90 protein-coding genes, 2 tRNA genes and 1 pseudogene are annotated in these 97,243 nt (G+C 70.0%); 48 read left to right on the top strand and 45 right to left on the bottom strand.

Annotated elements, in window-relative coordinates:
* Positions 1 to 207, top strand: a 207-nt coding sequence (locus A9977_RS33785; RefSeq protein WP_183029281.1) for a transporter substrate-binding protein, incomplete at its 5' end; no start/stop codon positions are given.
* 41 nt (positions 208 to 248) lie between these two features.
* Here A9977_RS33785 and urtA read toward each other — a convergent pair.
* From urtA to ppk2, 3 genes are all read right to left on the bottom strand, one after another.
* Entirely contained in the window at positions 249 to 1,517 is a 1,269-nt protein-coding gene (gene urtA, locus A9977_RS33780) for an urea ABC transporter substrate-binding protein (protein ID WP_183029280.1), read from the bottom strand.
* A gap of 124 nt (positions 1,518 to 1,641) precedes the next feature.
* Entirely contained in the window at positions 1,642 to 2,679 is a 1,038-nt protein-coding gene (locus tag A9977_RS33775; RefSeq protein WP_183029279.1) for a PHB depolymerase family esterase, read from the bottom strand.
* 52 nt (positions 2,680 to 2,731) lie between these two features.
* Positions 2,732 to 3,649, bottom strand: coding sequence for a polyphosphate kinase 2 (gene ppk2 / locus A9977_RS33770; RefSeq protein WP_183029278.1), 918 nt, complete (start codon positions 3,647 to 3,649; stop codon positions 2,732 to 2,734).
* Positions 3,650 to 3,790: 141 nt separating this feature from the next.
* Between ppk2 and A9977_RS33765 the strand changes: the two genes are divergently transcribed.
* The 7 genes from A9977_RS33765 (at position 3,791) to A9977_RS33735 (ending at position 10,072) form a co-directional block, all read left to right on the top strand.
* Positions 3,791 to 4,825: a transporter gene (locus tag A9977_RS33765; protein ID WP_183029277.1), complete on the top strand. Its 1,035-nt coding sequence runs from the start codon at positions 3,791 to 3,793 to the stop codon at positions 4,823 to 4,825.
* A 78-nt stretch (positions 4,826 to 4,903) separates the two neighbouring features.
* Positions 4,904 to 5,758: a 3',5'-nucleoside bisphosphate phosphatase gene (locus tag A9977_RS33760; protein ID WP_183029276.1), complete on the top strand. Its 855-nt coding sequence runs from the start codon at positions 4,904 to 4,906 to the stop codon at positions 5,756 to 5,758.
* Positions 5,755 to 6,702: a DMT family transporter gene (locus A9977_RS33755; protein WP_405054726.1), complete on the top strand. Its 948-nt coding sequence runs from the start codon at positions 5,755 to 5,757 to the stop codon at positions 6,700 to 6,702. The genes A9977_RS33760 and A9977_RS33755 overlap by 4 nt, the downstream gene beginning before the upstream one ends.
* A 4-nt stretch (positions 6,703 to 6,706) precedes the next feature.
* Positions 6,707 to 7,342 carry an L-threonylcarbamoyladenylate synthase gene (locus A9977_RS33750; RefSeq protein ID WP_183029275.1) on the top strand — a complete coding sequence of 212 codons (636 nt, stop codon included), beginning with the start codon at positions 6,707 to 6,709 and terminating at the stop codon, positions 7,340 to 7,342.
* Between the two features lie 50 nt (positions 7,343 to 7,392).
* Positions 7,393 to 8,064: a site-2 protease family protein gene (locus A9977_RS33745; protein ID WP_183029274.1), complete on the top strand. Its 672-nt coding sequence runs from the start codon at positions 7,393 to 7,395 to the stop codon at positions 8,062 to 8,064.
* A 19-nt stretch (positions 8,065 to 8,083) separates the two neighbouring features.
* Positions 8,084 to 9,409 carry a tryptophan--tRNA ligase gene (locus tag A9977_RS33740; RefSeq protein ID WP_183029273.1) on the top strand — a complete coding sequence of 442 codons (1,326 nt, stop codon included), beginning with the start codon at positions 8,084 to 8,086 and terminating at the stop codon, positions 9,407 to 9,409.
* A gap of 60 nt (positions 9,410 to 9,469) precedes the next feature.
* On the top strand, positions 9,470 to 10,072 hold the full coding sequence (locus A9977_RS33735; protein ID WP_183029272.1) for a LuxR C-terminal-related transcriptional regulator: 603 nt from the start codon (positions 9,470 to 9,472) through the stop codon (positions 10,070 to 10,072).
* 238 nt (positions 10,073 to 10,310) lie between these two features.
* On the opposite strand, the gene A9977_RS33730 is transcribed toward A9977_RS33735, so the two are convergent.
* Together A9977_RS33730 and A9977_RS33725 are read right to left on the bottom strand one after the other, a co-directional pair.
* Positions 10,311 to 11,747 (bottom strand): HAMP domain-containing sensor histidine kinase, encoded by a 1,437-nt coding sequence (locus A9977_RS33730; protein WP_183029271.1) that lies wholly within the window; start codon positions 11,745 to 11,747, stop codon positions 10,311 to 10,313.
* Positions 11,748 to 11,876: 129 nt separating this feature from the next.
* Entirely contained in the window at positions 11,877 to 12,797 is a 921-nt protein-coding gene (locus A9977_RS33725; RefSeq protein ID WP_183029270.1) for a LysR family transcriptional regulator, read from the bottom strand.
* 101 nt (positions 12,798 to 12,898) lie between these two features.
* On the opposite strand from A9977_RS33725, the gene A9977_RS33720 reads away from it, so the two are divergent.
* Genes A9977_RS33720 through A9977_RS33710 form a run of 3 tightly spaced genes read left to right on the top strand, consistent with a single transcriptional unit; the run spans position 12,899 to position 16,084 of the window.
* Positions 12,899 to 13,675 carry an aldolase/citrate lyase family protein gene (locus A9977_RS33720; RefSeq protein ID WP_183029269.1) on the top strand — a complete coding sequence of 259 codons (777 nt, stop codon included), beginning with the start codon at positions 12,899 to 12,901 and terminating at the stop codon, positions 13,673 to 13,675.
* A gap of 38 nt (positions 13,676 to 13,713) precedes the next feature.
* Complete coding sequence (locus tag A9977_RS33715; protein ID WP_183029268.1) at positions 13,714 to 14,676, top strand: tripartite tricarboxylate transporter substrate binding protein; 963 nt, start codon at positions 13,714 to 13,716, stop codon at positions 14,674 to 14,676.
* A 22-nt stretch (positions 14,677 to 14,698) separates the two neighbouring features.
* Entirely contained in the window at positions 14,699 to 16,084 is a 1,386-nt protein-coding gene (locus A9977_RS33710) for an NAD-dependent succinate-semialdehyde dehydrogenase (protein WP_183029267.1), read from the top strand.
* Here the strand turns inward: A9977_RS33710 and A9977_RS33705 are convergent.
* The gene (locus A9977_RS33705; RefSeq protein WP_183029266.1) at positions 16,072 to 17,109 is read right to left on the bottom strand and encodes an AraC family transcriptional regulator; all 1,038 of its coding nucleotides are present in this window, start codon (positions 17,107 to 17,109) and stop codon (positions 16,072 to 16,074) included. The two genes, A9977_RS33710 and A9977_RS33705, sit on opposite strands and share 13 nt — an antisense overlap.
* A gap of 248 nt (positions 17,110 to 17,357) precedes the next feature.
* On the opposite strand from A9977_RS33705, the gene A9977_RS33700 reads away from it, so the two are divergent.
* The 3 genes from A9977_RS33700 to A9977_RS33690 all read left to right on the top strand — a co-directional run bounded on the left by A9977_RS33700 (position 17,358) and on the right by A9977_RS33690 (position 22,763).
* Positions 17,358 to 19,088, top strand: a complete 1,731-nt coding sequence (locus A9977_RS33700; protein WP_183029265.1) for a CocE/NonD family hydrolase — start codon at positions 17,358 to 17,360, stop codon at positions 19,086 to 19,088.
* 111 nt (positions 19,089 to 19,199) lie between these two features.
* A complete protein-coding gene (locus A9977_RS33695) occupies positions 19,200 to 20,969 on the top strand; it encodes a CocE/NonD family hydrolase (protein ID WP_183029264.1) in 1,770 nt (589 codons plus the stop codon).
* Between the two features lie 63 nt (positions 20,970 to 21,032).
* On the top strand, positions 21,033 to 22,763 hold the full coding sequence (locus tag A9977_RS33690; RefSeq protein WP_183029263.1) for a CocE/NonD family hydrolase: 1,731 nt from the start codon (positions 21,033 to 21,035) through the stop codon (positions 22,761 to 22,763).
* Between the two features lie 34 nt (positions 22,764 to 22,797).
* Here A9977_RS33690 and A9977_RS33685 read toward each other — a convergent pair whose 3' ends face one another.
* Entirely contained in the window at positions 22,798 to 24,912 is a 2,115-nt protein-coding gene (locus A9977_RS33685) for an alpha/beta hydrolase domain-containing protein (protein WP_183029262.1), read from the bottom strand.
* Between the two features lie 340 nt (positions 24,913 to 25,252).
* Here A9977_RS33685 and A9977_RS33680 point away from each other — a divergent pair, with 340 nt between their 5' ends.
* Positions 25,253 to 26,239 carry a hypothetical protein gene (locus tag A9977_RS33680; protein WP_220812279.1) on the top strand — a complete coding sequence of 329 codons (987 nt, stop codon included), beginning with the start codon at positions 25,253 to 25,255 and terminating at the stop codon, positions 26,237 to 26,239.
* A 182-nt stretch (positions 26,240 to 26,421) separates the two neighbouring features.
* Here the strand turns inward: A9977_RS33680 and A9977_RS33675 are convergent, their stop codons facing one another.
* From A9977_RS33675 to A9977_RS33640, 8 genes are all read right to left on the bottom strand, one after another.
* Positions 26,422 to 27,726: an MSMEG_0569 family flavin-dependent oxidoreductase gene (locus A9977_RS33675; RefSeq protein WP_183029261.1), complete on the bottom strand. Its 1,305-nt coding sequence runs from the start codon at positions 27,724 to 27,726 to the stop codon at positions 26,422 to 26,424.
* A 22-nt stretch (positions 27,727 to 27,748) separates the two neighbouring features.
* Positions 27,749 to 28,033, bottom strand: coding sequence for an MSMEG_0570 family nitrogen starvation response protein (locus A9977_RS33670; RefSeq protein ID WP_183029260.1), 285 nt, complete (start codon positions 28,031 to 28,033; stop codon positions 27,749 to 27,751).
* Positions 28,034 to 28,044: 11 nt separating this feature from the next.
* Positions 28,045 to 29,253 carry an MSMEG_0565 family glycosyltransferase gene (locus A9977_RS33665; protein ID WP_183029259.1) on the bottom strand — a complete coding sequence of 403 codons (1,209 nt, stop codon included), beginning with the start codon at positions 29,251 to 29,253 and terminating at the stop codon, positions 28,045 to 28,047.
* On the bottom strand, positions 29,246 to 30,202 hold the full coding sequence (locus A9977_RS33660; RefSeq protein WP_405054725.1) for a sll0787 family AIR synthase-like protein: 957 nt from the start codon (positions 30,200 to 30,202) through the stop codon (positions 29,246 to 29,248). The genes A9977_RS33665 and A9977_RS33660 overlap by 8 nt, the downstream gene beginning before the upstream one ends.
* Before the next feature lie 97 nt (positions 30,203 to 30,299).
* Positions 30,300 to 30,902, bottom strand: coding sequence for an MSMEG_0567/Sll0786 family nitrogen starvation N-acetyltransferase (locus A9977_RS33655; protein WP_183029258.1), 603 nt, complete (start codon positions 30,900 to 30,902; stop codon positions 30,300 to 30,302).
* A 3-nt stretch (positions 30,903 to 30,905) separates the two neighbouring features.
* On the bottom strand, positions 30,906 to 31,976 hold the full coding sequence (locus tag A9977_RS33650) for an MSMEG_0568 family radical SAM protein (RefSeq protein WP_183029285.1): 1,071 nt from the start codon (positions 31,974 to 31,976) through the stop codon (positions 30,906 to 30,908).
* Entirely contained in the window at positions 31,939 to 32,988 is a 1,050-nt protein-coding gene (locus A9977_RS33645; protein ID WP_183029257.1) for a Nit6803 family nitrilase, read from the bottom strand. Before A9977_RS33645 ends, A9977_RS33650 begins: the two co-directional genes overlap by 38 nt.
* A gap of 134 nt (positions 32,989 to 33,122) precedes the next feature.
* Positions 33,123 to 33,605 (bottom strand): MSMEG_0572/Sll0783 family nitrogen starvation response protein, encoded by a 483-nt coding sequence (locus tag A9977_RS33640; protein WP_183029256.1) that lies wholly within the window; start codon positions 33,603 to 33,605, stop codon positions 33,123 to 33,125.
* A 355-nt stretch (positions 33,606 to 33,960) separates the two neighbouring features.
* On the opposite strand from A9977_RS33640, the gene A9977_RS33635 reads away from it, so the two are divergent.
* Entirely contained in the window at positions 33,961 to 35,352 is a 1,392-nt protein-coding gene (locus tag A9977_RS33635; RefSeq protein ID WP_183029255.1) for a PLP-dependent aminotransferase family protein, read from the top strand.
* A 142-nt stretch (positions 35,353 to 35,494) separates the two neighbouring features.
* On the opposite strand, the gene A9977_RS33630 is transcribed toward A9977_RS33635, so the two are convergent.
* Together A9977_RS33630 and A9977_RS33625 are read right to left on the bottom strand one after the other, a co-directional pair.
* The gene (locus A9977_RS33630) at positions 35,495 to 36,481 is read right to left on the bottom strand and encodes a tripartite tricarboxylate transporter substrate binding protein (RefSeq protein WP_183029254.1); all 987 of its coding nucleotides are present in this window, start codon (positions 36,479 to 36,481) and stop codon (positions 35,495 to 35,497) included.
* Between the two features lie 62 nt (positions 36,482 to 36,543).
* Complete coding sequence (locus A9977_RS33625; protein WP_183029253.1) at positions 36,544 to 38,037, bottom strand: class I adenylate-forming enzyme family protein; 1,494 nt, start codon at positions 38,035 to 38,037, stop codon at positions 36,544 to 36,546.
* 102 nt (positions 38,038 to 38,139) lie between these two features.
* Here A9977_RS33625 and A9977_RS33620 point away from each other — a divergent pair, with 102 nt between their 5' ends.
* Positions 38,140 to 39,252: a M14 family metallopeptidase gene (locus A9977_RS33620; protein WP_183029252.1), complete on the top strand. Its 1,113-nt coding sequence runs from the start codon at positions 38,140 to 38,142 to the stop codon at positions 39,250 to 39,252.
* 50 nt (positions 39,253 to 39,302) lie between these two features.
* On the opposite strand, the gene A9977_RS33615 is transcribed toward A9977_RS33620, so the two are convergent.
* Genes A9977_RS33615 through metC form a run of 4 tightly spaced genes read right to left on the bottom strand, consistent with a single transcriptional unit; the run spans position 39,303 to position 42,901 of the window.
* Complete coding sequence (locus A9977_RS33615; protein WP_183029251.1) at positions 39,303 to 39,737, bottom strand: PaaI family thioesterase; 435 nt, start codon at positions 39,735 to 39,737, stop codon at positions 39,303 to 39,305.
* Entirely contained in the window at positions 39,734 to 40,747 is a 1,014-nt protein-coding gene (locus tag A9977_RS33610; RefSeq protein ID WP_183029250.1) for a zinc-binding dehydrogenase, read from the bottom strand. The genes A9977_RS33615 and A9977_RS33610 overlap by 4 nt, the downstream gene beginning before the upstream one ends.
* Complete coding sequence (locus tag A9977_RS33605; RefSeq protein WP_183029249.1) at positions 40,744 to 41,673, bottom strand: VOC family protein; 930 nt, start codon at positions 41,671 to 41,673, stop codon at positions 40,744 to 40,746. Before A9977_RS33605 ends, A9977_RS33610 begins: the two co-directional genes overlap by 4 nt.
* On the bottom strand, positions 41,666 to 42,901 hold the full coding sequence (gene metC / locus A9977_RS33600; RefSeq protein WP_183029247.1) for a cystathionine beta-lyase: 1,236 nt from the start codon (positions 42,899 to 42,901) through the stop codon (positions 41,666 to 41,668). Before metC ends, A9977_RS33605 begins: the two co-directional genes overlap by 8 nt.
* Before the next feature lie 199 nt (positions 42,902 to 43,100).
* Here metC and A9977_RS33595 point away from each other — a divergent pair, with 199 nt between their 5' ends.
* Complete coding sequence (locus A9977_RS33595) at positions 43,101 to 43,559, top strand: Lrp/AsnC family transcriptional regulator (RefSeq protein WP_286553418.1); 459 nt, start codon at positions 43,101 to 43,103, stop codon at positions 43,557 to 43,559.
* Between the two features lie 44 nt (positions 43,560 to 43,603).
* Here the strand turns inward: A9977_RS33595 and A9977_RS33590 are convergent, their stop codons facing one another.
* Positions 43,604 to 45,316, bottom strand: coding sequence for an NAD(P)H dependent flavin oxidoreductase family protein (locus A9977_RS33590; protein ID WP_183029243.1), 1,713 nt, complete (start codon positions 45,314 to 45,316; stop codon positions 43,604 to 43,606).
* A gap of 212 nt (positions 45,317 to 45,528) precedes the next feature.
* On the opposite strand from A9977_RS33590, the gene A9977_RS33585 reads away from it, so the two are divergent.
* From A9977_RS33585 to A9977_RS34560, 3 genes are all read left to right on the top strand, one after another.
* Positions 45,529 to 46,902 (top strand): PLP-dependent aminotransferase family protein, encoded by a 1,374-nt coding sequence (locus A9977_RS33585; RefSeq protein WP_405054724.1) that lies wholly within the window; start codon positions 45,529 to 45,531, stop codon positions 46,900 to 46,902.
* 219 nt (positions 46,903 to 47,121) lie between these two features.
* A complete protein-coding gene (locus tag A9977_RS33580) occupies positions 47,122 to 47,697 on the top strand; it encodes a DUF4865 family protein (protein WP_183029239.1) in 576 nt (191 codons plus the stop codon).
* On the top strand, positions 47,694 to 47,825 hold the full coding sequence (locus A9977_RS34560; protein WP_259652262.1) for a hypothetical protein: 132 nt from the start codon (positions 47,694 to 47,696) through the stop codon (positions 47,823 to 47,825). Before A9977_RS33580 ends, A9977_RS34560 begins: the two co-directional genes overlap by 4 nt.
* Positions 47,826 to 47,838: 13 nt before the next feature.
* On the opposite strand, the gene A9977_RS33575 is transcribed toward A9977_RS34560, so the two are convergent.
* The 6 genes from A9977_RS33575 to A9977_RS33550 form a co-directional block, all read right to left on the bottom strand.
* Entirely contained in the window at positions 47,839 to 48,690 is an 852-nt protein-coding gene (locus A9977_RS33575) for a LysR family transcriptional regulator (RefSeq protein ID WP_183029237.1), read from the bottom strand.
* Positions 48,691 to 48,897: 207 nt separating this feature from the next.
* Positions 48,898 to 48,985, bottom strand: a tRNA-Ser gene (locus A9977_RS33570).
* A 65-nt stretch (positions 48,986 to 49,050) separates the two neighbouring features.
* A complete protein-coding gene (serS, locus tag A9977_RS33565) occupies positions 49,051 to 50,382 on the bottom strand; it encodes a serine--tRNA ligase (protein WP_183029235.1) in 1,332 nt (443 codons plus the stop codon).
* A 56-nt stretch (positions 50,383 to 50,438) separates the two neighbouring features.
* Positions 50,439 to 51,407, bottom strand: coding sequence for a threonine/serine dehydratase (locus tag A9977_RS33560; RefSeq protein ID WP_183029233.1), 969 nt, complete (start codon positions 51,405 to 51,407; stop codon positions 50,439 to 50,441).
* A gap of 20 nt (positions 51,408 to 51,427) precedes the next feature.
* Positions 51,428 to 52,399 carry a 4-hydroxy-3-methylbut-2-enyl diphosphate reductase gene (gene ispH / locus A9977_RS33555; RefSeq protein WP_183029231.1) on the bottom strand — a complete coding sequence of 324 codons (972 nt, stop codon included), beginning with the start codon at positions 52,397 to 52,399 and terminating at the stop codon, positions 51,428 to 51,430.
* Positions 52,396 to 52,854, bottom strand: coding sequence for a peptidylprolyl isomerase (locus A9977_RS33550; RefSeq protein ID WP_183029229.1), 459 nt, complete (start codon positions 52,852 to 52,854; stop codon positions 52,396 to 52,398). The genes ispH and A9977_RS33550 overlap by 4 nt, the downstream gene beginning before the upstream one ends.
* Positions 52,855 to 52,961: 107 nt before the next feature.
* On the opposite strand from A9977_RS33550, the gene radC reads away from it, so the two are divergent.
* The gene (radC, locus tag A9977_RS33545; protein ID WP_183029227.1) at positions 52,962 to 53,642 is read left to right on the top strand and encodes a DNA repair protein RadC; all 681 of its coding nucleotides are present in this window, start codon (positions 52,962 to 52,964) and stop codon (positions 53,640 to 53,642) included.
* A gap of 93 nt (positions 53,643 to 53,735) precedes the next feature.
* The gene (locus tag A9977_RS33540) at positions 53,736 to 54,392 is read left to right on the top strand and encodes a Smr/MutS family protein (protein ID WP_183029225.1); all 657 of its coding nucleotides are present in this window, start codon (positions 53,736 to 53,738) and stop codon (positions 54,390 to 54,392) included.
* A gap of 81 nt (positions 54,393 to 54,473) precedes the next feature.
* Here the strand turns inward: A9977_RS33540 and A9977_RS33535 are convergent, their stop codons facing one another.
* The 3 genes from A9977_RS33535 to A9977_RS33525 form a co-directional block, all read right to left on the bottom strand.
* Positions 54,474 to 54,851 (bottom strand): helicase SNF2, encoded by a 378-nt coding sequence (locus A9977_RS33535; RefSeq protein WP_183029223.1) that lies wholly within the window; start codon positions 54,849 to 54,851, stop codon positions 54,474 to 54,476.
* Between the two features lie 267 nt (positions 54,852 to 55,118).
* Positions 55,119 to 55,529 carry a group II truncated hemoglobin gene (locus A9977_RS33530; RefSeq protein WP_183029221.1) on the bottom strand — a complete coding sequence of 137 codons (411 nt, stop codon included), beginning with the start codon at positions 55,527 to 55,529 and terminating at the stop codon, positions 55,119 to 55,121.
* Between the two features lie 45 nt (positions 55,530 to 55,574).
* Positions 55,575 to 58,091: an ABC transporter permease gene (locus A9977_RS33525; RefSeq protein ID WP_183029219.1), complete on the bottom strand. Its 2,517-nt coding sequence runs from the start codon at positions 58,089 to 58,091 to the stop codon at positions 55,575 to 55,577.
* A gap of 152 nt (positions 58,092 to 58,243) precedes the next feature.
* Between A9977_RS33525 and A9977_RS33520 the strand changes: the two genes are divergently transcribed.
* The 8 genes from A9977_RS33520 to A9977_RS33485 all read left to right on the top strand — a co-directional run bounded on the left by A9977_RS33520 (position 58,244) and on the right by A9977_RS33485 (position 68,333).
* Positions 58,244 to 58,567 (top strand): hypothetical protein, encoded by a 324-nt coding sequence (locus A9977_RS33520; RefSeq protein WP_183029218.1) that lies wholly within the window; start codon positions 58,244 to 58,246, stop codon positions 58,565 to 58,567.
* Positions 58,568 to 58,672: 105 nt separating this feature from the next.
* Positions 58,673 to 61,747, top strand: coding sequence for a formate dehydrogenase-N subunit alpha (fdnG, locus tag A9977_RS33515; protein ID WP_183029216.1), 3,075 nt, complete (start codon positions 58,673 to 58,675; stop codon positions 61,745 to 61,747).
* Between the two features lie 162 nt (positions 61,748 to 61,909).
* Entirely contained in the window at positions 61,910 to 62,890 is a 981-nt protein-coding gene (fdxH, locus tag A9977_RS33510) for a formate dehydrogenase subunit beta (RefSeq protein WP_183029214.1), read from the top strand.
* Between the two features lie 16 nt (positions 62,891 to 62,906).
* On the top strand, positions 62,907 to 63,530 hold the full coding sequence (locus A9977_RS33505) for a formate dehydrogenase subunit gamma (RefSeq protein WP_183029212.1): 624 nt from the start codon (positions 62,907 to 62,909) through the stop codon (positions 63,528 to 63,530).
* Positions 63,531 to 63,539: 9 nt separating this feature from the next.
* Positions 63,540 to 64,565, top strand: a complete 1,026-nt coding sequence (gene fdhE, locus A9977_RS33500) for a formate dehydrogenase accessory protein FdhE (protein ID WP_259652261.1) — start codon at positions 63,540 to 63,542, stop codon at positions 64,563 to 64,565.
* Complete coding sequence (gene selA / locus A9977_RS33495) at positions 64,565 to 66,013, top strand: L-seryl-tRNA(Sec) selenium transferase (protein WP_183029209.1); 1,449 nt, start codon at positions 64,565 to 64,567, stop codon at positions 66,011 to 66,013. The genes fdhE and selA overlap by 1 nt, the downstream gene beginning before the upstream one ends.
* 297 nt (positions 66,014 to 66,310) lie before the next feature.
* Complete coding sequence (gene selB, locus A9977_RS33490) at positions 66,311 to 68,221, top strand: selenocysteine-specific translation elongation factor (protein WP_183029207.1); 1,911 nt, start codon at positions 66,311 to 66,313, stop codon at positions 68,219 to 68,221.
* A gap of 19 nt (positions 68,222 to 68,240) precedes the next feature.
* Positions 68,241 to 68,333 (top strand) — tRNA-Sec (locus A9977_RS33485).
* 42 nt (positions 68,334 to 68,375) lie between these two features.
* Here A9977_RS33485 and prpR read toward each other — a convergent pair.
* A pseudogene (gene prpR, locus A9977_RS33480) lies at positions 68,376 to 70,371 on the bottom strand (propionate catabolism operon regulatory protein PrpR).
* A 222-nt stretch (positions 70,372 to 70,593) separates the two neighbouring features.
* On the opposite strand from prpR, the gene A9977_RS33475 reads away from it, so the two are divergent.
* Together A9977_RS33475 and A9977_RS33470 are read left to right on the top strand one after the other, a co-directional pair.
* Positions 70,594 to 71,547, top strand: coding sequence for a tripartite tricarboxylate transporter substrate binding protein (locus A9977_RS33475; protein ID WP_183029284.1), 954 nt, complete (start codon positions 70,594 to 70,596; stop codon positions 71,545 to 71,547).
* 50 nt (positions 71,548 to 71,597) lie between these two features.
* Positions 71,598 to 72,458 carry an oxaloacetate decarboxylase gene (locus A9977_RS33470; protein WP_183029203.1) on the top strand — a complete coding sequence of 287 codons (861 nt, stop codon included), beginning with the start codon at positions 71,598 to 71,600 and terminating at the stop codon, positions 72,456 to 72,458.
* Positions 72,459 to 72,467: 9 nt separating this feature from the next.
* Here A9977_RS33470 and A9977_RS33465 read toward each other — a convergent pair whose 3' ends face one another.
* From A9977_RS33465 to A9977_RS33455, 3 genes are all read right to left on the bottom strand, one after another.
* Positions 72,468 to 72,689, bottom strand: coding sequence for a hypothetical protein (locus A9977_RS33465; protein ID WP_183029201.1), 222 nt, complete (start codon positions 72,687 to 72,689; stop codon positions 72,468 to 72,470).
* A 61-nt stretch (positions 72,690 to 72,750) separates the two neighbouring features.
* Positions 72,751 to 73,227 carry a GNAT family N-acetyltransferase gene (locus tag A9977_RS33460; protein ID WP_183029199.1) on the bottom strand — a complete coding sequence of 159 codons (477 nt, stop codon included), beginning with the start codon at positions 73,225 to 73,227 and terminating at the stop codon, positions 72,751 to 72,753.
* Between the two features lie 53 nt (positions 73,228 to 73,280).
* Complete coding sequence (locus A9977_RS33455; RefSeq protein WP_310936243.1) at positions 73,281 to 74,177, bottom strand: LysR family transcriptional regulator; 897 nt, start codon at positions 74,175 to 74,177, stop codon at positions 73,281 to 73,283.
* Between the two features lie 110 nt (positions 74,178 to 74,287).
* On the opposite strand from A9977_RS33455, the gene A9977_RS33450 reads away from it, so the two are divergent.
* Positions 74,288 to 75,028: an SDR family NAD(P)-dependent oxidoreductase gene (locus A9977_RS33450; RefSeq protein ID WP_183029197.1), complete on the top strand. Its 741-nt coding sequence runs from the start codon at positions 74,288 to 74,290 to the stop codon at positions 75,026 to 75,028.
* Here A9977_RS33450 and A9977_RS33445 read toward each other — a convergent pair.
* Positions 75,025 to 76,242: an MFS transporter gene (locus A9977_RS33445; RefSeq protein WP_183029195.1), complete on the bottom strand. Its 1,218-nt coding sequence runs from the start codon at positions 76,240 to 76,242 to the stop codon at positions 75,025 to 75,027. The genes A9977_RS33450 and A9977_RS33445 overlap by 4 nt on opposite strands.
* A gap of 106 nt (positions 76,243 to 76,348) precedes the next feature.
* On the opposite strand from A9977_RS33445, the gene A9977_RS33440 reads away from it, so the two are divergent.
* Both A9977_RS33440 and A9977_RS33435 read left to right on the top strand, forming a co-directional pair.
* Entirely contained in the window at positions 76,349 to 76,792 is a 444-nt protein-coding gene (locus A9977_RS33440) for a helix-turn-helix domain-containing protein (RefSeq protein ID WP_183029282.1), read from the top strand.
* A 44-nt stretch (positions 76,793 to 76,836) separates the two neighbouring features.
* Complete coding sequence (locus tag A9977_RS33435) at positions 76,837 to 77,067, top strand: hypothetical protein (protein ID WP_183029193.1); 231 nt, start codon at positions 76,837 to 76,839, stop codon at positions 77,065 to 77,067.
* Here the strand turns inward: A9977_RS33435 and A9977_RS33430 are convergent.
* Positions 77,056 to 77,898 carry a class I SAM-dependent methyltransferase gene (locus A9977_RS33430; protein ID WP_183029192.1) on the bottom strand — a complete coding sequence of 281 codons (843 nt, stop codon included), beginning with the start codon at positions 77,896 to 77,898 and terminating at the stop codon, positions 77,056 to 77,058. The genes A9977_RS33435 and A9977_RS33430 overlap by 12 nt on opposite strands.
* A gap of 65 nt (positions 77,899 to 77,963) precedes the next feature.
* Between A9977_RS33430 and A9977_RS33425 the strand changes: the two genes are divergently transcribed.
* The 5 genes from A9977_RS33425 to A9977_RS33405 all read left to right on the top strand — a co-directional run bounded on the left by A9977_RS33425 (position 77,964) and on the right by A9977_RS33405 (position 83,212).
* Positions 77,964 to 78,383: a helix-turn-helix domain-containing protein gene (locus tag A9977_RS33425; protein WP_183029190.1), complete on the top strand. Its 420-nt coding sequence runs from the start codon at positions 77,964 to 77,966 to the stop codon at positions 78,381 to 78,383.
* Positions 78,384 to 78,478: 95 nt separating this feature from the next.
* A complete protein-coding gene (locus A9977_RS33420) occupies positions 78,479 to 79,195 on the top strand; it encodes a DUF3348 domain-containing protein (RefSeq protein ID WP_220812277.1) in 717 nt (238 codons plus the stop codon).
* Between the two features lie 8 nt (positions 79,196 to 79,203).
* On the top strand, positions 79,204 to 81,960 hold the full coding sequence (locus A9977_RS33415; RefSeq protein WP_183029186.1) for a DUF802 domain-containing protein: 2,757 nt from the start codon (positions 79,204 to 79,206) through the stop codon (positions 81,958 to 81,960).
* A complete protein-coding gene (locus tag A9977_RS33410; protein WP_183029184.1) occupies positions 81,960 to 82,607 on the top strand; it encodes an OmpA family protein in 648 nt (215 codons plus the stop codon). Before A9977_RS33415 ends, A9977_RS33410 begins: the two co-directional genes overlap by 1 nt.
* Entirely contained in the window at positions 82,604 to 83,212 is a 609-nt protein-coding gene (locus A9977_RS33405; RefSeq protein WP_183029182.1) for a DUF2894 domain-containing protein, read from the top strand. Before A9977_RS33410 ends, A9977_RS33405 begins: the two co-directional genes overlap by 4 nt.
* Before the next feature lie 7 nt (positions 83,213 to 83,219).
* On the opposite strand, the gene selD is transcribed toward A9977_RS33405, so the two are convergent.
* Positions 83,220 to 84,287 (bottom strand): selenide, water dikinase SelD, encoded by a 1,068-nt coding sequence (gene selD / locus A9977_RS33400; RefSeq protein ID WP_183029180.1) that lies wholly within the window; start codon positions 84,285 to 84,287, stop codon positions 83,220 to 83,222.
* Positions 84,288 to 84,362: 75 nt separating this feature from the next.
* Here selD and A9977_RS33395 point away from each other — a divergent pair, with 75 nt between their 5' ends.
* The 5 genes from A9977_RS33395 to mnmH are packed head-to-tail and all read left to right on the top strand — an operon-like array spanning position 84,363 to position 88,730.
* Positions 84,363 to 85,220, top strand: coding sequence for a putative selenate ABC transporter substrate-binding protein (locus A9977_RS33395; protein ID WP_183029178.1), 858 nt, complete (start codon positions 84,363 to 84,365; stop codon positions 85,218 to 85,220).
* 7 nt (positions 85,221 to 85,227) lie between these two features.
* Positions 85,228 to 86,040: an ATP-binding cassette domain-containing protein gene (locus A9977_RS33390; protein WP_183029176.1), complete on the top strand. Its 813-nt coding sequence runs from the start codon at positions 85,228 to 85,230 to the stop codon at positions 86,038 to 86,040.
* Positions 86,037 to 86,870, top strand: coding sequence for an ABC transporter permease (locus A9977_RS33385; protein WP_183029174.1), 834 nt, complete (start codon positions 86,037 to 86,039; stop codon positions 86,868 to 86,870). The genes A9977_RS33390 and A9977_RS33385 overlap by 4 nt, the downstream gene beginning before the upstream one ends.
* Positions 86,867 to 87,664 carry a phosphonate ABC transporter, permease protein PhnE gene (gene phnE / locus A9977_RS33380; protein ID WP_183029172.1) on the top strand — a complete coding sequence of 266 codons (798 nt, stop codon included), beginning with the start codon at positions 86,867 to 86,869 and terminating at the stop codon, positions 87,662 to 87,664. Before A9977_RS33385 ends, phnE begins: the two co-directional genes overlap by 4 nt.
* Positions 87,657 to 88,730: a tRNA 2-selenouridine(34) synthase MnmH gene (gene mnmH, locus A9977_RS33375; RefSeq protein ID WP_183029171.1), complete on the top strand. Its 1,074-nt coding sequence runs from the start codon at positions 87,657 to 87,659 to the stop codon at positions 88,728 to 88,730. The genes phnE and mnmH overlap by 8 nt, the downstream gene beginning before the upstream one ends.
* Positions 88,731 to 88,736: 6 nt before the next feature.
* Here the strand turns inward: mnmH and A9977_RS33370 are convergent, their stop codons facing one another.
* Positions 88,737 to 89,747: an aldo/keto reductase gene (locus A9977_RS33370; protein ID WP_183029169.1), complete on the bottom strand. Its 1,011-nt coding sequence runs from the start codon at positions 89,745 to 89,747 to the stop codon at positions 88,737 to 88,739.
* Between the two features lie 76 nt (positions 89,748 to 89,823).
* Positions 89,824 to 90,135, bottom strand: a complete 312-nt coding sequence (locus A9977_RS33365) for a hypothetical protein (protein ID WP_183029167.1) — start codon at positions 90,133 to 90,135, stop codon at positions 89,824 to 89,826.
* A gap of 289 nt (positions 90,136 to 90,424) precedes the next feature.
* On the opposite strand from A9977_RS33365, the gene A9977_RS33360 reads away from it, so the two are divergent.
* The gene (locus tag A9977_RS33360; RefSeq protein ID WP_183029165.1) at positions 90,425 to 90,901 is read left to right on the top strand and encodes a hypothetical protein; all 477 of its coding nucleotides are present in this window, start codon (positions 90,425 to 90,427) and stop codon (positions 90,899 to 90,901) included.
* Here the strand turns inward: A9977_RS33360 and fdhD are convergent, their stop codons facing one another.
* From fdhD to A9977_RS33345, 3 genes are read right to left on the bottom strand one after another with little or no spacing between them, the layout of a single operon-like run.
* On the bottom strand, positions 90,902 to 91,789 hold the full coding sequence (gene fdhD / locus A9977_RS33355) for a formate dehydrogenase accessory sulfurtransferase FdhD (RefSeq protein ID WP_183029163.1): 888 nt from the start codon (positions 91,787 to 91,789) through the stop codon (positions 90,902 to 90,904).
* Positions 91,790 to 91,807: 18 nt separating this feature from the next.
* Positions 91,808 to 92,077 (bottom strand): hypothetical protein, encoded by a 270-nt coding sequence (locus A9977_RS33350; protein ID WP_183029161.1) that lies wholly within the window; start codon positions 92,075 to 92,077, stop codon positions 91,808 to 91,810.
* The gene (locus tag A9977_RS33345) at positions 92,077 to 94,443 is read right to left on the bottom strand and encodes an FdhF/YdeP family oxidoreductase (protein ID WP_183029160.1); all 2,367 of its coding nucleotides are present in this window, start codon (positions 94,441 to 94,443) and stop codon (positions 92,077 to 92,079) included. The genes A9977_RS33350 and A9977_RS33345 overlap by 1 nt, the downstream gene beginning before the upstream one ends.
* A gap of 142 nt (positions 94,444 to 94,585) precedes the next feature.
* Between A9977_RS33345 and A9977_RS33340 the strand changes: the two genes are divergently transcribed.
* Positions 94,586 to 95,191, top strand: a complete 606-nt coding sequence (locus A9977_RS33340; protein ID WP_183029158.1) for a phosphatase PAP2 family protein — start codon at positions 94,586 to 94,588, stop codon at positions 95,189 to 95,191.
* Here A9977_RS33340 and A9977_RS33335 read toward each other — a convergent pair.
* Both A9977_RS33335 and apbC read right to left on the bottom strand, forming a co-directional pair.
* Complete coding sequence (locus A9977_RS33335) at positions 95,125 to 96,060, bottom strand: LysR family transcriptional regulator (RefSeq protein ID WP_183029156.1); 936 nt, start codon at positions 96,058 to 96,060, stop codon at positions 95,125 to 95,127. The genes A9977_RS33340 and A9977_RS33335 overlap by 67 nt on opposite strands.
* Before the next feature lie 19 nt (positions 96,061 to 96,079).
* Positions 96,080 to 97,171 (bottom strand): iron-sulfur cluster carrier protein ApbC, encoded by a 1,092-nt coding sequence (apbC, locus tag A9977_RS33330; protein WP_183029154.1) that lies wholly within the window; start codon positions 97,169 to 97,171, stop codon positions 96,080 to 96,082.
* Positions 97,172 to 97,243 lie beyond the last annotated feature (72 nt).

The raw sequence follows: 97,243 nt of genomic DNA, 5'->3' as shown, positions 1-97,243 counted from the left end.
ACCTTCAACGCACCCTCGGGCATCGTCTCGAAGATGGACGAGAAGAACCACCACCTGCACAAGAGCGTGTTCATCGGCGAGATCAAGGCCGACGGCCAGTTCAACGTGGTGTGGAAGACGCCGGGCCCGGTCAAGGCCAAGCCCTGGAGCCCGTACATCGAAGGCAACGACAAGAAGCCGGATCAGCCTGCGGGCAAGTCGATGTAAGTGTGTTTCTCCCTCCCCCGGCGGGGGAGGGAGAAACACACTTACATCGACTTGCCCGCAGGCTGATCCGGCTTCTTGTCGTTGCCTTCGATGTACGGGCTCCAGGGCTTGGCCTTGACCGGGCCCGGCGTCTTCCACACCACGTTGAACTGGCCGTCGGCCTTGATCTCGCCGATGAACACGCTCTTGTGCAGGTGGTGGTTCTTCTCGTCCATCTTCGAGACGATGCCCGAGGGTGCGTTGAAGGTCTGGCCGGCCATGGCGGCGATCACCTTGTCGGTGTCGGTGGACTTGGCCTTCTCCACCGCCTGCTTCCACATGTGGATGCCGATCCAGGTGGCTTCCATCGGGTCGTTGGTCAGCGGCTTGTCCATGTGGCCCGGGATCTTCTTGGCCTTGGCGTAGTCGCTCCACTGCTTGATGAAGGCGGTGTTGGTCGGGTTCTTGATCGACATGAAGTAGTTCCAGGCGGCCAAGTGGCCCACCAGCGGCTTGGTGTCGACGCCGCGCAGCTCTTCCTCGCCGACCGAGAAGGCGACCACCGGCACGTCCTTGGCCTTGAGGCCGGCGTTGCCCAGTTCCTTGTAGAAGGGCACGTTGGAGTCGCCGTTGATGGTCGACACCACGGCCGTCTTGCCGCCGGCCGAGAACTTCTTGATGTCGGCGACGATGGTCTGGTAGTCGCTGTGGCCGAAGGGGGTGTACTTCTCGTCGATGTCGGTGTCCTTCACGCCCTTGCTCTTGAGGTAGGCGCGCAGGATCTTGTTGGTGGTGCGCGGGTAGACGTAGTCGGTGCCCAGCAGCACCCAGCGCTTGGCGCCGCCGCCTTCCTTGCTCATCAGGTAGTCGACCGCCGGAATGGCCTGCTGGTTGGGCGCGGCGCCGGTGTAGAACACGTTCTTCGACAGCTCCTCACCCTCGTACTGCACGGGGTAGAACAGCAGGCCGTTCATTTCCTCGACCACCGGCAGCACCGACTTGCGCGACACCGAGGTCCAGCAGCCGAAGATCACCGAGACCTTGTCCTGGCCCAGCAGCTGCTTGGTCTTCTCGGCGAACAGGGGCCAATTGGAGGCCGGGTCGACGATCACGGGCTCGAGCTGCTTGCCCATCACGCCGCCCTTCTTGTTGATGTCCTCGATGGCCATCAGCACCGTGTCCTTCAACACGGTCTCGGAGATCGCCATCGTGCCCGACAGCGAGTGCAGCACGCCGACCTTGATGGTGTCGGCGGCGAATGCGGGCACAGCGGAGAGGCTGGCCAGCGCGACGGCGGCGGTGAGCGCCTGGAGGGTGAAACGGCGTTGCATGGTGGGACTTCTCCTCGGAGTTGGACTTGGAACCCTTGCCGCCATCGGGATGACGTGCGGCACTGGAACGAAGTCTCTTCGGGACCGGGGAAGTCAGAAATACGCCGGGTGGCGTACAGGCGGCTCAGGGCCGCTGGGCGAACTGCTGTTCGGCGAAGGCCCAGACCAGGCGCGAGGCATCGGGCCCGCTCGCGTCGCTGAAGGCCTGGCTCGCCAGGCCGCCGCTCCAGGCGTGGCCCAGCCCGGCGATCTCGCACAGCCGCACCGGCGTGCGGCCGTCGCGCGCGTAGTCGGTGATGCGCATGGGCCGGCGCTGGCCGCGCTGCAGCGTGCGTTCGACGCCGACGGTCGCGCCGGTCGCGGTGGCCCAGACCGCGGCGGTGGCGCCCGCGTTGCCCGCGCTCACCACCGTGTCGGCATCACCGTGCAGCACCAGCAGTGGCGGCAGGCTGGCGCCCACCGCGGCCGCGCCGATCGCCTTGCCCACGGCCGTGACCGACACCACCGGCGTGCGCCGCCCGCGCATCGCGCCCAGCGCCGTGGCCGAGGACTGCGCCGCGCCCGGCGCCACGCCCGAATGCATGGCGACGGCCCTGAAGCGCGCCGGGAAATGCGTGGCCATCAGCACCGCCATGCTGGCACCGGCCGACAGGCCCGCGATGGCGATGCGCTCGCGGTCCACCGGATGGAACAGGCAGACCTGGTCGACCGCGGCCATCAGGGTCACGGCCTCGGCGCGGGCCTTGCCCGAGCGGGTGTCGTACCAGTTCCAGCAGCCCTGCGGGTTCGCCAGGCGGTCCTGCTCGGGATAGAGCACCAGGAAGCGCTCGCGCGTGGCGAGCCGGTTCATGCGGGTGCTGGCGGCGAAATCACGGCCGGTCTGGCCGCAGCCGTGCAGCATCACCAGCAGCGGGATCTTCTCGCCGGGCGCGAGCTGCAGGCCGGGCGGCCGGTAGAGGTGGTAGCGCCGCGCACCGGCCGGGCCGACCGCGAGGCCCGCGAGCCAGTCGCCGGGGCCGGGCGGCGGCTTGTTCTGCTGCTCGGCGGCGTGCTGCATCCGGGCCGCCATCTTCTTGCCCGTGCCCAGCGTGGCCTTCGTGAGCGCCTTCAGGTTGCGGGTGTAGGCACGCGTCAGCGCCGAGGAGGTGGAACGTCTGGCCATGGGCGCACGGTAGCAGCTTCCGCCGGTGCCCGATCGTCTACCCTGTTGCGCCTCAGTAACGCTCGGGCACGTACATCGCCGCCGGCACCGGCTGGCGCAGGTAGTCCGGGTTGCGCACCCGGGCCGGCAGATCGACCGGTGCATGCAGCACCTCGCGGTAGGGCAGCTGGTCGAGCAGGTGGGCGATGCAGTTCAGCCGCGCCTTCTTCTTGTCGACCGCCTGCACCACCCACCAAGGTGCCTCGGGGATGTGGGTGCGCTCCAGCATCGTCTCCTTGGCCTTGGTGTATTCCTCCCAGCGGCGGCGGCTTTCCAGGTCCATCGGGCTCAGCTTCCACTGCTTGAGCGGGTCGTGGATGCGGCCCAGGAAGCGCAGGTGCTGCTCGTCGTCGGTGATCGAGAACCAGTACTTGATCAGCGTGATGCCCGAGCGGACCAGCATGCGCTCGAAGTCGGGCACGGTGCGGAAGAACTCCTCGTACTCGTCGTCGGTGCAGAAGCCCATCACATGCTCGACGCCGGCGCGGTTGTACCAGCTGCGGTCGAACAACACCATCTCGCCGGCGGCCGGCAGGTGGGCCACGTAGCGCTGGAAATACCACTGGGTGCGTTCGCGGTCGTTGGGCGCGGGCAGCGCGGCGACCCGGGCCACGCGCGGGTTCAGCCGCTGGGTGATGCGCTTGATCACGCCGCCCTTGCCGGCCGCGTCGCGGCCCTCGAACAGGATCACCACCTTCTGCTTGCTGTGCTGCACCCAGTCCTGCAGCTTGACCAGCTCGCCCTGGAGGCGGAACAGCTCGCGGAAATAGGCCGCGCGGGCCGCCTTGTCGATGCCGACGGGCGCGCCGTCCTCGTCGACGTTGCGGTCCTCGATCTCGAGCTCCAGCTCCTCGTCGTAGCTGTCGACCAGGTCGCGGGCGATGCGGCGCATCAGGTCTTCGTGGTCGGGGTGTGCATTGGGCAGGGACATGGCGTGGGCTCTGAAGGAGGTGAAGGGATGCTGACGAGCCGTTGTGACGGCGACATGACACTTTCCCGACACTGACATGCGGCTGTCACATTGGCGCGCAAGCATCGGCCTCTCCTCCTTGTCCGACATGCGCTCTTGACCATGACAACGCCCGGCACCGGCCCGGCCGCCCTGCAAACCGGCCCCGACGATGCCGGCCTGATCTGCGCCTACCTGTTCGACGGCCCGGACGGCGGCGGCGCGGCGCGCGCGGTCGACGCGGCCGAGGCCGCGCAGTGGCTGGCCGGCGAAAAAACGCCGGCGGCCTTCCTCTGGCTGCACTTCAACCTCAACCACACCCAGGCCGAGCGCTGGATGCTGCGCCACGCCGGCCTGAGCGACACCTTCTACGAAACGCTCAAGGACGGCACCCATTCGACCCGCATCGAGCGCGACGAGGACGCCCTGATCGCGGTGGTGAACGACGTGCACTTCGACTTCGGCTTCGAGCCCTCGGACATCGCCACGCTCTGGGCCAGCGTCGGGCCGCAGCTGGTGGTCACGGCCCGCACCCAGCCGCTGCGCACGGTGGACGCACTGCGCACCGCGGTGCGCAACGGCCAGTCGCCGCGCTCCAGCGTGGCCCTGCTGGAACAGCTGATGCGCACCCAGGCCGACGGACTGGTCGACATCGTTCGCGGCGTGACCACCCGCATCGACGGTGTCGAGGACGAGCTGCTCAGCGGCCGCCTCGACCACAAGCGCGCCCGCCTGGGCGTGCTGCGCCGGCTGCTGGTGCGGCTGCAGCGGCTGCTGGCGCCCGAGCCGGCCTCGCTGTTCCGGCTGCTGCAGCACCCGCCGGCCTGGATGGCCGAGGACGACGTGCAGGAACTGCGCGGCGCGACCGAGGAGTTCTCGGTGGTGCTGCGCGACATGCAGGGGCTGCAGGAACGCATCAAGCTGCTGCAGGAGGAGATCGCGGCCAGCGTCAACGAGGACAACGGCCGCAGCCTGTTCGTGCTGACGGTGGTGACCGTGCTGGCGCTGCCGATCAACATCCTGGCCGGCCTGTTCGGCATGAACGTGGGCGGCATCCCGCTGGCCGACCATCCGCACGGCTTCTGGATCGTGGTGACCATCGTGCTGGTCTTCACCGTCGTGGCGGCCTGGCTGGCGCTGCGCCGCAAGGACGGCTGAGGCGCGCGGCCGGAGCGCCGCGCAGGGTTGTCGCGGGCGTGCCCGGCGGCCTTTGAGGCGAAGGCCTAAAATCGGGGCGTGCCTTCCATCCTCAACGCCGACCTGCACTGCCACTCCGTGGTGTCCGACGGCACGCTCACGCCCGAAGCGCTGGCCGAACGGGCGGCCGCCAACGGCGTCGAGCTCTGGGCCCTGACCGACCACGACGAGATCGGCGGCCAGCACCGCGCCATCGCCGCGGCCCGGGCCCACGGCATGAAATACCTGACCGGCGCCGAGATCTCCGTGACCTTCGCCGGCGAGACCGTGCACATCGTCGGCCTGGGCTTCGACCCCGACGACGCCGGCCTGCGCGCCGGGCTGCTGGCCACGCGCGGCGGCCGCGGCGTCCGGGCGCAGGAGATGTCCGAGGGGCTGGCCAAGGTCGGCATCCTGGGCGCCTACGAGGGCGCGCTGCGCTTCGTGGGCAACCCCGAACTGATCTCGCGCACGCATTTCGCGCGCTTCCTGGTCGAGAGCGGCGTCTGCAAGGACACGCCCGAGGTGTTCCGCAAGTACCTGACCGAAGGCAAGCCCGGCTACGTGCCGCACCGCTGGGCCACGCTCAAGGACGCGGTGCACTGGATCACCGAGGCCGGCGGCATCGCGGTGGTCGCGCACCCGGGCCGTTACAACTTCACGGCCAACGAGGAGCATGCGCTCTTCACCGAGTTCCAGGCCCACGGCGGCCGCGCGATCGAGGTCGTGACCGGCAGCCATGCGCCGGCCGAATACGTCGAGTACGCCGAGAAGGCGATCGAATACGGCTTCGCCGCCTCGCGCGGCAGCGACTTCCACAGCCCCGACGAGAGCCACATGGACCTGGGCAAGCTGCCCTGGCTGCCCGGCACGCTGACCCCGGTCTGGGAACTACTCGAAGACCGCATTCAGTGAGCGCTGCGCAGGAAGACGCCGCGGCGCACACCCCCTCGCGCCCCACCCGCGACCTGGCTTCGGAGCGCATCCTCGCGGGCATCGGCCTGGTGATGGTCGCGGTGGCCTGCTTCGCCACGCTCGACACCGCCACCAAGATCTCGATCACCGCGGTGCCGATCCTGATGGGCGTCTGGTTCCGCTACGCCTTCCAGGCGGTGGCCACCACGCTGGTGCTGCTGCCGCGCCACGGCACCGCGCTGCTGCGCACCCGCCACCCGAAGTACCACGCGCTGCGCGGCGCGCTGCTGCTCACGACCAGCATCTTCGCCTTCTTCAGCCTGCGCTACATGCCGCTGGCCGAGTTCACCTCGATCGTGCTGATCGCGCCGCTGGCGGTCACGCTGCTGGCGGCCACGGTGCTCAAGGAGCAGGTGTCGGTGCTGCGCTGGACGCTGGTGGCGGGCGGCTTCCTGGGCACGCTGGTGATCCTGCGTCCGGGCGGCGGCGCCTTCAACTGGGCGGTGCTGCTGCCGCTGGGGCTGGTGGCGAGCAACGCCTGCTTCCAGGTGCTGACCAGCAAGCTGGCGCAGACCGAGAACCCGCTGACCATGCACTTCTACACCGGCTGGGTCGGCACGCTGCTGGCGTCGGTGGCGCTGCCCTTCGTCTGGCAGGCCCTGCCCTCGTGGCACTGGTGGGCGCTGCTGGGCCTGATGGGGCTGACCGGCACGGTCGGGCATTTCATGCTGATCCTGGCCTACCAGCGCGCCCCGGCCTCCACGCTCACCCCCTATCTCTATGCCCAGATCGCCTTCGCGATGCTCGGTGGCTGGCTCATGTTCTCCCAGGTGCCCGACGTGGTGTCGCTGGTCGGCATGGGCATGATCGCCATCTGCGGCGCGGCCGGCGCCTGGCTGACGGTGCGCGAGCGCCGTGTCCCGATCGAACCAGTGGAAGGCTGACCCCATGGCGCAATTCTTCGAAGTCCATCCCGAGAACCCGCAGCAACGCCTGCTCAAGCAGGCCGTGGCGCTGCTCGAGCGCGGCGAGGTGATCGCGGTGCCGACCGACTCCAGCTACGCGCTGGCCTGCCACCTCGACGACAAGGACGCGGTCGACCGGCTGCGCCGCATCCGCCAGGTCGACGACAAGCACCACCTGACGCTGCTGTGCCGCGACCTGAGCGAACTGGCCAACTACGCCAAGGTCGACAACAAGCAGTACCGGCTGCTCAAGGCCGCGACGCCCGGGCCCTACACCTTCCTGCTCGAGGCGACCAAGGAAGTGCCGCGCCGGGTGAGCCATCCGCAGCGCAAGACCATCGGCCTGCGCGTGCCCGACCACAAGGTGCTGGGCGAGCTGCTCGCGCTGCACGGCGCGCCGCTGCTCGCGACCACGCTGATCCCGCCGGGCGAGACCGAGCCCCTGAACGACGCCCAGCAGATCCGCGAGCGCTTCGAGAAGCAGATCGGCGCGGTGATCGACGCCGGCGCCTGCGCCTCCGAGCCGACCACCGTGGTCGACCTCACGCCCATGGGCACCGGCGACGATCCGGTGGTGGTGCGCCAGGGCCGGGGCCCGGTGGCGGTGCTGGGCCTGTGAGGCCCGGCCGGGCCGGCCAGCGCGTCGGGAGCGTCTGAGACAATCGCCCGGTGGATATCTCCAACCTCGTTCAAACCGTCCTGATCTACGCCTTGCCGGTGGTCTTCGCGATCACCGTGCACGAAGCGGCCCACGGCTATGCGGCCCGGCATTTCGGCGACAACACGGCCTATGTGCTCGGCCGCGTGACGCTCAACCCGCTCAAGCACATCGACCCGGTCGGCACCATCCTGATGCCGCTGATGCTGTATTTCGCGACCTCGGGCGCCTTCCTGTTCGGCTACGCCAAGCCGGTGCCGGTCCAGTTCGGCCGGCTGCGCAACCCCAAGCGCGACATGATCTGGGTCGCGCTGGCCGGGCCGGCCTCCAACTTCGTGATGGCGATCGGCTGGGCGCTGCTGCTGGTCGGGCTGCTGGCCGCCGGCATCAATGAAACCTTCTTCCTCAAGATGGCGCAGGGCGGCGTGCTGGTCAACCTGGTGATGTGGGCCTTCAACCTGTTCCCGCTGCCGCCGCTCGACGGCGGCCGCGTGCTGGCCGGCCTGCTGCCGCGCGGCGGCGCCCAGACCCTGCTGATCCGCATCGAGCCCTACGGCTTCTTCATCGTGATGGCGCTGGTGCTGGCGGGTATCGTCAGCACCTGGTGGCTGCAGCCGCTCATGGCCTTCGGCTCGCAGGCCATCGGCCTGCTGATCTCGCCGCTCACCGCGCTGTTGCGCTAAGCCCGATTCGTTCCCCGTCATGACCACCTCTTCTCCTTCTCCCGCCACCCTCCGCGTCCTCACCGGCATCACGACCAGCGGCACGCCGCACCTGGGCAACTACGTGGGCTCGGTGCGCCACTCGGTGCGCTTCAGCCGCCGGGCCGAGGTGCAGAGCTTCTACTTCCTGGCCGACTACCACTCGCTGATCAAGGTCGACGACCCGGCCCGCATCCAGCGCTCGACGCTGGAGATCGCCGCCACCTGGCTGGCCTGCGGCCTGGACCCCGAGCGCGTGACCTTCTACCGCCAGTCGGACATCCCCGAGATCCCCGAACTCAGCTGGTTCCTGACCTGTGTCACCGGCAAGGGCCTGCTCAACCGCGCCCATGCCTACAAGGCCTCGGTCGACAAGAACACCGCCAAGGGCGAGGACCCGGACGCCGACGTGAGCGCCGGCCTGTTCATGTACCCGGTGCTGATGGGCGCGGACATCCTGATGTTCAACGCCCACAAGGTGCCGGTGGGCCGCGACCAGGTCCAGCACATCGAGATGGCGCGCGACATGGCGCAGCGCTTCAACCACCTCTACGGCGAGCACTTCACGCTGCCCGAAGCCGACATCGACGAGGCGGTGGCCACCCTGCCCGGCCTCGACGGCCGCAAGATGAGCAAGAGCTACGACAACACGATCCCGCTGTTCACGCCGCGCGCCCAGCTGCAGAAGCTCATCGGCAGCATCGTGACCGACTCGCGCGCGCCGGGCGAACCCAAGGACACCGAGGGCTCGGCGCTGTTCCAGATCTACCAGGCCTTCGCCGACGCCGAGGAAACCGAGGCCCTGCGCCGCGCCTTCGCCGACGGCATCGCCTGGAGCGAGGCCAAGCAGACCGTGTTCGAGCGCATCGACCGCGAGATCGCGCCGCTGCGCGCGCGCTACGAGGAACTGATCAACGACCCGGCCCAGATCGAGCGCATCCTGCTGGCCGGCGCCGAGAAGGCGCGTGCGCTGTCGCGCCCCTTCATCGGCCGGCTGCGCCACGCGGTGGGCCTGCGCAAGCTCGAGACGCCGGCCGCGGCCGCCGCCCCGAAGGCCGCCAAGACCGCCAAACCCGCCTTCAAGCAATACCGCGAGAGCGACGGCCGCTTCTACTTCAAGCTGCTCGACGCCGACGGCACGCTGCTGCTGCAGAGCCGCGCCTTCGCCTCCCCCCAGGAAGCCGGCCGGGCCATCGGCACATTGCAGGCCGATCGCGGCGCCGCGCTGGCCGCACTCGCCGAACAGCTGGAACCGGTTGACAATGCGGGCTTGCGTGCGGCGACGGACGCATTGGAGGTGCTGGCCCGGTTGGCCAGCGGTGGTTAAACCAAGAATCAACGCGAGAGACCGCCACCCCAGGCCGCGCGTGCACAAAGAAAGCAAACCATGAGCATTTACGTCATCGACGATCATCCCCTGATGCGCGACGCCATCGTGATGGTGCTGCGCCGCCTTCGGCCCGCCGAGAACATCGTCGAGCTGGAACGGCTCGACAAGCTGACCAACGCGGTCAAGCAGCACGGCATGCCCGACCTGTTCTGCCTGGACCTGAAACTGCCCGACACCACCGGCTGCTCGGGCGTGATCGCGGTCAAGCAGATCTACCCCGACGTGCCGATCGCCGTGTATTCGGCTTCGCCGGCCGCCGACATGGAAGAGGCCTGCATCGAAGCCGGTGCCGACACCTACATCGAGAAGTCCGCCAGCTCGGCCGAACTGGCCGCGGTGCTGCGCGGCCTGCTGATGGCCGACGCCGAGGCCGAGGAATCGCTGGCGGCGTCCACCAGCAGCAAGCTGTCCAAGCGCCAGACCCAGCTGATCGCGATGCTCGACAAGGGCATGAGCAACCGCGACATCGCGGCCGAACTGGAGATCAGCGAGCACACGGTGAAGGTGCACCTGTGGCGCCTGTTCCGCCGGCTGGGCGTGAAGAGCCGGACCCAGGCGCTGCACCATGCGCGCAACCACGGCTTGCTGTCGACTTCTTGATTCCCCCCCGAAGGCGGGGCGCACTTCGTGTCGCTTCGCCCTCCCCCCTCCGGGGGCGACACCGGCGGCCCGGCGGAGCCGCTGCACTTGGCTCTCCCCCGAAGGCGGCGCGCACTGCGTGTCGCTTCGCCCTCCCCCTCCGGGGGCGACACCGGCAGCCCGGCGAAGCCGGTTCTGCGGTGTCCCTGGAATTGAAAATGCCCTCTGTCGAGGGCATTTTTGTTTCTATTCGGCCTTCTTAGCCGACGGCGCCGGAGATCCGGGTCTGGGCCTGGGATTCGTCGGCGTCGTTCAGCGCCACGCGGAACACGCTGCCGCGGCCGAGGCGGGAGCGGACGCTCACGGGGTGGCCCAGCGCGTGGGACAGGCGGGCCACGATGGCCAGGCCGAGGCCGAAGCCGTCGGAGGTGCCGGCATGGTCGGCCACCTTGTAGAACTCCAGGAAGACGTCGCGCAGGTGCTCGCGCGCGATGCCGATGCCGGTGTCCCACACCTCGACCCGCAGGCCGTCGGGGGTCTGGCGCGACGCCAGCAGGATGCCGCCTTCGCTGGTGTACTTGATGGCGTTGGCCAGCAGGTTGCCGATCATGCGGCGCACCCGGATCGGGTCGGTCAGCACCGTGCCGCGGCTCACATGGACCCGGAAACGCAGGCCCTTGGCCTCGGCCACGGGCCGGTACTGCAGCTCCAGGTCGTGCAGCAACTGGCCCACGTCCACCCGCTCGATGTGCAGCCGCACCTGGCCCGAGTCGATGCGCGCCAGGTCGAACAGCGAGTCGAAGAGCGCGTTCACCGCATGGGTGGCACGCACGATCTTCGGCGCGATCTCCTGCACCAGTTCCGGCTCGTTGCGCAGCCAGTCGGCATACAGCGAGAGCGCCAGCACCGGCTGGCGCATGTCGTGCGCGGCGCTGGCCAGGAAGCGGTTCTTCATGGCCACGGCCGAGACCGCGGCCTGGCGCTGCTGGGTCAGCGAATTGATCAGGATGTGGTTGTGGAACAGCAGCTCGAAGCTGTTGCGCGCGGTCTCGTGGATGCGGCGCCCGGCCCGCAGCAGCAGCCACCAGTGCAGCACCGGCAGCAGCAGGAAACCGTAGTGGAAGTGCGGCCGCTGGAAGTTCATCTCGACCACCCGGAAGGCCACCGCGCTCATCATCGTGATGAACAGCACGTTGACGTAGCGGCGCAGCAGCGGCGGGTAGAGCGCCAGCCCGTTGAGCGGGAAGGTGGCGACGCCGGCCACGATGAGCCAGCTCATGAACTGGTTCACGATCGGCGTGCGCTCGAAGAAGATCAGGATCGACAGGCCCCAGGCGAAGGCGCTGGTGCCCCACAGCCAGCGGTAGCGGTCGACGAATTCCTGCTGCGAGACCGAGTCCTTGTCGGCGTAGTCGCGCATGTAGCGGCGCTCGCCCCAGACGCGGCAGCCGGTGGCGGCGATGCCGATCGCGAGCCAGACGAAGAGCTGCCACTGCGGCACGTGGCCCCAGCTCAGGCCGATCATGGCCGGCATGAGCGCGGCCGCCAGCAGGTAGGACCCGCGGGCCGCGCGCATCAGGCTGCGGATGAGCTCGCCGCGCACCCACGGCTCGGCTTCGTCCACTGTCGCGGGGGCCGGCGTCAGACTCGCGAAGGACGAGTTGCCGAGACCCACGAACGACGAATTACCCTTCATGGCTCACACCCTCTGTCTGTCTGACTGGCCCTTGAGAAATGCCCCTTGCGGAGGGCCTGGCGTGGCGAGATTCTAGGGGCAGCGCGGCGCTTCGAAGGCCGCATGATCTCCGGGTGCTCGCCGCGCGGCTCAAGGACCGTCGCCGGAGCCGGCCGGCAGCCCCGCCAGCTGGCGTGCGATGGCGATGAAATGCCCCAGCGCCGGGGTCATGCGATCGGCCCGCCAGACCAGCCGCAGCTCCAGCGGCGGCGGCGGATCGGCCCAGACCAGGGGCCGGAACACCACGTCGCGGCTCACCGTGTGGTGCTGGACCCAGCCCGCCACCAGCGCCAGCCCCAGGCCCGCGCGCACCATCGAGATCATGGTGTGCGGCTGCGACACCGACTGCGTGACCTCGGGCGCCACGCCGTGGGTCGAGAAGCTGCGCCAGACGAGGTCGTGGTAGTAGCGCGCATCGTCCGGATCGTGGTCGATGAAGGGCTCGCGGTCGAAGGCCGCGATGTCCAGCGTCTCGCGCCGCGCCAGCGGATGGGCCGCGGGCAGCGCCGCGACCAGCGTGTCGCGCGCCATTGTGAGCTGCGCATAGCCCTGGGCCGCGGGGATCGGCCGCGCCAGGCAGGCGTCGAGCAGGCCCTGTTCCAGCTGCGCCAGCTGCGCGCTGCTGACCATCTCCTTGAGCTGCAGCGACACGCCCGGGTTGACCGAACGGAAGTCGCGCAGCAGCGCCGGCAGCAGCTCGAAGGCCGCGGCCACGGTGAAGCCCAGCGACACATGGCCGACCTCGCCCTGGGCCGCCAGCCGCGCCACCCGCCGGCCATCGGCGGCCAGCCGCAGCACGCCGCGCGCGTGCTCGAGGAAGGCCGCGCCCGCCACGGTGAGCCGCACGGTGCGGCTGTTGCGGTCGACCAGGCGCACGTCCAGCGCCTCCTCGAGCAGGCGCAGCTGCCGACTCAGCGGCGGCTGCGTCATGTGCAGGCGTTCGGCGGCGTGGCCGAAGTGCAGCTCCTCGGCGATCGCGACGAAGCAGCGCAGTTGGTGAATCTCGAACACATCCATCCAACCCTTGAATCAATCAATACAAAAATTGTACTTCTCTTGAATCAATCGACATTGAAGAATGCGGGACCTTTTCAGCAGCCCCCCTCTTCTCCATGCCCCACAACACCTTCAAGCAAGCCATCGCCAAGTTCGAGCCCCGGATCGGCCTGTGGCTGTCCCTGGCCCACCACTACACCGCCGAGATCTGCGCCTCGGCCGGTTTCCAGTGGGTGCTGATCGACGGCGAGCACGGCCCCGGCGACCTGCCCGGCACGCTGCGCCAGCTGCAGGCGCTCGCCGCCTACCCGGCCCATCCGGTCGTGCGCCTGCCGCAGGGCGACGCCACCTTGATCAAGCAGTACCTGGACATCGGCGCCCAGACGCTGCTGATCCCGATGGTCAACAGCGCGGCCCAGGCCGAGGACCTGGTGTCGGCCATGCGCTACCCGCCCCATGGCCGGCGCGGTGTCGGCGGCGGGCTGGTGCGCGCCACCGGCTGGGGGCTGGACGCGCCCTACATCCACACCGCCAACGCCCAGGTCTGCCTGCTGGTGCAGATCGAGACCGGCGCCGCGCTCGCGGCGCTCGACGAGATCTGCGCGGTCGACGGTGTGGACGGCATCTTCCTGGGCCCGGCCGACCTGGCGGCCGACCTCGGCTTCCCGGGCCAGCCCACGCATCCCGAGGTGCAGGCCGCGGTGGACGCGGCCATGAAGCGCGCCATCGCGCTGGGCAAGCCGGTGGGCACCGTCACGGGCGATCCGGTGCTGGCACGCCACTACTTCGAGCTCGGCGCCAGCTTCGTGGCCGTGGGCGGCGACACCACGCTGCTCGCGAGCGGCGCACGCCGCCTGGCCAACGACTTCGGCCTGAAACCGCACCAGCCCTAAGCCCTTCCCATTTCCACCAAAGACAGGAGACAAATCCAATGAAGAAACTGACCCGCCGACTGCTCGGCACCTGGCTGGCCTGCACCGTGACGTTGGCCGCGGCGGCCCCCGACCAGACCGCCCTCACCATCGTCATTCCGTACCCGCCGGGCGCCATGGGCGACGCGGTGGCGCGGCTGGCCGCCCAGGCCATGACCCAGGAACAGGGGCGGCCCGTGGTGGTCGAGAACCGGCCCGGCGCCAACGGCGTGATCGGCCTGCAGGCCATCTCCCGCGCCAGGCCGGACGGCAACACCATCGGCCTGGTCACCTCGAGCGCGCTGACCATCAATCCCTCGATCTACAAGGACATGAAGGTCGATACGGTCAAGGACCTCACGCCGCTGACGCTGGCGATGTCGCTGCCCAACGTGCTGGTGGTGAACCCCGCGGTGCCCACGCGCACCATGGCCGAGCTGCTCGCCCACATCAAGGCCAACCCGGGCAAGGTCTCGTACGCCTCGATGGGCAACGGCTCCAGCGGCCACCTCAACGGCGAGCTGCTGCAGAGCGCCACGAACACCCAGCTGATCCACGTGCCCTACAAGGGCGGCGGCCTGGTGCTGCAGGGCCTGCTGGGCGGCCAGGTCGACATGGCTTTCGAGAACATCTCCAACGCGCTGCCGCACATCCAGGCCGGCAAGCTGCGCGCGCTCGCGATCACCACCGCCACCGCATCGCCCAAGCTGCCCGACGTGCCGCCGATCGCCAACACCGTGCCGGGCTTCCAGGACCGGGTCTGGTTCGCCTACATCGGCCCCAAGGGCCTGCCCGCGGCCACCACCGCCCAGCTGCATGCACAGATCCAGCGCGCGATGAAGGCCGAGCCGGTGCAGCGCCTGATCAGCGACCGCGGCGCCACCGCCGAGAGCAGTACGCCCGAAGCGCTGAGCGAACTGATCGGCCGCGAGCGCGAGAAGTGGGCGCAGCTGATCAAGGAACGCGACATCCACACCGACTGACCCCTCGTCTCGAAACGCCCCCATGCCCCTACGCTCCATCGCCCAAGCCGCCGACTTCGTGTCGACCGATCCCGCCACCGGCGAAACGCTGGCCCGCCACGCCGCCCATGCGGGCGCCGAGATCGAAGCCCGCGTCGCACAGTCCCACGCCACCTGGAAGCGCTGGTCGCTCACGCCCATGGCCGAGCGCAGCGCGATGCTGCACCGCCTGGGCGACCTGCTCGAGCAGCGCGCCGAGACCTACGGCCGCCTCATCACCACCGAGATGGGCAAGCCCATCGGCGAGGCCATCGCCGAGGTGAAGAAGGCCGCCCTGGGTGCGCGCCACTTCGCCGACCAGGGCCCGGCATACCTGGCGCCCGTGCCCATCGAGGGCATGAACGCCCGGGTGGTCTACGAATCCCTGGGCCCGGTGTTCGCGGTCATGCCCTGGAACCTGCCCTTCTGGCAGGTGCTGCGCTTCTTCATCCCCACCGCGCTGGCGGGCAACACCGTGCTGGTCAAGCATGCCGAGACGGTGCAGGGCTGCGCCCGTGCGCTCGAACGGCTGGTGCTCGACGCCGGCGCGCCTCCTGGCTTGTACCTGAACCTGGCGATCCGCCGCGGTGCCGTGGCCGCCGTGGTGGCAGACCCGCGCGTGCGCAGCGTGACCGTCACCGGCAGCACGCAGGCCGGCCGCGCGGTGGCGGCGGAAGCGGGTGCCCATGGCAAGAAGGCCGTGCTCGAACTGGGCGGCTCCGACCCCTTCATCGTCTGCGAGGACGCAGACTTCGAGCGCGCGGTGCAGCTGGCCGTGACCTCGCGTTTTTCCAACAACGCGCAGAGCTGCATTGCGGCCAAGCGCTTCTTCATTCACGAAGCCATCGCCGGGAAGTTCCAGGCCGCCTTCGTCGCGCGTGCCTCGGCGCTGCGCATGGGCGACCCGCTGCAGCCCGACACGCAACTGGGCCCGCTGGCACGCGCCGACCTGCGCGAGAGCGTGCATGCGCAGGTGCAGGCCGCGTTGGCGCAAGGCGGCACGCTGCTGTGCGGCGGCCAGCCCGGCGAGGGCCCGGGCAATTTCTACCCACCCACCGTGATCGCGGGCCTGTCGCACGACGCGCCCATCGTGCAGGAAGAGATCTTCGGCCCGGTGGCCCTGCTGTTCAGCTTCAGGACCGACGAAGAAGCCATCGCGCTGGCCAACGCCACCGAGTTCGGCCTGGGCGCCACCATCTGGAGCCGCGACCTCGAACGCGCGCACAAGCTCGCCTCGGCGGTGGAAGCCGGCGCGGTGTTCATCAACGACTTCGTGCGCTCGGACCCGCGGGCGTCCTTCGGCGGCGTCAAGGGCTCGGGCTTCGGCCGCGAACTCGGCGCGCTGGGCGCCCGCGAGCTGACCAACGCCAAGCTGGTCTACATCGGCTGAGGCGGCACCGGCTCGGCCACCGCCCGTGTGCGGTACTGCCCCGGCGTCATGTCGAACCAGCGGTGGCAGGCCCGTGTGAGATTGCCCTGGCTCGCGAAGCCCAGCAGGTAGGCCACCTCGGCCAGTGACAGCTGCGGCTGCGCCAGGTGGCGTTCGGCTCCTTCGCGGCGGGTCTCGTCGATCAGCGCATGGAAGCTCGTGCCTTCGTCCTGCAGGCGCCGCTGCAAGGTGCGTTCGGCCACGCCCAGCGCGCGCGCGATGGCCGTGCGACCCGGCTCGCCCTCGGGCAGGCGCTCGGCCACCATCTGGCGCACACGTTGCGTGTAGGTGGACAGCGGCCGCTCCAGCGCCTCGATGCGGTCGCCGACGAAGCGGTCGTGCAGCTCGGCCAGTTGCGGATGGAAGGTGGGCAGCGCCGCCTCCAGGTCCGCGCGCGCCAGCACCGCGCCATTGCTGCGCGCGCCGAACTGCGGCATGCATCGAAAGGCCTGCAGGTAGGGCTGCGGGTCGGGCGGCGCCTCGTGCGTCAGGCTCACGGCCAGCGGCCGCAGTTCGCGTCCCAACACCCAGCGGCAGAAGGCCAGCATGGTGAGCAGATCGAACTCGAAGCGTTGGCGCGACACGGGTGCCGCGCCGCCGTGCAGCTCCAGCATGAAGGCCGTGCCGTCGCCCTGCGGCACGGCGCGCACGGCGGCCGCGCGGCTGATGATCCGCAGGTAGCGGATCAGGCGCTCCAGCGCGCTCGACAGGTTGGCGCTGGACATCATCGCGTAGCCCACCACGCCGAAGATCGCGGGACGAACGCCCTCGGCCGCGCGCAAGGCGATGGCCGGGTCGCCCGATCGCGCCAGCGCGAGCTGCCACAGCAAGGTGATCTTCTCGGTCGGATATGCCGCGCTCGCGTCCGCCAGCGCCAGGCCGTCGATCGCGGCCTCGGCACACAGGCGGTCCATGTCCAGGCCGGTGGCCGACAGCGCGTCGACGATGCCTCGCACCCAGATCGCGGATGTCGATCTCTCGCTCATTTTTTTCTGCTCCCTTGCGTCTCTTCCGTCCTCGCGCCCATGGTTTACCCCACACGGCGAAGCGAAGCGTTTGGCCCGCCGAGCGAAGACGCCCCATCGCAGGCGCTCCTACGATGCCAGCGTTCCCTTTGCGCCTCCGGCCCAGGCCTGGCGTGCCGAGGGAACGGCGATCGTCAGAAAGCGTAGGCGCCAGAAGGTTCGAGGCGCATTGCACAAAACCCGAATAAACGATGTCAGGGAGACATTTCATGCGCATTTCTTCACTGTGGACAGCATTGGGCTTTAGCCTGGCGCTGGCCGCCCCGGCCACGCAGGCCCAGACCGCGGCCGAACTCTGCCGGCTTCCCACGCCACCGGAGGCCGCCCGTTTCACCGACCCCGTGAAGTCCCCGGGCATCGTCTCGCCCATCGACGGCACCTGCTGGTTGCCGGCCGTGACCATCACCAGCTTCGACGGCACCAAGCTCGCAGCCAACCTCTTCCTGCCGCGGCGCACCAACGCCACCCAAAAATTCCCGACCGTGCTGATGATCGGCAGCTGGGCCGAGCCCGGCCGGCTCGAGTACCTCGGCCAGCAGCAGAAGCTCGCCAGTGACGGCTACGTGGCGGCCAGCTACAGTGCGCGAGGCTTCGGCGTTTCCGGCGGCCAGGTCCGCGTGGCCGCGCCCGAAGACGTGCGCGACGTGTCCTCGGTGATCGACTGGCTGCTCGCCAACGCACCCGTGGACGTGAACAACATCGCCAGCAGCGGTATCTCCTACGGAGCCGGCCTGTCCCTGATGGCCCTGGCCCAGGACAAGCGGATCAAGACCGTGGCGGCACTGTCGGGCTGGGGCTCGCTGATCGACGAGATGTACACCCGCGGCACACCCAACCTGACCTGGGGCACCATCCTCAGCCTCAGCGGCAACCTCGTGGGGCGCCCCGCGCCCGAGCTGAACGAGATCACGCAGGCCACGATGAACCCGAACACCCCGGCCGCGAAGGTCGCCGAACTCAGGGAATGGAGCAAGGTGCGCTCGCCATCGAGCTACGTGGATGCGATCAACGCGCGCGGTGCGCCGGTCTTCTTCAGCAAGAACTTCCAGGACGACCTGTTCACGCCCAACTCGACGCTGGAGATGTTCGCCCGGCTCACGGTGCCGAAGAAGATCGTCTTCAACCCCGGCGTGCATGCCGGTGCCGAACTGCTCAGCGCCTTCCTCGGCACCTCCAGCTATCCCTACGATCAGGCCCATCGCTGGTTCGACCGTTGGCTCAAGGGCATCCCCAACGGCATCGACACCGAGCCCAAGGTCACGATGCAGATCAAGTTCAGCGACCGGCGCGAATCCTTCGCCAACTGGCCCGCGCCGGAACTCCGCGACCAAACCTACTACCTGGGCCCGCGCGGCCTTCCGCGCTTCGATCCCAGCTGTTTCTGCGGCAAGGGTGACAAGGGTTCGATCTCCTCTTCGCCCAACAGCGCCAAGGGCTCGGACCTGATCCAGAACTTCTCCGACACCACCGCGACCAGCGGGCCCATACCGATCCTCTCGACCTTCGGCGAGGGCCTGAACATCCCGGTGATCAATTCGCTGCCCTCCGTCGCGCTGGCCTCGGGCATCCGCTTCGAGGCCCCTGCGCTGCGCAGCGTTCAGAAGATCCGCGGCATCGCCAAGCTCAAGTTGCGTGTCACACCCACGCAGGCGCGCTCGCAGATCTCGGCCTACCTCTACGACGTAGACGCGATCGGCACCGGCGTGCTGATCACCCATGACGCCACTACGCTGCACTGGGCCACGCCGGGCCAGACCATCGATGTGCCGCTCGACTTCGCGGCCACGGCCTACGACGTGCCCGCGGGCCACCACATCGGCGTGGTGTTCGACACCACCGACAGCCTGTACGGCTCGCCGGTGAACCCGGGCGAGCGCTTTGGCGTGCGCTTCGAGTTCGGCCCGGAACAGCAGTCGACGCTGGTGCTGCCGACGCTCTGACGACGACCCTCGTCTTGTCCCGGCAGCCGCTGCCGGCTTCTCCGTGACTTCGCTGGCCCGGCGCCTCGGCGCCTGGCCGCGAGACCGTCCCTCTTTGCAAGGAGTCCATCCATGCTTTCGCTCCTCCGCAGCCCACTGCTGGGCATCGCCCTGGCCTTGGCCGCCACCGCCACCCAGGCCCAGACCGCATCCGAGTTGTGCCGGCTGCCCACGCCACCGGAAGCCGCGCGCTTCACCGACCCCGTGCAATCGCCCGGCATCGTCTCGCCCATCGACGGCACCTGCTGGCTGCCGGCCGTGACCATCACCAGCTTCGACGGCACGAAGCTCGCTGCCAATCTCTTCCTGCCGCGGCGCACCGACGCCACGCAGAAGTTCCCGACCGTGCTGATGGTCGCCAGCTGGGCCAACCGGGGCCGGATCGAGTACACAGGCCAGCAACGGCGACTGGCCAAGGACGGCTACGTGGTGGCGAGCTACAGCACGCGCGGCTTCGGCCTCTCGGAAGGCCAGGTCCACGTGGCCGCGCCCGAAGACGTGCGCGACGTGTCCTCGGTGATCGACTGGCTGCTCGCCAACGCACCCGTGGACGTGAACCACATCGGCGCCAGCGGCATCTCCCACGGCGGTGGCATCTCGCTGATCGCGTTGGCGCACGACCGGCGGATCAAGACCGTGGCGGCACTCTCCACCTGGGGCTCGCTGATCGACGAGCTCTACCCGGCGGGCTCGCCCAACGTGACCTGGGGCTCGCTCCTGGCCCTGCTCGGCAACACGGGCGGCCGTCTCGGTCCCGAGGTGAACCCCAACATGCTGGCCATCATGAGCCCCGACACCTCGGCCGCGCGCATCGCCGAACTCCGGGAATGGAGCGATCTGCGCTCGCCGTCGAGTTACGTGGACGCCATCAATGCCCGTGGCGCGCCGGTGTTCATCAGCAAGAACTTCCAGGACGACCTGTTCACGCCCAACTCGACACTGGACATGTTCGCCCGCCTCACAGTGCCCAAGAAGATCATCTTCAGCCCCGGCATTCATGCCTCAGCCGAATTGCCGGGCGCGCTGCTGGGCATCGACAACTATCCCTACGACCAGGCCCATCGCTGGTTCGACCGTTGGCTCAAGGGCATCCCCAACGGCATCGACACCGAGCCCAAGGTGACGATGCAGCTCAAGTTCAGCGACCGGCGCGAGTCCTTCGACAACTGGCCCGCGCGCAACCTCGGAAACGAAACCTACTACCTGGGCCCGCGCGGCACGCCGCGCTTCGACCCTTCGTGCCTCTGCGGCAAGGGCGACAAGGGCTCCATCTCGTCGACGCCCAACAGTGCCAAGGGCTCCGACCTGATCCAGAACTTCGCCGATACCACGGCCACCAGCGGACCGATTCCCATCCTGTCCACCTTGGGCGAAACCCTGAATGTGCCGGTGATCAACGCGCTGCCCTCGGTCGCGCTGGCCACGGGCATCCGTTTCGAGGGCCCCGCGCTGCAGCAGGTTCAAAAGATCCGGGGGATTCCCAAGCTGCGTTTGCGCGTCACGCCATCGCAGGCACGTGCCCAGTTGGTGGCCTACCTGTACGACGTCGATGCGATCGGCACCGGGGTGCTGATCTCCCACGGCACGGCCAGCGTGCATTGGGCCACGCCCGGCCAGGCCATCGACCTGCCGATCGAGTTTTCCGGCACCGCCTACGACGTGCCTGCGGGCCACCACATCGGCGTCGTGCTGGACACCAAGGACAGCCTGTACGCACCGCCCGTGAACCCCGGCGAACGTTTCGGCGTGCGATTCGAGTTCGGCCCGGAAAGCCAGTCGACGCTGCAACTTCCGGTGCCCGGCCTGCCCTTCTATCCGCCATTCTGGGGCCCGACTCACTGAATGCGCCGGCCCGACGCACCAAGGTCGGGCCCTCCCCATCGCGCCCCACCCGAAAGAAATCCCATGACGCTGTCCCTGCGTGGACCCATGTTCGGCCTCGCCTTCGCGCTGGCCTCCGCCACCACCCTGGCCCAGACCGCCTCCGAGCTGTGCCGGCTGCCCACCCCACCGGAGGCGGCCCGTTTCACCGACCCTGTGCAATCCCCCGGCATCGTCTCGCCCATCGACGGCACCTGCTGGCTGCCGGCCGTGACCATCACCAGCTTCGACGGCACCCAGCTCGCGGCCAATCTCTTCCTGCCGCGGCGCACCCGCGCCACGCAGAAGTTCCCGACCGTTCTGATGATCGGCAGCTTCGGCGCCCCCGGCCGCATCGAGTACGTCGGCCAGCAGCAGCGACTGGCCAAGGACGGCTATGTCGTGGCCAGCTACACGGCGCGCGGCTTCTACCTGTCCGAAGGCGTGATCGGTGGCGCAGGACCGCAGGACGTGCGCGACGTGTCCTCGGTGATCGACTGGTTGCTGGCCAACGCCCCGGTGGATCCGGACAACATCGCCACCAGCGGCATCTCCTACGGCGCGGGCCTGTCCATGCTCGCGATGGCGCGCGACCCGCGCATCAAGACCGCCGCCGCGCTGTCGGGCTGGGGCTCGATGGCCGACGAGCTCTACCCCCGTGGCACCTACAACCTGACGTGGGGCAGCCTGCTCACCCTGGGCGGCAAGGTGACCGGGCGGCTCTCGCCCGAATGGCAGCAGAACACGCTGGCCTTGATGAACCCCGACACGCCACAGTCGAAGATCGACGAGATCCTCGAGGGCTTCAAGCCGAGCTCGCCCTCGAGCCATGTGGACGCACTCAATGCGCGCAACGCACCGATCTTCATCAGCCACAATTTCCAGGACGACCTGTTCACGCCCAACTCGACGCTGGCGATGTTCGCCGCGCTCACGGGACCGAAGAAGATGGTGCTCAACCCCGGTGTCCATGCGAGCGCGGAAGGGGCCGGCGCGCTGCTCGATGTGGACAACTACCCCTACGACCAGGCCCACCGCTGGTTCGACCGCTGGCTCAAGGGCATCCCCAACGGCATCGACACCGAGCCCAAGCTCACGATGCAGATCAAGTTCAGCGAGCAGCGCGAATCCTTTGCCACCTGGCCCGCGCCCGAACTCCGCGACCAGACCTACTACCTGGGCCCGCGCGGCCTGCCGCGCTTTGACCCCGCCTGCCTCTGCGGCAAGGGCGACAAGGGTTCGATCTCTTCTTCGCCCAACAGCGCCAAGGGCTCCGACCTGATCCAGAACTTCTCCGACACCACCGCGACCAGCGGTGCCCTGCCCATCGTCTCGACCTTCGGTGAGAGCGTGAACATCCCGGTGGTCAATTCACTGCCCTCGGTGGCGCTGGCCTCGGGCATCCGCTTCGAGGCCCCCGCGCTCGAGCGCGTGCAGAAGATCCGGGGCATTCCGAAGCTGAACCTGCGCGTCACGCCCACGCAGGCCCGCGCGCAGGTCTCGGCCTACCTCTACGACGTGGACGCGATCGGCACCGGCGTGCTGATCACCCACGGCGCCACCACGCTGCACTGGGCCACGGCGGGGCAGACGCTCGACCTGCCGCTCGACTTCTCGGCCACGGCCTACGACGTGCCCGCGGGCCATCACATCGGCGTGGTGATCGACACCGCCGAGAGCCTCTATGCGTCCCCGGTGCACCCGGGTGAGCGCTTCGGCCTGCGCTTCGAGTTCGATCCGGCGCGGCAGGCGACGCTGGTGCTGCCGACGCGCTGACACCCGCAACGGGACGCCATCCGCCAGTGGGCGATCAGGGCAGCACGGGATTCGCCCTCGCGGCCGCCACGGCCGCGTCCGCATCGGCGCGCAGCAGGAAGCGTTGCGCCACCAGTCGGTCCGCCGCCTGCTGGACCGCCGCCACGTAGCCGGCCTGGTCACCATAGCGCTCGGCGATCGACAGGCGCGGGTCGTTGGCGGCCAGCCGCTCGGCGCGGGTCTTGGCGAAGGGGAACATCGATCCCACCAGCCCGGCCTGGTCGATCCGCCCGGGCCGGCTGGTGGTGTTCCATCCGGTCTGGGTCGCAAGCGGCACGGCGATGTCCAGGCTGCGGATGCCAGCGATGTCGTTGCCGTCCGCATCCACCTGCGGCACGAGGATCGCGTAGTCGCGGTTCAGCGCGATCGGTGGCACCGTGGCGGCGATGCCGCTCTCGTCCTGCGCCTTGAACTTCGGGCCCCAGTCCAGCAAGGGATAGGTGTTGACCAGGCCGGTGTACGTCACGCCGGGAATGTTCGGGAACGCCACCCGCTCGGGGCGCACCAGCGTGCCGTCCGCGATCTTCGGCACCACGCTGTCGGGCGGCGTCAGGCCCTTGAGCACCCAGTCCTCAAGGTTCTGGTAGAGCGCGCGCACCACCGGAAGGACCGCGGTGTTGCCGTTGGTGCGGTAGCGGCCGTTGGAGTCGGGCCCCAGAATGGCGGCCGCATCGGGCCCGGTCATCGACGGGAAACCGAGCAGGTGGTGCGAGCTCGCATAGAAGTAGATGCGGGCGTTGTCGGGCTGCACCAGGTCGCGCGTGCCCCAGGCATCGGTCAGCAGGGGCGAGCCCTGCAGGGTCCAGAACTCGGTGCCGCTGAAGCCGATGAAGAGCTTGGGACAGGTGCCGTTGGCTTCGCAGCGCGCGAGGATGCCGCCCTGGCGCTGCGCCACGTCGTCCACATAGTCCTTCGCCAGGCCGCGCGTGGCCGCCTGGCCGAAGGCAGTGTGATCGATGCGCACGCCGCCCCCGCCGCCGGGGATTGCGAAGCGCATGTTGACGTTGTTCTGCCGCGCCGCGATCTGCGCGAACACGCCGTCGAAGACCTTGCCGCCCGCCCGGTCCTCGTTGAAGCCCAGGTGCACGAAGGTCTTCATGAAGTTGCCGCATTGCGAGACCCCCGAGGCGATGGTGTGGCGGATCGCGGCTGCCACCGGGTTGGCCGTGCCGGCCGCATCGCGCGCGTCGCGATGGAAGAAGGTGACGATGTCACGCAGCGCCGCGAGGCCCAGGCCCATCACCTTCGGGTCCTTGGCGACATAGACCAGTTCGTAGATGTAGTCCGGGTCCCAGCCGCCCTTGAGGCACACGCTGGTCTCGTCGGGCGTGCCGGGGAAGGGCTGGGCCGCGCTGCAGCGGGCGAACTTCCAGTCGGCGGCGGCGATCGGCTGGCGTGGATCGCTCTCGTTGAAGCGCCGCGTCAGCGCATAGCCCGGCTGCGTGTTGTCCAGGCTCGCGGGCGCATAGGCCTGCATGGCGGCATTGGCCGCGCTGGCGGGCAGCGTCAGCGAGTTCGGCGTCGCGACGCCGGTCGTGAGTTCGGCGCGGTAGGCACCGGTGATCGTGCTGCCGTCGGCGTTCTTCGCGACCGGCACCTTCAGCGTGAGCTTGCCGGGGCCGGCCGGCACATCGCCCTGCCAGGCCGCCGTGAGGAACACATAACCGCGCGAGGCGAAATAGGGATCGAGCGCCACCATGTTGCCGCGGTTGGGAGCGTCGTAGCGCAGCACGCCGTTGGCCTTCGCCATGTCCTTGGGCTTGAAGAGCACGAAGTCCGAGCGGTACTCGACCATGCCGTTGGCGTTGCGCGGCGCCAGCGTCAGGTCCTGGATGATGGCGTTGCGCGCGTCGGCGGGGTCGACTTCGCCGGTGAAGGTGCCCGTGACCTTCTCGTAGGCGCCGACGCTGCCGAAGCTGCCGGGCACGTCCTCGGTGCTCGCGATGGCCAGCCGCGATTGCGGTGCCTTGGCCACCACCGGTGGCGGGACCGTCGGCGTGTTGTCGGACGGCTGCGGCGCGCGGCCACCCCCACCACTACCCCCGCATGCGCTCATCAAAAGGGCGGCCGAAGCCACCGTGGCAGCCCCGAGGCTCCAACGTGTTCTCATGGTTTGTCTCCTGTTTTGGATGTCTGCGTCAACCCCCGTGCCGTTCGGCTTCCGTGGGTTGCACGGGCGCACTTTAAGTTTGGCTTTCTGATCCGTGAAATCGAAAGATCGAATCAATCCATCGAGAAACCAGATCACTGGAAGCGGCTCGGATCGCGTTGCGGAGGCCATGCCTGTGCGCCGATCGGATCGGCGCATGCCGCCTGCCGCCGACCGTCACAGCCGCGCGAATGCTGAACCCCCGACGGGCGCGCGGCCTACCGCGTCTCAGGCCGGGGGATGACCGGTGCATCGGCAGCCGAGCGCGAGATTGCGTTCCTCCAACAAATGAGGATCTGCAATGGCCACCTACTCCGAACCACCTCTCGCAGCCCAGCTCCAGGACGCAGCGTCCATCGAGGGTTCGCGACAAACCAGTGGCGTCTCCTGGGGCGCGATCTTCGCAGGCGCGGCAGGGGCGGCATCGCTGTCCCTGGTGCTTCTTCTGCTGGGCACCGGCCTGGGCTTCTCGTCCGTCAGTCCCTGGACGAACCAGGGCGCCAGCGCGGCGTCCATCGGCATCGCGGCCATCCTATGGCTCAGCTTCACGCAGATCGCCGCCTCGGGCATGGGCGGCTACCTGGCGGGACGGCTGCGGACCAAGTGGGCCGGCATCCACACCGACGAGGTCTATTTCCGCGACACGGCCCACGGCTTCCTGGCCTGGTCCGTCGCGACCCTGCTGACCGCCGCGCTGTTGACCTCGGTCGTCGGCTCGATCGTCGGTGCCGGCGCACAGGCGGGCGCCACGGCCGTCGGCGGCGTGGCTTCCGCGGCGACGGTGGCAGGCGCCGGTGCCGCCGGCGCTGCAGCGAGCAATGCGTCGGACACCGACAACAGCGGGCCGATGGGCTACTTCATCGATTCGCTGTTCCGCAAGGAAGCTTCCGCCAACGCAGCGCCCGCAGCGGACGCCAGCGCGGCCGCCGCACCGATGGCACCCGCGATGCCCGAGCGCGGGACGCGTGAGGCCGGCGCCGAGGTCAGCCGCATCTTCCTCAACAGCATCCGCACCGGCACCCTGCCCCCTGAGGACGCCAAGTACGTGGGCCAGATCGTGGCGCAACGCACGGGCCTGAGCCAGCAGGACGCCGAGAAGCGCGTGAACGACACCTATGCCAAGGCGCAATCCACGCTCAACGAGGCGAAGACCAAGACCAAGGAGGCCGCGGACACCGCGCGCAAGGCGACCGCCTACGGTGCCCTGTGGCTGGTCGTCTCGCTGCTGCTCGGCGCCTTCGTTGCCAGCTTCGCCGCGACCTACGGCGGTCGTCGCCGCGATCTCTGAACTTCACCAAGAAAGGACTTCACCATGCGCTCACTTCTTCTGCTGTTCCTTGGCGTGCCGATCCCGATCATCATCCTGATCGCCCTGTTCTTCCGTTGAGCCCCAGGCCGGATCCGAGATGGATCCGGCGGACCGATCTGCGTGATGCGGAGCGAGGGTGAACAGACACCCTCGGCGTGCGCTCAGAGCAGTTGAGGCACCGCGGCTGCAGCCCCCTCGAGCGGCGGGGCCGCGCCTTCGATCCGGCCCGCAATCCGCGCCGCCAGATAGTCCGCATCGCGCGCCACTCCCGAGAAACGACCCGATCCCCAGGTGTGCAGCCAGGGCAGGCCCAGGAAGTAGAGGCCGGGCTGCCCGGTCACGCCGCGCAGGTGCACCGGCTCGCCGCGCCCGTTGAACACCGGCGCATCGACCCAGGCGAAATCCGGCAGGAAGCCGATGCACCACAGCACGCTGGTGATGCCGGCTTCGCGCAGATTCAGGCGCGTGCGCTCCTGCGCGGGTTCCCACACCGGCACATAGGGCTCGCCCAGCGGCGCCTCGATGCCGCGGCTGGCGATGAAGCGGTCGATCGAGGCGTTGATGCCGTTGAAGATCGCATCCGCATGGTCGAGGTTCTCGCGCAGGTTGGGCTGGAATTCGAGCACCTCGCCCTCCAGCCCCGTGAGCAGGCCGAACAGCTCCATGCCCTGGGCGGCGAAGCGCCGCAGGTCGATGTCGCGCCCACCGTCGCGGCCCGTGACGAAATGGTTGGTGTTGTCGCGCACGCCCTCGCGCAAGGGGTGCTGCGTGACGGGCATGTCGTAGTAGCCCATGTCGGCCAGCCAGTCGACCACGTCCTTGCCGCGGTAGAAGCGCGCGCAGCGCGGCGCGTTGCCGGTCGCGAGGTAGACCTGCCGCCCCGCCAGGTGCAGGTCTTCCGCGATCTGCGCGCCCGACTGGCCACAGCCCACCACCAGTACGCCGCCCTCGGGCAACTGCGCGGGGTTGCGGTACTGCGCCGAGTGGTACTGCACGATCGACGAGGGCAGCTTCTCGGCCATGCGCGGCACCACCGGCTTGTGGTAGCCGCCCGAGGCCACCACCACCTGGTCGGCGGTGAAGCGGCCCGCGCTGGTGTCGACGGTGTAGCGCACGGCCTCGCCCGAAGCCGCGACAGGCGAGACCTTCTCGACCGTCACGCCCTCGAGCGCCGGCGCCTGCACCTGCTCGACGAAGCCCGCGAGCCAGGCGTTGATCTCGTCCTTCACCATGAAGCCGTGCGGATCGCCGCCGGTGTACGACCAGCCCGGCAGGTCGCACTGCCAGTTGGGCGTGACCAGGCAGAAGGAATCCCAGCGCTGGGTTCGCCAGGAATGCACCAGCGTGCGCTTCTCGATCACGAGATGGTCGATGCCGCGCTGCTGCAGGCCGTGGCTCAGCGACAGGCCGGCCTGGCCGCCGCCGACGATGACGACGCTGTAGTGAGTGGTCTTGGGTGGGGTCATGATGGAAGTCCTTTGGAAGCGGTCAGTCGAAGCCGAGCACGGTGACCCGCGCATCGGGCCGGTCGGCGAAGCGGGCGGCGATGTGCTCGATCTCGCCGAGCTGGTCCATCGCCTGCGAACAGGCGAAGCCGAACTTGGCGCGCACCCGCTCCGACGCGATGCCCAGCGCCTCGCGCGTGCGGCCCAGGAAGTCGGGCAGCTCATAGGCCTGGCCGGGCGTGAGGAAGTCCTGCACGACCAGCGAGGGCGAGTAGCAACGGGTCTCGCTCTGGTCGGGCCAGCGGACGTGGAAATGCATGACGGGCATGGGAGGGGTCCTCAACAGGGGATGGATCGCGCAGCGGCCGCGGCGCTGCCGTGCAGGCCCTCGCGGTAGAGCTGCACATGGCGGGCCGCGCTCGCGGCCCAGCTGAAGGTGGCGCCCAGGCGCGCGGCGCTTGCCGCCATCGCCGCGGTCCGTGCAGGCGAGCGTGACGTGAGCGCGGCCTGCAGCGCCTCTGCGATTGAGGCCGAATGCAGCGGGTCGGCCCAATGCGCATCGGCCTCGCCCAGGTACTCGGTGAAGGGCGCGATGCGCGAGACGACGATCGGCACGCCGCTGGCCAGCGCCTCCAGCGTGACCAGGCCGAAGCCCTCGTTGAGCGAAGGCATCGCGACCACGTCGGCCAGCCGGTAGAGCGACGGGATGTCTTCGTCGGACAGCGCGCCGGTGCGCACGATGGCTGCGCCCGGACCGATGGCCAGGCCACTGGCCTGCGCCAGGGCTGCGAACTCGCGTGCATACGCTGCATGGTCGAGCAGGCTCGCGCCACCCGCGATCACGAGCTGCGCCTCCGGCCAGCGGGCGCGCAACAGCACGAAGGCCTGCAGCAGCCGCACCGTGTTCTTGCGCGCCTCGATGCCGCCCAGCGCCAGCACCACGGGCGCGCCGGTGCGCACGCCCAGGCACCGCGCGAGCGCCGCGTCGGTGGCTTGCCGCAGCGGACTGAAGCGACCGTGCTGAAGACCGTTGCGCACTTCGCAAGCGCCCACGCCATGGTCTTCGGCCAGCATGCGCTGCCAGAGCCGGCTCACGCAGAACACCTGCCGCGCGGCCTGGAAACCGCGCGACTGCCAGCGCATGAGCTGCACGTCGTCGAAGACTTCGAGGTGGTGCACCGTGCGCACGAAGCCCTCGATGCGTCCCGCGTCCACCAGGTTGGCGAGCGCATTGCCGCCGATCGGGTCGTGCGTGTGCAGCACGTCGAAACGCGCGGTCTCGAGCAGTGCGCCGATGGACGCGGTGAAGGCCTCGATGCGCGACCCCACCATCGCCACCATGTCGCGCGGTGCAGCGTCGACCGGGATCAGCCGCGTGACGCAGCGCACGGGACGGAAGAAGCGCTGGCCCGGCGATGCGGGCGCCATCACCGTCACGTCGTGGCCCGCATCGTGCAACGCATGCCCGAGCTCGAGCGTGTGGACCACGCCGCCCCGCGGGTTGACCGAATGGGTGAGCAGGCCGATCTTGAGCGGCGCGTCACGCATGGCGGGCCTCGCCGATGAAGGCATCGGTGTTCAGGTCCCACAGCAGCTGGCGCGCGTCGCCCTGCTTCAGCATCAGCGTACGGCTGTCGTCGACCTCGCCCACCACCTGGCAGGCGATGTCGCGCGCCGCGAAGCGCGTGAGCACCTCGCCCAGCGCCTCGGGCCGCACGCTGAGCACGAAGCCGAAGCTGGGGAAGGAGGTGAGCCAGCGCAGCAGCGGCACGCCCGCGGGCCGCGGGATGGCGTCGAGGTCGAGGGTCGCGCCCACCTTCGAGCACTCGAGCAGCATCAGCGTGGTGCCGATGGCGCCGGCCATGCTGATGTCCTTGGCGGCATCGCACAGGCCGGCCTCGGCCAGCGCGGGCAGCAGTTCGAGGTCGGCACGCAGGCGTGCGCCGGGTGCGGTGGTCGAGGCGTTCCAGTAGGGAAAAGGCTCCTGGTAGGCGCCGCGCAGGTCGATGGCCATCAGCAGCAGGTCGCCGGGCCGCGCGCTGAAGCTGGTCAGCAGCCTCTTCGCATGGCCGAGGATCGCGACCGCGAGCTGCGGCCGCACGCTGCGGTTGTTGCTGTGGCCGCCGACGATCGGCACGCCGTATTTCGACGAGGCCTCGGCCATGCCCTGGAGCATCTGGTCGGCCGGCTGCATGCCGGCACTCCAGAGCGCGTCGACCACCGCCGTCGGCCGGCCGCCCATCGCATAGATGTCGCTCACGTTGACCATCACGCCCGCGTAGCCCGCGAACCAGGGCATGCGCTCGATGAAGTCCTCGACCAGGCCCTCGATGGCGAACAGCAGGTAGCCGCTATGGCCATCGGGGATGGCCGCGCAGTCGTCGCCGAGCGGCACGGCCTGGCCCAGGTCCGCGCCGCCACCGGGCAGGGCCTGGCCCAGCGCGGTCACGATGTCGCTGATGTCGCGCTTGTGGGCGAAGCCGCGGCTGTCGCGCAAGGCGATGACGATCTCGTGCAGCGCCTCGGCATTCCCCTCTCTCCCTCTGGCAGAGGGTCGGGGTGAGGGCCCCGGGCCTTCGGTGTGCGAAGCGACCTTATCCACGGCTGCGGCCCTCGTCCTGCCCGCTCGCGGCGGGCGCGGAAAAAGAGGAACGCGCTCGCGACACGAAGCCGCTCACCGGGTCATGGCACGGCGGATAGAAGGCGAAGTCGGGCTGCATCGCCACATGCGGCCGGCCGTGGATCGCGAGCGTGCCGGTCGTGCGCCAGTGCAGCTTGTGGAACAGCGCCTCGTTCTGCGCCTGCACATGGGCCATGAAGCCGTGAGCGCCCTGCGCATGCGCGCGCGTGACGGCCAGCCGGATCAGCGTCGCGCCCAGGTGGCCCTGGCTTCGGAAAGCCGCGTGCACCGCAAGCCGCGAGCCCCACCAGAGCCCCGGCGCTTCCTCGTGGATGCGCACCGTGCCCACGACCTGGTCGGGCATGCCGCCGATGCAGGACATCGCGACCAGCAGCTGCGCGCGGTCGTCGACGGCATCGCGGTCGTCGCCGACGAACAGGCCCTGCTCGATGCAGAACACCGCGCGCCGCAGCGCATGGGCCTCGTCGCGCTCCCAGGGCTGCGCGGCCTCGCGCACCAGGAACTCGACGGGCGCGTAGTGCACGAGGGGCTCGATCACATCGTCGATGCAACACATGGTTCAACCCTCGTAGACGGACAGCGACGAACACGCCCCGCACTTGCCGCACCCCGCCTTGATGTCGCCCGAGCGCAGCCCGGCCGCGGCCACGCGCTGGCCCAGTGGTTGCAGGATCGACTGCATGAAGGCGGGCGTCGGGGCGGGATGATCTTCCAGCGGCGTGCCGCCGATCGGCACGAAGGGCACGACGAAGGGGTACACGCCCAGCGCCAGCAGCGCATCGCAGATCTCGAGGATGGCCTCGCGCGTGTCGCCCAGCCCGGCCAGGATGTAGGTGCTGACCTGGCCGCGGCCGAACACGCCGACGGCCGCCTCGAAGGCGCTCATGTAGCGCGCGATCGGCACGCTGGCCTTGCCCGGCATGATCTTCTCGCGCACGGCGGGCGTGACCACCTCGAGGTGCATGCCCAGCGTGTCGATGCCGGCCGCCTTCATGCGCGCGAACCAGCGGTCGTCGTCGGGCGGCTCGCACTGGCCCTGGATCGGCAGATCGACCGCGGCCTTGATCGCGAACGCGCTCTCGCAAAGGATCTGCGCGCCGCGGTCGGTGGCGTTGGGCGTGCCGGTGGTCAACACCATGTGCTTGACGCCGTCGAGCAGCACCGCGGCCCGCGCCACCTCGGCCAGCTGCTCGGGCGTCTTGCGCGCGATGGTGCGGCCGGCCGCGAGCGACTGGCCGATCGCGCAGAACTTGCAGGTCTTCCTGCGGCTCTCGTAGCGGATGCAGGTCTGCAGCACCGTGGTGGCCAGCACGTCGCTGCCGTGCAGCGTGGCGATCTGCGAATAGGGCACGCCATCGAAGGTCTGCATGCCGTAGAAGCGCGGCTGCGTGGGAAAGCTGATGCGCGCGATGGGGATCGTGCCACGCGTGAGCGTGCTCTGGCCCATCGCGTCGGGCGCCTGCGCGGTGAATGGCGAGTGCCAGGCGGTGGACGTGTGCACCGGCACCATGATCGTGTGGCCGTCGACCACCACGGCCTTGTGGTCCGACGGACCCGCGCCGCCACGGCGGCTGGCCGCGCCGGCCGAAGGGTCAGCCAGCCGCAACCCGAAGGACTGCAACTCGGTCATCAACTGCCGGCTGGAGGGAGAGGCTGTCGTGGTCATGGGGAGTGATTCCGTTGGTAGGGAGCGAAGGAGAAGCAGGTGCGCCCGCGGGCATCGCAAAGGTGGTGGCGGCGGGTCGTTCGTTGATGGCCAGGCTCAGCAGCTCGGGCCGCGCGTAGTGGCCGACCGAGTCCATCATTCGCTTGCGCTTGCTGATCAGCGCCATGTCGAGGTCGGCGATGACCATGCCCTCGCCTTCGCTCAGCGGCGGTGCCAGGTGCTTGCCTTCGGGCGAGACGATGGCCGTGTGGCAGCCACCGCGCAGCGCCTTCTGCAGGCCGGCATCGGGCGTGATGGCCTGGATCTGCGCATCGCTGAGCCAGCCCGTCGCGTTGACGACGAAGCAGCCCGACTCGAGCGCGTGGTGGCGGATGGCGACCTCCATCTGCTCGGCGAAGATCGGCCCGACCAGCGAACCGGGGAACTGCGCGCAGTGGATCTCCTCGTGCTGCGCCATCAGCGCATAGCGCGCCAGCGGGTTGTAGTGCTCCCAGCAGGCCAGTGCACCCACGCGGCCGACGGCGGTGTCGACCACCTTGAGCCCGGCTGCATCGCCCTGCCCCCAGACCATGCGCTCGTGGTAGGTCGGCGTGATCTTGCGGCGCTTGAGCCGCAAGCTGCCGTCGGCATCGAACACCAGCTGCGTGTTGTAGAGGCTGCCATGGTCGCGCTCGTTCACGCCCAGCACCACCACCATGCCGTGGGCGCGCGCCCGCTCGGCCACCGCCAGCGTGACCGGGCCCGGCACCACCACCGCGCGCTCCATCAGCCGCAGGTGCGCCGGCCCCTGCAGCACCGGCGGTTGCACGAAGGAGAAGTACGGGTAGTAGGGCACGAAGGTCTCGGGGAAGACCACCAGCTGCACGCCCTGGGCGCCGGCCTCGTCGATCGCCGCGCACACCCGGTTCAGGGTGCCGTCGACGTTCTCGAAGTCGGGCGCGATCTGGACGGCCGCGGCACGAACGATTCGGGCCATTTCAGCGACTCCCCCGCAGCGTCCGCTCTTCGCGGGAGACACCGCGGAACCGGCTTTGCCGGGCCGCTGGTGTCGCCCCCGGCGAGGGGGTTGGCGAAGCGACACGAAGTGCGCAAAGACTGGGGGTGGACATGTCACAGCGTCCAGGTGTCGAGGATCACCGCGCCGGCCTTCTTGTGCAGCAGCACGATGTCCAGCACGTCGAGCGGGTTGATCGGCACGATGCCCGGGATCAGCGCGCCTTCGCCGTGGCCGTACAGCGCCTGCAGCGCGAAGCGGCAGGCGTAGACCTTGCCGCCCTCCTCCATGAACTTGACGATCTGCTTGTTGAAGTTCTGGTGGCCGGGAAAGGCCTCGTCGCCGAGCGTGGGGAAGCCGCGCTGCACGCCCAGCGTGACGCCCGGGCCGTAGAGCAGCACCGAGGTTTCGTAGCCCTTGCGCTTGAGGCGCGTGGCCTGCAGCAGGTTGACGAAACCGATCGAGCCTTCGAAGGCCACGGTGTGGAAGGTGACCAGCGCCTTCTCGCCGGGGTCGGCCTTCACGTCCTCGAAGACTTTCTGTTCGTAGTCGACCAGGTGTTCGCCGGTGACGTTGGGGGCTTTGGTGACTTGGGGCATGCGGGACTCCGTGGAGGGATGGATGAAAAAAAAGGGCTTGCGCGCCCTTCTCTTTCGCATGCGGTGTGCCACCTCGGCCGCGGTGGCGTGCGATCAATGCGCGATCAATCAGCAGGCGTGCGCCATGCGGCCCCGAAAAAAATTTCGCGCCGCATGTCGCGGGCGGCCTCGGGCCCATCGCAGCCCGCCGCGCCGCACCCGATTGATGCGTTTCCATGCAATCAATGCACCCGATCATTGGATGCCGATGCACACGATCCATGCATTCCCGCCCTCTGCCGGCGGCACGCTTCATGCGTTCATCACCTCCGATCGATCCGATCAAGCCATGCGATCAACTTCGACGGAGCACGCGATGGACAAGACCACCCAGCAATGGCAGAAGCGGCTGGACGCCAGCGACAAGCCGGCCTACCTGCTGCTCGCCGACCTGATCGCCGAGGACATCCGCACCGGCCGGCTCACCGCCCGCGACAAGCTGCCCACGCTGCGCGACCTGGCGGCCGACCTGCGGCTGAACTACACGACGGTGGCGCGTGGCTATGCCGAGGCGCGCAAGCGCGGGCTGATCGATTCGCGCTCGGGCACCGGCACCTTCATCCGCGGCACCAGCCCGGCGGTGCCGCTGCGCGGCGGCGGCGGTGCCGAGATGTCGATGAACCTGCCGCCCGAGCCGCAGGATGCGGCCCTGCTCGATCGCATGCAGGCCAGCGCGGCCCGTGTGATGCGCGACACCGACCCCTACGACCTGCTGCGCTACCAGGACTTCGGCGGCACGCCACGCGACCGCGAGGCCGGCATGCAGTGGATTCGCGCGCGCATCCCCGACTGCCGGATCGACCAGCTGCTGGTGTGCCCCGGCATCCACAGCGTGCTGACCGCGCTGTTCTCGCAGCTCGCGCGGCCCGGCGAGCTGATCTGCGTCGAGGCGCTGACCTATCCGGGCGTGAAGGCCATCGCCACGCAGCTGGGCATCCAGCTGCATGCGCTACCGCTCGACGAGGAAGGGCCGATCGGCGAATCCTTCGAGCACGCCTGCAGGACGCTCAAGCCCAGGGCGCTGTGCATCAACCCCACGCTCAACAACCCGACCACCGCCACCGTCTCGCGCGCGCGGCGCGAAGCGCTGGCCGACATCGCGCTGCGCTATGCGATCCCGATCATCGAGGACGACGCCTACGGCCTGCTGCCGCGCCAGATGCCGCCGGCCATCGCCACGCTGGCGCCCGAGCTCACCTACTACATCACCGGCTTCTCCAAGACCCTGGGCGCGGGCCTGCGCAATGCCTACGTGCGTTCACCCAGCGCGCGACAGTCGCAGCGCCTCGCGGGTGCGCTGCGCGCCACCACCGTGATGGCCTCGCCGATCACCAACGCGCTCGCGACGCTGTGGGTCGAGGACGGCACCGCCGACGCGATGCTGCAGGCCGTGCGCGGCGAATCGGCGGTGCGGCAGGCCATGGCGGCCCGCCACCTGGGCGCCTACGGTGTCGGTGCGCCGAGCGAGGGCTTCCATCTGTGGCTGCCGCTGAGCTCGGCCTGGAGCACGGTGGAGTTCGCCTCCTACCTGCGTTCGCAGAGCGTGGGCGTGGTCGCGAGCGCGGCCTTCTCCACCGACGGCGCCCCGCCCGAGGCGGTGCGCATCTGCCTGGGCGGCCCGATGTCGCGCGAGGCCTGCGACCATGCGCTGCGGCTGATCGCCGACACGCTGGCCCATCCGCTGCATCCGCATGCGACGGTGATGTAGTCGCCGGCGGTTCCAGGAGACACTAGAAGGCCTCGGCATGCGAGCTTGTCTCGATGACGCCGCGCCCCTGGGCGCTCGCCTCACGCGCCGACCCGGAACCGGTCCTGGATGCAGGTTGCGGGCGGCTTTCCAAAGGCCTTCCTCAGTCCGCCGTGATCCCGGCGTCCTTGATCACCTTGCTCCAGCGCGCGGTCTCGGTCCGGACCAGCTCGGCCAGTTCCGCCTGCGTCGACGGCGCGGGCGTGGCGCCCTGCTTGGCGAACTGCTCCTTGGTGTGCGCAGCGTTGAGCGCCTTGACCACGTCGGCATTGACCTTCGCCACGATCTCCGGCGGCGTGCCGGCCGGCGCGAACATCGCCCACCACGAGGTGACCTCGTAGCCCGGCACGCCGGCCTCGACCATCGTCGGCACGTCCGGCAGTTCCGGCGAACGCGTTTTCGAGGAGATCGCCAGCGCGCGCAGCTTGCCCGCCTTGATCTGCGCGATCACCGCCGGCAGGTTGTCCATCTCCATCGGCACCGAGCCGGCCATCACGTCGGCCATGGCGGGCGCACTGCCCTTGTAGGGCACGTGGGTCATCTGCGTGCCCGTCATGCTCTTGAACAGCTCCATGGAGATGTGCGGCCCGGTGCCTGTCCCGGAGCTCGCGTAGAAGGCCTTGGAAGGTTCGCTCTTCACGAGCTTGACCAGCTCCGCCACCGACTTCACCGGCAGGGCCGGATTGACGACCAGCACGTTGGGCACCGTCGCGATCTTGGAGATCGGCGTGAAGTCCTTGACGTGGTCGAAGCCCGGGTTCTTGTACAGCGTCGGGTTGATCGCATGCGTGTTGAGCGAACTCATGTAGAGCGTGTAGCCGTCGGGCCGCGCGCGCGCCGCGAACTGGGCGCCGATGTTGCCGCCGGCGCCCGGGCGGTTGTCCACCACCACCGGCTGGCCCCAGGCCTTGGAGAGTTCGTTCGCGATCGAGCGGGTGAAGAAGTCGGAGGAGCCGCCCGGCGGAAAGGACACCACGAGCTGGACCGGACGGGTCGGGTAGCCCGCCTCCGTCGCCGCCGACAGGGCGGGCGCCGATGCGATGACGGCCAGCGTGCACGCGGCGACGAAACGGGAAAGGATTGCGTTCATGTGAGCCTCGGAAGTGACGGAGAAGAAAGGAAGGACGGAAGGACGGAAGGAAGCGGCGGCCTTCAGGCCGCGAGCGCGGCCGCGCGCTGCATGAGCTGGCGCCGGTCGACCTTGTTGGTGGCGGCCAGCGGCAGTGCGTCGACGAAGACCACGCGCCGCGGATGCTGGTAGGCGGGTGCGTTGGCCAGCACGAACTGCTTGACCGCGTTCTCGTCGGTGCGCATGCCCGAACGCACGACCACGAAGGCGACCGGCTTCTGGCCCTTGATCTCGTCCGCCACCGGCACGACGCAAGCCTGCAGGATCTCGGGCATCTTCTCGATGACCTGCTCGACCTCGCCCGGGTAGATGTTCTCGCCGCCGCAATTGAACATGTCGTCCGCGCGGCCCACGAAGTGATAGCAGCCCGTGGCGTCGCGGCGGAAGATGTCGCCGGAGATGTACCAGCCATCGGGCGTGAGCACCTTCGCGGTCTGCTCGGGCAGGTTCAGATAGCCCAGCAGGTTGGCCGGCGTGCGCATCCAGAGTTCGCCTTCGTCGGCCTCGCGGCCCGCGCGATCGACCAGGCGGACCTCGACGTCCGGCAGGGGCCAGCCCAGGCCGCCGTTCGGTGGCAGCGCGCGCCCCTCGGTGGGACCGAAGACGATCGGGCCGGCCTCGGTCGTGCCGTAGCCGCCGGCGATCGTGGCCGCGGGAAAGGCACTGGACAGCGCCTCGTAGAGCTGCCCGGTCGCCGGGGCGGAACCCAGGCGGATGAAGCGCACGCGCGTGGTGTCGATCTTCGACAGCGCCGCCTGCTCGCGCACCACCATCGCCATCATGGTCGGCACCGAGGTCACCCAGGTCACGCCGTGGCGCTCGATGGCGTCGATGAACTTCAGCACCTCGAACTGCGGCATCAGCACGATGCGCGCATGCCCGGCCAGCGCGAACTTGCAGTTGGTGAGCGCGTTCATGTGGAACAGCGGCGCCGCGACGAGGAAGCACTCGGTCTCGTACGAGGCGCGGGTGCGGAAGCGGGACTTCACCGACCAGAGTTGCCCGCCATGCGACAGCTTCACGCCCTTGGGTCGGCCGGTGGAGCCGGAGGTGTAGAGGATCATGGCGCAGTCGGAAGGATCGACGGCGGCCGGCTCGAAGCGGCCCGCGTCCTGGAAGTCGACCCAGCTTTCGTCGTCGAAACACACGGTGCGCATCCCGGGCGGCACCAGCGGCTTGCGGGCCGCGTCGACGAAGGCCATCGACGCGTTGCAGTCCCGCAGGATGAATTCGACCGACTCCCGGGCGAGCTTGTGGTTGACCGGCACCGTCACCAGGCCCGCCTGCAGCGTCGCCAGGTAGGCGACGATGAACTCGAGCCGGTTCATGCTCAGGATCGCGACCGCGTCGCCGGCCTTCAGGCCCGAACGCAACAGGCCCCGCGCGCAGGCGCGGATGCGCGCATCGAGCTGCGCGTAGCTGTAGTGCATCGGCACGTCGCCGCGTCCGCAGTCCACCAGGGCGATGGCTTCGCCGGCCTTGGAATGGTCTATCAAGTCACCGAGGTTTTTCCACATGAGGTTTTCTTTTTCCCAATAGAAAGCAATAGAAATTGGAATTATTTTTCAATGAATTTCAATAGCATGGAAGCTCATTTCAAAACGATGCAAAGTTGAAGCATGAACAGTCTTTCCGTGTTTTCCGAGACCTACGCCGAGGCGCGGTCGAAGTTCCTGGAGGCGGCGCGCGCGGCGGGCGCGGCCCTGACCGAATACCGCCATCCCGCGCAGGTGGGTCCGGCGGGCGAGGCGCTGTGCCTCGACGTCGCGCGCCTCGGGCCGGCCGATGCGCGGCATGTGCTCGCCGTGGGCTGCGGCACCCATGGCATCGAGGGCTACTCCGGCTCCGCGGCGCAGACGCACTGGCTGCGCCGCTTCCGGCCGGGCCACCTGCCCGCCGACACGGCCGTGCTGTTCTTCCATGCGCACAACCCCTGGGGCTTCGCCCATGCGCTGCGCTTCACCGAGGAGAACGTCGACCTCAACCGGAACTTCGTCGACTTCGGCCGGCCGCTGCCCGCCAATCCGGGCTACGCGCAGGTGCATGCGCTGATCGATCAGGCGGACTGGGACGAAGACGAAGTCCCGCGCCTCTTCGAGCGGCTTTCCGCCCTGCGCGAAGCGGTCGGCGAACAGCGCTATTCCGATGCCTTCAACGGCGGCCAGTACACGCATGACGACGGCATCTTCTATGGCGGCGCGCGCGAACAATGGTCCAACAAGGCCTTCAGGCAGGCCGTGGCCGACCATCTGCAGGTGGCGGAATCGGCTGCCTTCATCGACTTCCACACCGGCATCGGTCCCGAGCGCGGCCACGTCTTCCTGTGCTTCCATGCGCCGGGCTCGGCACCCTACGAGCGCGCGCGCCGCTGGTGGGGCGAGCGCGCGGTCAACCGCGAGGGCGTGACGCACAAGGCGGTCGCGAACTACCAGGGCCTGCTGGTCGACGCCTTCGTGGCCCTGCTGCCGGCGCGGCGCACGACCGCGGTGGTGGTCGAGTTCGGCACCCTGCCCCGGCCGCAGATGCAGCGCGCATCGATGGCCGCCCGATGGCTGTGGGCCACCCGGCACGCCGACGACCGGACCGAGGCCGGACGCGCGCTGCGCGCACGCCTGATGCAGGACATCCGCGAGGCCTTCTATCCCGCCGCGCCCGACTGGCGCGCCGGCGTGCTGGCCCAGTCCGAGGACATCATCGACCGCGCCCTCGCGGGCGTCGCGCAGGCCGGCTGAGGCCGCGCAAGGCTCCCATCGCATGGACGCGCGCATCGGGGGCCTCCTCCTCAGCCGGTGATCGGCACGTAGGTGCCGCGGCCCAGCGCGACCAGCTTGCCGTCGGCCCCGGCGATCTCGATGTCGACCACGGCCGAGGTTCGGCCCGTCCGGCGCACCGTCGCCGTGCCGTCCAGGTAGGCACCGACGCCGGGCCGGAGGTAGTCGATGCGCAGGTTCATCGTCGGCACGCCGCCGCCGACCATCATGCCGATCGCGAAATCGCCCACCACGTCGATCAGCGAGGCGATGGCGCCGCCGTGGAACTGCTGGGAGCCGGCGCGCCCGCGCTCGAACTCGGGCCGGATCGGCATGCGCACGGCCAGTGTCGACTGCGCATGGTCGACGCGCAGCACCTCCAGGCCCATGAAGCGCATGAAGGGCGAACGCTCGAAGATGGCTTCGAGCTCGGGCTGGCCGAGGCGCCTGGTGACGTCGTCGCTCATGGCTTCACCAGGATCTTTCCGAAGACCTTGCGGTCTTCCAGGTGCTGGAAGGCCTCGTTGACCTGGTCGAGGGCATAGGTCCGGTCGACGACGGGCTGCAGCTTGCCCGAACGCACCAGGTCCAGCAGGCTCGTGAGGTCCTCCCGCGCCCAGCCGTTCGAGCCGAGCACCTGCAGCTCGTAGCTCCAGATGAAGCGCAGGTCTTCCTTCGGGTCGTAGCCCGCGGTCGCGCCGCAGGTGAGGATGCGGCCGCCGCGGTGCAGCGTGCGCAGCGACTTGACCCAGGTGTCGCCACCGGTGAAGTTCACCACCACGTCCATGCCCTTCTCGTAGAGGCGGCGATGCGGCTTGCCGAAGGTGCCGAAGACCCACTTCATGAAGTCCTCCTGCTTGTAGTCGATGAGGTGGTCCGCGCCGAGCGCCTTCAGGCGCGCCAGCTTCTCCGGGCTCGAGGCCGCGGCGACGACCTCGGCCCCCGCGAGCTTGGCCAGCTGCACGCAGCAGGTCCCCACGCCGCCCGAGGCGCCCAGCACCAGCACCCGTTCGCCCGCGCGCACCTTGCCGATGGTCACCATCATTCGCCAGGCGGTGCCGTAGGCCACGGGCAGGCAGGCCGCGGTCTCGAAGCTCACGTCGTCGGGCAGCCGCACCAGGTGGTGGTCGGGGATCGCGCAGTACTCCGCCAGGCCGCCATGGCGCGCCTCGCCGATCACGCCGCCGAAGGTCTTGCGGTCGGAGGGGTCGACCATCACGCGGTCGCCGACCTTCCATCCGCCTTCGACCCCGGGGCCGACCTCGACGATCTCGCCGGCCAGGTCCAGGGCCATGATCATCGGCATGGGCACGGTGATGCCGGGCATGCCGTTGCGGGTGAAGACGTCGTGGTAGTTCAGCGATGCAGCACCGACCTTGAGGACGACCTCGCCCGCCTGCGCCACGGGATCCGCGAAGTTCGTTTCGTAGCGGACGGTACCGGGTCCGCCGTGTTCATAGATGACTGCTGCTCTCATGTTGCACTCCGTTGTTGACTTGTTTGCACGAACTCCAGCGCAGCGTGCTGCGCCTCGACGGGCCCGACCCAGATCGAGCGGGCACCGTCGTCCGGCGTCGTCCCTTCGGCGAAGGGGACGCCTTGTCTTTCCAGGTAGGCGGCCAGCGCCGGCAGCGACTGCACGGCGATGGTCGCGGCGGCCACGCGCTGCACCGGCGCCTCGGCCAGCACCGGGCAGAGGCCGCGCAGCGTCGCTTCGTCGGCGAGCCACAGCGTCCCCTGCCGCAGCGCGAAGCGCCGCCCCCGGCCACCGAAGGCCGGGGTGGGCGCGCGGCCGAGCAGCCGCGCCATGCGCGCGGCGCTCGCGTCGACATCGGCCACGGCCAGGTACACCGCTGCCAGCGCCTCGGCCCCGTTGGGATGCGCCAGCAGGTGCGGCTGCCAGAGCACCTCCCGCGTGCCGTGCTCGATCACGATGAAGCGCGCCTCGGGATGCGCGGCCGGATCGAAGTAGACGTTGCGAAAGCGCGCGCGCCGCGTGTGCTCGTCGCGGGCGCCGAAGGTGGCGTCGCGTTCCAGCGCGATGGGCGCGTTGGCGGCCACGCCGGCCTGCACATAGGCCGCATGGGCCTGGTCGGCCGAGGCGCAGTCGAGCGCAACGATGTGCAGCCCCTCGTAGCGCTCCACCATCGCCTTCACGTTGCTCGGCAGCGCTGGGTCCAGCAGCCCCAGCAGCTCGAAGTAGCCCTGGCGGAACATCGCGCAGCGGTTGCCCGATCCCCAGGGCACGACCGGCCCGCCCGGGCTCAGCGCGCCCGCATGCAGGCTCAGCGGCGACAGCCGGAAGCCCATCCGCTCGAAGGCCGCGCTCGCGCGCAGCAGGTCGCGGATGCCCAGGCCGACGTGGTCGAGTCCGAGCGCAGCCGGTTCTGCGGTCCTAGCCATGGAGCACCTCTTCGGCCAGGGAAAGATCGCCCGCCGTGCCCACCTGCAGCGCGGCATCGAGCGCCTGGCCCATGTCGGCGATCAGGTCCTCGACGCATTCCAGGCCGGCGTGGATGCGCAGCAGCGGCCCCTCGCTGGGCGCCGCGAGCGAGCTCCGCGCCGGCGCGGGGTCCACCAGCAGCGCCAGGCTCTCGTAGCCGCCCCAGGACAGGCCGATGCCGAAGAGCCGCAGCCGCTGGAAGAGCATCGAGAGCTGCGGCCGCGTCATCGGCTGCAGCACCACGCCGAACAGGCCGCTGGCGCCGGAGAAGTCCCGCTTCCAGAGCGCATGGCCGGGATGGCTCGGCAAGGCGGGATGCATCACGCGCTGCACCGCGGCGTGCCGCTGCAGGCTCTGGGCCAGGCGCACGCCGTTCTCCCAGTGCCGCTGCATGCGCACGGCCAGCGTGCGCAGGCCGCGCAGGGCCAGGTAGATGTCGTCGGGCCCGGCGGTCTCGCCGAAGTGGTGCGCGCTCGACTGCAGCGCGGGCCAGGCGCGCTCGTTGGCGGTGGCCACGCCCAGCAGCGCATCCGAGTGGCCCACGATGTACTTGGTCGCCGCGTGCACCGAGATGTCGACGCCGTGCTCGAAGGGCTTGAAGAACAGCGGCGTGGCCCAGGTGTTGTCGAGCACCACCAGCGCGCCGGCTCGGTGGGCGATGTCGGCCAGCGCGGGGATGTCCTGCATCTCGAAGGTCATCGAGCCCGGCGATTCGAGGTACACGACCCGGGTGTTGGGCCGCACGCGCCGCGCCATGTCCGCCACCTCCATCGGGTTGAAGTACTCGACCTGGATGCCGAGCCGGCGCAGCACCTGCTCGGCGAAGAGGCGCGTCGGGCCGTAGACGCTGTCGCTCATCAGCAGATGGTCGCCCCCTTCGAGCAGGCCGAGCAGCGCATGGGTGCAGGCGGACAGGCCCGAGGGGAAGAGGATCGAGCGGAAGCCGCCCTCGAGTTCGCAGACCGCGGATTCGAGCGCGCGGGTCAGCGGCGAACCGAAGCGCCCGTAGCTGGCCATCGGGTTGCCTTCGCTCTTGCGCGACTCCCATTCCTCCAGCGTTTCCGACAGGATCGTGGAGCCGCGGTACACCGGGACGTTGACCATCCCGGCGTGCTCCGCGGGCGCGCGCCCGAGGTGGGCCAGCTGGGTGTGCAGTTCGGGCAGGGTGTGGTGATCGGGAGCAATCATGCGAGCAAATCCGGCGTTTCGTTGCAAAAATTCTATGCTTCTAACGAAGGAAAATTATTGCGAACTTTGGCTCGATACGACCGATCTCTAGAACCATCTTCTCCCATATCGCCATTTCAAGCATTTTCTTGCATCGAGCCAAACACTATGATGCGCCATGCCCAAAACCACCTCTTCCTCCTCCTCTTCTCATGAGCGCCTGGACCGCGTCGATCGGGAAATCCTGGCCATCCTCCAGGAAGACGCGACGGCCGCGGTCAACGACATCGCCGAGCGTGTGGGGCTGACGACCACGCCGTGCTGGCGGCGGATCCAGAACCTGGAGAAGCGCGGCATCATCCGCAAGCGCGTGGCGCTGCTCGACCCCGAGCAGTTGAACGTCGGCGTGACCGTGTTCATCTCGATCAAGACGAACCAGCACGACATCGAGTGGTACGAGAAATTCCACCGCCTCGTGAGCGCCATCCCGGAGGTCACGGAGTTCTACCGGACGACCGGCAGCACCGACTACCTGATGAAGGTGTCGGTGCCGAGCATCGAGGGCTACGACCGGGTCTACAAGATGCTCATCAAGGGCGCCAAGCTGGCGGACGTCAACTCGATGTTCGCGATGGAACAGATCAAGTACACGACGGCGCTGCCGCTGAGTCACGCCTGAGGTCGAAGGCGTCCGGAGCCTTGCGCATCCGGCCCGTCCTGCCCTCAGGACGCCATGCCATCGGCCGTTCGCAGCAGCACGTCCTCGAAGAAGGCACCGATCGGCCGCTGCAGATCGCGCACCTGGACTTCCAGCACCCAGATGCCGTCACCCGGCACGAAATCGGCTTCGGCCAGGCGGTGTTTTCCATAGAGGGCATGAGGGAAATCGGCGACGCGATGCCCCGCGGTCTCGTGCACCAGCGCGCAGCCATGGGCGCGCGCCAGTCCGTCGGCGAAGTCGTAGAGTGCGCTGCCGCTCATGCCTTCGCGCCATGCACGCTGCGCCTGTTCGAAGATGTCTCGCGCCGCCCTCGTGCAGCGTTCATGGTAGGGATCGCTCCCCATCACGAAGGTGTCGCCGTAGTCGCCCTCGTAGCCGTCCCACACGGGGCCGAGGTCGATGGTGAACAGGTCGTCCGCCCGCAGCTTTCGGTTCCGGTCCACGGGCTGGCGTGAAGTGCATTGGGTATCGGGCCCGAAGCGCACGTAGGTCGGATGCCAGTTGTAGGCCGCACCCATTTCGCGCAGGTGCCGGTCCGCGACGGCGATGGCTTCGCCGGTGGTCATGCCCGGCACCATCAAAGCGGCGATCTGCGGCACGGCGGCCATGGAGCGCCTGCGCGCGTCCAGGATGCCGTCGAGCGAAAAGGCAGCGCCCACCTTCTCCCAGGGATGGCGAACGATGTACGGCGCCTGGCGCTGTTCCGCCGGCGCGGTCGGCAGGAAGGCCTCCGACTGGAAGCGTTCCTTCGGCAAACCCGCGGTCGTCAACGCGGCACGCGCATCCCGCACCATGGCGGGGTTGCCGCAGGCATAGACCATCGTGCATTGCCAGTCGTGATCCGCGGCCAATGCCGCGTCCTGGACATGCAGCGAATCACCGTGCGTCGAAGACACCACGGGCATCCAGTGGAAGCACCCATGCGCCTCCGCGAGTTGGTCGAGCAGGCTGGCTGCGTAGCAGTCGCCCGCGCGGCCGCCCCAGTACAGGTCGATCCTGCGAAAGACGCCGCTGGCCAGTGCCGTCTGCAGGATCGCGCTGACGCCCGCGAAACCGGTGCCCGTGGCCAGCAGCACCAGCCGATCGGCCGCCTCGGGGGGCGCTTGCCAGGTGCAGGCGCCGTGAGGACCGTCGAGCTCCAGCAGGTCGCCGGGTTGCAGTGCGGCGAGCCTGTGATCGGTGAACGCGCCCCCCGGAACCCGTCGGATATGAAATTCCAGCTGGTTGGCTTCGCCAGTCCGCTCCGGCAGGTTGGCGATGGAAAAGCTGCGGCGCTCCCCGTTGTCCAGCAACAGTTGCGCATGCTGCCCCGGCAGGCATTCGAAACGCTGGGCGCTCTGGAGCTCGACCACCAGGCGTGTCACGCTGGATGTCACGGCATCCAGTGCGACGATCTTCGCGGCGTAGCGCGCGGCCGGACCGGCGGGCGCTTGCCAATGCGGAAAGCGCAAGCGCAAGTCGCTGGTCGCGCGGCACTGGCACATCAGCAGCTCATCGTCCGCCACCTGATAGGCGGCTTCGGACGGCGCAGAGATGCGTTCGAAGCGGCCGTCGAGCACCTGCGCCCGGCAGGAGCCGCATTCACCGCGCTTGCAGGAAAAAGGCACGGCGATCCCCTCGGCCAGTGCCGAATCGAGGATGCTGCCCGCGATGCCGAGCGGGAAGCGGGCGTCGCCTGGCGCGACCGTGCAGAAGTGGAGGGGCGAAGCTGTCATGCGTGGGGCCTGGTGGGTCGATCAACACTGTTCAAAGTGAAATCTACCTAGAATGCGGCCCTGTCCATAGAGCCATATTCGGAAAAATGACCAGGCCACTTTCTCGCAGTTCCCAGCTGCGCCGAACACAGTCGAGCCTCGACCTCGCGGCAGAGCCGCTGCGAGCGGGCGAACTGAAGCAGGCCTGGATCTATCGCCAGATCCGCGACCGCATGCTGGAAGGCGTGCTGGCGAAGGGCGCGCGCATGCCCTCGACCCGGCACCTCGCCGAGCGCTGGCAGGTGTCGCGGGCCACGGTCGACCTGGCCTACGACCAGCTTCGCAGCGAGGGCTACCTGGTCAGCACACCGGGCTCGGGCACCTACGTCGCGGCCAAGGTACCCGATGCGTTTTTCGATGCGGGTGCGCGCGCGGGCGACGCACCCCCGCGGCGCGCAAGGCCGCCTCGGCACAGGCCGGCGGCGCTCGAGGTCACACCGCTCCTCGCCAACGCGGCCGGCGAACCGTTCGTGGCACGGGTGCCCGACGCCGCCCTGTTCCCGCTGGACCGCTGGCGCAAGGCGTTGCAGGCCAGCACCCGGCGCGTGACGATCGAACAGCTGGGCGACAACGAAGTCCTAGGCCTGGCCCACTTGAGGGCACAGATCGCACGCTACCTCGGCGTTGCGCGCGGCATCTTCTGTGATGCGGAGCAGATCGTCGTGCTGTCCGGGATCCGCCAGGGCCTGGACCTGTGCGCGCGACTCCTGCTCTCACCCGAAGACAAGGTCATGGTGGAAGACCCGGGCTACCTCCATGCCGCCCCGATCTTCGACCGGCACGCGCGCGAAGTCGTTCACGTGCCGGTCGACGCCCAGGGCTTCTCGGTGGCGCATGCGCGCCGCCACGCAGGCGTCGGGCTCGCGCACATCACGCCGGCGCACCAGGCGCCCACGGGCATCACGATGCCGGTCTCGCGCCGGCTGGAGCTTCTGGCATGGGCCGAAGCATCGAACTGCTGGCTGATCGAGGACGACTACGACAGCGAGTTCAGCTACGACAGTGCGCCCCTCCCCGCATTGAAAAGCCTGGACGCGGCCGACCGGGTCATCCATTGCGGCAGCTTCAACAAGACCCTGTTCGCCGGCCTGCGCATCGGCTACGCCGTGCTGCCCGAGAAGCTCGTGCCAGATTTCCGCAAGGCCCGGCAGGTGACCGGCCGCTCGACCGGCGCGATCGAGCAGCTGGCGCTGGCGAACTTCCTCGAGAGCGGCGACTTCGCGCGGCACGTGCGGCGTGCGCGCCTCGCTTACGCACAGCGCAGGGACATCGTGCTGGGCGCCTTGCGCGAGGCACTCGGCCCCGAGCGTCTGCAGGTCACCGGTGAGCATGCAGGATTCCATCTGGTCTGGTGGCTGCCACCGGAGATGGACGTGGGCGCGTTCCAGAAGGCCGCGGCGGAACGCGGCCTGCGCTTTCAAACGATCGCGGACTTCTGCAAACGCGCCCAGCTCCCGCCGGGGTTGGTCATCGGCTATGCGGCGCTGGACGATGCGGCCTTGCGTCGGCATGTCGATGAACTGGGCGGGCTGATCGCCCGCTTCTGAAGAAGAGGCAGCCCTCACGCCGGAAGCGCGCGGACCTCGGCCCCGCCTTCGGTAGGGGTCGTGAACGCCGCGCGGTCCGACGCCCACCCTATGGACGATGTTTCCGCCCGGGTGGCTGCAATGATTGCATCGGCGCATCACAGCTATATCGGGCGCCCTCTTCTCCCGGCTCGCGTCCGCGCTCAGGATCCTGTGACCCATTCACGCCAGGAGCATGAGATGTTCGCAATGCAGTATTCGCACCGTCTTCCCGCCGACTACGACATGGAGACGATCCGCCAGCGCGCGGCTCGGCGCGGCCCGATCTGGGACGACACCGAGGGGCTCGTCTTCAAGGGCTTCGTGGCGCGCGAGCGCGGCCGGCACGGCGCCACCGGTCACGTGTATGCCTCGGTCTATCTGTGGCGCGAGCCTGCGGCGCCTGCGCACTTCCTGATGGGCGAGCGCTTTCAGGCCGTCATCGATTCCTTCGGCCGGCCGCGCGTGGAAACCTGGCTGCCGCTGGATGCGCGCGCCGGCGCCGCAAGGGCGAAACCCGCGCGGTGGCTGCATCGCGACGAGCGCACCCTCGATACCGCCGCCGACCGCGCGGCGCTGCACGCGGCGGAGGTCGAATCCAACCGCGCGATCGCGGCGCGACCGGACACCGTGGCGGTCTGGACGGCGCTCGATCTCGACGCCTGGCGGCTGGTGCGGTTCAGGCTGTCGGCCAGCGCACCCGAGGTCTCCGACGGAGAAACGGTCTACGAAGTGCTTCACCTGGCCAAGCCCGGCCTCGACCAGCTGGCGCGATGAGCGGACGTGCGCCGCGCCCGGTCGACGTGCTGCTCGGCCACTTGGCGAGCGTGTGCGTGGCGGCCCTCGTCATCTGCGGCCTTGCCGTGCTGGGCACGGCAGTGGTCCATCACCTGGCTGCGATGTAGCGTTGTTGCGCAGTCAAGCGGCCGTGGCCCGGATCGCCGCGGACAGCGTACGCAGCGCGCTGCGCGCCTGCGCATCGGACACGTTGGTGTGCAGCACCACATCGCGCGAGGGCAAGGGCGGCAAGCCCAGGGCCGGCCCCACGTCGAGGGTGCCGGGCGGTGCCACGCGGCGCCCCAGCGCAGCCACCGCGAGCCCGGCTGCCACGGCAGCGCCCACCGTGAGCACACCGCCGCCCACGAACACCTCGGTCCACGGCACGCCGCCTTCGGCCAGCGCGGCAATCGCCATGCTGCGAACGCTGCAGGGCTCGGCCTGCGTGGCGAGCGGCAACGGCTCGCCCGAGTGGTGAACGAAGTCGGGTGCCGCCATCCAGCCGAACTGCTCCGCGAGCAGCACCTCGCCATCGAGCCGGCGGCTGTCGTGCCGCAGGATGATCGCCACGTCGAGCACGCCGCGATCGAAGGCCTCGAGCAGTTCGCGCGAGGTGGACACGCGCACCTCCATCACCACCGAGGGCTGTGCGCTCTTCATCTGCCGCAGCAGCAGGGGCAGTTCAGCGCCGACGATGTGATGGCTGATGCCGACCACCAGCCGTCGGTGCTTCGCGCCGAAAGCGCCGAGGGCGCCGCTGTGCGCGGCCAGCAACGCGCGCGCCAAGGGCAGGAAGGCCAGCCCCTGGGCCGACAGGCGCACCCGCCGCGGCGTGCGCTCCAGCAGGCGATGGCCCACCGTGTCCTCCAGGCGCTTGATCTTGAGGCTGACGGCCGACTGCGTGCTGTCGATGGACTCGGCCGCGCGGGTGAAGTTCTGGAGGTCCGCCACCTGCACGAAGGCCTGCACGGCTTCGATGTCGAGCGCTTTCATCGGAGAGTGGACATGGGAACAACGGCAAGTCGTACGAACATTTCGCCGCGATCATTTCACAACGCATGCGCGCGTGTATCGCACGTGTCGGGGCGCTTGAATGCAGGCATCGGGACTTCGGGTGGACGCGAGAACGGCCAACCCGCTGATTTGCACGCGATGGCGTCGGGTACAGGCAAAAAAAATAGCCCCGTATGGGGGCTATCTTGGAGGAGAGGGAGGGATTCGAACCCTCGGTACGTTTCCGTACGCCTGATTTCGAGTCAGGTACATTCGACCACTCTGCCACCTCTCCGGTGTCTGTCGAGTCTGCGATTCTAGCAGTATTTTTGGGCCTCTCTCAAGGCCCTCGCAGAATAATCAGGCGCGCAGCGTGTCGAGGCCGCCCAGGTACGGGCGCAGCGCCACCGGCACGCGGATCGAGCCGTCCTCGTTCTGGTGGTTCTCCAGCACCGCGACCAGCGCGCGGCCGACGGCCAGGCCCGAGCCGTTGAGCGTGTGCACCAGTTCGTTCTTGCCCTGAGCGTTCTTGAAGCGCGCCTGCAGCCGGCGGGCCTGGAAGGCTTCGCAGTTCGACACCGAGCTGATCTCGCGGTAGGTGTCCTGCGCGGGCAGCCAGACCTCGAGGTCGTAGGTCTTGCTCGAGCCGAAGCCCATGTCACCGGTGCACAGCAGCACCACGCGGTAGGGCAGCTCGAGCGCCTTCAGCACGGCCTCGGCATGCGTGGTCATGGCTTCGAGCGCCTCGTAGCTCTGCGACGGGTGCGTGATCTGCACCATCTCGACCTTGTCGAACTGGTGCTGGCGGATCATGCCGCGCGTGTCGCGGCCCGCGCTGCCGGCCTCGGAGCGGAAGCAGGGCGAATGGGCGGTGAGCCTGATCGGCAGCTGGGCCTCGGGCACCACCTCGTCGCGCACGAAGTTGGTCAGCGGCACCTCGCTGGTCGGGATCAGGTAGAGCGCCTGGTGGTCGGGCACCGGCTCGCCGTCCTGGCCGCCCTTCTTGGCGGCGAACAGGTCGCCCTCGAACTTGGGCAGCTGGCCCGTGCCGCGCATCGAGTCGGCGTTGACGATGTAGGGCACGTAGCACTCGGTATAACCGTGCTGCTCGGTCTGCAGGTCGATCATGAACTGCGCCAGCGCGCGGTGCAGCCGCGCGATCGGGCCCTTGAGCACGCTGAAGCGCGAACCCGCGAGCTTGGTGCCCATCTCGAAATCGAGGCCCAGCGGCGCGCCGAGGTCGACGTGGTCGCGCGGCGTGAAAGCCAATGGCGTTGCGCCACCGCCTTCACCGCCCTGCGGGCTCCAGCGGCGCACTTCGACGTTGCCGGCTTCGTCCTCGCCCACCGGCACGCTCTCGTGCGGCAGATTGGGCACGGCCAGCAGCAGCGCCTGCAGTTCGGGCTGGATCGCATCGAGCCGGACCGACTGCGATTCCTGCTCGGCCTTGAGCGCGTTGACTTCGGCCATCAGCGCGTCGGTCGATTCGCCCTTGGCCTTGAGCGGGCCGATCTGCTTGTTGAGGGCGTTGCGGCGCGCCTGCAGTTCCTCGGTGCGAACCTGCAAGGTCTTGCGTTCGGCTTCCAGCGCGCTGAAGGCGTGGACGTCGAGGAAGGTCTGGTTCTTCTTGCGCGTTTCGAGACGGGCGACGGCCGAAGCCAGGTCTTTGCGGAGCAGGGTGATGTCGAGCATGCCCCGATTTTAGGTGGGCCTGCCGCGCTCGCCGCACGGCAGGCCCATCGGCCGGATCAGGCCAGGCTCGTGGGGTCGAGGTTGGCGCCGCAGACGATCAGGCAGACCTTCTCGCCGGCACGCGGCACATAGGCGCCGGTCTGCAGCGCGGCCAGCGGCAAGGCGGCCGCGGGCTCGACGGCCAGCTTCATCTCTTTCCAGAGCCACAGCTGCGCCGCGCGGATGGCCTCGTCGGACAGCAGCAGCGCATCGCGCACCTCGCGCTGCGTGATGTCCCAGGCGAAGTCGCCGATGCGCTTGGCGCCCAGTGAATCCGCGGCCACGCCGCCGACCTCGACGTCGACCGGCTGACCGGCCTCGCGGGCGCGGAACAGCGTGGGCGCGCGCTCGGGCTCGAGCGCGACCACGCGGCTGCGCTGGCCGAACCAGCCGGCCAGGCCGCCGATCAGGCCGCCGCCGCCCACGCTCACCAGCACCGCATCGGGCAGGCCGCCCTGCTCTTCGATCTCGCGGCCCAGCGTGCCGGCACCGGCCACCACTTCGAGCTGGTCGTAGGCATGGGTCAGCAGCGCGCCGCTCTCGCGCTGGCGCGCCAGGCAGGCGGCCAGGGCATCGGCATAGGCCTCGCCGACCACCGTGACCTCGGCGCCCAGGGCACGCAGTCGCGCGCGCTTGGCTTCGGGCGACACGCCCGGCAGGAAGACCTCGCAGCGCACGCCCAGCGCGCGCGCGGCGGCCGCGGTCGCGATGCCGGCGTTGCCGCCCGAGGCCACCACCACGCCGGCCGCCGGGATCGGCTGGGCCAGCAGGCGGTTCATCATGCCGCGCGCCTTGAAGCTGCCCGCGACCTGCAGCTGCTCGAGCTTGAGCCAGACCTCGGTGCCGCCGGCCGCGATCGCCGCCGGCAGGCCCAGCGTGGTGGGCGAGAGCTTCCACAGCGGGGTCTCGCGCAGGTAGGCGCCGCGGTGCGCCGCCAGCCGGTCGGCCGCGGCTTCGATCTGCGCAGGCCAGTCGATGTCGTTCATGGTGGGGGTGTTGTGGTCGCTCACGAGATGTGCCCTGGTGCCGGCCCGGTGTCGAGCTTGAGGCCCTTGGGCAGCGGGAATTTGATGGTCTCTTCGATGCCGTCCATCTTGCGCACCGAGACCGCGCCCAGCGCCTTCACGCGGTCGATCACCTCGCGCACCAGCACCTCGGGCGCCGAGGCGCCGGCCGTCAGGCCGACCCGCGTCTTGCCCTCGAACCACGCGGGGTTCAGCTCGTCGGCCGAATCGACCATGTAGCTCTCGGTGCCCAGGCGCTGCGCGAGCTCGCGCAGGCGGTTGCTGTTGGAGCTGGTGGGGCTGCCGACCACGATCACGATGTCGACCTGCGGGCTCATGATCTTCACCGCGTCCTGGCGGTTCTGGGTGGCGTAGCAGATGTCCTGCTGCTTGGGCTCGCGCACTTTCGGGAAGCGCGCGCGCACCGCGGCCGCGATCTCGGCCGCGTCGTCGACCGACAGCGTGGTCTGCGTCACGACGGCCAGCTTGTCGGTCTGGCCGGGCTGCACGCGGGCCACGTCGGCCACGTCCTCGACCAGGTGGATGCCGTGGGTCAGCTGGCCCATCGTGCCCTCGACCTCGGGATGGCCCTTGTGGCCGATCATGATGAACTCGTAGCCCTCTTTCGCGAGCTTGGCCACCTCGACGTGCACCTTGGTCACCAGCGGGCAGGTGGCATCGAACACGTCGAAGCCGCGCGCCTGGGCTTCGGCCTCGACCGCCTTGCTCACGCCGTGCGCGCTGAAGACCAGCGTCGAGCCCGGCGGCACGTCGGCCAGGTCCTCGATGAAGATCGCGCCCTTGGCCTTGAGCTCGTTGACCACGTAGGTGTTGTGCACGATCTCGTGGCGCACGTAGATCGGCGCGCCGAACTTGGCGATGGCGCGCTCGACGATCTCGATCGCGCGGTCGACGCCCGCGCAGAAACCGCGCGGCTCGGCCAGGATGATCTCGTTGACGGAAGGCTCGCTCACAGCACGCCGATCAGCTGCACTTCGAAGGTCACCGGCTGGCCCGCGAGCGGATGGTTGAAGTCGAACTGCACCGCGGTGTCGCTCGAGGCGATCACGGCGCCGGCGTAGCTGCCGCTGCCGTCGGGCGTGGGGAACTGCACCACGTCGCCCACCGCATAGCGCTCGTCGGGGTCGCCGATCTTGACCAGCAGCGTGCGCGCGACCCATTGCTGCATCTCGGCATTGCGCTCGCCGAAGGCCTCGCCGGCCGGCAGTTCGAAGGTGGTGTGCGCGCCCTCCTCCAGCCCGATCAGGCGCTGCTCGACGGCCGGCGACAGCTCGCCGGTGCCCAGCGACAGCGTGGCGGGCTTGTCGGCGAAGGTGTTGATGATGTCGCCCGCCGGACCCGCCAGGCGGTAGTGCAGCGTGAGGAAGGAGTCGGCGGTCACGACGGCGGCGGTGGTGGACGAGGTCAAGGTGGCGCGATCGGTAGAGGGTGCTGGAAAGCGCAGCGAGGCCCCGGGGGCCGCCGCTACACTGGACCCGCCATTTTAGGGAGTGGGGCCCAAGCCCCGTCTGCGCCATGTCTTTCCTCCAGGATCTGCCTGCGCAAGCCCGGCCGCGCGAGAAGCTGCTCGCCCGCGGCCCGTCGGCGCTGGGCGACGCCGAACTGCTGGCCCTGCTGCTGCGCACCGGCCTGGCGGGCAAGAACGTGCTGCAGCTGGCGCAGGAGCTGCTCGACACCTTCGGCGGCATCGCCGGCCTGCTCCGCACCGACATCGCCGCGCTCAAGGCCGTCAAGGGCCTGGGCGGCCCGGCCAAGCGCGCCGAACTCGGCGCCGTGCTGGAACTGGCCCGCCGGGCGCTGGCCGAGCAGCTGCGCGAACGCGCGGTCTTCGATTCGCCCGAGGCCGTGGCCCAGTACCTGCAGCTGCACATCGGCGCCAGCCCGCACGAGGTCTTCGCCGTGCTCTTCCTCGACGCCCAGCACCGGCTGATCGCGATGGAGGAGCTGTTCCGCGGCACGCTCACGCAGACCAGCGTCTACCCGCGCGAGGTCGTGCTGCGCGCGCTGCACCACCAAGCGGCGGCCGTGGTGCTGGCCCACAACCACCCCAGCGGCGGCGTGGAACCCTCGCGCGCGGACGAGGCCCTGACGCAGACGCTCAAGGCCACGCTGGCGCTGGTCGACGTGCGCGTACTCGACCATGTGGTGGTGGCGCGCGGCCAGAGCCTGTCGATGGCGCAGCGCGGGCTGGTCTGACGCCGGCCCCGGCCGGCCTTGCGTAGGATGCAGGGACAATGGGGATCGGCCTCCGCACCGACGCCCTGCTCCCCGCCTGAAAGCCGTCCCGCCATGCCCCGTCCCGCCAGCCCCCTCAAGAGCCTCGCCGACCTGCAGCAGGTGCAACGCACGCTGGCCGAGACCCGCGAACGCGAAGCGGCGGCCGCCGCCGAACGCGCCGCCGCCGAGAAGAAACGGCTGGCCGAGCAGGACCTGTTCAGCCGGGCCATCGGCGCGACCCGGCCGCTCAAGCGCGTGGCCGCGGTGCCGCTCACGCCCGAGCCGCCGGCCCCGATCCCCGTGCAGCACCAGCTCGACGAGCAGCGCGTGCTGCGCGAGTCGCTGTCCGACGAGTTCGACGTGAGCACGCTGCTCGACGTCGACGACGCCATGAGCTTCCGCCGCCCGGGCATCGGCACCGACGTCACGCGCAAGCTGCGCGCGGGCGAATGGACCATCCAGCGCGAGGTCGACCTGCACGGCCTGCGCAGCGACGAGGCGCGCGAAGCCCTGGGCGCCTTCATCCGCACGGCCTACAAGCAGGGCATGCGTTGCGTGCGCGTGGTGCACGGCAAGGGCCTGGGCTCGCCCGGCAAGCAGCCGGTGCTCAAGACCAAGACCCAGCGCTGGCTGATCCAGAAGAACGAGGTACTGGCCTTCGTGCAGGCCAAGCCGGCCGAGGGCGGTGCCGGCGCGCTGGTGGTGCTGCTTTCGCCGAGCAAGCGCTGAGCCGGTCCGCCCCATGAAAAAAGCCCGCGGCCTGGAAGGCGGCGGGCTTCGCAGGGGGGCCGGGGCCCCGCTGGTGGCTGCTTACATCGAAGCGGTGTTGCTGCGTGCGGCGGCGCGGGCTTCGGCCTGCACCGTGGCGCGGTCGAGGCGGCTGCCGGCCACCGACAGCACGCCGGCCGACGCGTTGTCGCCGTAGATGTTGCCCAGGCGAGCGGTCTGCACGGCTTCGCGGCTGACCGTGGCGCGGTCGATGCTGTTGGTCAGGGCCGGGGCCACGCCAGCGAAGGCTGCGTCGCTGTAGATGTTGCCGGCGCGGGCGGTGGCTTGGGCTTCGGCGGCGACGTCGGCACGGGTGCGCACCGAATTCACGGTCTGCACGCCTTGGTACGTTTCGGCTTGGGCGCCGGCGATGGTCAGCAGGGACAGGGCGGCAACAGCCAGGATCTTCGAGGTCTTCATTTCAGTTTTCCTTATTGGGTAGGGATGATTCGAACCGGTATCGGGGGGCGCCGTCCCTTTCGGGGGCGGCCGCCGCGCTCGGTGCCAAGCTCACCCAGAGCAGTTGCTTCTTTTTTGATGCTTTCTGCTCTGTTGGATGAATCTTAACCCAGCCAATAAGTAGAAACCCTTAAGGAAATGATACGCGGTGTTCACGAAACGGGAACAATGCCGCGGTAGAGGCCTACATCCTGGTAACAGATTGTTCGCGGCTGTCGAAATAGCGCTTCAGTGGCGCATCCAGTCCGCGGTCTTGAAGAAGGAGTCGCGCAGGCGGGTCCGCAGCGCCTCGTCGACACCGGTCTCGCCCATGGCCTGGTCCATGCAGGCCAGCCATTGATCCCGCTCGGCGATGCCGATCGAATGGCCGCCGATGCTTTGCGGCATGTGGCGCGCGCGCAGCATCGGGTGCCCGAAGCGGTCGGTGTAGTGCTGCGGGCCGCCGAGCCAGCCGCAGAGGAACCAGAACAGCCGCTGACGCGCGTTGTCGAGCGAAGGGCCATGCACGGCGCGCAGCCGCGTATACGCCGGCTCGAGGTCCATCAGGTCATAGAAGCGGGTGACCAGCGCGTCGACAGCGGCCTCGCCGCCGATCCATTCGAAGGGCGTGTCGAACTTGGGTTTGTCCTGGATTTGCATGGCCCGGATTGTCGGGGGCCGGACCTGCCCCCTGGGAGCGCAGACCTATTCCGCAGCGCGGCGCAATGTGTCGACGACCGGGCGGTTGAGCACTTCGCGCAGGCCCCACCAGCCGGCCGCCAGCGCCAGCACGGCACCCGCGGCCGCACCGGCCAAGGGCACCAGCGGCGACGCGGTCCAGCTGAAATCGAACACATAGCGCGCCAGGCCCCAGCCGATGGCCGAGGCGGCGATGCTGGCCAGGAAGCCCGCCAGCAGGCCCACGCCCACCAGTTCGGCGCGCTGCACCTGTCGCAGCAGGCTGGCGCGCGCGCCCACGGCGCGCATCACGGCGAACTCGCGCGCCCGCTCCTCGCGCGTGGCGGTGACGGCCGCGAACAGCACCACCAGCCCGGCCGCCAGCGTGAAGCCGAACAGGAACTCGACCGCGCGGATCACCTGGTCGAGCACCCGCTGCACCTGGCCGATGGTGGCGCTCATGTCGACGTTGGTGACGTTGGGGTAGGCCCGCACCAGCGCGTTGTCGAAGCCCCGGGTCTCGGGCGCGCGGAAGGCGCCCATGTAGGTCACGGGCACGTCGGGCAGCGAGGCCACGGTGTACATCACGAAGAAGTTGGCATGCAGCGAGCCCCAGTCCACCTTGCGCAGCGAGGTGATGCGCGCGTCGTTCTGCATGCCGCCGATGTCGAAGCGCAGCGTGTCGCCGAGCTTGAGACCGAGGGTCTCGGCCAGGCCGGCCTCCACGCTGACCTCGTCCTTGGCGCCCGGCGTCCAGGCGCCCGCGGTGATGCCGTTGTGCGGCGGCGCCTCGGCGCTGTTGCTGAGGTTGAATTCGCGGTCGACCAGTCGCTTGGCGCGGTCCTCGGTGTAGTCGTCGGGCGAGACGGCCTTGTCGTTGATCGCGACCAGCCGGCCGCGGATCATCGGGTACCAGTCGAAGTTCGACACGCCGCCGTCGCGCAGCGACTTCTGGAACGCCTCGCTCTGGTCGGGCATCACGTTGATCACGAAGCGGTTGGGCGCGTCGGGCGGTGTGGCCTTGCGCCAGCTCGCCACCAGGTCGGTGCGCAGCAGCACCAGCAGCACCAGCGCCAGCAGGCCCACCGCCAGTGCGCTGACCTGCACCACCGCATAGGCGGGCCGGGCCGAGATCTGGCGCGTGGCCAGGACCAGCCAGCGCGGTGCGGTCGATTCGTTGACGCTGCGGCGCAGCACCTTGACCGCCACCCAGCTGAGCACGGCGAACACCGCCACCGCGCCCGCGAAGCCGCCGACCGCGATCAGCCCCAGCTTGAGGTCGCTGCTGGCCGCCAGCAGCATCGCGACGAAGCCGGCCGCGCCGATGCCCAGCACCGCGAGCGAGGCCGGCTTGAGTCCGCCCACGTCGCGCCGGATCACGCGCAGCGGCGGCACCTTGGCCAGCTGCAGCACCGGCGGCAGCCCGAAGGTGAACAGCAGCACCAGGCCCATGCCCAGGCCGAAGGCCACGGGCCACAGCGTGGGCGCGGGCAGCGCGGTCTCGACCAGTCCGGCCAGCAGCAGCACGAAGGCGTAGTGCACGCCGAAGCCGATCGCCACGCCCAGCCCGCTCGCCACCAGCCCGACGATCGCGAACTCGAAGGCATAGGCGCCGGCGATGGTGCGCTGGCTCTGGCCCAGCACCCGCAGCATCGCGCAGTCGTCCAGGTGGCTGGCCGCGAAGCCGCGCGCGGCCAGCGCCACGGCCACGGCGCTCAACAGCGCGGCCAGCAGCGCCACCAGGTTGAGGAATTTCTCGGCCCGGTCCAGCGTCTGGCGCATCTCGGGCCGGCCGCTTTCCAGCGATTCGAGCCGCGCGCCGCGCAGTTCGCCCTTCTTGAGGCTGGCGTCGGTCTCGTCGCTGAAGGCCTTGACCGCGCGCTCGCTGCCGGCCACCGCGAAGCGGTAGCTGACGCGGCTGGCCGGCTGCACGAGCGCGGTGCGCGCCACATCGGCCTGGTTGAGCATCACGCGCGGCGAGAAGCTCGCGAAGCCGCCGCCGCGATCGGGCTCGAGCGTGATCACGCGGCTCACGCGCAGGCCGGCGTCGCCCAGCAGCAGCGTGTCGCCGATCTTCAGGCCCAGCGCATCGAGCAGCGGCGGGTCGACCCAGACCTCGCCCGGCGCCGGCACCTCGCGCGTGACCTGGCCCGGCGCATCGCTGGACGCCGCCACCTGCACGTTGCCGCGCAGGGGATAGCCGGCGCTCACGGCCTTGAGCGACACCAGCTTGCTCGCGCCGCCCTGCGCATCGCTGGCGCGCGCCATGGTGGGGAAGCCGTAGGTGGTCGTGGACTGGAGCCCCAGCGCCTGCGCACGCGCGATGAAGGCGGCCGGCGTGGGGTTGTCGCTGGTCAGCACCGCATCGCCGCCCAGCAGCTGGCGCGCATCGCGCTGCAGGCCGCCCTTGAGGCGGTCGGCGAAGAAGCCGACGGCGGTGAGCGCGGCCACGGCCAGCAGCACGGCGACGATCAACAGGCGCAGTTCGCCGGCACGCAGGTCGCGCCAGAGCGTGCGCCAACCGAGGCGAAGAGAAGAGTTCATGGGGCCGACGATAGCCGACGCCGGTACGGGTCCACCCTAGTAGGGTATAGATGGCCAGGGGCGATGATGTGTCGCTAAACTGAGACGCACCCTGAGACGCACCCTGAGACGCAAAGGAGCACGCCGTGATCCCTCGATGTCCCCGCAGTCCGATGACCGCCGCCGTCCTGGCGCTGGTCGCCGTCGTGGCGCTCGCCGGCTGCGACCGCAAGCCGTCTTCACCGCCCAAGCCCGCCGCTGCGATCGCCGGCGAAGGCCCGACCGCGGCATCGGGCGGCCCGCCCTCCAGCAGCTATCCCGCCGGCATCAAGGCCGCGCCCTCGGGCGACAAGGTGGCAGCAGCCGCTCCCGAGAAAGGACCGTCCGAAGGCGGCACCGCGATCGGCGGCATGGCCGACAACCAGGGTGGATCGGCCTCCGGCGGTGCTGGGCCCGCCAGCCCGACCGGCGGCGATGGCCGCCCGGCCCCCAAATGAAGAAGAGGCAGCAGGCCGCCAGAGCCTGACGCATCCGTCTGCGATTCCTGACTTCCAAGAAAAGACCACGATGAAACACAGCGCATTGCTTCAGGAGGTTCTGTCATGGACATGAGCCGCCGCCAATTCTTCCGCGTCAGCGGGGCCGGGCTGGTCGGCTCCAGCATGGTGGTGCTGGGCTTCTCGCCCACCGCCGCGCTGGCCGAGGCCCGCAACTTCAAGCTGGCCCGCACCACCGAGACGCGCAACACCTGCCCCTACTGCTCGGTGGGCTGCGGGATCATCATGTACAGCCTGGGCGACAAGGCCAAGAACGTGGTGGCCGACGTGCTGCACATCGAGGGCGACCCGGATCACCCGGTGAACCGCGGCACGCTGTGCCCCAAGGGCGCGGGCCTGCTCGACTTCGTGCACAGCCCGAACCGGCTCAAGTACCCCGAGGTGCGCGAGGCCGGCAGCAACGAGTGGAAGCGCATCAGCTGGGATTCGGCCTTCGACCGCATCGCCAAGCTGATGAAGGCCGACCGCGATGCCAACTTCCAGCGCACCAACGCCGATGGCGCGGTGGTCAACCGCTGGACGAGCACCGGCATGCTGTGCGCCTCGGCCTCCTCCAACGAAACGGGCTACATCACCCACAAGGCATTCCGCTCGCTCGGGATGCTGGTCTTCGACAACCAGGCACGCGTTTGACACGGACCGACGGTGGCCAGTCTGGCCCCGACGTTCGGCAGAGGCGCAATGACCAACCACTGGCAGGACATCCAGAACGCGGATGTCGTGCTGATCATGGGGGGCAACGCCGCGGAAGCGCATCCGTGCGGCTTCAAGTGGGTGATCGAGGCCAAGAAGCAGAACAAGGCGCGGCTGGTCGTGGTCGACCCGCGCTTCACGCGCTCGGCCGCCATGGCCGACTACTACGCACCGGTGCGCGCCGGTTCGGACATCGCCTTCCTGTCGGGGGTGCTGAACTACCTGCTGTCCAACAACAAGATCCAGACCGAGTACGTCCGGCACTACACCAACGCGACCTTCATCGTCGGGCCTGACTACAAATTCGAGGACGGCCTGTTCAGCGGCTACAACGCCGAGAAGCGCAACTACGACACCAAGTCCTGGGGCTATGCGCTCGACGAGGCCGGCATGGCCAAGGTCGACATGACGATGCAGGACCCGCAGTGCGTGCTGCAGGTCATGAAGCGCCACTACGCGCGCTACACGCCCGAGTTGGTGAGCCGCATCACGGGCACGCCGCAGGACAAGTTCCTGAAGGTCTGCGAGTACATCGCGAGCACCAGCGTGCCGGGCCGCACGATGACCGTGATGTACGCGCTGGGCTGGACGCAGCACAGCACCGGCTCGCAGATGATCCGCACCGCGGCCATCATGCAGCTGCTGCTGGGCAACATCGGCGTGCCGGGCGGCGGCATGAACGCGCTGCGCGGGCACAGCAACATCCAGGGCCTGACCGACCTGGGGCTGCTGTCGAACTCGCTGCCGGGCTACATGTCGCTGGCGCGCGATGGCGAGCAGACGCTCGAGACCTACTACAAGACCCGCGCGCTCAAGCCGCTGCGGCCCAACCAGATGAGCTACTGGCAGAACTACCCCAAGTTCTTCGTCAGCATGCAGAAGTCGTGGTGGGGCAATGCGGCCAAGGCCGAGAACGACTGGGCCTTCCACTACCTGCCCAAGATCGACAAGCTCTACGACGTGCTGCAGGCCTTCGAGCTGATGAACAAGGGCGTGATGAACGGCTACATCTGCCAGGGCTTCAACCCGGTCGGATCGTTCCCGGACAAGAAGAAGATTGTCGACGGGCTGTCCAAGCTCAAGTTCCTGGTCACCATCGACCCGCTGGTCACCGAGACCAGCGAGTTCTGGCAGAACTTCGGCGCCTTCAACGACGTCAAGACCGCCGACATCCAGACCACGGTGTTCCGCCTGCCCTCGACCTGCTTTGCCGAGGAAGAAGGCTCGCTGACCAATTCCAACCGCTGGCTGCAATGGCACTGGAAGGGCGCCGAGCCGCCGGGCGAGGCCATGCCCGACATCGAGATCGTGGCCGGCCTGTTCAGCCGCATCCGCGCCGCCTATGCGAAGGACGGTGGCGCCTTCCCGGACCCGATCGTCAACCTGACCTGGCCCTACAAGATTCCGCACGCGCCCTCCGCCCAGGAGCTGGCGATGGAATACAACGGCAAGGCCCTGACCGACCTGCTCGATCCCAAGGACCCGACCAAGGTGCTGGCCAAGGCCGGCGAACAGCTCTCGGGCTTCGGCCTGCTGCGCGACGACGGCAGCACGGCCTCGGGCTGCTGGATCTATTCCGGCGCCTGGACCCAGGCCGGCAACCAGATGGCGCGGCGCGACAACGCCGACCCCTACGGCATCGGCCAGGCGCTCAACTGGACCTGGGCCTGGCCGGCCAACCGCCGCATCCTCTACAACGCGGCCTCGGTCGACCCGACCACCGGCCAGCCCTGGATTCCCAAACGCACGCTGGTGCGCTGGGACGGCAAGGCCTGGAGCGGATCGGACATCCCCGACATCCGGCCCGACGCGAACCCGATGGAGGCCGACGCGGTGCGGCCCTTCATCATGACCGCCGAGGGCGTGGCCCGGCTGTTCGCGCCCACCGGCATGGCCGAGGGCCCGCTGCCCGAGCACTACGAGCCCTTCGAGTCGCCGCTGGTCAACAACCTGATGCACCCGAAGAGCGAGGTGGCACGCGCCAACCCCGCGGCGCGCATCTTCCAGGGCGACCTCGAACGGCTGGGCGTGCCCAAGGACTTCCCGTATGTGGCGACCAGCTACCGGCTCACCGAGCACTTCCACTACTGGACCAAGAACGTGCGCACCTCGGCCATCATCCAGCCGCAGCAGTTCGTCGAGATCGGCGAGGAGCTGGCCAAGGAGAAAGGCATCGAGAACGGCGGCTGGGTCAAGGTCAGCAGCAAGCGCGGCTTCATCAAGGCGGTGGCGCTGGTGAGCAAGCGCATCAACGCGCTGCAGGTGGACGGCCGCACGGTGCACACGGTGGGCCTGCCCAACCACTGGGGCTTCATCGGCCTGGCGAAGCCGGGCTACCTGGTGAACACGCTGACGCCCTTCGTGGGCGATGCGAACACACAGACGCCCGAGTACAAATCGTTCACGGTCAACATCGAGAAGGCATGAGATGACACACGCGCTCGATGCATTCCTCCCTCCCCCGCTGGGGGAGGGCCGGGGTGGGGGCACGACAGCCTCTGCTCTCGCGCAGTGCCTGTTCGCAGGCCGGCCCCCATCCCTGCCTTCCCCCAAAGGGGGAAGGAGCAAGACCGACGACCGGAGCCGCTGATGTCCTCCCTCCAAACCCTCGACATCGCCGCCCGCTCGGCCACCACCACGCCCTCGCCGCACGCCCGCGGGCGGCCGCAGGTGAAGGAAGTCGCCAAGCTGATCGACGTCTCGACCTGCATCGGCTGCAAGGCCTGCCAGGTCGCGTGCATGCAGTGGAACGACCTGCGCGACGAGATCGGCGACGTGGGCGGCAGCTACAACAATCCGAACGACCTCACGCCCGACTCCTGGACCGTGATGCGCTTCGCCGAAGTCGAGCCCGAGCCGGGCAAGCTCGAGTGGCTGATCCGCAAGGACGGCTGCATGCATTGCGAGGACCCAGGCTGCCTCAAGGCCTGCCCCGCGCCCGGCGCCATCGTCAAGTACAGCAACGGCATCGTCGACTTCATCAGCGAGCACTGCGTGGGCTGCGGCAACTGCGTGACCGGCTGCCCCTTCGACGTGCCGCGCATCAGCAAGACCGACAACAAGGCCTACAAGTGCTCGCTGTGCTCCGACCGCGTGGGCGTGGGCCTGGAGCCGGCCTGCGTCAAGGCCTGCCCCACGGGCGCGATCCACTTCGGCACCAAGGACGCGATGCACGAGTACGCCTCGGAACGCATCGTCGACCTGAAGGACCGCGGCTTCGCCAACGCGGGCGTCTACGACCCGGCCGGCGTGGGCGGCACGCACGTGATGTATGTGCTGCAGCATGCCGACCGCCCCGGGCTTTACAGCAACCTGCCCACCAATCCCAAGATCAGCCCGCTGGTCTCGCTGTGGAAGGGCGTGGCCAAGCCGCTCGCGGTGTTCGCGATGGTCGGTGCGGTGGTCGGCAGCTTCTTCCACTACATGAAGGTCGGCCCGATCGAGGCCAAGGAAGACAATGGCACCGATGAGCACGACGACGGCGACATCGTGGTGATCGAGGCCCCGCCCGAACACGGCGTAGTCGTCGCCCCGCTCGATGCGCCACCCGACGGCCGCCCGCGCGCCTGAACCCAAGGAGCATGCGATGACCCAGCGATACCTCCGCCGCTACCGCGACGCCACGCGCATGAACCACTGGTTCGTCGCACTGATGTTCTTCGCCGCCGCACTCTCGGGCCTGGCCTTCTTCCATCCCTCGCTGTTCTTCTTCAGCGCGCTGTTCGGCGGCGGGCCGTGGACCCGCATCCTGCACCCCTTCCTGGGCGTGGCGATGGTGCTGGGCTTCGTGTTCCTGTTCTTCACCATGTGGCGCGAGAACCTGCTGGACCGCAGCGACCGCGAATGGATCGCCAACGCGCCCAAGATGCTCGCGGGCGACAAGGCCTCGATGCCGCCCGTGGGCAAGTACAACGCCGGCCAGAAGCTGGTGTTCTGGGCCTTCGGCCTGAGCCTGCTGCTGCTGTTCGTGACCGGCTTCATGTTCTGGAGCCCCTGGTTCGTCCACTTCTTCCCGATCACGGTGCGGCGCATCGCGGTGCTGGTGCATTCGGTCTCGGCGGTGGTGCTGATCCTCTCGGTCATCACGCACATCTATGCGGCGATCTGGGTCAAGGGCACGCTACGCGCGATGACGCGGGGCACTGTCACCGAAGGATGGGCGAAACTGAACCATCCTCTCTGGCACCGCAAGATGACACGCGGTGAATAATCCCCCACGATGAACCCAGGCACCGGCAACTCCCTTCCGCGAACCCCGCGCGTTCTCAGCCCCGAGGAAATCGCCATGCAGGCCGGACGGCAGATGCCGTTCGTGCGGTTGCCGGTGCGGGCTTCGGTCTTCCACGACCGGCAGCTGCGGCTGCGCCAGCTCGCGGCCTCGCACCCGATGCGCGAGTACCTGCTGTTCGTGGCCGACCTGGCCGCGGCGCAGCACCAGGCGCTGCAGGACCATCCACCGGTCGCGGTGCCCGATGCCTCTGCCTGCGCGGCCGCGGCCAAGGCCCTGAAGCCGCCGATGCCCGCCTTCGGCTGGCCGCGCGACCCGCTGTGGCAGGCCACGCTGCGCCGCGTGCTCACGCTGTTCGCGGCCCCGCTCGCAGCAGGCCCGGTGCGGGACACCGTCGAGCGCCTGCTCGCCAGCCCCGCCGACTGGATCGACGCCCAGGCCGACCGGCTGTCGCGCCGCATCACGCTGGGCCTGGACCTCGCGACCGCGCCGCTGATCGCCGCGGGCCTGCAGGCCTACTGGACACAGCTGGCGCTGCAGACCGCCGACGTGCATGGCGAACGCGTGTTCGGCCACACCGAGCCCGGCACCGAATGCCCCTGCTGCGGCAGCCTGCCCACGGCCAGCATCACGCGCATCGGCGCCGAGGACGGCGGCTTCCGCTACCTGCACTGCTCGCTGTGCAGCACCCAGTGGCACTACGTGCGCATCAAGTGCACGCATTGCGAAAGCACCAAGGGCATCCAGTTCCAGCAGCTCACGCCCGAGCCGGGCATCGCGCTGCCGGCCACCGGTGCGCGCCCCGGCGCCGCCAAGGCCGAATGCTGCGATGCCTGCCACCACTACCTCAAGCAGGTCGCGATGGAGAAGGACCCGGAGGTCGAGCCCGTGGCCGACGACCTGGCCAGCATCACGCTCGACCTGCTGGTGGCCGATGCGGGCTACGAGCGCAGTGGCCACAACCTGATGCTGCTGTTCGGCGACCCCGATCCCGACAACGACGGCGGAGGCGGCTGATGGCCGCGCCCGAAGAGTCCGTGGTCCACGGCTCGACGGCAAGGCCCTCCGACCTGCCTTCTGTCGATCAACTGCTGCGCGGCGACGCGGCCTCCGCCCTGCTCGCCACGCACGGCCGCACGCTGGTCGTGACCGAGGCCCGCGCGCTGCTCGACGGCCTGCGCCAGCGCGCGATTGCCGGCCGGCTGCCCCTGGCCGAAGTCGATGCAACGCAACTCGCCGAGGCGCTCGCGGCGCGCGTCGATCGGCGCCTGGCCCCGCGCATGCGCGGCGTGCTCAACCTCACGGGCACGGTGATCCACACCAACCTGGGCCGCGCGGTGCTGGCCGATGCGGCACTGCAGCGGCTGTTGACGGTCATGGCTTCGCCCAACAACCTGGAGTACGACCTGCTCTCGGGCGGCCGCGGCGACCGCGATTCGCTGATCGAGGACCTGCTGTGCACGATCACCGGTGCCGAGGCCGCGACCGTGGTCAACAACAACGCGGCCGCGGTGCTGCTGACGATTGCTGCGTTGGCACGTGACCGCGAGGTCATCGTCTCGCGCGGCGAACTGGTCGAGATCGGCGGCGCCTTCCGCATGCCCGACGTGATGGCCAGCGCGGGCGCGCTCATGGTCGAGGTCGGCACCACCAACCGCACCCACCCGGCCGACTACGAGCGCGCGATCACCGAGCGCACCGGGCTGGTGATGAAGGTCCACACCAGCAACTACGCGGTGCAGGGCTTCACCGCGGCGGTCGACGAGAAGACGCTGGCCGGCATCGCGCATGCGCGCGGCGTGCCGCTGGCCACCGACCTGGGTAGCGGCTCGCTGGTCGACCTCGCGAACTACGGCCTGCCGCGCGAGCCGTTGCCGCAGGAGATGCTCGCGGCCGGCTGCGACGTCGTGACCTTCTCCGGCGACAAGCTGCTGGGCGGCCCGCAGGCCGGGCTGATCGTGGGCAGCAAGGCCGCCGTCGGCCGCATCCGCAAGTACCCGATGAAGCGCGCGCTGCGCATGAGCAAGCTGCCGCTGGCCGCGCTCGAAGCCACGCTGATGCTCTACCTGCGGCCCGAGCGCCTCGCGCAGGACCTGCCCACGCTGCGGCTGCTGACGCGGCCGGCCGAGGCGATCCGCGAACTGGCGCGCGCGCTGCAGCCGGCGGTGGCCGCGGCCGTGGCACCGCGCTTCACGGTCGAGGTGGTGGCGCTGCTGGGCCAGATCGGCTCGGGCTCGCTGCCGGTCGAACGCCTGCCCTCGGCCGGCCTCGCGCTGGCGCCCGCGGGCACGGCGAAGAAGGGCACGGGCACCGCGCTCGAGGCGCTGGCCACGGCCCTGCGCGGCCTGCCGCTGCCGGTGATCGGGCGCATCGCGGAGGACAGGCTGCTGCTGGACCTGCGCTGCCTGGAGGACAGCGGGCCGTTCGTCGATCAGTTGCCCTTGCTGCGGGAGCGGCTGTCGTGACCGGTTTCTCTCCCGCCCCCACCGGGCGAGGGCCGGGGTGGGGGCACGACGGCCTTCGACATCATGCAGCGCCCGTTGGCGCGCGGGCCCCCATCCCAACCTTCCCCCAAAGGGGGAAGGAGCAAGACAGCAGCGCCATGCGCACAGACGCGCCGGTAACCGCCTCCCCTCTTCCTCCCTCCCCCGCCGGGGGAGGGCCGGGGTGGGGGCAGGCCTTCGACACCGCGCAGCGCCCGCTGGCGCGCGGGCCCCCATCCCCACCTTCCCCCAGAGGGGGAAGGAGAAAATCCGCACCCCATGATCATCGGCACCGCTGGCCACATCGACCACGGCAAGACCACGCTGGTGCGTGCGCTCACCGGCGTCGACACCGACCGGCTGCCCGAGGAGAAGCGGCGCGGCATCTCGATCGAGCTGGGCTATGCCTACCTGCGCACGCCCGAGGGACCGTCGCTGGGCTTCGTCGACGTGCCCGGCCACGAGCGCCTGCTGCACACCATGCTGGCCGGCGCCACCGGCGTCGCGCACGCGCTGCTGGTGGTGGCGGCCGACGATGGCGTGATGCCGCAGACGCGCGAGCACCTGGCGGTGGTCGCGCTGCTGGGGCTGCGGCACGGCACGGTCGCGATCACCAAGATCGACCGCATCGACGCAAGCGAACGCGGGGCGCGCATCGCGCAGGTGCGCGCCGAGATCGAAGCCCTGCTTGCGCCCACCGCGCTCGCGGGCGCACCGGTGTTCGCGCTGTCGGCCGCCACCGACGAAGGACTCGACGCACTGCGCGCCCACCTGGTCGCCGAGGCGCGCACGGTGCACGCGCACGATGAGGCGCTGGCCTTCCGCCTGGCCGTCGACCGCGCCTTCACCTTGGCCGGCGTGGGCACCGTGGTCACCGGCTCGGTGATGGCCGGCCGCGTGCGCATCGGCGACGAACTGCGGATCGTGCCCGGCGACCGGCCGGTGCGCGTGCGCGGCATCCACGCGCAGAACGAACAGGCCGAGGCCGCGCACGCGGGCCAGCGCTGCGCGTTGGCACTGGCCGGCGTGGCCAAGGACGAGGTCCACCGCGGCCAGTGGGTCTGCGCGCCGGGCATCGCGCTCACCACCGAGCGCCTCGACGTGCAGCTCATGCTGTGGCCCGGCGAGGCGCAGGCGCTGCGCTCGGGCACGATCGTGCATGCCCACCTGGGCGCGAGCGACGTGATGGCCTCGGTCGCGCTGCTCGACCGCGACACGCTCGCGCCCGGCGACACCGCGCTGGCCCAGTTGGTGCTGCGCGAGCCCGTGGCCGCCTGGCATGGTGACCGCGGCGTGCTGCGCGACGCCTCCGCCACGCGCACCGTGGCCGGCGTGCGCGTGCTCGACCCGTACGCGCCGACGCGCTACCGGCGCACGCCCGAGCGGCTGCAGGCGCTGGCCGCATGGGCGCTGGACGAGCGCGGCAAACGCATCGGCGCATTGCTTGCGAGTGCACCGACGGGCCTGGACACCGGGCGCCTGCAACGCGCGCTCGCGCTGCAGGAGGCACCGGTGGCGCCGAGCGATGCCGTGCAGCTTCCCCCGATGCTGATCGCCGTCGAACACCTCGACGCGCTGCAGCAGCAGATCCTTGGCCGTCTCGAGGAATTCCACCAGGCCTCGCCCGAGGAGGTCGGCCCCGACCTGCGCCGCCTCAAGCGCCTGGCCGGCCCGCGCGTGGGCGACGCCTTGTGGCAGCACGCCGTCGAGACCTTGCTGACGAAGGGCACGCTCGCGCGCAGCGGCCACTGGCTGCACCTGCCCGCGCATGCGGCCGTGCTCAGCGCCGCCGAGGAACGGCTGGCCCAGAAGCTGCTGCCGCAGATGGCCGACGGCGGTTTCGATCCACCCTGGGTGCGCGACCTGGCGAAGAACAACCACGCGGCCGAACCCGTGGTGCGCCAGACGCTCGCGAGCCTGGCGCGGCGCGGCCAGGCCTACCAGGTGGTGAAGGACTTGTACTATCCGGCAGCGACCATCGAAGGCTTGGCCGCGTTGGCGCGCGACTGCATGGCCAACAACGAAGGCCTTCAGGCCGCGAGCTTTCGCGACGCCACCGGCCTGGGCCGCAAGCGCGCGATCCAGTTGCTGGAGTTTTTCGACCGCGTCGGCTACACGCGACGCGTGAAGGATGTGCACCTGCTGCGCCCCGACACCGTGCTCTTCGGCGGCACGGAGCGCAGCGAGTGACCCCATGAATGCACAACATGGGAGGGAATCGTCCCTGGTGGGGCGGCCGGGCTTCAAACCCGGTGGGTGGCGCCACGCGTCGCCGGGAGGGTTCGACTCCCTCTCCCTTCCGCCCTCGGGCCCGCGGTAACGGTTTTGTCGGCTCCGGGGGCCGCTAGGCCGAAGGCTTCTTCGGCCCCGGATCGCCCGCTGCCGACGCGTCGTCACGCAGGCGCCGCCACAGCGTGGCGCGGCTGATGCCCAGCAGCGCACAAGCCTGGCCCTGGTCGCCCTGCACCGACTGCAGCACCTCGCGCACACGTCGCAGCTCGGCCGCGCGGCGCACCCCCTTCAACAGGCCGTCGCGCACGGGCCCGGGGCGGGCCTGCGAGCACTCCGGGAACATCTCCAGCAGCCGCACGCGGTCCGGCACACCGGCCGGCGCGAGGTGGTCGTGGCAGGCCAGCAGGCGCTCGACCAGGTTCTCGAGTTCGCGCACATTGCCGGGCCAGGCGTAACCCGCGGCCAGCTCCAGCAGCGCGGCGAGCCCGGCCGCCGCCTGCCCGTCCGGCACGCCCAGGGCGGCGGCACGGCGCCATCAACGCGCTCGCCAGGCGCGCGATGTCGGTCCCGCGATCGCGCAGGGGCGGCGTCTCGATGCGCAGCACCGCGAGCCGGTAGTACAGGTCGCGCCGGAACAGGCCGCGCTCCACCTGGGTCGCCAGGTCGGCATGGGTGGCGGCGATCACGCGCAGGTCGACCGGCACCGCCGCGGTCGCGCCCAGGCGCAGCACCTCGCGCTCCTGCAGCACGCGCAGCAGCCGCGTCTGCAGCGCCAGCGGCATGTCGCCGATCTCGTCGAGGAACAGCGTGCCGGTATGGGCGGCCTCGATCAGTCCGGTCTTGCCGCCGCGCCGTGCGCCGGTGAAGGCGCCCTCCTCGTGGCCGAAGAGTTCGCTTTCGAGCAGGCTCTCGGCCAGCGCGGCGCAGTTCACCGCCAGGAAGGGCTGCGTGGCGCGCCGGCTGGCGGTGTGGATGCCCTGGGCCACCAGCTCCTTGCCGGTGCCGCTCTCGCCCGTGATCAGCACCGTGGCATCGCTGGCGGCGCACCGGGCCGCCAGTTCGCGCACGCGCCGCGCGGCGATGCCCTCGCCGGCGAAGGCCTCGATCCGGTACCGCGCGGGCGCGCCCCGCTGCCGCTGGTTGGCGCGCAGGTGGCGGTCGGCGCGCTGGATGACGGCCGGGTCGCGGCACACCAGCAAGGCGCCGGTGACCTCGCCACCTTCGACGATCGGCGCGCGCCGGACCACCAGTGTGCGCATGCCGATCTGCAGCACCTCCTCGGCCGGGGCGTCCTGCATCCGCAGGGTGGCCCCGAGGTCGAGCACCGGCTCCACGTCGCCCAGCACGCGGCCGACCAGCGCGGCCACCGAGCCGCCCAGCAGCTCCGCCATGACCGGGTTCAGGGCCTCGATGCGCTGGCGCAGGTCCACCGCGACCACGCCGTCCTGCAGCTGGCCGAGGATGGTGCCCAGCCGCTCGTGGCGCGCGCGCTCGGCGCGCCCCAGGCGGGCCATGTGCACGGCGTCCTGCAGCGCCTGGCGCACCGCGTCGTCGGAATACATCAGCACGCTGGCGATGCCCGCCTGCTCGGCCAGGTCGGCCACCAGCCCGGGGGCCACCACGGCCTGGACGCCGGCCGCGCGCAGCGCCTCGACGCAGGCGGGTGCATCGTCCGGGCCGCGGTAGCTGAACTGCGCGATGCCCATGCCGAACAGGGTGTCCAGCTGCGCCAGGTGCTCGGACGGGCCGTCGAAGGACACCAGTCCCACGCGCGTCGAGAGGGCGCGCGCCGCGGCCAGCGCGCGCATCAGGTCGAAGCCTCGCACCTCCACGATCGCCACCGGCAGGTCCAGGTGCTGGCGCAGCCATTCGCCGCTGGCGCCCGCCGCCACCACCGCATCGATGGGCGCGCGGGCGTGCAGGGCCCGCACGGCGGCCACGGCGTCGTCGAAGGCATGGCCGACGAAGGAGACCTCGGCCTGGGCCGCGACCTCCGGCGCCAGCCGCTCGAGCACGCGGCCCAGCCGATGGCGCGCCACGGCCACGATATGGAGCTGGCGGCGCGGCACGGCGGGAACATCCGGCAAGGCAGGGGTCGGCGAATTCATCTCGTCAAGTATCCACGTTTCAGAAATGAAACCATCTTGAAATACAGCGCCAACACCAAGCACCCTCGCAGCGCATGAATGCCTTGCAGATCAAGCACTTGCAGCATTCGGGGTTGCCCCTCGAAGCGATGGCACGGCGTTTGCGCCATTGCCCGCGGCCCCTGCCGGGGCCCGTCCACCAGAACACAGGAGAACAACTTGAACTTCCATCGCCTTTCCCCGCTGGGCTGCGCCGTCGCCGCCGCGCTCGCCTGCGCCCTGCCCGTGGCCGCGCATGCGCAGGCCTGGCCCGCCAAGACGATCCGCTTCGTCGTGCCCTTCTCGGCCGGCGGCGCCAACGACCTGATGGCGCGCTCGGCGGCCGAAGGCGCGGCCAAGGTGCTGGGCCAGCCGGTGGTGATCGACAACCGGCCCGGTGCGGGCGGCTCGCTCGGCGCCGACCTGGTCGCCCGCAGCGCGCCGGACGGCTACACCTTCCTGATCAGCGCAGCCGGCGTGATCTCCAACAGCATGATCAAGAAGTCCATGCCCTTCAAGGACGAGGACCTGGTGCCGGTGGCGATGATCGGCCTCGCGCCCTCGGTGGTGGTGGTACCCAAGTCGGCGCCGTACAACAACCTGCGCGACTTTGTCGAGGCCTCGAAGAAGGGCGCGGGCTTCAACTTCGCCACCGCCGGCACCGGCAGCACGCCGCACTTCGTGGCCGAGATGCTGAACGTGAAGTACGGCGCCAAGCTGCAGCCCGTGCCCTACAAGAGCGGCTCGGAGAGCACCACGGCCGTGCTCGGCGGCCAAGTCGAAGGCACCTCCGAGGCCAGCATCATCGCCTTGCCGCACATCCGCGGCGACGGCAAGTTCAAGGCCCTGGCCACCACCTGGACGCAGCGCATCTCGGCCTACCCGCAGTTGTCGACGGCCGTCGAGCAGGACTTCCCGGACCTGCAAATCGCGCACTGGGCCGGCCTGCATGCGCCGCGCGGCACGCCCGACGAGATCCTCGACAAGGTCGCCGCCGCCGTGGACAAGGCCATGCGCGAGCCGGCCACGGTGGAGAAGCTCAAGGGCCTGGGCATCGAGCCCATCGGCGGCACGCGGCAGGAGTTCGTGAAGTTCACCGATGCCGAGCGCAAGCGCCTGGGCGAGATCGTCAAGGCCGCCCAGATGCAGGAAAAGTGAGCACGCCAGCAATCCGCCCATCCGCCACGACCCACTCCTGCAGACAGAACATGAACACCAAACAGCAACTGCGTGCACTGGCCGAGGCCCGCCGCGGCGTCATCGTCCCGGGCGCCTTCAACGCCCTGTCGGCCCGGGTCATCGAAGACCTGGGCTACGAGGCGATTTACGTCACCGGCGCCGGCGTCACCAACATGTGGTTCGGCCTGCCCGACCAGGGCTTCGTGGGGCTGGCCGAAATGGCCGACCACACCGCGCGCATCCGCGACGCGGTGCGGCTGCCGCTGATCGTCGATGCCGACACCGGCTTCGGCAACGCGCTCAACGTGCGCCACACGGTGCGCACGCTGGAGCGCGCCGGCGCCGACTGCATCCAGTTCGAGGACCAGGTCGCGCCCAAGCGCTGCGGTCATTTCTCGGGCAAGGACGTGATCGGCACGGACGAGGCGGTCGGCAAGATCAAGGCCGCGGCCGATGCCAGGCAGGATCCGGACCTGCTGATCCTGGCGCGCACCGACGCCTGCGCGGTGCATGGTTTCGAGGCGGCGATCGAGCGCGCCCAGCGCTTTGCCGAAGCCGGCGCCGACATCCTGTTCGTCGAGGCCGTGACCAGCGCCGAGGAGATCCGGGCGCTGCCGCAGCGCCTGCGTCGGCCCCAGCTGATGAACATGGTGGTCGGTGGCCGCACGCCGATCTTCGGCGCCGAGGAGCTGGCCGGGCTGGGCTACGGGCTGGTGCTGTATGCCAACGCCGCGCTGCAGGGCGCGGTGGCCGGCATGCAGAAGGCCCTCACCGCGCTGCGCGACGACCGGCGGCTGGAAGAAGACCCGGCGCTGGTCACTCCTTTCGCCGAACGCCAGCGGCTCGTCAGCAAGCCCGAATGGGATGCGCTCGAGCGCCGCTACGCCTGACGCGGGCGCTCAGCCCTTGCGCCCGCCCATCACCAGCAGCAGCCCGCCGACCACGATCGCGCCGATGCCGGCCCACATCGGCACGTTGACGCGCTCCTTCTCCTTGGCCGAGATCTCGAGCGGGCCCAGCTTCACGACGGTCGTGTCCTTGGTGTAGCTGAAGCCGCCGTAGACGAGGCCGAGGCCGCCCGCGACGATGAGGACGATCGCGATGATTCGGGTGGCGTTCATGTGTCTTCCTCCGGGGTTGCGATGCTCGCCACTCTACCGCCGATGCGCGGCCCGGCCGCGCTCACGGCCTGCCGTCCGACGCGAGCGCCAAGGTCATGAACACGCTGTGCGGATCCTCGCCGTAGTCGGCGAAAGGTCCGCAGCGGGTGAAGCCGGCGCTTTCGTAGAGCCGCTGTGCCGGCGCGAAGGGCGCTGTCGCACCGGTCTCCAGGCTCAGGCGTTCATAGCCGCGGGCGGTCGCCACCGAAATGATGTGCGCGAGGATCGCCCTGCCCGCGCCCCGTCCTCGATGCGCCTCGGGCGTGCGCATGGACTTCAGCTCGCCATGCGTGGCGTCCAGTTCCTTCAGCGCGCCGCAGCCGAGCAGCAGGCCAGCCTCGTCCCAGGCCGACCAGAAGGTGATGCCGGGCTGGCGCAGCTTGTCCAGGTCGAGCGCATGCACGCTCTCCGGTGGCGACCAGGCACGCATGCTCTGCAGGTGCTCCTCGAGCAGGGCGTGGATGGCGGGGCGCGAAAGGTCGTCGTGTTCGATGTGCATGGGGTCTGGGGGTGGGCCTTTTGTGGTGCTGAGCAAGCCGCGTGCCTTGCCGCTCAGCGCGGGTTCAGGCGCTGCTGCATGAAGTCGATGAACACGCGCAGCTTGCGCGACACGTGGATGCGGCTCGGGTGGTAGAGGTAGAAGCCCGGGAAGGTCGGCCACCAGGCCTTGAGCAGCGGCACCAGCCGCCCGGCCGCGATGTCGTCCTGCACCTGCACCTCGAACGCACAGGCGATGCCGGCGCCGGCACGCACCGCGGCCAGCAGCACGTCGCCGTCGTTGGTCAGCAGCGGGCCGGTGGTCTCGATGTCAAAGTCGCGGCCCTTGTGCGAGAACTCCCAGCGATAGACGCTGCCGCCCAGCCGCACGTTGATGCAGCGGTGCGCCTTCAGGTCTTCGGGCGTGCGCGGCGGCGTGCGGCCTTCGAGGTAACGCGGTGCGGCCACGGTCGCGATGCGGCGCCGGCCGCCCAGCGGCACGGCCACCACGTCCTGCGCCAGGTTTTCGCCCAGCCGGATGCCGGCATCGAAGCCGTTGCCCACCAGGTCGAGCAGCGCGTTGTCGCAATGCATCTCCAGCGTGATGTCCGGGAAGGCCTCGTTGAATTCGATCAAATGCGGCAGCACGAGGATCTCGGCCGCGGTGCGCGACAGGTTCAGGCGCAGCAGGCCCACCGGGCGTTCGCGGCTTTCGTTCACCGCGTCGATCGCGGTCTCGAGCGCCGACAGCCCAAGCTGTGCATCCGACAGGAAGCGCTGGCCGATCTCGGTCACGCCGACGCGGCGCGTCGAGCGGTCGAGCAGCCGCACGCCGAGCCGGCCCTCGAGCGTGCGCACGGTCTGCGACAGCGCCGAAGGCGACACGCCAAGCTCCGCCGCCGCGCGCGTGAAGCTGGCGTAGTGGGCCACGCGCGCGAAGGCGGCGATGGCGGGAAAGAGCTCGGATGACACGCGGGGATTATGAAGCGCAGCTTCATGCCGCATGCGGCGCCATGCCATTTATCCGGGGCTGCATCGGGACTACCGTTCGTTCTTCACCTCTTCCCTCTTCAGGACATCCCATGCGCAATCTCTCCGGCAAGGTCGCCCTCGTCACCGGTTCGTCCAAAGGCATCGGCGCCGGCATCGCCAAGCGCCTGGCGGCCGACGGTGCCTCGGTCGTCGTCAACTATTCGCGCAGTGCGGAAGACGCCGAGCTCGTGGTCCAGGCCATCGCCGCCGCGGGCGGCCAGGCCTTCGCGGTGCAGGCAGACCTCAGCCGGCCCGAGGACATCCAGCCGCTGGTCGATGCGGCCGTGCAGCGCTTCGGGCGGCTCGACATCCTGGTCAACAACGCGGGCGTCTACCAGGTCGACTCGCTGGACTCGATCACTGCAGAGAGCGTCGACATGCACTTCAATCTCAACGTGCGCGGCCTGCTGCTCGTGACGCAGGCGGCCGCACGCGTGCTTCCGCCCGGCGGCGTGATCGTCAACATCAGCTCGGGCGTGGCCACGAGTCCGCAGCCGATGGTGCATGTTTATTCCGCCACCAAGGGCGCGGTCGACACCTTGACCCGCACGCTGGGCACGGCACTGGGCGCGCGCCGCATCCGCGTGGTCGGCATCGCGCCGGGCTTCGTCGCGACCGAAGGCAATGCCGAATCGGCCGCGGCCATGGCCGAGCACCTGGTGGGCAAGACGCCACTGGGCCGGGTGGGGCAGCCCAGCGACATCGCGGCCGCGGTCTCGTATGCGGTGTCGGAAGATGCGGCCTGGGTCACGGGCACCACCCTCGATGTCGCGGGCGGGCTGGTGTTCTAGGCCCTGCACGCCAGACCCGCCGCGCGAGGCCTGGCGCTCACGGCCCAGACGAGCAGCGCCAGCAGGCTCACGCCCGCGCCGAGCACGCACACGCCGGACCAGCCCGCCTGCGCATACACCGCGGTCGAGGCGATCGCGCCGGCGCCGCTGCCCACCGCGTAGAACAGCATGTAGCAGCCGATCAGCCGGCCGTGCGCCGCAGCGGGCCGCTGGAGGATCAGGGCCTGGTTGGTCACGTGCAGCGCCTGGCACGCCGCATCGAGCAGCAGGATGCCCAGCACCAGCCAGCCGAGCGAGCGCTGCATCAGGGCCAGCGGCAGCCAGCCGAGCAGCAGCAGGGCCAGCGACACGCCGCTGGTGCGCTGCGCCCAACCCCGGTCGGCCCAGCGGCCCGCCCGGCCGGCCAGCACCGCGCCCACTGCGCCCAGCAAGCCGAAGGCGCCCACGGCCGCGTGCGACAGCGACCAGGGCGCGGCCGTGAGCGGCAGGGCCAGCGCGCTCCAGAAGATGCTGAAGGCCGCGAACATCAGCAGGGCCAAGGTGCCGCGCAGCTGCAGCACGCGGTCGGTGCGCAGCAGGTCCAGCGAGGAACGCAGCAGCCGGCCGTAGGGCAGGCGTTCGACCACCGGCGCCTGGACCGGAAGCCGGCGCCAGATGCAGGTGCCCAGCAGCGCCATCACGGCCGCCGAGCCCAGGTACACGCCGCGCCAGCCGACCAGGTCGGCCACGACGCCCGACCAGACCCGCGCCAGCAGCAGCCCGATCACCACGCCGGACTGCGCGGCGCCCACAACGCGCCCGCGCTCGTGCGCCGCCGCGCTGCTGGCCGCGTAGGCGATCATCCCCTGCGTCATGGCCGTGCCCAGCAGGCCGACGCAGAGCATGCCGGCCATCAGCGCGATGCCGCCGCGCGCGGCCGCCACGCCGACCAGGGCCAGCACCAGCGCCATGAGCTGCGCGCGCGCCAGCCGGCGCCGATCGTGCTGGTCGCCCAGCGGCACCAGCAGCAGCAGGGCCAGCACCGAGCCGGCCTGGGTGGCCGTCACGACACCGCCGACGGCAGCCTGCGACAGGCCGAAGTCCGAGGCCAGCGTGTCGAGCAGCGGCTGGGCGAAATACACGTTGGCCACGCTGGCGCCGCTGGTGCCGGCGAACAGCGCGACCAGGCTGCGCGGCAGGGGCCGAGCGTCATTGGGAGAGAGAGGCAAAGACATCGATTTAACTGGTTTCGTTTTTAAACCAACTGAAGCATAGCTTATGAGTTTTAAAATGCAACCAGTGCGCGGCCAGGCGGCGGCGCTGTTTTGGAAAAACCTCGACATGGCCGAACGCAAACGAATGAACACCGCGACCTGCCCGGTCGCCCGCGCGCTGGACCTGGTCGGCGACCGCTGGTCGCTGCTGATCGTGCGCGACGCCTTCGACGGCGTAAGCCGCTTCAGCGACTTCCAGGCCAGCCTGGGCGCTGCCCGCAACATCCTCGCGAGCCGGCTCAAGGCGCTGGTGCAGGAGGGCATCCTCGAGAGCCAGCCCGCGGCGGACGGCTCGGCCTACCAGCAGTACGTGCTGACGCCCCGGGGCCAGGCGCTGTTCCCGGTGATCGTCGGGCTGCGGCAATGGGGCGAAGGCCAACTGTTCGCGCGCGGCGAGCGCCGCTCGCGCCTGGTCGACCGCGAGAGCGGCCAGCCGGTCGCGCGGCTCGGGGTCGAGAGCGCCGACGGGCGCCCGCTGCAGTTCGATGACGTGCAGGTGGTGGGCAAGTAGGTCGCTTGCCAGAAGCCCCGGCCGGTGCTGCAATGGCGCCGATCATGGACACACTGCTCGCGCTCCTGGCCCGCCTGTTCGCCACCGTGGCCTTCGGCTTCGTCTTCTACTGGCCCGGCTGGGCCATCCTGAAGCTGGTCACCTGGGGCCGCTATCCCCGCCGGCTGCGCTCGGCCGAGGGGCTGGACGATGCCCACGGCATCAGCGCCATCGGCTTCGCCAGCTGTGGGCTGCTGGTGGCCATCGCCTGGAAACTCGTCGCCTCATTCCACTGAGCGTGCCGTGATCCACCAGCAGGCGGCGTCGTAGCGCACCTCGTCGCCCCGCACGAAGGGATCGAAGGCCTGGCGCACCGTGTCGACCAGGCGCGTGCGGGTCGCTTCGTCGGCATCCTCGAGCACCAGCCCCAGCGGCCCCAGGCCGGTGAAGTAGCGCACCAGATCGGCCTCCGGCAGGCTGCAGCCGACGTCGATCGGCTCGATCGCGATCCCGCCCCATCCGCTGCCGCGCAGGATCGCCTCCACGCGATCGCGCTCGGCAAAGGCGAACTGGCCCGGCGCATCCGGTTGGCGCGGCGGCAGGGCCGGCAGCAGCGGCGCGGCCGCGCGCTCGGCGGTGGTCATGAAGGGGTTCTGCTCGGCCGAGCGCCAGGCGATCAGGCGCAGTTCGGCGCCGGGTCGCGCGGCCCGGCGCAGGTTCATGAAGGCCGCGACCGGGTCGTCGAAGAACATCACGCCGAAGCGCGAGACCAGCAGGTCGAAGCGGGCCGGCGCGAAGGCCTGGGTCTGGGCATCGCCGCAGAGGAAGTCGGTGCGCGCGCCCGGCCCGGCCCGCAGGCGCGCCGCGGCGACCATCGGTTGGGAGATGTCGACGCCCGTGCAATGCGCGGACGGGCCCAGCCGGCGCGCGATCGCATGCGTGGTGGCGCCGGTGCCGCAGCCCACGTCGAGCACGGCCTGCGCCGCCACGGCGGCCGCGGCGTCGACGAGCATCGCTTCGAAGGGGGCGAACATCCGGTCGAGCATGGCCTGGCCCTCGACCCAGGCACGGCCGGCGCGGCCGTTCCATAGCGCGGCCTGCACGCTCCCGGTGGGTGATGTCTTCATGTCGCACTCCTTTGGATCTGTCGAAGGCTAGACTTTGCAACTTCAAGTCGACTTGAGGTCAAGAGATGAATGCACTGGACATCGGCGAGGTCGCGCGGCGCTCCGGTCTGCCCGCCTCCACCTTGCGTTTCTACGAGAGCAAGGGGCTGATCGCCTCGGTGGGCCGCCAGGGCCTGCGGCGGCTGTTCGATGCCGATGTGGTCGAGCGGCTGGCGCTAATCGCGCTCGGCCGCGCGGCCGGCTTCTCGCTCGATGCGATCGCCCGGATGTTCGCGCCCGACGGCCAGCCCCGGATCGACCGCCAGCTGCTGCGCGACAAGGCGCAGGAACTCGACCGCACCATCCGCCGGCTTGGCGCCATGCGCGACGGCCTGCGGCACGCCGCGGCTTGCCGCGCGCCCAGCCACATGGAATGCCCGAGCTTCCGCCGCATCCTGCGCGCGGCCGAGGCCGGTGCCATCGGGGGTCGCGCCGCCACGACGTGAGTGAGCGCTCAGTGTAGACTGCCAGGTTTTTCGATCGGCGGGAGGGGGTGCACGTGTCACAGCGCACAAGTTTCACCGGCTCGGCGCTCGTTCGCTTGCTCGCTCGACTGACGGACATCGACGTTCCCGACGCCAAGCGGTCCTTCTCGGACCGATTGAGCCAATGGTTCGGCTGGACCGACGACATCTCGCTGTCCACCGTGATGAACGGGAGTCCGGCCCCGGCGCCATCGAGCGCGCGCGCGTCCACCGGCAGCGCGGAGGAAGCGGAGTTCGCACGCGTGCGGACGGCGCTGGTGCTGGCCATTGCCGACAAGAACGCCTTTCCCCACGCCGACGCCGCCATGGACACCACCGCCGACTTCACGCCCCACCGCCGGCGCTACCTCGCCCGGCAACAGGCGATGGAGACGCGCATCGCGCCGCTGCGCGCCCATGTGCGCACCCGGCTGGCCGCCAGGTCGCCGGCCATGGCCCAGCTCGCGGCCCTCGACGTGGTGATGGAACAGGTGCTGGGCCCGAAGGAACACAGCCTGCTCGCGACCGTGCCCACGCTGCTGGGCAAGCACTTCGAGCGGCTGCAGAAGGCCCACCAGGCACAAGTGGCCGCGCAGGCGGCCCAGGCCGAGCGCGCCGAACGCGCGCTGCAGGACGACGCGCCCGACGAACACCACGACTACGACCAACTCCGCCTTCCCGCCGCCCACTGGCTGGACGTGTTCGGCAAGGACATGCACGCCGTGCTGCTGGCCGAGCTGGACATCCGATTGCAACCGGTCGAGGGGCTGCTCGAAGCCCTTCGCGCCCGCTGACAGACCACATGACCCGATCCCTTCCCGATCTCTCCAAATACGCCGCTTTCTTCGTGGGCCTGGCCGCCGTCTGCTGGGTCGGCCTGGGCTACATCGGCACCAACCCGCTGGCGCTGCTGATCTCGCTGCTGATCGCCGCCTTCTACGTGATGGGCGCGCTGGAACTGCGCCGCTACCGGCAGGCCACCGGCACGCTGGCGCAGGCCGTGGCCGACCTGCCGGCGGCCCCGGCCAGCCTGACCGCCTGGCTCGAGCCGCTGCACCCCTCGCTGCGCAACGCGGTGCGCCTGCGCGTCGAAGGCGAGCGCATCGGCCTGCCCGGCCCGGCGCTCACGCCCTACCTCGCGGGCCTGCTGGTGCTGCTGGGCATGCTGGGCACCTTCCTGGGCATGATGGTCACGCTCAACGGCACCGGCTCGGCGCTCGAGAGCGCGACCGACCTGCAGGCCATCCGCGCCTCGCTGTCGGCCCCGGTCAAGGGCCTGGGCCTGGCCTTCGGCACCTCGCTGGCCGGCGTGGCCGCCTCGGCCATGCTGGGCCTGATCTCGGCGCTGTGCCGGCGCGACCGGCTGCAGGCCGCGCAGCTGCTCGACACCCGCATCGCGACCGTGCTGCGCCCCTTCTCGCTTGCGCACCAGCGCGACGAATCCTTCCGGCTGCTGCAGGCCCAGGGCCAGGCGCTGCCGGTGCTGGTCGACCGGCTGCAGGCCATGATGGGCGCGATGGAACGCCAGGCCCAGGCGCTCAACGACGGGCTGATCGACAACCAGCAGCACTTCCATGCCAAGACCGAAGCCGCCTACGCCGGCCTGGCCGCCTCGGTCGACCGCTCGCTCAAGGAGAGCATGACCGACAGCGCCCGGCTGGCGAGCGCAGCCATCCAGCCCGTGGTCGAGGCCACGATGGCCGGCATCGCGCGCGAGACGGCCGCCCTGCACGACACCGTCGGCCACAGCATGCAGCAGCAGCTCGACGGCCTCACGCGCCGGCTCGAGACCGGCACCACCACCGTCGCCGGCCTCTGGCAGGCCGCGCTCGCCGGCCACCAACAGAGCAGCGCGGCGCTGGCGCAGGACCTGCGCGACACGCTGGGCCGCTTCACCGAGACCTTCGAGCAGCGCTCGGCGGCGCTGGTGGACGGCGTCTCGACCCGCCTCGAACACACGGTCGGCGGCCTGTCCGCGCATTGGGAGGGCGCGCTGGCGCAGCACGAGCGCGTGAGCCAGGGCCTGTCGGGCGACACGCAGCGCGCGCTGGCCGCCGCCTCGGCCACCTTCGAGCAGCACGCGGCCGCGCTGCTGCGCAGCGTCGACAGCACCCATGCCGAACTGCAGGCCGGCCTGGCCGCCGGCGACCAGCAGCGGCTCGCCGCCTGGACCGCTTCGCTGGAAGCCATGGCCGCCGCGCTGCAGCAGCAGTGGCTGCAGGCCGGCGAACGCAGCGAACGCCAGCAGCAGGCCATCTGCGACACGTTGGTGAAGACCGCGACCGAGATCTCCGCCCAGACCGAAGCGCAGGCGAAGAACACGCTCGCAGAGATCGGCCAGCTGATGCAGGCCAGCGCCGAAGCGCCACGCGCGCTGACCGCCGCCTCGGCCGCCTTCGAGCAGCACGCGGCCTCGCTGCTGCGCACGGTCGACACGGCCCACACCGAACTGCAGGCCGGCCTGGCCGCCAGCGACGAACAGCGGCTCGCCGCCTGGACCGCTTCGCTGCACACCATGGCCGCATCGCTGGACCAGCAGTGGCAGCAGACCGGCGAACGCAGCGCGCGCCAGCAGCAGGCCATCTGCGACACGCTGGTGCAGACCGCCACCGAGATCTCCACGCAGACCGAAGCGCAGGCAAGGAACACGCTCGCCGAGATCGGCCAGCTGCTGCAGGCCGCGTCCGAAGCACCGCGCGCATTGACCGCGGCATCGGCCGCCTTCGAACAGCATGCGGCCTCGCTGCTGCGCACGGTCGACACGGCCCACACCGAGCTGCAGGCCGGCCTCGCCGCCAGCGACCAGCAGCGCCTCACGGCCTGGACCGGCGCGCTGGAAGCGATGGCCGCCTCGCTGCAGGCGCAATGGGACCAGACCGGCGAGCGCAGCGAGGCCCAGCAGCAGGCGATCTGCGACACGCTGGCGCGGACCGCCACCGAGATCTCGGCCCAGACCGAAGCCCATACGAAGAGCACCATCGCCGAGATCGGCCAGCTGGTGCAGCTGGCCTCCGAGGCCCCGCGCGCCGCGGCCGAGGTGATGACCGAGCTGCGCCAGAAGCTCAGCGAGGGCATGGCGCGCGACAACAGCATGCTCGAGGAACGCAGCCGCATCCTGGGCACGCTCGAGACCCTGCTCCAGGCGGTCAACCATGCGTCCACCGAACAGCGCGGCGCCATCGATGCGCTGGTGTCGACCTCGGCCGAGCTGCTCGAGCGCGTGGGTGCGCGCTTCACCGACCAGGTCGGCACCGAGGCCGGCAAGATGGCCGAGGTGGCGGCGCAGATCACCGGCAGCGCGGTCGAGGTCGCGAGCCTGGGCGAGGCCTTCGGCTTCGCGGTGCAGCTGTTCTCCGAATCGAACGACAAGCTTGGCGCCCAGCTGCAGCGCATCGAGGCCGCGCTGGGCAAGTCGCTCACGCGCAGCGACGAGCAGCTGGCCTACTACGTGGCGCAGGCGCGCGAGGTGATCGACCTGAGCATCCTGTCGCAGAAGCAGATCGTCGAAGACCTGCAGCAGATCGCCAGCCAGCGCATGGCCGCGGGCAGCGAAGCGTGATGAGCGAGGACATCGAAGCCGAGGTCGAGCCGGCGGTGCCGGTCTGGGCCGTCTTCGGCGACCTGATGTCGGGCCTGCTGGGCGCCTTCGTGCTGATCCTGGTGGGCGTGATCGGCATGCAGCTCGACCTCACGAGCCGGCTCGAGGCCGAGGTCAAGCAGCGCCAGGCCGAAGCGCAGCGCCTGCAGACGCTGGAGCAGGCGCTCGCGGGCCCGCTGGCCGCCGGCCGCGTGACGCTGACCAACGGCCGCATCGGCATCAGCGGCAACGTGCTGTTCGACCTCAACTCGGCCGAGCTGCAGCCCGAGGGCCGGCAGCTGCTCAAGAGCCTGGCCGAGCCGGTGGCCGCCTACCTGCGCTCGCGCGACGAGATCCTGATGGTCAGCGGCTTCACCGACAACCGGCAGGTGCGCGGCGGCAACCGGCAGTTCGCCGACAACTGGGAGCTCTCGGCCCAGCGCGCGCTGACCGTGACGCGCACGCTGATCGAGGAAGGCCTGCCCGCCGCCTCGGTCTTCGCCGCGGCCTTCGGCGCCGAGCAGGCGGTGGCCTCGAACGCCGATGCCGACGGCCGCTCGCGCAACCGGCGCGTGGAGATGGCGCCCACGCCGCGGCCGTCGAGCGCGGTGGCGGCGAAGAAGCCGTGAACGAAGAAGACGTCGGTGCCCGGCTGGCCGCCTGGCGCGCGGAAGGCGCGCACCGGCTCGACCCGGTGCGCTTCCGGCTGATCGAGGCCATGGCCCGGCGGGCGGCCGAGCACAGCGGCGCGGCGCGCGAGGGGCTGGACCGGCGGCTCGAAGCCCTGGTCGCGGCCTATGCGCTGCGTACCGGGCAGGCGGCCGTCGCACCGCCACCTGCCAGCGTCGCGGCCCCGGGCGCACTCGCCGCGCTGAGCGCGCAGCTCGCCGAACATGCCGCGGTCGACGCGCACGCACCGGGCAGCCTGGGCGGCGCGCCCGAGCTCAAGACCCTGGGCTACTTCCGCCAGACCTGGACCCGGCTCAATGCCGACCGCCAGCTCACGCAGTCGCTGGCCAAGGTGCCCGAGAACGCGGGCCCGCTGAATTCGCACCACCTGGTGCACCGCTCGCTGCTGCTGATGCGCGAGCTCTCGCCGGCCTACCTGCACCGCTTCATGGGCTATGTCGACACGCTGATGTGGGTCGAGCAGGCGCACACCCAGGTCGCCACGCCGAGCCCGGAGGCGCCGCGCGCCCCGGCACGCAAGAGCGCGCGCGCCAAGGCGCGCTGACGGCCGCTCAGGCCAGGACCCGCAGGCCCGCCGCGCCCGCTTCGGTGTGCCCCACCACGGCCGCCTGCGCGAAGCCCTCGTCGCGGAACGCCTGCAGCACCGCCGCCACGGTCTCGGGCGCACAGCTCACGAGCAGGCCGCCCGAGGTCTGCGGATCGCTCAGCAGGTTCTGCGCCGTCGCGGGCAGGCCCTCGGCCAGCACCACCTCGGCGCCGTAGCCCTGCCAGTTGCGGCCCGAGGCGCCAGTCACGAAACCGTCGGCCGCCATGGCTTCGACGCCATCGAGCAGCGGCACCTTCGACCACTCGATCACGGCCGTGAGCCCCGCGCCGCGCGCGAGTTCGAGCGCGTGGCCCGCGAGGCCGAAGCCGGTCACGTCGGTCAGCGCATGCACGCCGTCGAGCTGCGCCAGCGCGATGCCCGGCGTGTTGAGCTTCGTGGTCGTGTCGATCATCTGCCGGTAGCCGGCTTCCGACAGCTTTTCCTTCTTGAGCGCCGCCGACAGCACGCCCACGCCCAGCGGCTTGCCCAGCACCAGCAGGTCGCCGGGTTGCGCGCCCGCGTTGCGGCGCACGCGCTCCGGGTGCACCAGGCCCATCACGACCAGGCCGTAGATCGGTTCGACCGAATCGATGGTGTGGCCGCCGGCGATCGGGATGCCGGCCGCACGGCACACGTCCTGGCCGCCGCGCACGATCTCGCCGATCACCTCGATCGGCAGCTGGTTGACCGGCATCGCGACCAGCGCCAGCGCCATGATGGGCTTGCCGCCCATCGCATAGACGTCGCTGATCGCGTTGGTGGCGGCGATGCGGCCGAACTCGTAGGGGTCGTCCACGATCGGCATGAAGAAGTCGGTGGTGGCGATCAGCGCCTGCGTGTCGTTGAGCTTGTAGACCGCCGCGTCGTCGGCGGTCTCGATGCCGACCATGAGCTCGGGCGGGATGAAGCCCGCGTGGCTGTTGCGGAGGATTTCCGACAGCACCCCCGGCGCGATCTTGCAGCCGCAGCCGCCGCCATGGGAAAAACTGGTCAGGCGCAGCGGGGCGAGCGGGTTCATGGGCGTGGGGTTCATGCGGGGATTATCGAAGGACGAAGGCTTCCTACAATGGTCCGCCCCCCGTCCTGCAAGCCCACAAAGGTAAACCCCATGAAGACTTTCGCCCGGCTGACGCTCGCTTTCTCTGTCTCCCTCGCCGCCTGCGGCGCCTTTGCCCAGACCCAGGTGCTGCGCGTGTCGGCCATCCCCGACGAGGCACCCACCGAGCTGCAGCGCAAGTTCACGCCGCTGGGCGACTACCTCAAGAAGGAGACCGGCCTGGACGTGCAGTTCACGCCCGTGACCGACTACGCGGCGGTGGTCGAGGGCCTGGCGACGAACAAGATCGACCTGGCCTGGCTGGGCGGCTTCACCTTCGTGCAGGCCCGCATCCGCACCAACGGCGGCGTGGTGCCGATCGCGCAGCGGGCCGAGGACGAGGTCTTCACCAGCAAGTTCATCGTGCCCATCGACAGCACGGCCAAGTCGGTGGCCGACCTCAAGGGCAAGACCTTCGCCTTCGGCGCGCCCTCCTCCACCTCGGGCAGCCTGATGCCGCGCTACTTCCTGCTGCAGGCCGGCATCAACCCCGAGAAGGACTTCAAGACCGTTGCCTTCTCCGGCGCGCACGACGCCACCGTGGCCTTCGTGGCGGCCAACCGCGCCGAGGCCGGCGTGCTCAACGCCTCGGTCTGGGACAAGCTGGTGGAGGCCAAGAACCCCAATGCCGCCAAGGTGCGCGTGCTCGCCACCACGCCGACCTACTACGACTACAACTGGACCGTGCGCCCGGGCCTGGACCCGGCGCTGCAGAAAAAGCTGACCGAGGCCTTCCTCAAGCTCGACCCGGCCAACCCGGCGCACAAGCCGATCATGGACCTGCAGCGCGCGAGCAGGTTCATCGCCACCAAGTCTTCCAACTACGACGGCATCGAGACGGCGGGCAAGTCCGCCGGCCTGATCAAGTGACCCTGGCGTGAGCTTCGCCCTCGAGACCGTCGGCGTCGTCCACCCCAACGGCCAGCGTGCGCTGCAAGGTGTGACGCTGGCTGCGCGCGACGGCGAGCGCATCGCGGTCATCGGCCCTTCGGGCGCCGGCAAGACCACGCTGCTGCGCGTGCTGGGCGCGGCGCTGCGGCCCGGCGAGGGCTCGGTGCAGGCGCTGGGCACGGCGCCCTGGCGCCTGCCGCCCGCACCGCTGCGCCGGCTGCGCGCGCGCATCGGCACCGTGCACCAGGCACCGCCGATCGCGCCGCGGCTGCGCGTGGTGTCGGCCGTGCTGGCCGGGCGGCTGGGCCAGTGGTCGACGGCGCGCGCGCTGCGCTCGCTGCTGCATCCCGCCGACATCGAGGGCGCGCACGAAGCGCTCGCCCGCGTGGCGATGGAAGACCGGCTGTTCGAGCGCTGCGACCGCCTCTCGGGCGGCCAGCTGCAGCGCGTGGGCATCGCGCGCACGCTCTACCAGCGGCCCGCGCTGCTGCTGGCCGACGAGCCGGTGTCGGCGCTCGACCCCACGCTGGCCGACGCCGCCGTGCGCACGCTGATCGCGCAGAGCGAGGCCACGGGCGCCACGCTGGTCGCCTCGCTGCACGCGGTCGACCTGGCGCTGCGCTGGTTTCCGCGTATCGTGGGCATGCGCGACGGTGGTGTGCTGTTCGACCGCCCGGCCGCCGAGGTGACGCAGGCCATGCTGGTGGCGCTCTATGCGAGCGAAGGCGGGCCGCCGAGTGCGGACACGGCCGTGCAGCCCCTCGCCGAACCCACCTTCCGCCGGCCCGACTGCCCGTGAGCCCCGCCGCCGCGACACCCCGGCGCGACCCGCAGGCCCGCGCGCGCATCGGCTTGACGGTCGTCGCGCTGGTGATCGCCTGGCCCCTGCTGGTGCTGGCCGAGTTCAAGCCCTGGGCGCTGTTCGCCCCGGGCAACTTGGCGGTGATCGGCGGCTTCCTCGCGGGCTTCCTGCCGCCCGAGGGCTCGCCCGACTTCCTTGCATTGCTGGCCCGCGCCACGCTCGAGACGCTGGCCATGGCCACGGCCGGCACCGCGCTGGCCTTCGCGATCGCGGTGCCGCTGGCCTGCCTGGGCACGCGCGCGCTGTCGGTCTCGCGCATCGGGCCCGGGCCGGGCGGCGCACGCGCGATGGCCGGGCGCCAGGCCGTGCGCTCGCTGCTGATGGTGCTGCGCGCCATCCCCGAGATCGTCTGGGCGCTGATCTTCGTGCGCGCGCTCGGCCTGGGCCCGGCCGCGGGCGTGCTGGCGCTGGCCATCACCTACGGCGGCATGCTGGGCAAGGTCTATGCCGAGATCCTCGAATCGACCGACACGCGCCCGGCGCGCGCGCTGCTCGAGGCCGGCAGCGGCCGCATCGCCGCCCTGTGCTACGGCCTGTTGCCAAACGCGGCCCAGGAACTGGCCTCCTACACCGTGTACCGCTGGGAGTGCGCGGTGCGCGCCTCGGTGGTGATGGGCTTCGTCGGCGCGGGCGGGCTGGGCCAGCTCATGGACCAGTCGATGAAGATGCTCAACGGCGGCGAGGCCAGCAGCATCCTCTTGGTGTTCCTGGCCCTGGTGCTGCTGGCCGATGCGCTGAGCAACGCACTGCGGAAGCTGCTCGCATGACGACGCTGCCCCCCGCGCCGCCGCCCTGCATCCGCTGCCGGATCGTGACCGTAGGCGTGCTCGCCGCCGTGGCCGCGAGCTTCGTCTACCTGGGCATCGACTACCGCGCGCTGTTCACCGGCGAGTCGTTGCGGCTGATGGCCAAGTTCGTCGCCGAGTTCTTCCCGCCCGACCTCTCGCCGGCCTTCCTGGCCAAGGCCGGCTGGGGCGCCTTGCAGACGCTGGCGGTGTCGGCGCTGGGCACGCTGCTGGCCGCGGCCGCGGGCGCGCTGCTGGCACTGCCGGCCTCGGGCCGCTTCGGGCGCATCGCGCAGCCGCTGTCGCGCTTCGTCCTCAACTTCCTGCGCAGCGTGCCCGAGCTGGTCTGGGCCGCGCTGATGGTGCTGGCCGCGGGCATCGGCCCCTTCGCCGGTGCGCTGGCGCTGGGCCTGCACACCACCGGCGTGCTGGGCCGGCTGTTCGCCGAAGGGCTGGAGAACGCGCCGCGCGCGCCCGAAGACGCGCTGGTGCAGGCCGGCGCCGGCCCGGTCTCGGCCTTCGTCTATGCAAGCCTGCAGCTGGTGCTGCCGCAGTGGGTGGCCTACACGCTCTACCGCTGGGAGATGAACATCCGCATGGCCGCGGTGCTGGGCTTCGTGGGCGGCGGCGGGCTGGGCCAGCTGCTGTACTTCCACCTGTCGATCTTCCAGCAGCCGCAGGCGATGACGGTGCTGATCGCGATGTTCGGGCTGGTGGCGCTGGTCGATTTCCTCAGCGCCCGGCTGCGGCGTGGGTTAGGGTCGGCCTATGCATGACCGGCCCTCCAAGAACTTCCAGCCCACGCGGGTGAAGGACCGCCACGCCTTCGACACGATCGTCGACGCGCGCACGCCGGCCGAGTTCGCGCTCGACCACATCCCGGGCGCGATCAACTGCCCGGTGCTCGACGACGACGAGCGCCGCATCGTCGGCACCCTCTACAAGCAGACCGGCGCCTTCGAGGCCCGGCGCGTGGGCGGCGCGATGGTGGCGGCCAACCTCGCGCGCCACCTGCGCGAGCAGTTCGCCGACCGGCCCGCGTCGTGGCGGCCGCTGGTCTACTGCTGGCGCGGCGGCCTGCGCAGCGGCTCGATGGTGCAGTGGCTGCGCCTGGTCGGCTGGGACGCGCAGCAGCTCGCGGGCGGCTACAAGAGCTTTCGCCACCATGTGCTGGAACAGATCGAGACGCTGTGCCCGCAGCTCGACCTGCGCGTGGTCTGCGGTGCCACCGGCAGCGCCAAGACCCGCGTGCTGGAGGCGCTGGCCGCGCGCGGCGCCCAGGTGCTGGACCTGGAGCATGCCGCCCGCCACAAGGGCTCGCTGCTGGGCGCCTGGCCGGGCGTGCCGCAGCCGTCGCAGAAGCATTTCGAGACCTGCATCGCGACCGTGTTCGAAACGCTCGACCTGGCGCGGCCGCTGTACGTCGAAGGCGAGAGCCCGCGCATCGGCCGCATCGCGCTGCCGGTGCCGCTGGTCACGCGCATGCGCGCCGCCCGCTGCATCGAGGTCGAGGCCACGCCCGCGGCGCGGCTGGACTTCCTGCTGCGCGACTACGCCTACCTGGGCGAGGACCGCGACGCGCTGGCCGAGACGCTGGGCCGGCTCAAGGAGATGCAGGGCAAGGAAACGGTGCAGCGCTGGCAGGCCTGGGCCCGGGCGGGCGAACTGCCGCTGCTGTTCGCCGAGCTGATGGCGCTGCACTACGACCCGCACTACGCGCGTTCGCAGGAGCGCCACTTCGCGGCCTGGCCGCAGCGCGAGCGGGTCGCGGCGCCGGACCTCACGCCGGCCGGCATCGACGCCGTGGCCGACGCGATCCTGGCCCTGCCGGCGCGCGCCTGAGGGTCCTCAGCGCGGCGCGTCGCCCTTGCGGAACTCGGCCGTGAGTTCGTCGAGCTTCAGCTTGAGGGCCGGGTCGAGCCGGTACGTGGCTGCGGCCAGCGTGGCGTCGAGCTGATCGGGCCGGCTCGCGCCCAGCAGCGGCGCGGTGATCGACGGGTTCGCGAGCACCCAGGCCACGGCCAGCGTGGCGAGCGGCACGCCGGCCTCCTGGGCCAGCGCATGCAGCCCCTGCACGGCGTTGAAGCTGCGCTCGTTCCAGTAGCGGTCCTGGTACATCGTGCCGGCCGTGCCCAGCGTGAAGCGGGTGTTCTCCTGCGGCTTCGAGCCGGGCTGGTACTTGCCCGTGAGCAGGCCGCCCGCGAGCGGGTTGTAGGGAATCACGCCCAGGCCTTCTTCATCCACCAGCGGCAGCAGCTCGCGCTCGATCTCGCGGAACAGCAGGCTGTAGCGCGGCTGCACCGAGACGAAGCGCGTGAGCCGCAGGTAGTCGGCCCGGCCCAGCGCGCGCGCCAGCCGGTAGGCCAGGAAGTTGGACACGCCGATGTAGCGCGCGCGGCCCGACTTCACGATGGTGTCCATGGCCTCGATGGCCTCGTCCAGCGGCGTCTCGCGGTCGTCGCTGTGCAGCTGGTAGAGGTCGACGTGGTCGAGCTGCAGCCGCGCCAGCGAGGCGTCGATGGCGGCCAGCAGGTGCTTGCGCGAGGCGCCCTGGTCCCAGGCGTTGGGCCCCATCTTGCCGACCGCCTTGGTGGCGACGATGAAATCGCCGCGCCGGCCCGGGCCCTGCGCCTTGAGCCAGCGCCCGACGATCTCTTCGCTGCGGCCCGCGCGCTCGAGCCCGCCGCCCAGCGGATAGACGTCGGCGATGTCGAGGAAATTGATGCCGCCCTCGGTGGCCTTGTCGAGGATCGCGTGCGAGACCGACTCCTCGGTCTGCAGGCCGAAGGTCATGGTGCCCAGCGCCAGGCGCGACACGGTGAGGCCGGTGCGGCCGAGGCGGGTGGTGGGGATGCTCATCGAATGCCTTGTGTGGAATCGGAGGAGCCGAAAGTGTAGGCAGTTGCGCGGATTCGCGCGCGCAAGGCCCCGATGGTCAGATCGCGATCTCGTAGGCCTGGTTGCTGCGCACCCAGCTCGCCAGCCCCGCCTGCAGGTTGCGAGCCCGCCAGGCGACGAAGTTCGGATCGCCGTTGAGCGCATCCAGCGTGGACCCGAGCTGGCTGGCCGACTCGCAGCGCACGACGAAGGTCATGTTGCCGACCTCGCCCACCTGCACGTTCCAGAGGCTCACGTCGGCCCCGTGCTTTCGCCACATCTCGGCCGCCTCCTTGATCAGCGCGAGCAGCTCCTGGAGGTTCGCGCCCGGGTTGGGCTTGAACACGTACTGAACGACGGTGGCGGACATGGCGGTCTCCTTGGCGTGGCGACAGGGCCGGGCGAGATGCCGCGGCTCCCGGGGCGATTGGGCGACCAAGGGAGAAAGTAGTCAATTAGCATTACATATCGCAGCGTCCGCCAGGGAGAACCCAGGACGGCCTTCGCATCGAGGCAGCCCCCCAAGGGCCTATGACAAAAAAGAAACGTTGGTACTACTTGTGTGAAAAAAGCCCGCACAAAGATGAAACCATAGTTCTCATTTTTTCGGTTTGAGGTTTAAATACTTCAACTGCAACAGATTGTGAATAGGCCGCCCCATGGATAACAGCTTCGACCTCGACTACGCCCCCGATGCGCTGGACGTCCAGGTGTCGGAACTGTTGATCGCGACCTCGACGCAGACAGACCCGAACATTCACCGGGCGGTGCACCAGGTGCTGAAACTGCTGCGCGAGCAGCAGCAACTCGACGCGGCCTTCGCCTGCGAAGTGCGCGACGGCCGCCGGATCTTCCGCCGCTACGCGGCCGGCGAAGGCGCGCAGTTCATCGACGAGAAGACCCAGCCGCTGGAACTCGCCTTCTGCAAGCAGGCCGTCCGGGCGCCCGCCAACGTGAGCTGCTACCTCAGCGCGCCCATGGTGCTGAGCGACGGCCGCATCTACGGCACCTTCTACGCCTTCAGCTTCGACGCCGACCTGCTGCTGCGCCAGCGCGACCTGCGCAAGCTGGAGCTGGCCGCGCAACTCGCCGCGCGCATGGTCGAGGAACGCGCGACCCAGGCGGCCGCGGCCTGATCAGTCCTGCCCCGCCCCCGGGGCATAGAGCACGCCGCGCGGCGCGCGGCACATGCCCCACAGGCGCACGCCCGACAGCTCGGCCATGCGCACGCCCATCGCGGTCGGCGCCGAGATGGTGGCCAGCGCCGCCAGCCCCAGCCGCGCGCACTTGCGCACCAGCTCATGGCTGCCGCGGCTCGACAGCACCACGAAACCCGGCGCTTCGAGACGGTTCGCGCGCGCCAGCGTGCCGATCAGCTTGTCGAGCGCGTTGTGGCGGCCCACGTCCTCGAGCACGTCGGTGAGCTCGCCATCGAGCGTGGCCCAGCCGGCCGCGTGGATCGCACCAGCCTCGGCGTTGAGCCGCTGGCGCGCGGGCAGCGCCTGCAGCGCGCGCAGCACGGTCGGCAGGTCGACGCGGGCGATCCAGTCGCGCGGCGCCAGCGCCTCGGTCGTGAGTTCCAGCGCATCGAAGCTCTCCACGCCGCACACGCCGCAGCCCGTGCGGCCCGCCATGCTGCGGCGCCGGCCCTTGAGCCGCTCGAAGCTGCGGGTGGAGATGTCCAGCCGCACCTCGGCCGCGGGCACGCCTTCGGGCAGGCCGGCGGCCTCGGCGGAGAAGGTGCGCACCTCGATGTCGCGGCAGTCGCGCGCATGGTCGAGGATGCCCTCGCTGAGCGCGAAGCCCAGCGCGAACGCCTCGAGGTCCTGCGGCGTGGCCATCATCACCGCATGCGAGATGCCGTTGAAGACCAGCGCCACCGGCACCTCGGCCGCGAGCGTGTCCTCGCGCACCACGTCCGAGGCCGCATCGCCGCCTTCGCCGAACACGTGCACGGTGCGGCGCAGCAGCGAAGGCAGGGAAACGGCGGGATCGGTGGTGTCGGGCATGGGGGTCGCGGCCATTGTGCCGCCCTTCTTCGCTCAGCGCGGCAGCGTGTCGGCCAGCGCGCGGCCGGCCGCTTCGAGGTGCACCACCCAGCGATCGTCCTGCTGCGCCACGCGCACCCAGCCCGGGCCGGGCACGCCGCCCAGCGTGGCGTCGCCCATGCGGCTGAGTTCGCGCATCAGCGAACTCGCGCCCAGGCCCAGCTGCTTGCCCAGGCGCGGCAGCGAGACGCCGCCGCCGTCGCGCGCGGGCGCATCGGCCAGGGCCCGCAGGATGGCCTGCGCCAGCGCGTCGGGTGCGTCCATCAGGCGCCCACGGCGTAGGGCGTGCGCGCGGTCTCGACCTCGGCACCCTGCTCGGGTGCCACGTGCGGCACCAGGATCACCGGGATCGACTTCGAGGCCGGCGTGCCCGCGTTGAGCGCCACCGAGGACAGCGGCACCAGCGGGTTGGTCTCGGGGTAGTAGGCCGCGAGGTTGCCGCGCGGGATGTCGTAGGCCACCAGCTTGAAGCGGTCGGCGCGGCGCTCCTGGCCGTCGTCCCAGACGGTGCGGAGGTCGACCCAGTCGCCGTTCTTCAGGCCGATGTCGCGGATGTCGTCCGCGTGGATGAAGACCACGCGGCGCTGGCCGAACACGCCACGGTAGCGGTCGTCATGGCCGTAGATGGTGGTGTTGTACTGGTCGTGGGAGCGCGTGGTGAGCAGCGTGAACACGCGCGTGTCGCCTTTGGTCCCGCCCTTGCCGGCGAAGCGCGCCCGCGCGCGGTGCGAGGGCGTGTCGCGCGGAACCGGGTGGGTGAAGAAGCCGGCCTTCCTCGACGACGTCGCCCACACGCGTTCGCTGGCGGTGTTGCGCAGGCGGAAGCCGCCCGGCACGGCCACGCGCCGGTTGAAGTCCTTGAAGTCGGCGAACACCGCCTCGATGTGGTCGCGGATGCGGGCGTAGTCCTCCACCAGCCAGCGCCAGGGCGTGCGGCTGCGGTGGCCGATCGTGGCCTCGGCCAGCCGCGCGACGATGGCCGGCTCCGACAGCAGCTGCGCCGAGGCCGGCGGGTTGATGCCGGTCGAGATGTGGACCATGCTCATCGAGTCCTCCACCGTCACACCCTGCGGGCCCGCGGCCTGGATGTCGATCTCGGTGCGGCCCAGGCAGGGCAGGATCAGCGCCTCGCGGCCGTGCACCACATGGCTGCGGTTGAGCTTGGTCGCCACGTGCACCGTGAGCTCGCAGCGGCGCAGGCCCTTCCAGGTCTCGTAGGTGTCGGGCGTGGCCGCGGCGAAGTTGCCGCCCAGCGCGAAGAAGACCTTGCCCAGGCCGTCGCGCATCGCGGCGATCGCCTCGACCGTGTCCATGCCGTTTTCACGCGGCGGCTCGAAGCCGTAGACCTCGGCCAGCCGGTCGAGCAGCGCGGCCGGCGGCTTCTCCCAGATGCCCATGGTGCGGTCGCCCTGCACGTTGCTGTGGCCGCGCACCGGGCAGGGGCCGGCACCGGGCCGGCCGACGTTGCCGCGCATCAGCAGCAGGTTGCCCAGCATCTGGATGGTGGCGACCGAATGCGCATGCTGGGTGATGCCCATGCCCCAGCAGACGATCGCGCTGTCGGCCGCGGCATAGACGTCGCCGGCGGCGCGCAGCTGGGCGCGGTCGAGGCCGCTCTCCTGTTCCAGCACCTCCCACGACTCGGCGCGCAGGTCGGCGGCCAGCGCCTCGAAACCGGTGGTGTGCTCGGCAATAAAGGCGGCGTCGAGCAGCGACTCGCCCGCGTCCTGGCGCTCGAGCAGCTGCTTCATCATGCCCTTGACCGCGGCCAGGTCGCCGCCGATGCGCAGCTGGAAATAGTGGGTGCTGATCGGCGTGGCGCCCATCGTCACCATCTCGCGCTTGTCCTGCGGATCGGCGAAGCGCTCGAGGCCGCGCTCGCGCAGCGGATTGAAGCTCACGATGCGCGCACCGCGCTTGTGGGCCGCGCGCAGCTCGCCCAGCATGCGCGGGTGGTTGGTGCCGGGGTTCTGGCCGAAGATGAAGATCGCGTCGGTGCGCTCGAAATCGTCCAGCGTGACCGTGCCCTTGCCGACACCGAACTGCGGCCGCATGCCGCTGCCGCTGGGCTCGTGGCACATGTTCGAGCAGTCGGGGAAATTGTTGGTACCGTACTCGCGCACGAACAGCTGGTAGAGGAAGGCCGCCTCGTTGCTGGCCCGGCCCGAGGTGTAGAAGATCGCCTGGTTGGGATCGGGCAGCGCGTTCAGGTGGCGCGCGATCAGCGCGAAGGCGGCGTCCCATTCGATGGGCTGGTAGCGGTCGCTGGCCGCGTCGTAGACCATCGGGTGCGTGAGCCGGCCCTGGTCCTCGAGCCAGAAGTCGCTGCGCGCCGCGAGTTCGGTCACCGTGTGCTGCGCGAACAGTTCGGGCCCGGCGCGGCGCGCGGTGGCTTCGGCCGCCACGGCCTTGACGCCGTTCTCGCAGAACTCGAAGGTCGAGGCATGGTTGCGGTCGGGCCAGGCGCAGCCCGGGCAATCGAAGCCGTCGGGCTGGTTGGCAGAGAGCAGCGTCTTCGCGCCCTTCACCGGGATGTCCTGCGCCAGCAGCGCGCGCGTCACGCTGCGCAAGGCGCCCCAGCCGCCCGCGGGCCCGTTGTAGAACTCGATTTTTTGCTCTTGCGCCGCCATGGAATGTCCTTTGGCGAAACAGTCTACGGACCGCCGCGCCTGGAAGCCAATGGGTTCGGGACATGGCCCGATTCGATCCGGAAATGAATCGTTCATCGCGTTGACACGGCCTGGCCACAAAGCCCTGCCACGCTCGCGCCCCATGCCTTCCCCCCTCGATTCGCTGCTGTTCGAGCAGCTCGGCGCCGGCCTGGCCGCGGACCCGCGGCTGCTGCAGCTGGCGCTGCCCATGTCCTCGGTGGCGAGCTGGGCGATCGTCGCGCTGCTGGCGCTGAGTGCGCTGCGCCACCGGGGCGCGCGCCTCGACGCCGTGTGGGTGCTGCTTTGCGCGGCCGGCGTCGGCCTGCTCTCGCATGCGCTGGCGGCCTGGCTGGACACGCCGCGGCCCTTCATGCTGGGCCTGAGTGCCGACTTCGTGCAGCACGGCCGGCGCGGCGGCCTGCCCAGCACCCATGCGAGCGTGATGGCGGCCATCGCGGCCTTCTTGTGCTGGCGCCCGCTGCTGCGCCCGGCGGGCGTCATCGTGGCCGCGCTGGCCGTGGCCACCGGCCTGGCGCGCATCTACCTGGGCGTGCACTTTCCTTTCGATGTGCTCGCCGGCTTCGCGCTGGGCACGGTCTGCGGCACCGCGGCCGCGGCGCTGCGGGCCCAGGTGGCGCTGTGGCTGCGGGCCGCCTCGACTCAGGCCACGGCCGAGGCGAGCTCGGCGCGCCAGTCGGCGCTGAGCGCCAGGTCGACCGCCGCCTGAAGCGCGCGCGACATGCGCTCGCTGGCATGGGTCATGAAGCCCAGCGGCGTCTCGAGCGTGGGCGCGACCAGCGGCCGTGCCTCGAAGGGGCCGTGTTCACGCACCAGCAGCTCGAGCGCCGCCCCCGGCAGCACGCTGGCCAGCGCGCCGACGCTGCGCACCAGCGTGTGCAGCGAATTGGTCTCCATCGCCGCGCTCACCGGCGTGCCGGCCATCTCGAAGGCCTGGTCGACGATCGCGCGGTTGTGCATGTCGGGCGTGAGCAGGCACAGCGGCAGTTGCGCCGCTTCGGCCCAGCCGATGGGCGCGCCGATGCGCACGGCGTCTTCGTTCTCCGCCGAACCCGCCGCCCGCTGCACCAGGTAATAACGCTCGGTGCACTGCGGCCAGATCGCCAGGCGCACGTTGCGCACCCGTGTGCGGTCGGTGTAGCCCAGCGCCAGGTCGACCGACATGCCGTCGAGGGCGGTCTCGATCTCGAGCGAGCTCAGCGACACCACCGTCGGCGCGATGCCCGGGTGGCGCGCCCGCAGCGCGAGGGCGAAGCGCGAGAGCAGCGTCATCGCCGCCGGCACCGCGGCCAGCCGCAGCCGCCCGCGCGGGTGCGCGGCCTCGCTGTGCAGCTGCTCCTGCAGCAACGCCTGTTCGTGCAGCATGCGCTGCGCGGTCGCGAGCACCGCCTCGCCTTCGACCGTGAAACCCTCGAAGGCGCGCCCGCGCTGCACGATCAGCACGCCGAACTCGTTCTCCAGCGCGCGCAAGGCGTTGGACAGCGCGGGCTGCGTGATGTGGCAGGCCTGCGCCGCGCGGCCGAAGTGGCGGTGCTCGTTGAGCGCCGCCAGGTAGCGCATCGAGACCAGGACGTTCATCGCAGGGCGGCCCCGGAGATCAGGTGTCCTTGCTGACCGTGATCGTCGGGAACTTGGACGAGAAATCCTTGGCCGTCTCCGCGATGCCGATCGCCACGGTGCGCGCGATGGCCTTGTAGATGCCGGCCACCTCGCCCTCGGGATCGGCCACCACCGTCGGCTGGCCGCTGTCGGCCTGCAGGCGGATGTTGATGTCCAGCGGCAGCGCGCCGAGGTAGTCCATGCCGTACTGCGCGGCCAGGGTCTTGCCGCCGTCGGCGCCGAAGATGTGTTCGACGTGGCCGCAGTTCGAGCAGACGTGCACCGCCATGTTCTCGACGATGCCCAGGATCGGCACGCCGACCTTCTCGAACATCTTGATGCCCTTCTTGGCGTCGAGCAGCGCGATGTCCTGCGGCGTGGTGACGATCACCGCGCCGGTCATGGGCACGCGCTGCGACAGCGTGAGCTGGATGTCGCCGGTGCCGGGCGGCATGTCGACCACCAGGTAGTCGAGGTCCTTCCAGTTGGTCTGGCGCAGCAGCTGCTCGAGCGCCTGCGTGGCCATCGGGCCGCGCCAGATCATGGCCTGGTCGGGGTCGACCAGGAAGCCGATCGACATCACCTGCACGCCGTGGTTCTCCAGCGGCGTCATGGTCTTGCCGTCGGCGCTGTCGGGGCGGCGGTCGATGCCCAGCATCATGGGCAGGCTGGGGCCGTAGATGTCGGCATCGAGCAGGCCCACGCTGGCGCCCTCGGCCGCCAGCGCCAGCGCCAGGTTGACCGCGGTGGTGCTCTTGCCCACGCCGCCCTTGCCCGAAGCCACGGCCACGATGTTCTTCACGCCCGGCAGCAGCTGCACGCCGCGCTGCACCGCATGGCTCGCGACCTTGGTCGTGATGTTGACCGAGACGTTGTCCACGCCCGCCACGGTGCGCGCCGCGGCGACCAGGGCCTTGCGCAGGGCCGCATGCTGGCTGCGGGCCGGGTAGCCCAGTTCGACGTCGAAGGACACGTCGCCGTCGGTGATCTGCAGGTTCCTCAGCGCCTTGGTGCTGATGAAATCCTTGCCGGTGTTGGGATCGAGGACCGCCTTGAGCGCATCCTGAAGTCCCGCTTGCGTGAGGGCCATTGACAACTCCTGAATCGGGGTAGTCTACGGCCCGATCCATGCCCGCTTCCGCCCCCGCCCCAATGCCCCCAC

This window comes from Variovorax sp. UMC13 (genome assembly GCF_014170375.1).
Classification (GTDB): domain Bacteria; phylum Pseudomonadota; class Gammaproteobacteria; order Burkholderiales; family Burkholderiaceae_C; genus Variovorax.
This window is presented reverse-complemented; position numbering and strand designations above follow the sequence as displayed.

Bases quoted from the DNA above. Each gene is read 5' to 3' on its own strand.
- A9977_RS33670 (WP_183029260.1), bottom strand. From the start codon at position 28,033: ATGCCCGTCATGCATTTCCACGTCCGCTGGCCCGACCAGAGCGAGACC.
- A9977_RS33345 (WP_183029160.1), bottom strand. From the start codon at position 94,443: ATGGCGGCGCAAGAGCAAAAAATCGAGTTCTACAACGGGCCCGCGGGC.
- A9977_RS33575 (WP_183029237.1), bottom strand. From the start codon at position 48,690: ATGAAAGCGCTCGACATCGAAGCCGTGCAGGCCTTCGTGCAGGTGGCG.
- fdxH (WP_183029214.1), top strand. From the start codon at position 61,910: ATGTCCTCCCTCCAAACCCTCGACATCGCCGCCCGCTCGGCCACCACC.
- A9977_RS33680 (WP_220812279.1), top strand. From the start codon at position 25,253: ATGGCCACCTACTCCGAACCACCTCTCGCAGCCCAGCTCCAGGACGCA.
- A9977_RS33520 (WP_183029218.1), top strand. From the start codon at position 58,244: ATGACCGCCGCCGTCCTGGCGCTGGTCGCCGTCGTGGCGCTCGCCGGC.
- A9977_RS33585 (WP_405054724.1), top strand. From the start codon at position 45,529: ATGCTGGAAGGCGTGCTGGCGAAGGGCGCGCGCATGCCCTCGACCCGG.
- A9977_RS33410 (WP_183029184.1), top strand. From the start codon at position 81,960: ATGAGCGAGGACATCGAAGCCGAGGTCGAGCCGGCGGTGCCGGTCTGG.
- A9977_RS33625 (WP_183029253.1), bottom strand. From the start codon at position 38,037: ATGTGGAAAAACCTCGGTGACTTGATAGACCATTCCAAGGCCGGCGAA.
- phnE (WP_183029172.1), top strand. From the start codon at position 86,867: ATGACGACGCTGCCCCCCGCGCCGCCGCCCTGCATCCGCTGCCGGATC.
- A9977_RS33655 (WP_183029258.1), bottom strand. From the start codon at position 30,902: ATGTGTTGCATCGACGATGTGATCGAGCCCCTCGTGCACTACGCGCCC.
- serS (WP_183029235.1), bottom strand. From the start codon at position 50,382: ATGCTCGACATCACCCTGCTCCGCAAAGACCTGGCTTCGGCCGTCGCC.
- A9977_RS33370 (WP_183029169.1), bottom strand. From the start codon at position 89,747: ATGAGCATCCCCACCACCCGCCTCGGCCGCACCGGCCTCACCGTGTCG.
- A9977_RS33450 (WP_183029197.1), top strand. From the start codon at position 74,288: ATGCGCAATCTCTCCGGCAAGGTCGCCCTCGTCACCGGTTCGTCCAAA.
- selA (WP_183029209.1), top strand. From the start codon at position 64,565: ATGGCCGCGCCCGAAGAGTCCGTGGTCCACGGCTCGACGGCAAGGCCC.
- fdhE (WP_259652261.1), top strand. From the start codon at position 63,540: ATGAACCCAGGCACCGGCAACTCCCTTCCGCGAACCCCGCGCGTTCTC.
- A9977_RS33335 (WP_183029156.1), bottom strand. From the start codon at position 96,060: ATGAACGTCCTGGTCTCGATGCGCTACCTGGCGGCGCTCAACGAGCAC.
- A9977_RS33685 (WP_183029262.1), bottom strand. From the start codon at position 24,912: ATGAGAACACGTTGGAGCCTCGGGGCTGCCACGGTGGCTTCGGCCGCC.
- A9977_RS33720 (WP_183029269.1), top strand. From the start codon at position 12,899: ATGCCCCACAACACCTTCAAGCAAGCCATCGCCAAGTTCGAGCCCCGG.
- A9977_RS33465 (WP_183029201.1), bottom strand. From the start codon at position 72,689: ATGAACGCCACCCGAATCATCGCGATCGTCCTCATCGTCGCGGGCGGC.
- A9977_RS33430 (WP_183029192.1), bottom strand. From the start codon at position 77,898: ATGAAGACATCACCCACCGGGAGCGTGCAGGCCGCGCTATGGAACGGC.
- A9977_RS33395 (WP_183029178.1), top strand. From the start codon at position 84,363: ATGAAGACTTTCGCCCGGCTGACGCTCGCTTTCTCTGTCTCCCTCGCC.
- A9977_RS33365 (WP_183029167.1), bottom strand. From the start codon at position 90,135: ATGTCCGCCACCGTCGTTCAGTACGTGTTCAAGCCCAACCCGGGCGCG.
- selB (WP_183029207.1), top strand. From the start codon at position 66,311: ATGATCATCGGCACCGCTGGCCACATCGACCACGGCAAGACCACGCTG.
- A9977_RS33700 (WP_183029265.1), top strand. From the start codon at position 17,358: ATGCGCATTTCTTCACTGTGGACAGCATTGGGCTTTAGCCTGGCGCTG.
- A9977_RS33560 (WP_183029233.1), bottom strand. From the start codon at position 51,407: ATGAACGACATCGACTGGCCTGCGCAGATCGAAGCCGCGGCCGACCGG.
- A9977_RS33615 (WP_183029251.1), bottom strand. From the start codon at position 39,737: ATGAGCGACGACGTCACCAGGCGCCTCGGCCAGCCCGAGCTCGAAGCC.
- A9977_RS33445 (WP_183029195.1), bottom strand. From the start codon at position 76,242: ATGTCTTTGCCTCTCTCTCCCAATGACGCTCGGCCCCTGCCGCGCAGC.
- A9977_RS33690 (WP_183029263.1), top strand. From the start codon at position 21,033: ATGACGCTGTCCCTGCGTGGACCCATGTTCGGCCTCGCCTTCGCGCTG.
- A9977_RS33765 (WP_183029277.1), top strand. From the start codon at position 3,791: ATGACAACGCCCGGCACCGGCCCGGCCGCCCTGCAAACCGGCCCCGAC.
- A9977_RS33470 (WP_183029203.1), top strand. From the start codon at position 71,598: ATGAACACCAAACAGCAACTGCGTGCACTGGCCGAGGCCCGCCGCGGC.
- A9977_RS33635 (WP_183029255.1), top strand. From the start codon at position 33,961: ATGGACAAGACCACCCAGCAATGGCAGAAGCGGCTGGACGCCAGCGAC.
- A9977_RS33645 (WP_183029257.1), bottom strand. From the start codon at position 32,988: ATGGCCCGAATCGTTCGTGCCGCGGCCGTCCAGATCGCGCCCGACTTC.
- metC (WP_183029247.1), bottom strand. From the start codon at position 42,901: ATGATTGCTCCCGATCACCACACCCTGCCCGAACTGCACACCCAGCTG.
- A9977_RS33340 (WP_183029158.1), top strand. From the start codon at position 94,586: ATGCCTTCCCCCCTCGATTCGCTGCTGTTCGAGCAGCTCGGCGCCGGC.
- radC (WP_183029227.1), top strand. From the start codon at position 52,962: ATGTCTTTCCTCCAGGATCTGCCTGCGCAAGCCCGGCCGCGCGAGAAG.
- A9977_RS33440 (WP_183029282.1), top strand. From the start codon at position 76,349: ATGGCCGAACGCAAACGAATGAACACCGCGACCTGCCCGGTCGCCCGC.
- A9977_RS33610 (WP_183029250.1), bottom strand. From the start codon at position 40,747: ATGAGAGCAGCAGTCATCTATGAACACGGCGGACCCGGTACCGTCCGC.
- A9977_RS33710 (WP_183029267.1), top strand. From the start codon at position 14,699: ATGCCCCTACGCTCCATCGCCCAAGCCGCCGACTTCGTGTCGACCGAT.
- A9977_RS33730 (WP_183029271.1), bottom strand. From the start codon at position 11,747: ATGAAGGGTAATTCGTCGTTCGTGGGTCTCGGCAACTCGTCCTTCGCG.
- A9977_RS33535 (WP_183029223.1), bottom strand. From the start codon at position 54,851: ATGAAGACCTCGAAGATCCTGGCTGTTGCCGCCCTGTCCCTGCTGACC.
- A9977_RS33540 (WP_183029225.1), top strand. From the start codon at position 53,736: ATGCCCCGTCCCGCCAGCCCCCTCAAGAGCCTCGCCGACCTGCAGCAG.
- A9977_RS33775 (WP_183029279.1), bottom strand. From the start codon at position 2,679: ATGGCCAGACGTTCCACCTCCTCGGCGCTGACGCGTGCCTACACCCGC.
- A9977_RS33415 (WP_183029186.1), top strand. From the start codon at position 79,204: ATGACCCGATCCCTTCCCGATCTCTCCAAATACGCCGCTTTCTTCGTG.
- A9977_RS33735 (WP_183029272.1), top strand. From the start codon at position 9,470: ATGAGCATTTACGTCATCGACGATCATCCCCTGATGCGCGACGCCATC.
- A9977_RS33665 (WP_183029259.1), bottom strand. From the start codon at position 29,253: ATGCGTGACGCGCCGCTCAAGATCGGCCTGCTCACCCATTCGGTCAAC.
- A9977_RS33650 (WP_183029285.1), bottom strand. From the start codon at position 31,976: ATGACCGAGTTGCAGTCCTTCGGGTTGCGGCTGGCTGACCCTTCGGCC.
- A9977_RS33715 (WP_183029268.1), top strand. From the start codon at position 13,714: ATGAAGAAACTGACCCGCCGACTGCTCGGCACCTGGCTGGCCTGCACC.
- apbC (WP_183029154.1), bottom strand. From the start codon at position 97,171: ATGGCCCTCACGCAAGCGGGACTTCAGGATGCGCTCAAGGCGGTCCTC.
- A9977_RS33435 (WP_183029193.1), top strand. From the start codon at position 76,837: ATGGACACACTGCTCGCGCTCCTGGCCCGCCTGTTCGCCACCGTGGCC.
- A9977_RS33350 (WP_183029161.1), bottom strand. From the start codon at position 92,077: ATGGACGCACCCGACGCGCTGGCGCAGGCCATCCTGCGGGCCCTGGCC.
- A9977_RS33740 (WP_183029273.1), top strand. From the start codon at position 8,084: ATGACCACCTCTTCTCCTTCTCCCGCCACCCTCCGCGTCCTCACCGGC.
- A9977_RS33620 (WP_183029252.1), top strand. From the start codon at position 38,140: ATGAACAGTCTTTCCGTGTTTTCCGAGACCTACGCCGAGGCGCGGTCG.
- A9977_RS33640 (WP_183029256.1), bottom strand. From the start codon at position 33,605: ATGCCCCAAGTCACCAAAGCCCCCAACGTCACCGGCGAACACCTGGTC.
- A9977_RS33705 (WP_183029266.1), bottom strand. From the start codon at position 17,109: ATGAGCGAGAGATCGACATCCGCGATCTGGGTGCGAGGCATCGTCGAC.
- mnmH (WP_183029171.1), top strand. From the start codon at position 87,657: ATGCATGACCGGCCCTCCAAGAACTTCCAGCCCACGCGGGTGAAGGAC.
- urtA (WP_183029280.1), bottom strand. From the start codon at position 1,517: ATGCAACGCCGTTTCACCCTCCAGGCGCTCACCGCCGCCGTCGCGCTG.
- A9977_RS33580 (WP_183029239.1), top strand. From the start codon at position 47,122: ATGTTCGCAATGCAGTATTCGCACCGTCTTCCCGCCGACTACGACATG.
- A9977_RS33425 (WP_183029190.1), top strand. From the start codon at position 77,964: ATGAATGCACTGGACATCGGCGAGGTCGCGCGGCGCTCCGGTCTGCCC.
- A9977_RS34560 (WP_259652262.1), top strand. From the start codon at position 47,694: ATGAGCGGACGTGCGCCGCGCCCGGTCGACGTGCTGCTCGGCCACTTG.
- A9977_RS33605 (WP_183029249.1), bottom strand. From the start codon at position 41,673: ATGGCTAGGACCGCAGAACCGGCTGCGCTCGGACTCGACCACGTCGGC.
- A9977_RS33525 (WP_183029219.1), bottom strand. From the start codon at position 58,091: ATGAACTCTTCTCTTCGCCTCGGTTGGCGCACGCTCTGGCGCGACCTG.
- fdhD (WP_183029163.1), bottom strand. From the start codon at position 91,789: ATGGCCGCGACCCCCATGCCCGACACCACCGATCCCGCCGTTTCCCTG.
- A9977_RS33360 (WP_183029165.1), top strand. From the start codon at position 90,425: ATGGATAACAGCTTCGACCTCGACTACGCCCCCGATGCGCTGGACGTC.
- selD (WP_183029180.1), bottom strand. From the start codon at position 84,287: ATGAACCCCACGCCCATGAACCCGCTCGCCCCGCTGCGCCTGACCAGT.
- A9977_RS33675 (WP_183029261.1), bottom strand. From the start codon at position 27,726: ATGACCCCACCCAAGACCACTCACTACAGCGTCGTCATCGTCGGCGGC.
- A9977_RS33505 (WP_183029212.1), top strand. From the start codon at position 62,907: ATGACCCAGCGATACCTCCGCCGCTACCGCGACGCCACGCGCATGAAC.
- A9977_RS33695 (WP_183029264.1), top strand. From the start codon at position 19,200: ATGCTTTCGCTCCTCCGCAGCCCACTGCTGGGCATCGCCCTGGCCTTG.
- A9977_RS33590 (WP_183029243.1), bottom strand. From the start codon at position 45,316: ATGACAGCTTCGCCCCTCCACTTCTGCACGGTCGCGCCAGGCGACGCC.
- A9977_RS33530 (WP_183029221.1), bottom strand. From the start codon at position 55,529: ATGCAAATCCAGGACAAACCCAAGTTCGACACGCCCTTCGAATGGATC.
- A9977_RS33460 (WP_183029199.1), bottom strand. From the start codon at position 73,227: ATGCACATCGAACACGACGACCTTTCGCGCCCCGCCATCCACGCCCTG.
- A9977_RS33750 (WP_183029275.1), top strand. From the start codon at position 6,707: ATGGCGCAATTCTTCGAAGTCCATCCCGAGAACCCGCAGCAACGCCTG.
- A9977_RS33630 (WP_183029254.1), bottom strand. From the start codon at position 36,481: ATGAACGCAATCCTTTCCCGTTTCGTCGCCGCGTGCACGCTGGCCGTC.
- ppk2 (WP_183029278.1), bottom strand. From the start codon at position 3,649: ATGTCCCTGCCCAATGCACACCCCGACCACGAAGACCTGATGCGCCGC.